General features: G+C 68.6%; 90 protein-coding genes and 1 pseudogene (2 of these 91 only partly in view). 56 read left to right on the top strand and 35 right to left on the bottom strand.

Annotation, left to right across the window (positions count from 1 at the left end; all coding sequences use genetic code 11):
* Together pxpB and C265_RS01235 are read left to right on the top strand one after the other, a co-directional pair.
* Positions 1–883, top strand: partial view of a 5-oxoprolinase subunit PxpB gene (pxpB, locus tag C265_RS01240; RefSeq protein ID WP_010810234.1) — the 3' portion only. It extends 761 nt beyond the left edge of the window; the window shows 883 of its 1,644 coding nt (coding positions 762–1,644); its start codon lies beyond the left edge, outside the window; its stop codon occupies positions 881–883.
* A gap of 27 nt (positions 884–910) precedes the next feature.
* Entirely contained in the window at positions 911–2,665 is a 1,755-nt protein-coding gene (locus C265_RS01235) for a biotin carboxylase N-terminal domain-containing protein (RefSeq protein WP_010810233.1), read from the top strand.
* A 39-nt stretch (positions 2,666–2,704) separates the two neighbouring features.
* On the opposite strand, the gene C265_RS01230 is transcribed toward C265_RS01235, so the two are convergent.
* The gene (locus C265_RS01230; protein WP_010810232.1) at positions 2,705–3,508 is read right to left on the bottom strand and encodes a BPL-N domain-containing protein; all 804 of its coding nucleotides are present in this window, start codon (positions 3,506–3,508) and stop codon (positions 2,705–2,707) included.
* Positions 3,509–3,680: 172 nt separating this feature from the next.
* Positions 3,681–4,592 (bottom strand): LysR family transcriptional regulator, encoded by a 912-nt coding sequence (locus C265_RS01225; protein ID WP_010810231.1) that lies wholly within the window; start codon positions 4,590–4,592, stop codon positions 3,681–3,683.
* Positions 4,593–4,706: 114 nt separating this feature from the next.
* On the opposite strand from C265_RS01225, the gene C265_RS01220 reads away from it, so the two are divergent.
* The 4 genes from C265_RS01220 (at position 4,707) to yedA (ending at position 8,307) form a co-directional block, all read left to right on the top strand.
* The gene (locus C265_RS01220; protein ID WP_010810230.1) at positions 4,707–5,705 is read left to right on the top strand and encodes a tripartite tricarboxylate transporter substrate binding protein; all 999 of its coding nucleotides are present in this window, start codon (positions 4,707–4,709) and stop codon (positions 5,703–5,705) included.
* A gap of 7 nt (positions 5,706–5,712) precedes the next feature.
* Complete coding sequence (locus C265_RS01215; RefSeq protein ID WP_010810229.1) at positions 5,713–6,888, top strand: M20 aminoacylase family protein; 1,176 nt, start codon at positions 5,713–5,715, stop codon at positions 6,886–6,888.
* Positions 6,889–7,029: 141 nt separating this feature from the next.
* Positions 7,030–7,215, top strand: a complete 186-nt coding sequence (locus C265_RS01210) for a hypothetical protein (RefSeq protein WP_010810228.1) — start codon at positions 7,030–7,032, stop codon at positions 7,213–7,215.
* Positions 7,216–7,431: 216 nt separating this feature from the next.
* Positions 7,432–8,307, top strand: a complete 876-nt coding sequence (gene yedA / locus C265_RS01205) for a drug/metabolite exporter YedA (protein ID WP_037023418.1) — start codon at positions 7,432–7,434, stop codon at positions 8,305–8,307.
* Positions 8,308–8,331: 24 nt separating this feature from the next.
* Here the strand turns inward: yedA and C265_RS01200 are convergent, their stop codons facing one another.
* The 3 genes from C265_RS01200 to C265_RS01190 all read right to left on the bottom strand — a co-directional run bounded on the left by C265_RS01200 (position 8,332) and on the right by C265_RS01190 (position 11,644).
* A complete protein-coding gene (locus C265_RS01200) occupies positions 8,332–9,024 on the bottom strand; it encodes a GntR family transcriptional regulator (RefSeq protein WP_010810226.1) in 693 nt (230 codons plus the stop codon).
* 120 nt (positions 9,025–9,144) lie between these two features.
* Positions 9,145–10,758 (bottom strand): glucan biosynthesis protein, encoded by a 1,614-nt coding sequence (locus tag C265_RS01195; RefSeq protein WP_010810225.1) that lies wholly within the window; start codon positions 10,756–10,758, stop codon positions 9,145–9,147.
* A gap of 133 nt (positions 10,759–10,891) precedes the next feature.
* A complete protein-coding gene (locus C265_RS01190; protein ID WP_010810224.1) occupies positions 10,892–11,644 on the bottom strand; it encodes a TerC family protein in 753 nt (250 codons plus the stop codon).
* Positions 11,645–11,850: 206 nt separating this feature from the next.
* On the opposite strand from C265_RS01190, the gene C265_RS01185 reads away from it, so the two are divergent.
* The 11 genes from C265_RS01185 (at position 11,851) to C265_RS01135 (ending at position 27,101) form a co-directional block, all read left to right on the top strand.
* Positions 11,851–12,828, top strand: a complete 978-nt coding sequence (locus tag C265_RS01185; protein WP_010810223.1) for a 2-dehydropantoate 2-reductase — start codon at positions 11,851–11,853, stop codon at positions 12,826–12,828.
* A 275-nt stretch (positions 12,829–13,103) separates the two neighbouring features.
* Positions 13,104–13,823, top strand: coding sequence for a GntR family transcriptional regulator (locus tag C265_RS01180; RefSeq protein ID WP_010810222.1), 720 nt, complete (start codon positions 13,104–13,106; stop codon positions 13,821–13,823).
* 357 nt (positions 13,824–14,180) lie between these two features.
* On the top strand, positions 14,181–15,413 hold the full coding sequence (gene frc, locus C265_RS01175; RefSeq protein ID WP_010810221.1) for a formyl-CoA transferase: 1,233 nt from the start codon (positions 14,181–14,183) through the stop codon (positions 15,411–15,413).
* Between the two features lie 138 nt (positions 15,414–15,551).
* Complete coding sequence (locus C265_RS01170) at positions 15,552–16,334, top strand: fumarylacetoacetate hydrolase family protein (protein ID WP_010810220.1); 783 nt, start codon at positions 15,552–15,554, stop codon at positions 16,332–16,334.
* A gap of 37 nt (positions 16,335–16,371) precedes the next feature.
* Positions 16,372–17,934 carry a Re/Si-specific NAD(P)(+) transhydrogenase subunit alpha gene (locus C265_RS01165; RefSeq protein ID WP_037023416.1) on the top strand — a complete coding sequence of 521 codons (1,563 nt, stop codon included), beginning with the start codon at positions 16,372–16,374 and terminating at the stop codon, positions 17,932–17,934.
* Between the two features lie 16 nt (positions 17,935–17,950).
* Complete coding sequence (gene pntB / locus C265_RS01160) at positions 17,951–19,348, top strand: Re/Si-specific NAD(P)(+) transhydrogenase subunit beta (protein WP_010810218.1); 1,398 nt, start codon at positions 17,951–17,953, stop codon at positions 19,346–19,348.
* A gap of 343 nt (positions 19,349–19,691) precedes the next feature.
* A complete protein-coding gene (oxlT, locus tag C265_RS01155) occupies positions 19,692–21,035 on the top strand; it encodes an oxalate/formate MFS antiporter (RefSeq protein WP_010810217.1) in 1,344 nt (447 codons plus the stop codon).
* A 583-nt stretch (positions 21,036–21,618) separates the two neighbouring features.
* Entirely contained in the window at positions 21,619–23,358 is a 1,740-nt protein-coding gene (gene oxc / locus C265_RS01150; RefSeq protein ID WP_010810216.1) for an oxalyl-CoA decarboxylase, read from the top strand.
* A 42-nt stretch (positions 23,359–23,400) separates the two neighbouring features.
* A complete protein-coding gene (gene frc / locus C265_RS01145; protein ID WP_010810215.1) occupies positions 23,401–24,651 on the top strand; it encodes a formyl-CoA transferase in 1,251 nt (416 codons plus the stop codon).
* A 155-nt stretch (positions 24,652–24,806) separates the two neighbouring features.
* The gene (locus C265_RS01140; protein WP_010810214.1) at positions 24,807–25,244 is read left to right on the top strand and encodes a PAS domain S-box protein; all 438 of its coding nucleotides are present in this window, start codon (positions 24,807–24,809) and stop codon (positions 25,242–25,244) included.
* Between the two features lie 279 nt (positions 25,245–25,523).
* Complete coding sequence (locus C265_RS01135) at positions 25,524–27,101, top strand: AMP-binding protein (RefSeq protein ID WP_010810213.1); 1,578 nt, start codon at positions 25,524–25,526, stop codon at positions 27,099–27,101.
* 6 nt (positions 27,102–27,107) lie between these two features.
* Here C265_RS01135 and C265_RS01130 read toward each other — a convergent pair whose 3' ends face one another.
* Positions 27,108–27,713: a TetR/AcrR family transcriptional regulator gene (locus C265_RS01130; RefSeq protein ID WP_010810212.1), complete on the bottom strand. Its 606-nt coding sequence runs from the start codon at positions 27,711–27,713 to the stop codon at positions 27,108–27,110.
* A 273-nt stretch (positions 27,714–27,986) separates the two neighbouring features.
* On the opposite strand from C265_RS01130, the pseudogene C265_RS01125 reads away from it, so the two are divergent.
* Positions 27,987–28,264: pseudogene (locus tag C265_RS01125) on the top strand (type II toxin-antitoxin system RelE/ParE family toxin).
* An 11-nt stretch (positions 28,265–28,275) separates the two neighbouring features.
* On the top strand, positions 28,276–28,593 hold the full coding sequence (locus tag C265_RS01120) for a HigA family addiction module antitoxin (protein ID WP_010810210.1): 318 nt from the start codon (positions 28,276–28,278) through the stop codon (positions 28,591–28,593).
* A gap of 65 nt (positions 28,594–28,658) precedes the next feature.
* On the opposite strand, the gene C265_RS01115 is transcribed toward C265_RS01120, so the two are convergent.
* Complete coding sequence (locus C265_RS01115; RefSeq protein WP_010810209.1) at positions 28,659–28,964, bottom strand: hypothetical protein; 306 nt, start codon at positions 28,962–28,964, stop codon at positions 28,659–28,661.
* A gap of 104 nt (positions 28,965–29,068) precedes the next feature.
* Positions 29,069–30,010, bottom strand: coding sequence for a LysR family transcriptional regulator (locus C265_RS01110; protein WP_010810208.1), 942 nt, complete (start codon positions 30,008–30,010; stop codon positions 29,069–29,071).
* Positions 30,011–30,328: 318 nt separating this feature from the next.
* On the opposite strand from C265_RS01110, the gene C265_RS01105 reads away from it, so the two are divergent.
* From C265_RS01105 to C265_RS01080, 6 genes are all read left to right on the top strand, one after another.
* The gene (locus tag C265_RS01105) at positions 30,329–31,252 is read left to right on the top strand and encodes a LysR family transcriptional regulator (RefSeq protein ID WP_010810207.1); all 924 of its coding nucleotides are present in this window, start codon (positions 30,329–30,331) and stop codon (positions 31,250–31,252) included.
* A gap of 147 nt (positions 31,253–31,399) precedes the next feature.
* Positions 31,400–31,618 (top strand): hypothetical protein, encoded by a 219-nt coding sequence (locus tag C265_RS01100; protein ID WP_010810206.1) that lies wholly within the window; start codon positions 31,400–31,402, stop codon positions 31,616–31,618.
* 679 nt (positions 31,619–32,297) lie between these two features.
* Positions 32,298–33,617 carry an oxalate/formate MFS antiporter gene (oxlT, locus tag C265_RS01095; RefSeq protein ID WP_010810205.1) on the top strand — a complete coding sequence of 440 codons (1,320 nt, stop codon included), beginning with the start codon at positions 32,298–32,300 and terminating at the stop codon, positions 33,615–33,617.
* Between the two features lie 180 nt (positions 33,618–33,797).
* A complete protein-coding gene (locus tag C265_RS01090) occupies positions 33,798–35,507 on the top strand; it encodes an NADH-ubiquinone oxidoreductase-F iron-sulfur binding region domain-containing protein (protein ID WP_010810204.1) in 1,710 nt (569 codons plus the stop codon).
* Between the two features lie 9 nt (positions 35,508–35,516).
* Complete coding sequence (fdhF, locus tag C265_RS01085) at positions 35,517–38,333, top strand: formate dehydrogenase subunit alpha (RefSeq protein ID WP_010810203.1); 2,817 nt, start codon at positions 35,517–35,519, stop codon at positions 38,331–38,333.
* Between the two features lie 169 nt (positions 38,334–38,502).
* Positions 38,503–39,519, top strand: a complete 1,017-nt coding sequence (locus tag C265_RS01080) for a zinc-binding alcohol dehydrogenase family protein (protein ID WP_010810202.1) — start codon at positions 38,503–38,505, stop codon at positions 39,517–39,519.
* 77 nt (positions 39,520–39,596) lie between these two features.
* On the opposite strand, the gene C265_RS01075 is transcribed toward C265_RS01080, so the two are convergent.
* A complete protein-coding gene (locus C265_RS01075) occupies positions 39,597–39,890 on the bottom strand; it encodes a GYD domain-containing protein (protein ID WP_010810201.1) in 294 nt (97 codons plus the stop codon).
* 274 nt (positions 39,891–40,164) lie between these two features.
* Positions 40,165–40,686, bottom strand: a complete 522-nt coding sequence (locus C265_RS01070; RefSeq protein WP_037023415.1) for a MarR family winged helix-turn-helix transcriptional regulator — start codon at positions 40,684–40,686, stop codon at positions 40,165–40,167.
* 139 nt (positions 40,687–40,825) lie between these two features.
* Between C265_RS01070 and badH the strand changes: the two genes are divergently transcribed.
* Genes badH through aliA form a run of 4 tightly spaced genes read left to right on the top strand, consistent with a single transcriptional unit; the run spans position 40,826 to position 45,277 of the window.
* Positions 40,826–41,593, top strand: a complete 768-nt coding sequence (gene badH / locus C265_RS01065; protein WP_010810199.1) for a 2-hydroxycyclohexanecarboxyl-CoA dehydrogenase — start codon at positions 40,826–40,828, stop codon at positions 41,591–41,593.
* Positions 41,594–41,623: 30 nt separating this feature from the next.
* Positions 41,624–42,406 carry a 2-ketocyclohexanecarboxyl-CoA hydrolase gene (badI, locus tag C265_RS01060; RefSeq protein WP_010810198.1) on the top strand — a complete coding sequence of 261 codons (783 nt, stop codon included), beginning with the start codon at positions 41,624–41,626 and terminating at the stop codon, positions 42,404–42,406.
* Between the two features lie 30 nt (positions 42,407–42,436).
* Positions 42,437–43,588 carry a cyclohexanecarboxyl-CoA dehydrogenase gene (gene aliB / locus C265_RS01055; RefSeq protein WP_010810197.1) on the top strand — a complete coding sequence of 384 codons (1,152 nt, stop codon included), beginning with the start codon at positions 42,437–42,439 and terminating at the stop codon, positions 43,586–43,588.
* 45 nt (positions 43,589–43,633) lie between these two features.
* On the top strand, positions 43,634–45,277 hold the full coding sequence (gene aliA / locus C265_RS01050; protein WP_010810196.1) for a cyclohexanecarboxylate-CoA ligase: 1,644 nt from the start codon (positions 43,634–43,636) through the stop codon (positions 45,275–45,277).
* 48 nt (positions 45,278–45,325) lie between these two features.
* On the opposite strand, the gene C265_RS01045 is transcribed toward aliA, so the two are convergent.
* The 4 genes from C265_RS01045 to C265_RS01030 are packed head-to-tail and all read right to left on the bottom strand — an operon-like array spanning position 45,326 to position 48,588.
* Positions 45,326–46,750: a diaminobutyrate--2-oxoglutarate transaminase gene (locus tag C265_RS01045; protein ID WP_010810195.1), complete on the bottom strand. Its 1,425-nt coding sequence runs from the start codon at positions 46,748–46,750 to the stop codon at positions 45,326–45,328.
* Complete coding sequence (locus C265_RS30945) at positions 46,747–47,580, bottom strand: 4'-phosphopantetheinyl transferase superfamily protein (RefSeq protein WP_010810194.1); 834 nt, start codon at positions 47,578–47,580, stop codon at positions 46,747–46,749. The genes C265_RS01045 and C265_RS30945 overlap by 4 nt, the downstream gene beginning before the upstream one ends.
* Entirely contained in the window at positions 47,567–48,385 is an 819-nt protein-coding gene (locus C265_RS01035) for a thioesterase II family protein (RefSeq protein ID WP_052181578.1), read from the bottom strand. The genes C265_RS30945 and C265_RS01035 overlap by 14 nt, the downstream gene beginning before the upstream one ends.
* The gene (locus C265_RS01030) at positions 48,382–48,588 is read right to left on the bottom strand and encodes an MbtH family NRPS accessory protein (protein ID WP_010810192.1); all 207 of its coding nucleotides are present in this window, start codon (positions 48,586–48,588) and stop codon (positions 48,382–48,384) included. The genes C265_RS01035 and C265_RS01030 overlap by 4 nt, the downstream gene beginning before the upstream one ends.
* A gap of 381 nt (positions 48,589–48,969) precedes the next feature.
* Here C265_RS01030 and C265_RS01025 point away from each other — a divergent pair, with 381 nt between their 5' ends.
* From C265_RS01025 to C265_RS01010, 4 genes are all read left to right on the top strand, one after another.
* The gene (locus tag C265_RS01025) at positions 48,970–49,917 is read left to right on the top strand and encodes a TauD/TfdA family dioxygenase (RefSeq protein WP_052181586.1); all 948 of its coding nucleotides are present in this window, start codon (positions 48,970–48,972) and stop codon (positions 49,915–49,917) included.
* Positions 49,918–50,032: 115 nt separating this feature from the next.
* Complete coding sequence (locus C265_RS01020) at positions 50,033–59,317, top strand: non-ribosomal peptide synthetase (RefSeq protein ID WP_010810190.1); 9,285 nt, start codon at positions 50,033–50,035, stop codon at positions 59,315–59,317.
* Positions 59,310–62,405 carry a non-ribosomal peptide synthetase gene (locus C265_RS01015; RefSeq protein ID WP_010810189.1) on the top strand — a complete coding sequence of 1,032 codons (3,096 nt, stop codon included), beginning with the start codon at positions 59,310–59,312 and terminating at the stop codon, positions 62,403–62,405. The genes C265_RS01020 and C265_RS01015 overlap by 8 nt, the downstream gene beginning before the upstream one ends.
* Before the next feature lie 37 nt (positions 62,406–62,442).
* The gene (locus C265_RS01010) at positions 62,443–68,469 is read left to right on the top strand and encodes a non-ribosomal peptide synthetase (RefSeq protein ID WP_010810188.1); all 6,027 of its coding nucleotides are present in this window, start codon (positions 62,443–62,445) and stop codon (positions 68,467–68,469) included.
* 12 nt (positions 68,470–68,481) lie between these two features.
* Here C265_RS01010 and fhuF read toward each other — a convergent pair whose 3' ends face one another.
* The gene (gene fhuF / locus C265_RS30940; protein WP_081645093.1) at positions 68,482–69,237 is read right to left on the bottom strand and encodes a siderophore-iron reductase FhuF; all 756 of its coding nucleotides are present in this window, start codon (positions 69,235–69,237) and stop codon (positions 68,482–68,484) included.
* A gap of 250 nt (positions 69,238–69,487) precedes the next feature.
* On the opposite strand from fhuF, the gene C265_RS01000 reads away from it, so the two are divergent.
* From C265_RS01000 to C265_RS00965, 8 genes are all read left to right on the top strand, one after another.
* The gene (locus tag C265_RS01000) at positions 69,488–72,715 is read left to right on the top strand and encodes a non-ribosomal peptide synthetase (RefSeq protein ID WP_052181577.1); all 3,228 of its coding nucleotides are present in this window, start codon (positions 69,488–69,490) and stop codon (positions 72,713–72,715) included.
* Positions 72,712–74,394: a cyclic peptide export ABC transporter gene (locus tag C265_RS00995; RefSeq protein WP_010810185.1), complete on the top strand. Its 1,683-nt coding sequence runs from the start codon at positions 72,712–72,714 to the stop codon at positions 74,392–74,394. The genes C265_RS01000 and C265_RS00995 overlap by 4 nt, the downstream gene beginning before the upstream one ends.
* 32 nt (positions 74,395–74,426) lie before the next feature.
* Entirely contained in the window at positions 74,427–75,527 is a 1,101-nt protein-coding gene (locus C265_RS00990; RefSeq protein ID WP_010810184.1) for a GNAT family N-acetyltransferase, read from the top strand.
* Between the two features lie 22 nt (positions 75,528–75,549).
* Positions 75,550–76,950, top strand: a complete 1,401-nt coding sequence (locus C265_RS00985; protein ID WP_010810183.1) for a lysine N(6)-hydroxylase/L-ornithine N(5)-oxygenase family protein — start codon at positions 75,550–75,552, stop codon at positions 76,948–76,950.
* Positions 76,951–77,130: 180 nt separating this feature from the next.
* The gene (locus tag C265_RS00980) at positions 77,131–79,338 is read left to right on the top strand and encodes a TonB-dependent siderophore receptor (protein ID WP_210401214.1); all 2,208 of its coding nucleotides are present in this window, start codon (positions 77,131–77,133) and stop codon (positions 79,336–79,338) included.
* Positions 79,339–79,408: 70 nt separating this feature from the next.
* The gene (locus C265_RS00975) at positions 79,409–79,732 is read left to right on the top strand and encodes a hypothetical protein (protein WP_010810181.1); all 324 of its coding nucleotides are present in this window, start codon (positions 79,409–79,411) and stop codon (positions 79,730–79,732) included.
* Complete coding sequence (locus C265_RS00970) at positions 79,729–81,360, top strand: PepSY domain-containing protein (RefSeq protein WP_010810180.1); 1,632 nt, start codon at positions 79,729–79,731, stop codon at positions 81,358–81,360. Before C265_RS00975 ends, C265_RS00970 begins: the two co-directional genes overlap by 4 nt.
* Positions 81,344–81,685: a DUF3325 domain-containing protein gene (locus C265_RS00965; protein ID WP_010810179.1), complete on the top strand. Its 342-nt coding sequence runs from the start codon at positions 81,344–81,346 to the stop codon at positions 81,683–81,685. Before C265_RS00970 ends, C265_RS00965 begins: the two co-directional genes overlap by 17 nt.
* A gap of 128 nt (positions 81,686–81,813) precedes the next feature.
* On the opposite strand, the gene C265_RS00960 is transcribed toward C265_RS00965, so the two are convergent.
* From C265_RS00960 to C265_RS00950, 3 genes are all read right to left on the bottom strand, one after another.
* Positions 81,814–82,146, bottom strand: coding sequence for a DUF2917 domain-containing protein (locus tag C265_RS00960; RefSeq protein WP_010810178.1), 333 nt, complete (start codon positions 82,144–82,146; stop codon positions 81,814–81,816).
* A gap of 14 nt (positions 82,147–82,160) precedes the next feature.
* Entirely contained in the window at positions 82,161–83,165 is a 1,005-nt protein-coding gene (locus C265_RS00955) for an alpha/beta fold hydrolase (protein WP_037023396.1), read from the bottom strand.
* 171 nt (positions 83,166–83,336) lie between these two features.
* A complete protein-coding gene (locus C265_RS00950) occupies positions 83,337–83,942 on the bottom strand; it encodes a TetR/AcrR family transcriptional regulator (protein ID WP_010810176.1) in 606 nt (201 codons plus the stop codon).
* 338 nt (positions 83,943–84,280) lie between these two features.
* Between C265_RS00950 and C265_RS31140 the strand changes: the two genes are divergently transcribed.
* The 3 genes from C265_RS31140 (at position 84,281) to fahA (ending at position 87,897) form a co-directional block, all read left to right on the top strand.
* Positions 84,281–84,667, top strand: coding sequence for a helix-turn-helix domain-containing protein (locus C265_RS31140; protein ID WP_011617393.1), 387 nt, complete (start codon positions 84,281–84,283; stop codon positions 84,665–84,667).
* A gap of 510 nt (positions 84,668–85,177) precedes the next feature.
* Positions 85,178–86,497: a homogentisate 1,2-dioxygenase gene (gene hmgA, locus C265_RS00935; RefSeq protein WP_010810174.1), complete on the top strand. Its 1,320-nt coding sequence runs from the start codon at positions 85,178–85,180 to the stop codon at positions 86,495–86,497.
* A 137-nt stretch (positions 86,498–86,634) separates the two neighbouring features.
* Positions 86,635–87,897, top strand: a complete 1,263-nt coding sequence (gene fahA / locus C265_RS00930) for a fumarylacetoacetase (protein WP_010810173.1) — start codon at positions 86,635–86,637, stop codon at positions 87,895–87,897.
* 6 nt (positions 87,898–87,903) lie between these two features.
* On the opposite strand, the gene C265_RS00925 is transcribed toward fahA, so the two are convergent.
* The 9 genes from C265_RS00925 to C265_RS00885 form a co-directional block, all read right to left on the bottom strand.
* On the bottom strand, positions 87,904–88,392 hold the full coding sequence (locus C265_RS00925; RefSeq protein WP_010810172.1) for a 3-oxoacyl-ACP reductase: 489 nt from the start codon (positions 88,390–88,392) through the stop codon (positions 87,904–87,906).
* On the bottom strand, positions 88,385–89,197 hold the full coding sequence (locus tag C265_RS00920) for a beta-ketoacyl synthase chain length factor (protein ID WP_010810171.1): 813 nt from the start codon (positions 89,195–89,197) through the stop codon (positions 88,385–88,387). The genes C265_RS00925 and C265_RS00920 overlap by 8 nt, the downstream gene beginning before the upstream one ends.
* 8 nt (positions 89,198–89,205) lie before the next feature.
* On the bottom strand, positions 89,206–90,408 hold the full coding sequence (locus C265_RS00915) for a beta-ketoacyl-[acyl-carrier-protein] synthase family protein (protein WP_010810170.1): 1,203 nt from the start codon (positions 90,406–90,408) through the stop codon (positions 89,206–89,208).
* Positions 90,409–90,474: 66 nt separating this feature from the next.
* Positions 90,475–91,323 (bottom strand): polysaccharide deacetylase family protein, encoded by an 849-nt coding sequence (locus C265_RS00910; protein WP_010810169.1) that lies wholly within the window; start codon positions 91,321–91,323, stop codon positions 90,475–90,477.
* Positions 91,320–93,719 carry an MMPL family transporter gene (locus tag C265_RS00905; protein ID WP_099045593.1) on the bottom strand — a complete coding sequence of 800 codons (2,400 nt, stop codon included), beginning with the start codon at positions 93,717–93,719 and terminating at the stop codon, positions 91,320–91,322. The genes C265_RS00910 and C265_RS00905 overlap by 4 nt, the downstream gene beginning before the upstream one ends.
* Before the next feature lie 20 nt (positions 93,720–93,739).
* Complete coding sequence (locus tag C265_RS00900; protein WP_010810167.1) at positions 93,740–94,339, bottom strand: LolA-related protein; 600 nt, start codon at positions 94,337–94,339, stop codon at positions 93,740–93,742.
* Between the two features lie 24 nt (positions 94,340–94,363).
* Entirely contained in the window at positions 94,364–95,338 is a 975-nt protein-coding gene (locus C265_RS00895; protein WP_010810166.1) for an acyltransferase, read from the bottom strand.
* Positions 95,332–97,047 (bottom strand): AMP-binding protein, encoded by a 1,716-nt coding sequence (locus C265_RS00890; RefSeq protein WP_010810165.1) that lies wholly within the window; start codon positions 97,045–97,047, stop codon positions 95,332–95,334. The genes C265_RS00895 and C265_RS00890 overlap by 7 nt, the downstream gene beginning before the upstream one ends.
* Before the next feature lie 49 nt (positions 97,048–97,096).
* Complete coding sequence (locus C265_RS00885; RefSeq protein ID WP_037023329.1) at positions 97,097–97,831, bottom strand: acyl carrier protein; 735 nt, start codon at positions 97,829–97,831, stop codon at positions 97,097–97,099.
* Positions 97,832–98,098: 267 nt separating this feature from the next.
* On the opposite strand from C265_RS00885, the gene C265_RS00880 reads away from it, so the two are divergent.
* Entirely contained in the window at positions 98,099–98,359 is a 261-nt protein-coding gene (locus C265_RS00880) for a phosphopantetheine-binding protein (protein WP_010810163.1), read from the top strand.
* A 55-nt stretch (positions 98,360–98,414) separates the two neighbouring features.
* Positions 98,415–99,269 carry a glycosyltransferase family 2 protein gene (locus C265_RS00875; protein ID WP_010810162.1) on the top strand — a complete coding sequence of 285 codons (855 nt, stop codon included), beginning with the start codon at positions 98,415–98,417 and terminating at the stop codon, positions 99,267–99,269.
* Positions 99,270–99,340: 71 nt separating this feature from the next.
* On the opposite strand, the gene C265_RS00870 is transcribed toward C265_RS00875, so the two are convergent.
* On the bottom strand, positions 99,341–99,517 hold the full coding sequence (locus tag C265_RS00870; protein WP_010810161.1) for a glycine zipper 2TM domain-containing protein: 177 nt from the start codon (positions 99,515–99,517) through the stop codon (positions 99,341–99,343).
* Between the two features lie 143 nt (positions 99,518–99,660).
* The gene (locus tag C265_RS00865) at positions 99,661–100,608 is read right to left on the bottom strand and encodes an NAD(P)-dependent oxidoreductase (protein WP_256333578.1); all 948 of its coding nucleotides are present in this window, start codon (positions 100,606–100,608) and stop codon (positions 99,661–99,663) included.
* 230 nt (positions 100,609–100,838) lie between these two features.
* Here C265_RS00865 and C265_RS00860 point away from each other — a divergent pair, with 230 nt between their 5' ends.
* The 3 genes from C265_RS00860 to C265_RS32445 all read left to right on the top strand — a co-directional run bounded on the left by C265_RS00860 (position 100,839) and on the right by C265_RS32445 (position 102,772).
* On the top strand, positions 100,839–101,090 hold the full coding sequence (locus tag C265_RS00860) for a helix-turn-helix transcriptional regulator (protein ID WP_010810159.1): 252 nt from the start codon (positions 100,839–100,841) through the stop codon (positions 101,088–101,090).
* Between the two features lie 2 nt (positions 101,091–101,092).
* Positions 101,093–102,448, top strand: coding sequence for a type II toxin-antitoxin system HipA family toxin (locus C265_RS00855; RefSeq protein ID WP_010810158.1), 1,356 nt, complete (start codon positions 101,093–101,095; stop codon positions 102,446–102,448).
* Positions 102,449–102,601: 153 nt separating this feature from the next.
* Positions 102,602–102,772 carry a hypothetical protein gene (locus C265_RS32445; RefSeq protein ID WP_010810157.1) on the top strand — a complete coding sequence of 57 codons (171 nt, stop codon included), beginning with the start codon at positions 102,602–102,604 and terminating at the stop codon, positions 102,770–102,772.
* Between the two features lie 131 nt (positions 102,773–102,903).
* Here C265_RS32445 and C265_RS00845 read toward each other — a convergent pair whose 3' ends face one another.
* Positions 102,904–103,839, bottom strand: coding sequence for a LysR family transcriptional regulator (locus C265_RS00845; protein WP_011617376.1), 936 nt, complete (start codon positions 103,837–103,839; stop codon positions 102,904–102,906).
* A 187-nt stretch (positions 103,840–104,026) separates the two neighbouring features.
* Between C265_RS00845 and C265_RS00840 the strand changes: the two genes are divergently transcribed.
* A complete protein-coding gene (locus tag C265_RS00840) occupies positions 104,027–104,995 on the top strand; it encodes a 3-hydroxyacyl-CoA dehydrogenase family protein (RefSeq protein ID WP_010810155.1) in 969 nt (322 codons plus the stop codon).
* A complete protein-coding gene (locus C265_RS00835; RefSeq protein WP_037023323.1) occupies positions 104,992–105,873 on the top strand; it encodes a 3-keto-5-aminohexanoate cleavage protein in 882 nt (293 codons plus the stop codon). Before C265_RS00840 ends, C265_RS00835 begins: the two co-directional genes overlap by 4 nt.
* Positions 105,874–105,895: 22 nt before the next feature.
* On the opposite strand, the gene C265_RS00830 is transcribed toward C265_RS00835, so the two are convergent.
* Positions 105,896–106,129 (bottom strand): hypothetical protein, encoded by a 234-nt coding sequence (locus C265_RS00830; RefSeq protein WP_010810153.1) that lies wholly within the window; start codon positions 106,127–106,129, stop codon positions 105,896–105,898.
* Positions 106,130–106,402: 273 nt separating this feature from the next.
* Between C265_RS00830 and C265_RS00825 the strand changes: the two genes are divergently transcribed.
* Positions 106,403–106,723: an H-NS family nucleoid-associated regulatory protein gene (locus tag C265_RS00825; protein WP_010810152.1), complete on the top strand. Its 321-nt coding sequence runs from the start codon at positions 106,403–106,405 to the stop codon at positions 106,721–106,723.
* Between the two features lie 113 nt (positions 106,724–106,836).
* On the opposite strand, the gene C265_RS00820 is transcribed toward C265_RS00825, so the two are convergent.
* Entirely contained in the window at positions 106,837–107,280 is a 444-nt protein-coding gene (locus tag C265_RS00820; protein ID WP_010810151.1) for a hypothetical protein, read from the bottom strand.
* 199 nt (positions 107,281–107,479) lie between these two features.
* Between C265_RS00820 and C265_RS00815 the strand changes: the two genes are divergently transcribed.
* From C265_RS00815 to C265_RS00800, 4 genes are all read left to right on the top strand, one after another.
* On the top strand, positions 107,480–108,169 hold the full coding sequence (locus C265_RS00815; RefSeq protein WP_010810150.1) for a heavy metal response regulator transcription factor: 690 nt from the start codon (positions 107,480–107,482) through the stop codon (positions 108,167–108,169).
* On the top strand, positions 108,166–109,623 hold the full coding sequence (locus C265_RS00810; RefSeq protein ID WP_037023320.1) for a heavy metal sensor histidine kinase: 1,458 nt from the start codon (positions 108,166–108,168) through the stop codon (positions 109,621–109,623). The genes C265_RS00815 and C265_RS00810 overlap by 4 nt, the downstream gene beginning before the upstream one ends.
* A 102-nt stretch (positions 109,624–109,725) precedes the next feature.
* Entirely contained in the window at positions 109,726–110,136 is a 411-nt protein-coding gene (locus C265_RS00805) for a VOC family protein (protein ID WP_010810148.1), read from the top strand.
* 104 nt (positions 110,137–110,240) lie between these two features.
* Positions 110,241–112,610 (top strand): heavy metal translocating P-type ATPase, encoded by a 2,370-nt coding sequence (locus tag C265_RS00800; RefSeq protein ID WP_037023319.1) that lies wholly within the window; start codon positions 110,241–110,243, stop codon positions 112,608–112,610.
* 29 nt (positions 112,611–112,639) lie between these two features.
* Here C265_RS00800 and C265_RS00795 read toward each other — a convergent pair whose 3' ends face one another.
* The 3 genes in view from C265_RS00795 to C265_RS00785 are tightly spaced (at most 44 nt apart) and all read right to left on the bottom strand, a layout consistent with a single transcriptional unit that may run on beyond the window.
* Complete coding sequence (locus C265_RS00795; protein WP_010810146.1) at positions 112,640–113,536, bottom strand: polysaccharide deacetylase family protein; 897 nt, start codon at positions 113,534–113,536, stop codon at positions 112,640–112,642.
* Positions 113,537–113,549: 13 nt separating this feature from the next.
* A complete protein-coding gene (locus tag C265_RS00790; RefSeq protein WP_010810145.1) occupies positions 113,550–114,608 on the bottom strand; it encodes a bifunctional UDP-4-keto-pentose/UDP-xylose synthase in 1,059 nt (352 codons plus the stop codon).
* A gap of 44 nt (positions 114,609–114,652) precedes the next feature.
* On the bottom strand, positions 114,653–115,343 hold the end of the coding sequence (locus C265_RS00785) for a glycosyltransferase family 39 protein (RefSeq protein ID WP_037023392.1). It continues 1,061 nt past the right edge of the window; 691 of the gene's 1,752 nt are visible here — the last part of the coding sequence; its start codon lies beyond the right edge, outside the window; the stop codon is at positions 114,653–114,655.

Raw genomic sequence — 115,343 nt, 5'->3', positions numbered from 1 at the left:
CCAGGCGGGGCAGGGCGTCTCGGCCTCGGGTGCGATGGACCAGGCCGCCCTCAAGATGGCCAACCGCCTGGTCGGCAACCGCAGCGACGGCGCGGCGCTCGAGACCGTGGGCGGCGGCCTGCAACTGCAGAGCGTGGGTGAAACCGTGCTGGCTGTCACTGGCGCCGATGCGGCGCTGACGGTGCGCACTGCCGATGGTCGCCAATGGAGCGTCCCGAACCACCAGGCCCTGGCGCTGGCCGATGGCGACACGCTGAGCATCGGTCAGCCTCTTGCCGGCGCCCGCAGCTATGTGGCTGCACGCGGCGGGTTTGCCGTCACGCCGGTCCTGGGCAGTTGTGCGACTGACTCGCTGGCCAAGGTCGGTCCCGCGCCGCTGGCCGTGGGCGATGTGCTGGACCTGCTGCCCGCACCGGCCGGCGCCGTCGTGGGCACCCCCGGGTTGCCTGCCGCCGATCTGCCCACGGTGGAGCAGGACGTCGTGCTGGATGTGGTGCTCGGTCCCCGCACCGACTGGTTCACTGCGGAGTCCGTGGCGCGCCTTGCCGCGCAGCGCTGGCAAGTCACCCCGCAATCCAACCGCGTGGGCCTGCGCCTGGCCGGCGAGGTGCCGCTGGAGCGCGCCATCACCGGCGAGCTGCCCAGCGAGGGCACCGCCCTGGGTGCGTTGCAGGTGCCGCCAAGCGGCCAACCCGTGCTGTTCCTGGCCGACCACCCGCTGACCGGCGGCTACCCCGTGATCGGGGCCGTGGCGCCTTACCACCTGGACCGCGCCGGACAGATTCCGGTTGGCGCCTGGCTGCGCTTCAACCCGCTCGGTGCCTTCGAAGAACTTCAACCGTCAGAGCTGCAACTGTCGGCGCAGCGACCGTCTGCCGCCTGAGCGCACAAGCCCCAACCGAGATTTGCGATGAAGAAAGTCCTGATTGCCAACCGTGGCGAGATTGCCGTCCGCATCATCCGCGCCTGTGCCGACTACGGAGTCGGGTCGGTGGCCGTGTATGCCAATGCTGACATCGACGCGCTGCACGCGCGGCTGGCCGACGAGGCCTACGGCCTGGATGGCGACCGTCCGGCCGACACCTACCTGAACATTCCCAAGCTGCTCGATATCGCCCGGCGCAGCGGGGCAGATGCCGTGCATCCAGGCTACGGCTTCCTGTCGGAAAGTGAAGCCTTTGCCAAGGCCGTGATCGATGCCGGCCTGGTCTGGATTGGCCCGTCTCCCGCCACGATTGCGCGGCTGGGCGACAAGGTGGAAGCGCGCAAGATCGCCTTGCAGGTTGGCGCCCCGCTGGTCGCCGGCACGCCCGACCCGGTCGTGGATGCCAGTGAGGTACTGGCCTTTGCCGAGCAGTACGGCCTGCCGATCATCATCAAGGCAGCCTTCGGCGGCGGCGGCCGCGGCATGAAGATCGCATGGCGCATGGATGAGGTGGAAGAGTTGTACGCCTCCGCCGTGCGCGAGGCTGTCACTGCCTTTGGCCGCGGCGAATGCTTCGTTGAGCAGTTCCTCGACAAGCCCCGCCATATCGAAGCGCAGGTACTGGCCGACCAGCATGGCAATGTCGTGGTGCTGGGCACGCGCGACTGCTCGCTGCAGCGCCGCAACCAGAAGCTGGTCGAAGAAGCCCCCGCGCCGTTCCTGACCGACGCGCAGCGCGCGCGTATCCACGCCGCCGCCCGCGACATCTGCGCGGCGGCCAGCTACACCAGTGCCGGCACCGTGGAATTCCTGCTCAGCGCCAGCGGCGCGATCTCCTTCCTGGAGGTCAACACCCGCCTGCAGGTGGAGCACCCCGTGACCGAGCAGACCACCGGCGTGGACCTGGTGGTCGAGCAATTGCGCGTGGCGGATGGCTTGCCGCTCTCCATTACCGAAACCCCGGCGCCGCTGGGCCATTCAATCGAGTTCCGCATCAACGCCGAGGACGTGGGCCGCGGCTTCCTGCCCACGCCCGGGCCGGTGCAGACCTTCGAAGCTCCGTCGGGCCCCGGGGTGCGCGTGGACTCGGGTGTGCAGTCGGGCTCGGTGGTCCCCGGCACATTCGACTCGCTGATGGCCAAGCTCATCGTGACCGGTGCCACGCGCGAACAGGCGCTGGCGCGCGCACGCCGTGCGCTGCGCGAGTTCCGTATCGAGGGTGTGGCGTCGGTGCTGCCGTTCCACCGTGCGGTGATCGACCACGCAGATTTCCTCGGCGCGGATGGCTTCAGGGTCCACACGCGCTGGATCGAGTCCGACTTCGCCGAACCGCTGGCAGCGGCCACCCGTGCCGAGCCCCGGCACGATGCCAGCCTGTTGCGCACCGCCATCGAAATCGACGGCCGCCGCATGGTGCTGGGGCTGCCGGCGCAGCTGCTGCGCGGCCTCGCCGACGCGCCCGGGCAAGGCAGCGCCGCGGCGCCCGGGCAAGGCAGCGCCGCGGCGCCGGCCCAGGCCGCCGCTACTGACCCGGCCGACCTGCCATCCCCGATCGCCGGCACCGTGCAGACCTGGAAGGTCGCAGTTGGCGACGAGGTCAAGGAAGGCGATCTGATCGCCGTGATGGAAGCCATGAAGATGGAGATGCAAGTCCATGCTCATCGCGGCGGCCGCGTAACGTGGCAGGCGGCCGCAGGCACGTTCCTGACGGCGGGGACGCGGCTGGTCAACATTGTGTGAATTCACCAAGAATGCCGGCCAAAGGGTAGGGCGCGCCGCTCAGTTCAGCACCAGCCCCGCGTGCGCCAGCAACCGGCGAAACACCGCCAGGCGTGTATCGCCGGTCTCCGCCAGCCGGTCGCAGACATGGAGGTGTTCACGCATATCGCTGTGTCCGCGCAGCGCATCCTTGCACTCCCGCTCGGAGATCTCAAGGTGGACGCCGGCGAGCACCGCGCGGCCCTTGCCAACCCGTGAACTGACGATGGCGGGCGGCGTGCCATCGATATCCGCATAGACGGCCAGGACCTGCGTGTCAGCGCCGGGAGCGTCGCCGAAGTCAAAGCGGCAGCCGCCATGGTAGTGGGTGTATAGCGACATCGGGACATCGGTCAGGCTGTCCGTGGTGCGCAGTCTCACCGCGGCCGTGGTACGCGGCGTGCCGTCATACAGCATGCCGTCAGTCAGTTCTGGCAGCGAGCCCACTGCCACGGCGTCGACAAAGCACAGCTCGCGCGGGCCGCAGATTGCGCCCCTGGTGCCGGCGTGAAACGCCAGTTCCCGACATGCGTAGTAAGCGCCCGCGCAAATCCCGAGGTAGACGCCGCCCTGCTCGACGAAACGCCGGATGCGCGCGTTCGGGGCACCGTTCAGCATTGCACAGTAGGGAAGGTCGGCGCCTCCCGGCATGACAAACAGCACCGCCCCATCGAACAGCGTGGCGTCGTGCCGGATGTCGTCTGCCATCACCGCACGGTTCTCGTAGGTGCTGGCGTGGAGTTGGTGCCCGATGGTCCGCATCAGGCATGCGGTCCAGTCGGAAGCGCCGGCGTCGACATAGGTCAGGATCTGGGGCCTTGGCATACCGGCATCCGCTTTTGAATAAGGAACGGGAACTCACGGGACGGCTCCGGTACCGGTCTCGGAGTGGAGGTTGGGTGATCCAAGGAACTCTTGTTGTGCATCGACAAGGCACATCATTGCCCTGAATGGATTCAAGCATAACGCTGCCGATCGGGAACAGCTCGCCTGGCGGCTAGTCACGCAAATGCTCGTCCGTGAATTTCCGGAATATTTCCATGCTGGGCGCCTCGGTCCGCCCCGCCAGGGTGAAAAAGGCATAGCGGGGGCCATCATCGACCGCTGGGGTCGTGACCAGTTCGCATAGTTTTCCTGCGGCAATCTCCGCACGCACTGCGGCGACGATGCTGAACAGTATCGCGTCGGAATCCAGCACAGCTTCGACCAGGCTCCGGACATTCTCGCACCTGAGGCTAAGGCAATGCTCCGGATCCGCGCGTGGACCGAAGCGCTTCACCAGGTTGCGCGCGACTTCCGTGCTGAGCGGGGCGGAAGCCAGCGGATAACGCATGACATCGTCAAACGATACGGCGTCTCCGCCGGCAGCCTGTTGCACAAGCGGATGTCCTGTGCGGCAGATAAAGCGGCCCTGCAACGCGTTCAGCAGTTCGTGGCGAAGGTCCGTTGCTGGCGCCACGCTGCTCACCTCCACGATGACTGCATCAAGCGATCGCTGACGCAGCTGGATCATCAGCGCATCGGAAGTACCAAGCGACACGCTGACCTGTATGCCGGGATGGTGCCTGGCCATGTATCGGAGAAACGGCGTCGCCAGCACTGCGCCCGGCCCCGCGCCCAGCCCGACGCGGATGGCACCCAGGTGGTGGTGGTGGAACAGTTCGACGCTGCGGTGCAGTTCCGCTTCCTCGAACACGATGCGCCGGGCCCGGTTTGCAGTCAGCTCCCCCAATGGGGTCAGCACATTGCGCTTGCCGTGCCGGTCGATCAGGCGGCCTCCCAGTTCGTCCTCCAACGTCTGGATGCTCCGGCTCAGCGCGGACTGGGTCAGGTGCAGGCGTTGTGCCGCCTGGCTGAAGGACGCCATATCCGCCACCATCAGCAGATGCTTGAGATGTTTGAGATGCATTGCGCACTTATAGATGAGATTTTTGAATAAATTTTAGACCGATAATGCATTGGACGCATGCCGGACGGCGCTTTACGATCCGATTCCACAAGAACACGCATTGAGGAGACCGCCATGACCCGATTCAAGAACATTGGCCGCCGTTGGCTCGGCGGCCTGGTTGCAGCACTGCTTTTTGCAGGGCTGGCGCCGGCACACGGCTTTCCTGACCGGCCGGTAACGCTGATGGTGCCGTTCCCGGCGGGCGGCCTCTCCGACGTTGTTGCCCGGAACCTGAACGGGTCCCTGGCCCGGCAGTTCGGGCAGCCAGTCATCGTCGAGAACCTCGGGGGAGCTGGTGGCGCGATTGCCGCGCAGAAGGTCCTTCATGCACCGGCCGACGGCCACCTGCTATTGCAGGCAGGGCCCGGCGAGCTCATCACTACGCCGCTGGCCAATGCCGCAATCAAATTCAGGAGCGAAGATTTCAGGCTGGTGCATATGGTCGGCACTGTCGATCTTGCCATCCTGGTGCGCAGGGATCTGCCGGTAAAGGATGTCGACGAACTCGCCGCCTATGCCGCGCAGGCAGCCAAGGCCGGCAAACCACTGACGTACGCCAGCGTCGGCATCGGCTCGCTCTATCACCTCCTGGGGGCGCACATGTCCCAAACCATCGGAGCGCCGATGACTCACGTCCCTTACAAGGGCGGCGCGCCCGTGATCCAGGACCTCGTTGGCGGAATCGTCGATATCTTCATCTCGCCATTTGGCAAGCCTGACATCGAACGCATGCGCACCGGCCAGGTCCGGATGCTGGCCGTACTGTCGCCTACGCGAGTGGAGGCAGTGAAGTCGGTCCCCAGCGTCAATGAGAGCAAGGCGCTGCGAGGCTTCAACTATTCAACCTGGGCTGGCATCTTCGTGAAGAAGGACACTGCCGAGCCTGTCGTGCAGGCGGTGCACAACGCGATTGTGCATACGCTGGCCGACCCCTCGGTGCGCGCAAGCCTGGATGCCGCGAACCTGCCTGCGTCCAAGCCGGTGTCGCTTGCCGAAAGTCAGAAGGCCTATCAGCAGAGCATCGAACAATACCGCGGCATTGCCCGTGCCATCGGCTTGCAGCCGCAATAAGGACGACATGCATCCCATCCTGGCCGCGCTGCGGGACAGCGCCGAAGAGTTCGTAGCAGTTCGCCGTGACCTGCACCGGCATCCGGAGCTCGGCTTCGAGGAACACCGCACCAGCGACATGGTGGCCAGCCTGCTCGCCGAATGGGGCTATGAGGTCGAGCGCGGGCTGGGGACAACGGGGGTCGTCGGCCGGCTGCGACGCGGTACGGGCAACCGCAGCCTTGGCATTCGCGCCGACATGGATGCCCTGCCGATGGAGGAGGCCACAGGGCTCCCCTATGCCAGCTGCCATCCCGGCGTGATGCACGCCTGCGGGCATGACGGGCATACCACCATGCTGCTTTGCGCAGCAAAGTACCTCGCCCGGCGCGGCGACTTCAGCGGAACCCTGAACCTTATCTTCCAGCCGGCAGAGGAGGGGTTGGGCGGTGCAAAGAAGATGATGGAGGACGGACTGTTCAGGAAGTACCCTTGCGATGCCGTCTTCGCCATGCACAACGTACCGGGCACCGCATCGGGCCGTCTGCTGTTGCGCGAGGGCGCTGCGCAGGCTTCGGCCGACAACGTCACCATCACGCTGGAAGGCGTCGGCGGCCATGCGGCGATCCCGCACCACGCGGCCGACCCTGTCGTGGCCGGCGCCTCCATCGTGATGGCCTTGCAGACTATCGTGGCGCGCAATGTCGATCCGCTGCAAGCGGCGGTCATTACCGTGGGCGCGTTCCAGGCCGGTACCGTCTCCAATATCATTCCCTCGCACGCCGTGCTCAGGCTGAGTGTCCGCGCACTGGACCGCGATGTGCGAGAGCGGATCGAGCAGCGTGTCAGGGACCTGGTATCCGCGCAGGCGCAGAGTTATGGCGTCACGGCGCAGGTCGATTATCAGCGCGGGTATCCAGTCCTGGTGAATACGCCGGCCGAAACGGCGTTCGCAAGCCAGGTCGCCCTGGACTTGCTGGGCGCGAGCCACGTCAACTGCCAGGCGTCGCCCATTGCCGCCAGTGAGGACTTTGCCTTCATGCTGGATGCCGTGCCTGGCTGCTACCTGTGGCTTGGAAACGGCGAAGGCGGAAAGGCCGGAGGCTGCTCGGTCCACAATCCCGGCTACGACTTCAATGATGGGAACATTGCTGTCGGTGCGGCGTATTGGGCCCTGCTGTGCGAACGTTTCCTCGTGGACTAAACGCTGCCGACCCTGGTAGCACTTGCGACAACTCATGGTTGCGCTCCCGCATACGTACTTTCACCTAATGCTGCATTGCGACAATTCCTCTGCTACAATCAGGGAAAACCCCATAAGGGTAATCCCGAAAGGAAGGACGCCATGAACACCCAATCCGATATCAAGCTGACTGACCAACTCGAACGCGAACTGATCGACCGTGAACTCGGAACGCAAAGCCTGGGCTTCGCCCACGACGTGAAGCGCGCCATCGCCTTCGTCCAGAGCGCGATCGAGCGCCTGCAGACCCAGGCCCGCAAGGCCCACGTGGTCTACGCCAACGGCTAAAGAGTTGTTTGCAGCAGAGTAGTTGTGGCCCGTTGCGGGCTGCGTTGTAGAACCGGCCATACGTGCGCCCGCCCGGGCAGACGCGGCCGGTTTTGTTTTGCCCGCGGTTCTTGCGTGCTTTGTGAATAACTTTCGCAAGGCTTGCCAGACCTTTTCGTTTGGCCGGGACGTGGCAGGGGGCTATCGTGGATGCCTTCGCAATACGCCTTCCCGACCATGCCCCCGCTTGTCCTGCTGTGCCTGCTGATCACCTATGTGGTCTGGGGCACGACCTACCTGGCAATCCGCTTCACGCTGGAGAGCTTTCCGCCGCTGTTCATGATGGGCACGCGCTTCCTGTGCGCGGGCCTGCTGCTGGCCGCGTGGCTGGCGTGGCGGGGCACGCCGATGCCGTCGTGGCGGCTGTTGCGCAACTGCGCGGTGCCGGCGCTGTTCCTGCTGGTGGGCGGCATGGGTTTGACCGCGATTGCCGAGCAGACGATTTCTTCCGGTGCCACCACGGTGATGATCGGGTCGATGCCGATCTTCGCGCTGATCTGGAGTGCCTGCTTCGGCAACCGGCCGAAATGGTATGAGTACGTGGCGATCGCGATCGGCAGCCTGGGAATCCTGGTGCTGACCGCGGGGGCGGAATTCCGCGTCAGCACCGGGGGCGTGGTGGCGCTGATGCTGGCAGTGGCGAGCTGGTCATTCGGCTCGCAGCTGGCGCGCCGGATGGAGCTGCCCCAAGGCGCCGCGGCATTTGCCGCGGAGATGCTGATCGGCGGCGTGGTGCTGATGGTGCTGTCGGCGCTGCGGCAGGAGCCGTGGCCGGCATCGGTCAGCGCGCAGGCCGGCTGGGCCTGGGTCTACCTGGTGGTGGCGGGGTCGCTGGTGGCGTTCTCTGCCTACATGTACCTGGTGTCCACTGTCAGCCAGACGTTGTCGGCCAGCTATGTCTATGTGAACCCGCCGGTGGCGCTGGCGATGGGCGCATGGCTGGGCGGCGAGCAGATCGCGCCGCAGACGCTGGGTGCCGTGATGCTGATCCTGGTGGCGCTGGCCGTGCTTAGCCTGGGCACGCTGCGCACGGCGCGGGCCCAGGCGGCCTGATACGGCCGACTGCTGCCGGGCAGATCAACTGCCCGACTGTTCCTGGATCCAGAGCGACAGCCGCACCTTGTAGGCCTGCTGGATATGCCGGCGCGCGATCTGTTCGGCCAGTGCCGGGTCGCGCTTTTCCAGCGCCTCGACCAGCGAGATGTGTTCTTCGTAGGAGCTGCGCGCGCGCCCTGGTACCGCCAGCGTGGTGCGTCCCAGCAGTGCCATCGACTCATGCAGCGAGCGCAGCGTCTTCAGCAGGTAGCGGTTGTGGGCGCAGCGGTGCAGGGTTTCGTGGAACAGCCGGTTGTTCAGCGCGAGCCGGTCGGGGTCGTCGGCGATGGCCAGGTCGCGCTCGACGATATCGCGCAGCAGCGAGATCTCCACGTCGGTGGCATGGCGCGCGGCCAGCGCGGCGGCGGTGCCTTCCAGCACTTCGCGCATGACGTACAGCTCGCTGACCATGCTGGCGTCGAGCTGGGTGACCATCATGCCGCGGTTGGGCTCGTTGACGACCAGCCCTTCGGACTCCAGCCGCGACAGCGCTTCACGCACAGGCGTGCGCGACAGGCCCAGGGATTCGGCCAGTTCCACCTCGCGCAGCCGCGTGCCGGGGGGCAGCTGGCCGGCCTGGATGGCGGCGCGCAGTTGCTGGTAGGCGCGCTCCGAGCGCGGGAGCGATGCGGCCTGGCCACTCTCGGCGGCGCCGGCGAACTCTTGAGAAATCATGTGAGGCTGGCTGATGCAGTTGGACTGTCGTAGCCAGTCATCATACCCGCTCGTGCGCGCCTGACATCACGGCGACGCAATATGGTGTAAAGGGCCAGGCGCGCGGCCGTGCCGGGCACCTCAGCCCGCCGGCGACTGGAACGGATGGTATTGATAGAGCCAGGTCTCCGACAGCGGCTTGCCGTTGAGCCTCAGGAACAGGCGGATATCGACCGGCTGGTTGCCGTCGGCGGTCAGGTCAAATTGTGCACGCCAGTGGCCCGGCACATTGTTGGGCACGGCTTCTGTGAAGACGTAGGAGAAGCTGCCGCGCGATGCGGTCAGTACGGCTTCAGGTTTGACGCCGAAGGGCAGTTTCTCCAGCGGCGCGCCCTTGAACTCGACCATGAACTTGCGCACGCCCTTGGGCCGCGGCTGGCCCGGCTGACCGCCATTGCCCAGGCGCGTGGCCACGCAGCGCGCCAGCGGCGAGGGGAAGGGCTCGTCGGCCTGCCAGTGCAGCCGGTAGCGCAGGCGGTAGGTGCTGCCGGCCCTGGCCGGGGCCTTGGGCACCCACATGGCGACAATGTTGTCGTGGATCTCGTCATCGGTGCGCAGCTCAACCAGCTGCACCGAACCGGCGCCCCAGCCGTCGCGCGGCTCGACCCACAGGCTCGGGCGGCGCTCATAGTTGACGCCGTCCTGGTAGTGGTCGAACAGGCGGTCGCGCTGCAGCAGCCCGAAGCCCTTGGGGTTATCGTCGGAAAACGCCGAGGCCGTGGTCTGCGGCGGGTTGTTCAGCGGGCGCCAGATATGCTCGCCGGCGCCGTTCCACAGCGCCAGGCCGTCGGAGTCATGCACCTCCGGGCGCCAGTCGACGGCGGTGCCTTTGATGCCCTCAGAGAACCAGAACATCGAGGTCAGCGGCGCCAGCCCCAGCCGGCCCACATCCTTGCGCAGGAACAGCGCGCACTCCACATCCATGATCACGGCCTTGCCACGCTGCATGACGAAGCGGTAGGCGCCGGCGATGCTGGGGCCATCCAGCAGCGCATAGACCGTGACGGTATCGCCGTTGCCCTCGGGCGTCTCGAACCAGAAATGGGTGAAGGCCGGGAATTCCTCGGACTTGCCGGCTTCGGCCACGTCGATGGCGATGCCGCGCGCGGACAGCCCGTACTGGTACAGGTCGCCGATGGCGCGGAAATACGACGCGCCGAGGAAGGCAACCCAGTCGTTCTTGCGCCAGTCGCGTGTCTTCTGGTCGCCGAGGCGGCTTTCCTGGAAGCGGAAGCCGGCAAAGCCGCTGCCCGGCGGCAGCTTGTGCGCGGGGCTGTCGGCCGGCATGTCGAAGTAGGCGTCGTCGTAGACGATCTCGCGGGCCTTGCCGAGGCCGCCCTTGGCGCGTTCGATCACGTGCATGCGCACCGGCGTGCGGAAGTACGTGCCGAGGTGAAAGAAGGTGACCGGGAACTGGCCTGGGCCACTGGCAAAGAGCGCGTCGTCGGTGCGGAAGCGGATCTTGCCGTGGGCGTCGTAGTCGATGCGGGACAGCACGTCCGCGGGCGGTGACGGCGGCGGCGCGTAGGGCTTGCCGGCCAGTGTGCGGGCGCGTTCGATCAGGGCGTCGAAACCGAATGGCTGGGCGTCGCCGAGTTTGATCCGGCTGGCTGCCAGCACCGACGGGGTAATGCCCAGTGCGGCGAGCGCGGCGGAGGCAGTGGCGGAGACCAGCAGGGTTCGGCGGTTCATCATGTGGCGAAAGCGTCCTTTTATTGTCCGGGGGTTGTGCAGAACTGTAAGAGACGCCGCCGTCCGCGAAAAGTTCGGACACCCTCTGTTACAGGCGGCCGCCCGCAGCCCGGCTGCAAGCGGCCGCCGCCGCACATCAGGCCTGCCCGCTGGCCCGGCGCCGCTGGCGCCGTTGCCGCGCCAGCATGTTCAGCCCCTCGACCGCGGCCGAGAACGCCATCGCCGTATAGATATAGCCCTTGGGCACATGGGTGCCGAGGCCCTCCGCGATCAGCGTCATGCCGATCATCATCAGGAAGGCCAGCGCCAGCATAACGATGGTCGGGTTGCGGTTGATGAAGTTGGCCAGCGGCGTGGCCGCGAACAGCATCGCCATCACCGCGGCGATCACCGCCACGAACATGATCTGCACATGCTCGGTCATGCCGACCGCGGTGATGATGCTGTCGATCGAGAACACCAGGTCGAGCACCAGGATCTGGCCGATGGCCGCGGCAAAGCTCTGCACCGCCTTGGCTGTGCCGCCTTCCTCGCCTTCTTCGGCGGCGGTGACGTGGTGGTGGATTTCGCGCGTGGCCTTCCAGACCAGGAAGGCGCCGCCCGCGATCAGGATGATGTCGCGCCACGACAGCCCCTGGCCCAGGATGGTGAACACCGGCTCGGTGAGCTTGACGATGAAGGCGATGGTGGCCAGCAGGCCCAGGCGCATCACCAGCGCCAGGCTGATGCCGACCTTGCGCGCCTTCTCGCGCATGGCTTCAGGCAGCTTGTTGGTCAGGATCGAGATGAAGATCAGGTTGTCGATCCCCAGCACGATTTCCATGGCCACCAGGGTGGCCAGTGCCGCCCACGCGGCGGGGTCCTGCAGCAATGCCAACGACGCTTCCATGGGGGGCTCCGGGTGTCAGGTTGCAACTCGGCGCCGGACGGTGGTCCGCCCGGGGCACATGCAGGCGTTATGTTAGCGCAGCGCCGCTTGCCCGCGCCGTGTGATCCGGAAAGATAAAGGTTGTTCTACGCGGTTGCCATGCGCCTCGATGGAATATAGTATGTGATATATCAAAAGATCCAAATCGAGCCATCAAGGAGACAGCAATGAAAGTGTGTATCTACGGCGCAGGCGCGATCGGCGGCTATGTCGGGGCGCAGCTGGCGCGCGCGGGGGCGGAGGTCAGCTTCGTCGCGCGCGGCCCCCATCTCGCGGCAATGCAGGAACATGGTGTCAGGCTGCTGATCGACGGCGAGGAGCGCGTGGCCAAGGTGCGCTGCACCAGCGATCCGCGCGAGCTCGGACACCAGGACTATGTGTTCATCACCCTCAAGGCGCATTCCGTCCCGGGCGTGGTGGACCAGATGCAGCCGCTGCTGGGGCCGGAAACCGCGGTCGTCACCGGCGTCAACGGCATTCCGTACTGGTATTTCTACAAGCATGGCGGCGACTTGGCCGGCAGTACGCTGGAAAGCGTCGATCCCGGCGGGCGCCAGTGGCAGGGCCTGGGGCCGGAGCGGGCGATCGGCTGCGTGGTCTATCCCGCGGCTGAGATCGTTGCGCCGGGCGTGATCAAGCACGTCTACGGCAAGAAGTTTCCGCTGGGCGAGCCGGATGGCAGCCGCTCGGCGCGCGTGACCCGGCTCAGCGAAATGATGATGGCCGCCGACCTGGACGCCCCGGTGCGCGACAATATCCGCGACGAGATCTGGCTCAAGCTGTGGGGCAATCTGTGCTTCAACCCGATCAGCGCGCTCACGCATGCCACGCTCGACGTCATCACCGCCGACCCGGCCACGCGGGCGCTGTCGCGCCAGATGATGGTTGAGGCGCAGGGCATCGCCGAGCGCTTCGGGGTGAAATTCCGCGTCGACGTGGAGCGGCGCATCGACGGCGCCGGTGCCGTGGGCGCGCACAAGACCTCGATGCTGCAGGACCTGGAGGCCGGGCGGGCCATGGAAATCGACCCGCTGCTGACCGTGGTGCAGGAAATGGGACGTCTGGTCGCGCAGCCCACGCCGATGTGCGATGCCGTGCTGGGTCTGATCAAGCAGCGCGACACGATGGCCAAGCTGGCCGCCTGAGCGCGGCTGGGAACAGGGGATACCGCCGGGTCAGGTATCCCCTGGCGCACGCCAGGCGCGCCAAGGTAGCGTTAGCCGGGCTTGCGAAGCGAGAAAGGCAGGCGATAGTGATATACCATATACGACAGACCGCGCACCGCTACTGTGCCGATGCATGACAACAACGCATTGTTTGATGCGTTTTCGTAATGGGTCCGGCGTTTTTGCTAAGCTGTGCGGCAATGCGGGGGGCAGCCATTCCGGCCACCTGCCGCTGGTCTCACACGAGCTCATTCATGTCTGCGCAAAGCCAATCCATCGTCCAGCCCAACGGGCTGGCCTTGTCCGTGCAACCGATCAATGCCGGCGCGAGCCTGCGCGACCAGGCCTACGCCATGTTGCGCCAGGCCATCGCCGACGCTGACATCTACCAGTCGCGCGACGAGATCCGCCTCGATGAGCGGGTACTGAGCGAGGCCATGGGTGTCAGCCGCACGCCCATCCGCGAAGCCATGACGCTGCTGGAGCAGGAGGGCTTCCTGCGCACCGTGCCCCGGCGCGGCATCTACATCATGCGCAAGACCAAGCGCGAGATCGTGGAGATGATCCAGATGTGGGCCGCGCTGGAAAGCATGGCCGCGCGGCTGGCCACCGAGAACGCCACCGATGCCGAGATCGCGCAGCTGCGCAGCATGTTCGACAGCTTCCGCGATTCCACCCCGGCCGAGCATATCGAAGAGTATTCCGACGCCAATATCGCCTTCCACCAGGCGATCGTGCAGCTGTCCAAGTCGCAGATCATCATGGACACGATCCGCAATATCTTCATCCACGTGCGCGCGATCCGGAAGATGACGATCTCGCAGAGCGACCGGGCGGCACGTTCGATCGTGGACCACCTGCGCATCATCGAGGCGCTGGAGAAACGCGATACCGAGCTGGCCGAGCGGCTGGTGCGGCAGCATTCGCTGGATCTGGCTGACTACGTGGAACGGCACTGCGACTTCCTCGACTGAAGGCGGGCGGGGTAGGGCGGCAAAACGGCGGACCTTGGTCCGCCGTTTTGCTTTTGTACGTTCCCGGATGACGCGCAAGCTTTTCGCGCTATGGTATGTGATATATCAATGCGGAAAAGATGCTGGCTGACTGATTCGGAATTTCACTGGGTTTCCCACTTCGGGCAAGCAAAGCAGGCCGATTGCTGCATTGCATCGTCGAAATTTGTGTTGCATCGGGCAAACTCCTCTTGCTCTCTTCTGATATATCACATACCGTATGTCATCAAGAGGGCCGGAACGGACGCGAGCGAGTACGCGCCGGGCACCAGAACAGACCATATACAAGTGAAACCATCGTCCGAGGAGACATCCGAAATGGAAACCAAGGCACTGCAAGGCGTTCGCATCCTGGACATGACCCACGTCCAGGCGGGCCCCTCGGCCACGCAGCTGATGGCGTGGCTGGGCGCGGACGTGATCAAGGTGGAAATGCCCGGCCGCGGGGACATCACCCGCAGCCAGCTGCGCGACGTGCCCAATGCCGACAGCCTGTACTTCACCATGCTCAACAGCAACAAGCGCAGCCTGACGCTGAACATGAAGACGCCCGAAGGCAAGGCGCTGCTCGAAGACCTGGTCCAGCGCAGCGACGTGCTGATCGAGAACTTCGGGCCGGGTGTGCTCGAGCGCGCGGGCTTTGACTGGGACCACCTGCAGGACCTGAACCCGCGGCTGGTCTATGCCTCGATCAAGGGCTTCGGCCCGGGGCCGTACGCGGACTGCAAGGCGTATGAGAACGTGGCCCAGTGCATGGGCGGTTCGGCCTCCACCACGGGCGATGCCGAGGGCGTGCCCACTGTCACCGGCGCGCAGATCGGTGATTCGGGCACGGGCGTGCATTGCGTGGTCGGCATCCTGGCCGCGCTGCTGCAGCGCGAGCACACCGGCCGCGGCCAGCGCGTGGAAGTGGCGATGCAGGACGCGGTGCTGAACCTGTGCCGCGTCAAGCTGCGCGACCAGCAGCGCCTGGCCAACGGCCCGCTGCGCGAGTACCCGAACGAAGAGTTCGGCGACCACGTGCCGCGCGCCGGCAATGCCTCGGGCGGCGGCCAGCCTGGCGCGGCGCTGCGCTGCGCGCCGGGCGGCCCTAACGACTATGTCTACGTCATCATCCAGCCGCAAGGCTGGGAGCCGCTGATGCGCCTGTGCGGGCGCGAGGACCTGATCACCAATCCGGACTACGCCACGCCAGAAGCACGCCTCAAGCACCTGGCCGACTGCTTCGCCGTGATCGAGAAATGGACCGGTGGCCGCAGCAAGTTCGACGTGATGGCGGCGCTCAACGAGGTCGATGTTCCGTGCGGCCCGATCCTGTCGATGAAGGACCTGATCGAGGACGAGTCGCTGTACCAGCGCGGCTACCTGAAGGAGCTGGAGCACCCGCAGCGCGGCAGCTACGTGCAGCTGGGCTGCCCGATCACGCTCTCGGCATCGCCGGTGGAGATCGAGCGTTCGCCGCTGCTGGGCGAGCATACCGAAGAGATTCTCGAGTGGCTGGGGCGCTCGCCCGCGCAGATCGCCGCGATGAAGCTGGCCGGCGCGGTATGACGCAAGCCTGACGTCATTCCCGCCTGTGCGGGAATGACGAATCCGGGCGCGAGCCGCCCACGATCCCATTTCTTCCAAGATCCTGCAACCGACATCGGAGCAGGCAGGGCCCCGCTTTGCCTGCGCAAGGAGCATGCTGTGCAAACCTGGATACGCTTTCGCCGCGCTGACGGCAGCATCGGCCATGGCCGCATCGACGAAGCCGATGGCAACCGTGTCGTCGAATATGACGGCGACGGTTTCAACGACCCCGCCCCCACCGGCGCCGTGCATGAGCGCGCGTCGCTGACGCTGCTCGCGCCCTGTGCGCCGGGCAAGGTGGTGGCACTGTGGAACAACTTCCACGCACTCGCGCGCAAGCTGGAAAAGCCCGTGCCCACGCACCCGCTGTTCCTGCTCAAGCCGGCCTCGTCGCTGGCCGGGCCGGGCGATGCGGTGCAGCGCCCCAAGAGCTACGACGGCAAGATCGTCTATGAGGGCGAGCTGGGCATCGTGATCGGCAGCAAGGCGCGCAATGTGTCGGTGGCCGAGGCCGGCGCGCATATCTTCGGCTATACCGTCGTCAACGACGTGACCGCGGCCGAGCTGATCACGGCCGACCCCAACTTCCCGCAGTGGACGCGCGCCAAGGGCTTCGACACCTTCGGCTGCATCGGCCCGGCCATTGTCTGCGGCTTCAACTGGAAGGCCGCCAGCGTCATCACGCGGCTCGATGGCGTGGAGCGGCAGAACTACCCGCTGTCGGACATGATCTTCTCGCCCGAGGAACAGGTCAGCCGGATCTCGCAGGACCTGACGCTGATGCCCGGCGACGTGATTGCGTGCGGCACCTCGATCGGCGTGGGATCGATGAAGGACGGTGCGGTGGTCGAGGTGGCGATCGCGGGCATCGGCTCGCTGGTCAACCACGTGCGCGGCTGAGCCGGCGCCCGATTCCTTCCAAAAAACGGTGAATGCCATGCCAATGACGATCGGTGTGCCACGCGAAGTCCACCCGGGCGAGCGGCGCGTTGCCGCCACGCCCGACTCGGTCAGGGAACTGCTCAAGCTCGGCTACCAGGTGGTGGTGGAGAGCGGCGCCGGCCAGGAAGCGTCGTTCTCCGACGCTGACTACAGCGCCGCCGGTGCGGCCATTGTCGACGCGGCCAGCCTGTGGGCCTCGGTCGACGTGGTGATCAAGGTGCGCCCGCCGCAGGTCCATCCCAGCCTGGGCGTGGAAGAGGCGGCGCTGCTGAAGAAGCATGCCACGCTGATCGGCTTTGTCTGGCCGGCGCAGCAGATGGCGATGCTGGAGCGGCTGACGCAGCGCGGCGCAACCGTGCTGGCGATGGACTGCGTGCCGCGCATCTCGCGCGCGCAGAAGCTCGATGCGCTCAGCTCGATGGCCAATATGGCGGGCTACCGCGCGGTGATCGAAGCCGCGCATGCGTTCGGGCGGCCCTTTGCCGGACAGATCACGGCCGCGGGCAAGATCCCGCCGGCGCGCGTGCTGGTGATCGGCGCGGGCGTGGCGGGGCTGGCGGCCATCGGCGCGGCGCGCAGCCTGGGTGCGGTGGTGCGCGCCTTCGATACGCGGCCGGTGGTGCGCCAGCAGATCGAAAGCCTGGGCGCCGAGTTCCTGACCGTCGAGATCGAAGAGGACGGCAGCGGCAGCGGCGGCTATGCCAAGGAGATGAGCCCGGCCTTTATCGAAGCCGAGATGCGTCTCTTTGCCGAACAGGCGCGCGAGGTCGACATCATCATCACCACCGCGCTGATCCCGGGCAGGCCCGCTCCCAAGCTGCTCGAGGCCGGCACGGTGGGCCTGATGCGCGCCGGCAGCGTGGTGGTCGACCTGGCTGCTGAGCAGGGCGGCAACTGCGTGCTGACCGTTCCGGGCGAGGCGGTGCGGCAGCACGGCGTCACCATCATCGGCTACACCGACCTGCCCAGCCGCATGGCGGCGCAGGCCAGCCAGCTCTATGGCACCAATATCCGCCACCTGCTGACGGAGCTGACGCCGGGCAAGGACGGCCAGCTCGTGGTCGACATGGACGACGAGATGATCCGCGGTGCCACGGTGCTGCACCAGGGCACGGTGACCTGGCCACCGCCGCCGCTGACGGTGGCGATCCCGCAGCAGCAGGCGCCGGCCGCGCCGCCGCCGGTGCAGGCCGAGGCCGAGCCGCCGCGCAGCCGCACCGGCGCGACGCTGATCGCGCTGGCCATCGCGGCGGCGGCGCTGCTGGGCCTGGGCGCGGTCGCGCCGCCGGCCTTCATGGCGCATTTCACGGTGTTCGTGCTGGCGATCTTTGTCGGCTACCAGGTGGTGTGGAACGTCACCGCCGCGCTGCATACGCCACTGATGAGCGTGACCAATGCCATCAGCGGGATCATCGTGGTGGGCGCGCTGGTGCAGCTGGGCAAGCCGTCGCTGCTGACGGCGGTGATTGCCGGCAGCGCGGTGCTGCTGGCCACCATCAATATCGCCGGCGGCTTCCTGGTGACGCAGCGCATGCTCAAGATGTTCCAGCGGGACTAGAGACGGGGAGACAGGGATGCCATCCGGAATCAGCAATATCGCTTACCTGGGCGCCAGCGCGCTCTTCATCCTCAGCCTGAGCGGGCTGAGCCACCCCGGCACCGCGCGCCGCGGCAACCTGCTGGGCATCGCCGGCATGGTGATCGCGGTGCTGACCACCGTGCTGGCGGGCAGCCCGGACGGCATCGCCATCATCATCGGCGCGATGCTGGTGGGCGGCATCGCCGGTGCCATGCTGGCCAGGCGCGTGGAAATGACGCAGATGCCGCAGTTGGTGGCGGTGCTGCACAGCTTCGTCGGCCTGGCCGCGGTGCTGGTGGGTTATGCCAACTACCTGGATAGCCATGCGCTGACCGGCGCGGAGAAGGCCATCCATGAAGTGGAAACCTACCTTGGCATCCTGATCGGCGCGGTCACGTTCACGGGCTCGATCATCGCCTTCCTGAAGCTGCAGGGCACCATGGGCGGCAAGCCGATGCTGCTGCCCGGGCGGCATGCCTTGAATGCCATCGCGCTGCTGGTTTGCGTGTGGCTGGGCTATGCCTTCCTGAGCGCGCCCGACGCGCAGCAGGGGCTGGTGCCGCTGGCGGCGATGACGGTGATTGCGCTGCTGGTCGGCGCGCACCTGGTGCTGGCCATCGGCGGCGCCGACATGCCGGTGGTGGTGTCGATGCTCAACAGCTACTCCGGCTGGGCCGCGGCGGCCACCGGCTTCATGCTGGGCAATGACCTGCTGATCATCACCGGGGCGCTGGTGGGATCGAGCGGCGCCATCCTCAGCTACATCATGTGCAAGGCGATGAACCGCAAGTTCCTGTCGGTGATCCTGGGCGGCTTCGGCGCGGTGCAGGCACAGGGCGCGGCGACCGAGCAGGGCGAAGTGCTGCCGGTGTCCAGCGAGGAAGTCGGCAACCTGCTCAAGGACGCCAGCGACGTGATCATCGTGCCGGGCTACGGCATGGCGGTGGCGCAGGCGCAGGGCACCATCAGCGAGATCGCGCGGCGGCTGCGGGCGCAGGGCGTCACCGTGCGCTTCGGCATCCACCCGGTCGCTGGCCGCCTGCCCGGGCACATGAACGTGCTGCTGGCCGAGGCGCGCGTGCCGTACGACATCGTGCTGGAGATGGAAGAGATCAACGACGACTTCGAGAAGGCCGACGTGGTGCTGGTGGTGGGCGCCAACGACATCGTCAACCCCGGTGCGCTGGAAGACCCGGGCAGCCCCATTGCCGGCATGCCGGTGCTGGAAGTCTGGAAGGCCCGCACCGTGGTGGTGTCCAAGCGCAGCATGGCGGCGGGCTATGCGGGCGTGGACAACCCGTTGTTCTACAAGGACAACACGCGGATGTGGTTCGGCGACGCCAAGGGCAGTGTCGATGCCCTGCTGAGGCAGCTGGAGGAAGCGCCGGCCTGAGTTAGCGAGTCGAGGTCTCCAAGCTGAGCAGTTCAGGCGGCCGCGAAGCCACCGCCGCCCCGCGTTTGTCGGGGCGGCGGTGGCTTTTGTTGTCTGGATGGGTCCATAGACAACCTGTTATGGAAGCCCGGCGGGGGATTCATGCCAGCTCCGCGATATATAAACGATCGCAAATAGAAACGATAAAAAACTTTAAGACTAGTCAAATTAAGCTTCAGGTAGCATCAATCCACGACTTCATGTGCCGCAATGCCAGGCGCCGGTCTAGTTGTGAGAAGGGCAACCCACAAAGCCCTGTTGTGCCAGTCGAGGCACAAACAAACAGTACCAGGAGACAAGACAGATGGCGCAATTTGAAGTATCGGCCCCGGCCGGTCACGGCAACGTGAACGGGCGCGGCCTGCAGAACCGTTGGATCCAGCTTGCAATTGGCGTGGTGTGCATGGGGCTGGTGGCGAATTTGCAATACGGCTGGACCCTCTTCGTGTCACCGATGGACGCCAAGCATCACTGGGGCGCGTCCGCCATCCAGGTGGCATTCTCCATTTTCATCGTGACGGAAACCTGGCTGGTGCCGCTGGAGGGCTGGCTGGTGGACAAGTTTGGCCCGCGCCCGGTAGTGGCGGGCGGGGCGATCTGCGCGGGCCTGGCATGGGTGATGAATGCCTATGCGACCACGCTGCCGGAACTGTATGCGGCCGCGGTGATTGCCGGCATCGGCGCGGGCGGTGTCTATGGGACCTGCGTCGGCAACGCGCTGAAGTGGTTCCCGGACAAGCGCGGCCTCGCGGCCGGACTGACGGCGGCGGGTTTCGGCGCGGGCGCGGCCATTACGGTGATCCCCATCGCCAACATGATCCAGAGCTCGGGCTATGAAAAGGCCTTCCTGACCTTCGGCATCCTGCAGGGCGTGTGCATCTTCGTGCTGGCACTGCTGCTGGTGAAGCCCAGGCCGCCCAAGGGCGCGGTGGCGGCCAAGGCGGTACTGACCAACCCGGTCGAGTTCTCGCCGGGGCAGATGGTGAAGACGCCGGTGTTCTGGCTGATCTACGTGAGCTTTGTCGCGGTGGCGGCGGGGGGGATCATGGCGACGGCGCAGCTCGGGCCCATCGCCAAGGACTATGGCTTCGCCTCGATGCCGGTGACGATGCTGGGCATGACGCTGCCGCTGCTGACCATGACCTTGTCGATCGACAACCTGTGCAATGGCTTTACGCGGCCCTTGTGCGGTTTCCTGTCGGACAAGTTCGGGCGCGAGAACACCATGTTCGTGATCTTCGTCGGCGAGGGGCTGGCGCTGCTCGGGCTGATGCAGATGGGGCACAACCCGTACTGGTTCATGTTCTTCGCGGCGCTGACCTTCCTGTTCTGGGGCGAGATCTTCTCGATTTTCCCGGCCTTGTGCGCCGATACCTTCGGCAGCAAATTCGCCGCGGCCAATGCCGGCACCCTGTACACGGCGAAGGGCACGGCGGCGATGGTGGTGCCGCTGGCATCGATCCTGTCGGCGCATGGCGGCTGGGGAGCCGTGTTCTCGGTGGCGGCGGTGGTGACGATTGCGGCAGGGATCTCGGCCAAGGTGTTGCTGGCGCCCATGCGCAAGCGCTTTATCACCGGGCATGCCGAGGCAGTGCGCGTGTCCGACACCGCGTTCCTGGCTGGCATTTCGCCGCGTCAGGGGGAGTAATCCCGGGCTGAAGGGTAGAGGGGGGCTGGCGTAGGCTGCCGGGCTTCCGGAGCGGGGGCAGGACATTCCCATTAGTGGGCGCGCTGGTGTTCGCGGAGGACGCCAGTGCGCGGCAATGTGTTCCAGAGAGCCATAAAGCCGCTGGAATTTTTGGTATGTAGTATATCTTCATGCGTAATCCCGGCGAGATTTCCAGGCTTCGACATGGCCCGGAAATCTGTGCCGATTGCGCATGAATCGCGTGCTTTCAGAAATTACGCTGATTTAGCCGTAGTTGCCTGCAAAATTGCTGCGCCGCATCGACGAAACTTGAAGGGCTAGGGGAAATTCTTCTTGCTTCGTTCTGATATATCACATACCGTATGTCATCAAGATCGAGTGAAACGATCGGGCGCCGCAAGGCATACGGGTAGCAACAGCGAAGGGCGAGAAGGCGAGAGTGCCCCGCCCCGTAAAGAGTTCAACGAGGAGACCAAGACATGTCCGAAGTCGTCGAAGCCAAGCGGGTCGGGAGCACCACGCGGAAGACACCCTGAATTAGAAGAATTCCAACCCCAGTCAATTTGTATAGAAGGAATCAACCATGGCAGAAGTCGGAAACGAACTGCAGCGTCACGCCACGGAAGAACATCAGGCACAAACCGATGGTTTTCATCTGGTCATCGACGCGCTGAAGCTGAACGGCATCGAGAACATCTACGGTCTGCCCGGCATTCCGGTCACCGATCTGGCCCGTCTGGCACAGGCCAACGGCATGCGCGTCATCAGCTTCCGTCACGAGCAGAACGCAGGCAACGCAGCAGCGATTGCCGGCTTTCTCACCCAAAAGCCGGGCGTTTGCCTGACCGTTTCTGCGCCGGGCTTCCTGAACGGGCTGACGGCGCTGGCGCATGCGACCACCAACTGCTTCCCGATGATCCTGATCAGCGGCTCGAGCGAGCGCGAGATCGTCGATTTGCAGCAGGGTGACTACGAAGAGATGGACCAGCTGGCCATCGCCCGTCCGCACGCCAAGGCTGCCTTCCGCGTGCTGCACGCTGAAGACATTGGTGTCGGGATTGCGCGTGCCATTCGTGCCGCCGTGTCGGGCCGTCCGGGCGGTGTGTACCTGGACCTGCCGGCCAAGCTGCTGGGCCAGTCGATGGAAGCCGAGAAGGGCCGCAAGTCGCTGATCAAGGTGGTGGATCCGGCCCCGCGCCAACTGCCTGCACCGGACTCGATCGACCGTGCCGTCGCGCTGCTGAAGAGCGCCAAGCGCCCGCTGATCCTGCTGGGCAAGGGTGCCGCGTACGCACGCGCCGAAGCGGATATCCGCACGCTGGTCGAGAAGACGGGCATTCCGTACCTGCCGATGTCGATGGCCAAGGGCCTGCTGCCCGATACGCATCCGCAATCGGCCTCGGCCGCACGCTCGTATGTGCTGGCTGAAGCTGACGTGGTGTTGCTGGTCGGCGCCCGCCTGAACTGGCTGCTGTCGCATGGCAAGGGCAAGACCTGGGGCAAGCCGAAGCAATTCATCCAGATCGACATCGCGGCGACCGAGATGGACAGCAACGTCGCCATCGCCGCGCCGGTAGTGGGTGACATTGGTTCGTGCGTGTCGGCGATCCTCGACAAGGTCGGCAATGACTTTGCCAAGCCGGGCGCCGAGTGGCTGAACGCGGTGGCCGACCGCAGGGACACGAACCTGGCGAAGATGGCCGAGACCCTGGCCAGGTCCAAGGATGTCTCGCCGATGAACTTCCACGGCGCGCTGAACGTGCTGAAGGATGTGGTCAAGGCCAACCCGGGCATCTCGTTCGTCAACGAAGGCGCCAACACGCTGGACTACGCCCGTGCCGTGATCGACATGTACGAGCCGCGCAAGCGCCTGGACGTAGGCACCTGGGGCGTGATGGGCGTGGGCATGGGCTACGCGGTCGCCGCGGCGGTCGAGACCAGCAAGCCGGTGCTGGCGCTGTGCGGTGACAGTGCGTTCGGTTTCTCGGGCATGGAAGTCGAGACGATCTGCCGTTACAACCTGCCGGTCTGCATCGTCATTTTCAACAACAACGGCGTCTACAAGGGCATCGACGTGAATCCGACCGGCGGCAAGGATCCGGCGGTCACGACGTTCGTCCCGGGCGCGCGCTACGACAAGATGATGGAAGCGTTCGGTGGCGTCGGCCGCAACGTCACCACGCCGGCGGAACTCGAGGCTGCGGTGAACGAAGCCCTGCGCTCGGGCAAGCCCACGCTGGTCAACGCTGTCATCGATCCGGCTGCTGGCACGGAAAGCGGTCGTCTGACCAATCTGAATCCGCAAAGCTCGGCCAAGAAGTAATTCACCCGAATTTCACCCCTCTGATCCAATAGGAGAACGAAAGTGAACCTCCCACTCAACGGCATCAAGATCATCGACTTCACGCACGTCCAGGCCGGTCCCGCCTGCACGCAGCTTCTCGCGTGGTTCGGTGCGGACGTGATCAAGGTCGAGCGCCCCGGTTCCGGCGACGTGACGCGCACCCAGCTGCGCGACATCCCGGATGTCGATGCGCTGTACTTCACCATGCTCAACAGCAACAAGCGCAGCCTGACGCTGGACACCAAGAAGCCGGAAGGCAAGAAGATCCTGGAGCAGCTGATCCGCGAGTCGGACGTGCTGGTCGAGAACTTCGGCCCGGGCGCGCTGGACCGCATGGGGTTCTCGTGGGAACGCATCAACGAACTGAACCCGAAGATGATCGTGGCTTCGGTCAAGGGCTTCAGCGACGGCCACCACTATGAAGACCTGAAGGTCTACGAGAACGTGGCCCAGTGCGCCGGCGGCGCGGCCTCGACCACCGGCTTCTGGGATGGCCCGCCGACGGTGTCCGCCGCGGCGCTGGGCGATTCCAACACCGGCATGCACCTGGCCATCGGCATCCTCACCGCGCTGATCGGCCGCGACAAGACCGGCAAGGGCCAGAAGGTGGCTGTGTCGATGCAGGATGCGGTGCTGAACCTGTGCCGGGTCAAGCTGCGCGACCAGCAGCGCCTGGACCGCCTGGGCTACCTGGAAGAGTACCCGCAGTATCCGCACGGCAGCTTCAGCGACGTGGTGCCGCGCGGCGGCAACGCGGGCGGCGGCGGCCAGCCGGGCTGGGTGCTGAAGTGCAAGGGCTGGGAAACCGACCCCAACGCCTATATCTACTTCACCATCCAGGGCCATGCCTGGGAGCCGATCTGCAAGGCGCTGGGCAAGCCGGAATGGATTTCCGATCCCAACTACGCCACCGCCAAGGCTCGCCAGCCGCATATCTTCGATATCTTCAACACCATCGAGGAATGGCTGGCCGACAAGACCAAGTACGAGGCCGTGGACATCCTGCGCAAGTTCGACATCCCGTGCTCGCCGGTGCTGTCGATGAAGGAAATCGCCGCCGATCCGTCGCTGCGCGCCAGCGGCAGCATCACCGAGGTGCCGCACAAGGAGCGCGGTACCTACCTGACGGTGGGCAGCCCGATCAAGTTCTCCGACCTCAAGCCGGAGATCACCGGGTCGCCACTGCTGGGCGAGCATAGCGAAGAGGTGCTGGCCGGCCTGGGCTACGGCGCGGACGACATCAAGCGCCTGCGCGAGTCCCAGGTGATCTGACGCTGCCCGCCGGCACTTGTGGCCGGAGTGTACGCCGGGGTCTCGCGCATAGCGGGCCCCGGCGTTTTTGCTTGCAGCGTGGCCATGTGGCACGCTACCTTGATGGCCATGACAGGCTGGCGCCGACCGGCCCTGGTAATAACGAGGGAATCCCCATGACAGACCAGATCGATTACGCGCAACTGGTGTCCGCCATCGGCGACGCCATCATCATCTCCGACGCCAAGGGCGCCATCACGCTATGGAATCCCGCCGCCGAGCGCATGTTCGGCTTTACCCAGGCCGAGGTCATGGGCAAGTCGCTCGACCTGATCATCCCTGAGCGCCTGCGCGGGCGGCACTGGGAGGGCTACGGCAAGACCATGGCGACCGGCATCACGCGCTACGGCCACGACCTGCTCAAGGTGCCCGCGGTCGACAAGGACGGCAAGGCCATGTCGATCGCCTTCACCGTGGCGCTGCTCAAGGATGATGCGGGCGCCATCACCGGCATCGTCGCCGTGATCCGCGACGAGACCGTGCGCTTCCAGGAGGAGCGGGCGCTGAAGAAGCGGCTGGTGGAGCTGGAAAACCAGGTCAAGGAACAGGCCTGAGGCGCGTGCCATTTCCGTGATCCCGGGCCAGCCGCGCAGCGCGTCGGCCCGGTGGCCAGGCCTGGTCCTGGCCGTTTCCTGTTTGCGCGGCGGCCCCGGCCGGGGCCGCCGCGCAGGTCTCGATTGTCCCCCGAGTTTTCCCGAATAGGTGGCCGGCATGCACTTCCAGCGCCGCTTTGGCGTAGCCGATCGTGGTCTTTTCGGTACCAAAAGCGTTGACTGAGTACCGAATGCCTCCTACATTTGGAGCCCTGACAAAGACAGATCCGAGGAGGCAACATGAGCCGTCAAGCTTCGGCCGCTGCGGTAGTCCATGGCGGCGCTACGGTGGGCCAGCTCTATGCGGCCGCGCTGCGTGCCAGGCCCGGCGTGCCCGCCATCGTCGGCGACGACACCACGCTGAGCTATGAGGCGCTCGCGCGGCAGTGCGCGCGCGTCGCGCGGCTGTTTGCCGCCCGCGGCCTGGCGCGCCAGGATGCCGTGGCCTTCCTGGTGGGCAACCGCACCGAAGCGGTCGCCGCCATCATCGCCGCGCAGCTGGCCGGGCTGAAGAATGTGTCGCTGCATCCGATGGCATCGGAAGCGGATCACGCCTTCGTGCTGCAGGATGCCGGGGTGCGGGCGCTGGTGGTGGACAACGCCCGCTTCACCGAGCGCGCGCGCGTGCTGGCAGCCGGCGCCGGCCTGCAGGTCCTGCCGCTGGACGATGGCGAGTTCGGGCCTGGCCTGGCCAATGCGGCGGCTGCGTTCGATGACACGCCCGTGGTTCCCGGCGACGACCCCACGGAAATCAGCCGGCTGGCCTATACCGGCGGCACCACTGGCCGTTCCAAGGGCATCCTGCATACGCACCGGACCACGGTGACGGTGCTGCAGTACATGCTGGCCAGCTACGAATGGCCGGCGCAGATCCGCTACCTGGTGACCACGCCGATCTCGCATGCGTCCGGCAGCCTGTTCCTGCCGACGCTGCTGCGCGGCGGCACCATCTACGTGTGCGACAAGTTCAGTCCCGCCGATTTCCTGCGACGCGTGGCCGAACAACGGATCAACCTGACCTTTTTGGTGCCCACGCAGATCTATGGCCTGCTCGATTGCGACGGGCTGGACACGGCCGACCTGTCCAGCCTGGAGCTGGTGCTCTACGGCGCGGCGCCGATCGCGCCGGTGCGTCTCGCTGACGCGCTGCGCCGCATCGGCCCGGTGTTCGGACAGGTCTACGGCCAGGCTGAAGTGCCGATGTGCATCAGCTACCTGAGCCAGCGCGACCACGATCCGGACAACCCCGAGCGCCTGCGCTCGTGCGGCAAGGTGATCCCGGGCAACCAGGTCAAGCTGCTGGACCCCGACCTGCGTGAAGTCGCGCCGGGCGAGGTGGGCGAGCTGTGCGTGCGCGGTCCGCTGGTGATGGAAGGCTACCTGAACCGGCCCGAGGAAGACGCCAAGGTCTTTGCCGGCGACTGGCTGCATACCGGCGACATGGCCCGTTGCGACAGCGAGGGCTTCCTGTACATCGTCGACCGCGCCAAGGACATGATCATCAGCGGCGGCTTCAACGTGTACCCGAGCGAGGTGGAGCATTGCCTGGCGCTGCACCCGGCCATCGCCATGTCCGCGGTGATCGGCATCCCCGACGCCAAGTGGGGCGAGGCGGTCACCGCCGTGGTCGTGGCACGGCCCGGTGCCGCGCTTACCGAGGCCGACGTGATCGGCCACGTGACGCAGCACAAGGGCGTGGTCAATGCGCCCAAGCAGGTGGTGTTCGTGGATGAGCTGCCGCTGACCGCGCTGGGCAAGATCGACCGCAAGGCCATCCGCGGCCGCTACTGGGGCGGCCAGGAGAGGCAGGTGGCCTGAGCGCGGTTACCTTCCGGCGTGCGGCTGGGACGAGCGCGCGCCGGTGTCCGCGCGGCACAGCAGGCCGTTCAGGATGATCTCGTAGAACTCGCTGAAGGCATCGCCGATCTTCAGGCCGGTTTCCTTCAGGAACTGCTGGTTGCGCAGCCGGTGCGCGGCGCCCAGGATCGCTTCGGAAACCAGCCGCGGATTGTGCGGCGCCATCAGCCCTTGCCGCATGCCTGCCTCGAGCAGGCTCTCAAGCCCGCGCACGCGCGCCAGCTGGTAGTCGTCGAATGCCGCCCGGCCGCTGTCGATCGCATCCAGGTCCGCCAGCGCGGCCTTGCTCAGTCCCGATGTGTTGAGCGCGGCATGCAGGTAGGCGGACACTGCCCGCGCCGCATCGCTTTCGCGGCGCGCCGCGGCAAAGCCCCTTTCCAGGTTGTCAGCGAGCACGTCGCGGCAGATGCCGACGAACAGCGCCTCCTTGGTCGGCGCGATCTCGTACAGGCGCCGCCGTGAGCAGCGCATGCGTCGGGCAATCTCGCCGATGGTCAGCGACGACACGCCTTCGGTGCTCAGCAGCCGGGTCAGTTCGTGGGCAAATTCTTCGTCGGTGCGTCGAGTCGGCATGAAACGGGTGGCAAGCCGGGCAAGTGGCGGGCGCGTGAGTGTTGATGCCGAATCTTACGACGACTGCGCCCGGGCCGGCATGGCAATGGATCCATGCCGGCCGGCACATCGCCAGCTCCCCCAGGCGCGGAATGAGTAATGGCTCAAAAGCAGCCGCCGACTGGTTTCCCAGTGCGCTTCAGGTGATAGAGTCCGTCCCCGGCAACGCAAGCAAGCTTCTAACGCTTGTATAGTGTATCTATACGCTATACATTCTTTGCTACCTGGAAATCGATGATCAAGAGTTTCGCCCATGCGGGCCTCAAACGTTTCTTCGAGACTGGCTCCAAGGCGGGAATCCAGCCGCATCACGCGCAGAGATTGCGCAATCAGCTCGGTGCGCTGGATCACGCCACGAGACCCCGGGACATGGGGGTGCCAGGTTGGAAGCTGCATCAACTGGGCGGCGACATGTCCGGCCCTGGTCTGTCAGCGTCAATGGCAACTGGCGGCTGACATTCATGTTCGACGGCATCGACGTCATCGTCGTCGATTACCAGGACTACCACTGAAGGACTTCATCATGACGCGCATGCACAACCCGCCGCACCCCGGCGCGGTGCTGGCCGATTGGCTCGCTGGCATGGACGATATGACCATTACGGCGTTCGCCGCGCACATCAGCGTGACGCGCGCAACGCTCTCGCGCATCCTGAATGGTCATGCATCGATCACGCCGGATATTGCCATTCGCCTGGAAGAAGCCCTGGGCGCGAGCCGCGAGATGTGGAGCGGCATGCAGATGGCATACGACCTCTGGGTCGCGGCGCAAAGGCCGCGCAAGCGCATCAAACGGCTGCCCCGCCCCGCAGGCAAGGCTGCGGAGGCCGATCTCGCCTGAGGGACATGCGGGCCAGGCAAAAAGGCGAGGCCGCTCGCGCGCCTCGCCGTGAACCGAGCGGCCCTTCAGTTGAGATGACCGACCGCGCGCAGGTATTCGTTCTTCTTCTCGAAGATCAGCGCGCTCAGAAAGGCGGCGTCATAGGCGGCCAGCAAGTGCGCGTGGTGTTCTTCGATATAGCGGGCCACGCGCGCCTTCTCGCATTCGATGCCGCACAGCCATTCATACATCTCGGCGTCCCAGCGGAAGCGCAGGCCCAGCTCGATAAACGCGGCGTTGTAGGCGGCGAGCTGGGTGTCGCGCGGAATGGGTTGGTTATCGGTGCCGACCGTGATGGCAGCCTGGCTGCTTTCCTGCTGGACCTGGTTCATGCTCGTCTCCTCAGATGCGCTGTAGCGGTTGGGTTGAGACAAGCATAGGGACCGCGGATGATTTACGATAATTAAAGTTTCATAGCAAAACCATAATCAATTGTTTATGCATTCTGACTGATCAAACCTTCCACCCCGGTAATCCGCTCGATCAGTCCCGCGCCTTCCTCCATCAGGAACTGCTTGAACGCCAGCGCCACCGGTGGCAGCCGCTTGTTCTTGCGGTGCACCACATACCAGTTGAGCATCACCGGGAAGCCCTCGATGTCCAGCACCGCGAGCTTGCCGGCCTGCAATTCCAGGCCGACCGTGTGCGCCGACAGGAAGGCGATGCCCATATTGGCGATCACGGCCTGCTTGATGGTCTCGGTGCTCTTGATCTCCATCGCGATGCGCATGTTCGACAGACGCCCGGCAAAGCCCTCCTGCATTGAATTCCAGGTATCCGAGCCTTTCTCGCGTGAAACGAAGGCTTCATCAGCCAGCTCGGCCAGCGGGATATTGCGCTGTCCGACCAGCGGGTGGGTGGGCGCAGCCACGATGACATAGGGATGGGGGGCGAAGGCCTCGTTGATGGTGTCCATGCCTTCGGGCGGACGCACCATCACCGCCAGGTCGGTCAGGTTGCCGGCCAGCTGGTGCAGCAATTCCTCGCGGTTATGCACGGCAAGGTTCAGCGTCACGCCTTCATGGCGGTTCATGAACTCGGCCAGCAGGCGCGGAAAGAAATAGTCGCCGGCGCTGATCACCGCCACGTTGAGCCGGCCGCCGGAGATGCCCTTGAGCTGGGACATGGCGTCTTCGGCCTCGCGGAACTGCTGGATGATGCTGCGGCTGTAATGCAGCATCTCGTGGCCCGCCGGGGTCAGGTAGATCTTCTTGCCCAACTGCTCGAACAGGGGCAGCCCCACGTGGTGCTCCAGCTGCCGCACCTGGGTCGATACCGCGGGCTGCGTCAGGTGCAGTTCCTCGGCAGCGCGTGAAAAGCTCATATGGCGGGCAACGGTCTCAAAGACCTTCAACTGCCGCAGTGTGGCGTTCCTCATCCTCGTCCCGTGCAATATATAAACGATTGGCTATATAAACGATAAAAAACTTTATGCAGTGCTGATCTTAGATTCAAGTAGCATCAATCGTCGGATTTGCCTGCCCCGCCCCGAATCCGGCTCTCCGGCTTGCGCCAGGAGCCCGCCAATGGCCACAAGCATGGCCGATAACAACGATGGCTGCCTACAGCCACGACAAAAAATACACAAGGAGACTACCGTGACCGGACTGAATGCAACGGTGCGTGCAACGCGGCACCCCGCCATGCCTGAAGAGACCCGTCGCAGCCACGCCGGTGCGGGGCAGGGGGGCAGGTCGTGAATATCTCGCTCCCCCAACTGAAGGCCTTCGCCGCAGTGGCGCGGCACAAGAGCTTTACGCGTGCCTCGGTTGAGCTGGGCCTGACGCAATCCGCGGTCAGCCGCAGCGTGCGTGAACTGGAAGATGAGATCGACCAGCGCCTGTTCGACCGTACCACGCGCCAGGTGGAACTGACCGATGCCGGCCAGCACCTGTCGCAGCGCATCTGCCACCTGATCGAAGAGGTCGAGCAGACCCTGCGCGACAGCCAGAGCGCCAGCCGTCCGTGCCAGGGCCTGGTGCAGATCGCTTCGGATCCGGTGCTCAGCTCGATGTCGGTGCCGACCTGGCTGGCCGGCTGCCGGCAAGCGTGGCCGGCGATTGCCATCCACCTGAAGGACCGCTCGCAGGAGTCGGTGCTGCAAAGCGTGCGCAGCGGCGAGGTGGACTTCGGCATTGCCACCGATCCGAAGCCAACCGACGACCTCTATTGTGAACCGCTGTGCGTCGATGCCTACCACGCCGTCCTGCCCGCCCAGCACCCGCTGGCGATGCGCGACGCGGTAGGGTGGGGCGACCTGAGCGATGCCCGCGTGCTGGCCCTGGACCAGCAGTGCGGCATGCAGCCCGCGGTGGAGAAGGCGCTCAGCAGCTATCACGTGCGCGCGGGCTCGCTGCAGTTGCTCGGCCACTTTGCCGCAGTGTTCGGCATGGTGGCGCTGGGCCTTGGCATCGGCGTGGTGCCGTCGCGTGCCCAGGTGGGCGGCATGAATCCGGCGGCGGTGATGCGGCCGCTGCGTCCGCAGGTGACTTCCACGGTGATGCTGGTTCGGCGCAAGAGCCGCTCGCTCAAGCCCAATGCCGCGGCAATCTGGGATGCCTTGCGTGGCCAGGAATATCAGGAGTCGCCGGTGGTGCATCGAAAAACCACCATGGTGTGAGGCAATCGGCTCATCAGGGGGCATGGGGCGGGCATTCGTTGTATTAGTGCAAAACTTCTATTGATATATCACATACAGGATATTTACACATAGTGCGGTGCAGCATATAATGAAAACTCCTGATCACAACGCTATTGGAGTTTTCAAATGGAAGTCGCTCTTCTCTTCGCTCTTGGCCTGGGCCTGATTGCTGCCGGTGCCGGCGTGACCACGCTGCTGGCCACGCGCCTGCCGATGGACGTGCTGGTGACCGCGCAGGAGCACGGTCGCTTTGCCGGCCTGGGCTCGAACCAGGAAGGCGATGGCGTGGGCCGTGCCAGCCCGTCGCGCATCGTGCCCGCTGCCGGTGAACTGGCCTACGCGTAATGCGCGCCGGCGCCATGCGCCATCGCGCTGAACCGCGCAACCAGCAAGGGTTGTAGCGGCCGGCACCCCTTGTGGCAGTACCTCGGTTGACACCTGATCTGCGGCATTCGCCGCGAGCCAGGGCAGGGTTCTGCACGAACCTGCGGCCGCCACCATCTTCCTCCCCGATCGCTGCCAGCGATCGCCCTGCACGACCCCTCTTCCTGCGCCCCGGTTCCAGGCCGGCAGGCTCCCTGCTGTGTCTTTAACGCCGCTTCCGGCGTCGTTCCCAAGCCATACGCGCGTCACCAGACATTAATGTATGCATCTAGGGACTTTCCCCAATTCATCGTTTTCCCGATTTTTCCGGGGCGCGATCCCCGGCATTCTTGCGGATGCCATCAGTCGGCCGATTAATGTGCCGATGCATGGCAACTGCTTGATTTCCAACGACTCCGGATGCTGTCGGACCGGCCATTGATGCAGTGTGCGCACCAGTCGCACTGCAGCAACGGCCACCCAGGCGTCACTCACCGCGATCCCATGCTGCAGAGCCGCGACGAATACGCTTGACTTACCTGATATATCACATACCGTATAGCACTAGAACGGCTCAGCTGTTCTTTGACTGAGAGTCACGCAGAGGCGTCTACAGGCGCCCATCTTCCACCTTGGCGGCACGCCGCTATAAGGAGACATCATGGAATTGCAGCAGAGGGAGTCCACGTCGCGCTTTGCGTCGCCGTGGGTGCAACTGGTATTCGGCGTGATCTGCATGGCGATGATCGCCAACATGCAATACGGCTGGACGCTGTTCGTCAACCCGATCGACGACAAGTACCACTGGGGCCGCACCGCGATCCAGGTGGCCTTCACCATCTTCGTCGTGACGGAAACCTGGCTGGTCCCGATTGAAGGCTATCTGGTCGACAAGTACGGCCCGCGTCCGGTAGTGGTGGGCGGCGGCCTGCTGTGCGCCATTGCCTGGGCCCTGAACTCGGTGGCGTCCTCGCTGCCCATGCTTTACTTCGCGGCGGCGATCGGCGGCCTGGGCGCGGGCGCTGTGTATGGCACCTGCGTGGGCAACGCGCTGAAATGGTTTCCCAATCGCCGGGGCCTGGCAGCGGGGATTACCGCAGCCGGTTTCGGCGCGGGCTCGGCGCTGACCGTGGTGCCCATTGCCAACATGATCAAGACTTCGGGCTATGAGGCTGCGTTCCTGTGGTTCGGTCTTGGCCAGGGCCTGATCGTGTTCATCCTGGGCATGGCCCTGTACCCGCCGTCGGCCAAGATCCTGAGCGAGGTCAAGTCCACGCTGAAGGCTGCCGCAACCTACAACGCTTCGCCGCGCGAGGTGCTGAAGTCGCCGATCTTCTGGGTCATGTATGCGATGTTCGTGATGATGGCCGCCGGCGGCCTGATGGCCACCGCCCAGCTCGGCCCGATCGCCAAGGACTTCGGCCTGCACGACGCCCCGATCTCGATCCTCGGCCTGACCTTGCCGGCGCTGACCTTCGCACTGACCATCGACCGCGTGCTCAATGGCCTGACGCGCCCGTTCTTCGGCTGGATCTCCGATCATATCGGCCGTGAACGCACCATGTTCTTTGCCTTCGGGGTCGAGGCCATCGGCATCCTGCTGCTGTCCAAGTACGGCCACCATCCGGTTGCCTTCGTGGTGCTGACAGGCGTGGTGTTCTTTGCCTGGGGTGAGATCTACAGCCTGTTCCCTGCCACCTGCGGCGACACCTTCGGGCCGAAGTTTGCCGCCACCAACGCGGGCCTGCTGTACACCGCCAAGGGCACGGCCGCGCTGCTGGTGCCGTTCTCCAGCGTGATCACCACTGCCACCGGCAGCTGGCATGCGGTCTTCATGGTGGCCTCCGGCATGGCGGCATTGACCGCGGTGATGGCGCTGTTCGTGCTCAAGCCGATGCGCGAGGCCCATGCCCGCAAGTATGTGCATGCCAATGCCTCGGCACCGATGGGCTACCGTACCGTGCCGGAAGACCTGACCTGATGAAGAAAGCAGTACGGCGCCTCCGGCGCCGGCAGGATCCGGACGTGGCGGCTGCGATGCGTGCACAGGCGCCGCGCCCGGTAGCACAATACGAAAAATAGAAAGAGCGACAGGGAGGCGGCCCGCCGGGCGCCTTCCTGATCGCACATCGGATACCCACAAACAGAATCCAGGCACGCCATGAACCAGGTTGTCATTCCTCTCGAGGCGACGGGGCTCGGCCGGCAGCGCAAGCGCCGCCAGCCCAAGGGCCGGCAGGTAGACGCGGCCGCGCTGGCCGAAGTGCGCGTGGCGCTGGGCGACATGCCCCGCCGGCGCGACTTGCTGATCGAACACCTGCACTGCATCAACGACCGCTACGGCCAGCTGGCGATGCCGCACCTGGTGGCGCTGGCCAGCGAACTGCGGCTGTCGATGACCGAGGTCTATGAAGTCGCCACCTTCTACCACCACTTCGACGTGGTACGCGAGGACGCCGACGGCCAGATCGCACCGCCGCCGGCGTTGACCGTGCGCGTATGCGAAGGCATTGCCTGCGAGCTGGCGGGCGCACAGGCGCTGATCGACAAGCTGCCCGCGCTGCTCGGCACTGACGTGCGCGTGGTGGCCGCGCCCTGCATCGGCCGCTGCGAGAAGGCGCCCGCGGCGCTGGTCGGGCAGAATCCGGTCGACACCGCCACGGCCGAGGCCATCGACGCCGCCGTGCAGGCAAAGGCCGTGCGCCATGCGCCCGAGCCCTATATCGGCTACGACGCTTACCGGAAGGACGGCGGCTATGCCTTGCTGAAGTCCCTCGCCAGCGGCGACCTGGATCCGGCCGCCGTGCTGTGCACGATGGAGGACTCCGGCCTGCGCGGCCTGGGCGGCGCAGGCTTCCCGACCGGGCGCAAATGGCGCATCGTGCAGAACGAGCCCGCGCCCCGGCTGATGGCCATCAACATCGACGAGGGCGAGCCCGGCACCTTCAAGGACCGCGTCTACCTGGAACGCGATCCGCACCGTTTCCTGGAAGGCATGCTGATCGCGGCGACGGTGGTCAACGTGTCAGCGATCTATATCTACCTGCGCGACGAATACGCCGGCTGCCGCGAGCTGCTGGCGGAAGAACTTCAGCGGCTGCAGCAAGACCCGCCAATCCCCGGCCTGCCGACGATCGAACTGCGCCGCGGCGCGGGCGCCTATATCTGCGGCGAAGAGTCGGCCATGATCGAGTCGATCGAAGGCAAGCGCGGCATGCCGCGGCTGCGCCCGCCCTATGTGGCGCAGGTGGGCCTGTTCGGACGGCCCACGCTGGAACACAACTTCGAGACCCTGTACTGGGTGCGCGACATCATCGAGAAGGGCGCCGAGTGGTTTGCCTCGCAGGGGCGCAACGGGCGCAAGGGCCTGCGCTCGTTCTCGGTCTCGGGCCGCGTGAAACGCCCCGGCGTGCACCTGGCACCGGCCGGCATTACCGTGCGCGAGCTGATCGATGAATACTGCGGCGGCATGCTCGACGGCCATGCGTTCTACGGCTACCTGCCGGGTGGCGCCTCGGGCGGCATCCTGCCGGCGTCGATGGGCAATATCCCGCTGGACTTCGACACGCTGCAGCCCTACGGCTGCTTTATCGGCTCGGCCGCGGTGGTGATCCTGTCCGACCAGGACAGCGCCACGCAGGCAGCGCGCAACCTGATGCACTTCTTCAAGCACGAGTCCTGCGGGCAATGCACACCGTGCCGCACCGGCACCGCCAAGACGCTCGACCTGATCCGCCAGCCGAAGTGGGACCTGCCGGCGCTGGATGACCTGTCCGCGGTGATGCGCGATGCATCGATCTGCGGGCTGGGGCAGGCCGCGCCCAATCCCGTCGACTGCGTCATCAAGTACTTCCCGCACGAACTGGCCTGAGAGACTGACATGAATGCACTGACCCGCGCCGAACGCGCGCTTGTCGAATCCGCCGAGCCAGCCGTCACCTTCACGCTCAATGGCCGCGAGGTGAGCGCCCAGCCCGGCGAAAGCCTGCTCAAGGTGGCCCAGCGCGAAGGCTTCGACGTGCCGCACCTGTGCTACAAGGACGGCCTGGAGCCCGCCGGCAACTGCCGCGCCTGCATGGTCGAGATCCAGGGCGAGCGCGTGCTGGCCCCGTCCTGCTGCCGCTATCCCGCCGAGGGCATGCAGGTGCAGACCGAATCCGAGCGCGCCCGCCGCGCCCAGCGCACGGTGCTGGAACTGCTGCAGTCGGACATGCCCGAGACCGACTACACCCGCCACAACGAGCTGGACCAGTGGGCCGCGAAGCTGGAGGTCGGCAAGCCGCGCTTTGCCCCGCGCGAACGCGTGGCGGCGGATTTGTCGCATCCGGCCATCGCCGTCAACCTGGATGCCTGCATCCAGTGCACGCGCTGCCTGCGTGCCTGCCGCGACGAGCAGGTCAACGACGTGATCGGCCTGGCCCTGCGCGGCGACGAAGCCCGCATCGTGTTCGACATGGACGACCCCATGGGCGCGTCGACCTGCGTGGCCTGCGGCGAATGCGTGCAGGCCTGCCCGACCGGTGCGCTGATGCCCGCGCGCGACGCCGCGCTGGCGGTGCCGGACAAGCAGGTGGACTCGGTCTGCCCGTACTGCGGCGTGGGCTGCCAGCTGACCTACAACATCAAGGACAACCGCATCCTGTTCGTGGAAGGGCGCGATGGCCCGGCCAACCACGAGCGGCTGTGCGTGAAGGGCCGCTACGGTTTTGACTACGTGCAGCATCCGCAGCGCCTGACGGTGCCGCTGGTGCGCCGCGAAGGCGTGCCCAAGCAGGGCGATTTCGTCATGGATCCGGACCACGTCATGGACGTGTTCCGCGAGGCCACCTGGGAAGAGGCGCTGGCGCTGGCTGGCGGCAAGCTCGCGCAGATCCGCGACACCCACGGCAAGCGCGCGCTGGCAGGGTTTGGCTCGGCCAAGGGCAGCAATGAAGAGGCCTACCTGTTCCAGAAGCTGGTGCGCACCGGGTTTGGCAGCAACAACGTCGACCACTGCACGCGGCTGTGCCATGCCTCGTCGGTGGCGGCGCTGCTGGAGGGGATCGGCTCGGGCGCGGTATCGAACCCGGTGATGGATGTCGACAAGGCCGAGGTGGTGATCGTGATCGGCGCCAACCCGACCGTGAACCACCCGGTCGCGGCCAGCTGGATCAAGAATGCGGTGAAGAACGGCACCAAGCTGATCGTGGCAGATCCGCGCCGCTCGGACCTGGCGCGCTTTGCCCATCGCTTCATGCAGTTCAAGCCCGATGCCGACGTGGCGCTGCTCAACGCGATGATGCATGTCATCGTCACCGAGGGCCTGGTGGACCAGGACTTCATCGACAGCCGCACCATCGGCTTTGACGAGCTGCAGCGCAATGTCGCGGCGTACAGCCCGGAACTGATGGCGCCGGTGTGCGGCATCGAGGCCGAAGTCATCCGCGAGGTGGCGCGGCTGTATGCCACGTCCAAGGCCTCGATGATCCTGTGGGGCATGGGCGTGTCGCAGCACGTGCACGGCACTGACAACGCGCGCTGCCTGATCGCGCTGGCGCTGATGACCGGCCAGATCGGCCGCCCCGGCACCGGCCTGCATCCGCTGCGCGGCCAGAACAACGTGCAGGGCGCGTCCGATGCCGGCCTGATCCCGATGATGTACCCGGACTACCGCCGCGTGGACGATCCCGTGGCGATCGCCAGCTTCGAGGCGCTGTGGGGCATGCCGCTGGACCGCCAGCCCGGCCTGACCGTGGTCGAGGTGATGCAGGCGATCGAGCGCGGCGAGGTGCGCGGCATGTACATCATGGGTGAGAACCCGGCGATGTCAGACCCCGACGCCGAGCATGCGCGCGAGGCGCTGGCCTCGCTCGACCACCTGGTGGTGCAGGACATCTTCCTGACCGAGACCGCCTACCTGGCCGACGTGGTGCTGCCGGCTTCGGCCTTCCCGGAGAAGACCGGCACCTTCACCAACACCGACCGCACCGTCCAGCTCGGCCGCCAGGCATTGAACCCGCCGGGGCAGGCGCGCCAGGACCTGTGGATCATCCAGCAGATGGCGGCGCAGCTGGGGCTGGACTGGCACTACGACGGCGTGGCCGAGGTCTTCGACGAGATGCGCCAGGCCATGCCCAGCATCGGCGGCGTGACCTGGGAGCGGCTGGAGCGCGAACACGCCGTGACTTATCCGTGCAAGGAAGAGGGCGACCCGGGCGAACCGGTGATCTTTATCGACAGCTTCCCGACCGCCAGCGGCCGGGGGCGCTTCGTGCCGGCCGACATCATCCCGGCAGCCGAGCGGCCCGATATCGACTACCCGATGGTGCTGATCACCGGCCGCCAGCTCGAGCACTGGCACACCGGCAGCATGACGCGGCGCGCCGGCGTGCTGGATGCGATCGAGCCCGATCCGGTGGCGCTGGTGCACCCGCTGGACCTGGACGCGCTGGGCGGCAAGCCGGGCGACGTGGTCACGCTGGCATCGCGCCGCGGCGAAGTCACGCTGTACGCGCGGGCCGACGCCGGCACGCCGCGCGGGGCGGTGTTCGTGCCGTTCTGCTATTACGAGGCGGCGATCAACAAGCTGACCAATGCGGCACTGGACCCCTTCGGCAAGATCCCGGAGTTCAAGTACTGCGCGGTGAAGATGGCACTGGGCGGCGCGCCGCCGGAGCAGTCGAGCTACGGCGGCGGGCAGATCCTGGCGGCGGTGTAGGGCCGACCGCAAGCCCTGGCGGGGCCGTCTGCGCGGGTAGCGCAGGCGGCCCTTTTTGTTGGGTGATTATCCGGAGTTTCGGGAAATTGATTGCTGTAGCTTCCGGCTAATCAAATCAATCGTGACAGGCTACGCTTCGGTTCATTCCCTACACAACCCGGAGCCCGCCATGAAAGCCATCGGCCTGACCCAGTACCTGCCCATCTCCGACCCGCGTTCGCTGCAAGACGTGGAGATCGACATGCCCAGCCCCGGCGGCCGCGACCTGCTGGTGAAGGTTGAGGCCGTCTCGGTCAACCCGGTCGACACCAAGGTGCGCGCGCCCAAGGCGCAGGTAGAGCCCGCGCCGCGCGTGCTGGGCTGGGACGCGGCCGGCACGGTGGCCGCCGTGGGGCCGGAGGTGACCCTGTTCAAGGTCGGCGACCCGGTCTACTACGCGGGCAGCATCACTCGGTCCGGCTCCAACGCCGAGTTCCACCTGGTCGATGAGCGCATCGTCGGCCACAAGCCTGCCTCGCTGGATTTCGCCAACGCGGCGGCGCTGCCGCTGACGGCGATCACCGCCTGGGAGGCTCTGTTCGACCGGCTGGGCATTTCGCCCAATGGGGATCACGCCGGGCGCCCGGTGCTGATCATCGGCGGCGCGGGCGGCGTGGGCTCGATCGGCATCCAGCTGGCCAAGGTGCTGGCCGGGCTGACCGTGATCGCCACCGCGTCGCGGCCCGAGTCGCAGGAATGGTGCCGCCGCCTTGGCGCCGACCATACGGTTGACCATCGCGGCGACCTGCCGGCGCAGCTGAAGGCGCTGGGATTTGCCGAGGTCGACTACATCCTCTGCTTCAACGATATCGACGGGCATTTCCCGGCGATGGCTGAAGTGGTCGCCCCGCAGGGCAAGATCTGCACGATCGTCGCAAATACGCGGCCGTTGCCGGTGGAATTGCTCAAGAACAAGAGCGCCACCTTCGTCTGGGAATTCATGTTCACGCGCGCCATGTACAGCACGCCCGACATGGTCGCGCAGCATCGTCTGCTTAACGAGGTCACGCGGCTGGTCGATGCCGGGCGCCTGCAGACCACGCTGGGCGAGAACCTGGGGCGCATCAATGCGGAGAACCTGCGGCGCGCGCACGCCATGCTGGAAGGCGGGCGCACTATCGGCAAGCTGGTGCTGGAAGGGTTCTGAGCCGGCGTGCCGCGCCCGGCAAACGACAACGCCCGCCGGGATGTCCCGGCGGGCGTTGCGCGTTCCCGGGGCAGGGGTCAGCCCATCTTGCCGAGGATGCTCTGCATCTCGTCGCTATTGAAGGCGCGCAGGGTTTGGGTGCGCACGTTGCCGGCTGCGCCGATGGTCAGCCCGAAGCTGGTCATGGTCTCGTCGTCGGGCGCTTCGACGGTGAGCACGATGTCGTATTCGCCCAGCGTCCAGTAGATGTCTTTCATCTGCACGCCCAGGCGTGCCCCCATCTCGCGCACGGCGGCCGCGCGCTTGGTGGTGTCCTTGACGGTGCGGATGCCCTGGTCGGTGAAGCTGGCTAGCACGATGTAGCGGGTCATGGCGGGACCTCCGGTTATGGTTGGATCGGTCGCCGTCCCGGCGGCGTGCATGGGGCAAGCGGCCGGGGCAGTGGTTCAGGGCTTCGGGGCGTGGCGAGGCGCGAATGGCATGGCGCCTCACCGTTGATGCTCGCGATGTCTGAGCAACTTCATGCCAACGCATATTGCGCGCCAGTCGGCGCGGCAGGCCAGGATGCGGATCGCGGACGCGCGCTCGGCTGTTCCAGCCGGCCGGTGTGTGCCGGTGTGTTTCAGTTGCGATACTGCGTGCGACTCAGTCCCCTGGGCTGCCACCGTCTGCGCTGTCGGGCGTGTCGAGCGCACGCATGTTGTCCAGCAACTTGAGCAGGTAATGCAGCGTGTGCGTCAGGTCATTGGTAGAAAACCCCGTCAGCGCCTGCTCGTAATAGGCCCGGATCTTCGGCTGCGCCTGGTGCAGCCAGACCTCCCGGCCCGGTTCGCTCATCCGTATCAGCCGTGAGCGGCGGTCGCGGCCGTCCGGGGCCAGCGTGACGTGGCCGTCGCGTTCCATCCGGCTGACCAGTCCTGACAGGTTCTGCCGGCTCACCATCAGGTAGCGGGCCAGGTCGCCCACGCTCATGCCATCGGCGGCTTCCGGACGCGACAACGCGCCGAGCACGGCCCACTGCTGCGTCGTCAGGCCCTCTGCCTCGACGGCTCGTGATCCCGTTTTATGCAACATATTTGCGCATTGGTATAGCCGGAAGAAAAGCCGGTTGGCCAGTTCCATGCGCGCGTTTGTGGGGAGTTCTACTTCTAAGTCCGGGTTAACCATAGTCTTTTTCACAGTGTTGGCGTCTTGCGCAGGCAATGGCTGCCTCCTATTATAGGTAAATATATTTACCTAATTGGCGGTGCGATGTGACGGCATCATGGCCGGCACGATAGCACCGGAATCCTGAAAGGAGAACGCTGTGCAAGGACTTGAAGGCAAGACGGTCATCGTGACCGGTGGTGGCGGTGGTATCGGCGGTGCAACGTGTTTGCGCTTTGCGCGCGCCGGGGCGGCGGTGGGCGTACTCGACCTTAACCCGGAAGCGGCCGAGCGCGTCGCCGGCCAGATCCGCGAGGCTGGCGGGCGGGCGCTGGCGATCCGCTGCGACATCACCGAGCGCGCCAGCGTGGATGCCGCGGTGGCGGCAGTGGAGCAGGGCCTGGGCCCGGTGGACGTGCTGGTCAACAACGCCGGCTGGGATGTGTTCAAGCCGTTCATCAAGACCGAGCCCGCGCAATGGGATCGGCTGATCGCCATCAACCTGATCGGCGCGCTGCACATGCACCACGCGGTGCTGCCGGGCATGGTCGCGCGCCGGCGCGGACGCATCGTCAGCATTGCCTCGGACGCGGCGCGCGTGGGTTCGTCCGGCGAGGCGGTCTATGCCGCATGCAAGGGTGGGTTGGTGTCGTTCTCCAAGACGATTGCCCGCGAACATGCGCGCCACGGCATCACCGCCAACGTGGTGTGCCCAGGGCCGACCGAGACCGCGCTGTTCGAAGACTACAAGCAGGGTGCGGGCAACCCCGAGAAGCTGGTGGAAGCCTTTACCCGCTCGATCCCGCTGGGCCGCATCGGCCAGCCCGACGACCTGCCCGGCGCGGTGCTGTTCTTTGCCAGCGACGACGCCGGCTTTATCACCGGCCAGGTGCTGAGCGTGTCGGGCGGCCTGACCATGAACGGCTGAGCAAGCAAACACCAGAAAACGGAGACCACCATGCAATACGAAGACATCCTGTACGAAGTGCGCAACGGCGCCGCCTGGATCCTCATCAACCGCCCGGAAAAGATGAACGCCTTCCGCGGCCGCACCTGCGACGAACTGATCCACGCCATCAACCGCGCCGGCTATGACCGCGAGATCGGCGCCATCGTGCTGGCCGGTGCCGGCGAAAAGGCCTTCTGCACCGGCGGCGACCAGTCCGCGCACGAGGGCCAGTACGACGGCCGCGGCACCATTGGCCTGCCGATGGAAGAACTGCACAACGCCATCCGCGACGTGCCCAAGCCGGTGATCGCGCGCGTGCAGGGCTATGCCGTGGGCGGCGGCAACGTGCTGTGCACGATCTGCGATTTCACCATCGCGTCGGACAAGGCCGTATTCGGGCAGGTCGGGCCCAAGGTCGGTTCGGTCGACCCGGGCTACGGCACCGCCTTCCTGGCGCGCGTGGTGGGCGAGAAGAAGGCGCGCGAGATCTGGTACCTGTGCCGCCGCTACCCGGCCGCGGAAGCGCTGGCGATGGGGCTGGTCAATGCGGTGGTGCCGCACGAGCAGCTCGATGCCGAGGTACAGAAGTGGTGCGACGAGATCATGGAGAAGAGTCCCACCGCGATCGCCATTGCCAAGCGCTCCTTCAATCTCGATACCGCGCACCAGAGCGGCATCGCCGGCATGGGTATGTACGCGCTCAAGCTCTATTACGACACCGAGGAATCGCGCGAAGGCGTGCGCGCTTTCCAGGAAAAGCGCAAGCCCGAGTTCCGCAAGTACGCGAAGTAAGCCGTGCCGTCCGAACCAGCGGAGACCACCATGAATCCCTATCTTGACGAAGACCTGACGGCGCTGGCCGAGCACGCGCGCCGCTTTGCCGATGCGCGCGTGGCGCCCGGCTACCTGGAGCGCGACCGCACCCGCGTGCTGGACCGCGCGCTGATGCGCGAAATGGGCGAGATGGGCTTTATCGCGCCCGAACTGCCGGAGCAGTATGGCGGGCAGGGCATGGGCTCATTGGCCGCCGGCGTGATCCATGAAGCCGTGGCGCGTGCCGACCTGAGCCTGTCGTACATCAACTTGCTCGCGTCGCTCAATGGCCAGATCCTGGCGCACCATGCGCAGCCGGAAATCGCCGGACCGTGGCTGCAGCGCCTGACGCGCGGCGAGGCGCTGCTGGCAATCGCGCTGACCGAGCCGCGCGGCGGCTCCGACGCGGCCAGCCTGCGCCTGCGCATGGAGCGCGATGGCGACGTCTACGTGCTCAACGGCGAGAAGACCTCGATCTCCGCCGCCGACCAGGCCGATGCCGCGGTGGTCTTTGCCCGCAGCGGCACCGTCGAGTCCGGCGCGCGCGGCGTGTCTGCGCTGCTGGTGCCGATGGACCTGCCGGGCATCACGCGCAACCGCTTCGACTGCCACGGCCAGCGCGCCATCGGGCGCGGCTCGATTTTCTTCGAGAACGTGCGCGTGCCGGCCAGCCACCTGCTCGGCAAGGAGGGGGAGGGGTTCGTGCAGGTGATGCAGGGCTTCGACTTCTCGCGCGCGCTGATCGGCCTGCAGGTGCTGGCGGTGGCGCAGGCCGCGCTGGACGAGACCTGGGCCTACGTGGCCGAGCGCCAGGCCTTCGGCAAGCCGCTGTCGGCCTTCCAGGGCGTGTCGCATCCGCTGGCCGGTTTCGAGACCCAGGTGCAGGGCGCGCGCCTGCTGTGCCTGCAGACGCTGTGGCTCAAGGACCGTGGCCTGCCGCATACCGCCGAGGCGGCGATGTGCAAGTGGTGGGCGCCCAGGCTGGCGTACGACGTGGTGCACCAGTGCCTGCTGTCGTTCGGCCACGGTGGTTATGACCGCGGCGTGATGGAGCAGCGCCTGCGCGATGTGCTGGGCTTCCAGATCGGCGACGGCACGGCACAGATCATGAAGACCATCATTGCCCGCACGCGCGCGGGGCGCGAAGCCGTACCGGCCTGAAGCGGCGCCACGACCGCCGAGCCGTCCGATAAAGAGGAGAGACCCATGGATTTCGACGCCGTACTGATCGCGCCGCGCCGTGCCGCCAGCATTGCCGCCAGGCATTGGCATGACCGCACCGTCAACGACTACCTGGCCGCCTGCGTGCGCGACCGGCCCGACGCCCCAGCGCTGACGGCGCTGAGCCTCGACAGCGGCAGCATGACACGCTTCACCTGGCGCGAACTGGCCCGGATGGCGGACCGGGTAGCGATGGGCCTCAGCCGCCTCGGCATCGGCGCGCAGGATGTGGTGTCATGCCAGCTCCCGAACGGCTGGCACCTGACTGTGCTGTATCTCGCCTGCTCGCGGCTGGGCGCGGTGCTCAACCCGCTGATGCCGATCTTCCGCGAGCGCGAGCTGTCGTTCATGCTGGCGCATGCGCAATGCAAGGTGGCGGTGGTGCCGCAGCTGTTCCGCGGCTTCGGCCATGCCCAGATGCTGCAGGGTTTGCGCGAGGCATTGCCGGCGCTGCGCCACATCGTTGTTGCCGGCGGTGATGGCGCGGACAGCTTTGAAGCACTGCTTAGCGGTCCCGCCTGGGAATATGAGCCCGATGCCGCCAACATCCTGCTGCGCAGCTGTCCCGGCCCGGACGACGTCACGCAGCTGATCTACACCTCCGGCACCACCGGCGAGCCCAAGGGCGTGATGCATAGCGCCAACACGCTGTTCTCCAACATCGTCGCCTACGCCGAACGGCTGCGCCTGACCAGCGACGATGTGGTGCTGATGGCGTCGCCGATGGCGCACCAGACCGGCTTCATGTATGGACTGCTGATGCCGGTGTTGCTGGGGGCGCATGCTGTGCTGCAAGACATCTGGGACCCGGCGCGCGCGGCCGCGCTGATCCGCGAGGAGGGCGTGACCTTCACCATGGGATCGACGCCGTTCCTGACCGATCTGGCGCGTGTGGTGGCGGAGTCCGGCACGCCGGTTCCCAGCCTGCGCATCTTCCTGTGCGCCGGTGCGCCGATTCCCGGCGCGCTGGTCGAGCGCGCCCGCGAGGCGCTCGGCGCGAAGATCGTATCGGCCTGGGGCATGACGGAGAACGGTGCGGTTACCACCACGCTGCCGGATGACAGCGACGCGCGCGCCTCGACCACCGACGGCTGTCCGCTGCCAGGCGTCGAAATACGCATCGTGGACGGCACCGACGCCGACGTGCCGCCCGGCGAAACCGGCCGCCTGCTGGTGCGCGCCTGTTCCAACTTCGGTGGCTACCTGAAGCGCCCGCAGCTCAACGGCACCGATGCCGACGGCTGGTTCGACACCGGCGACCTCGCACGGCTGGATGCCAGCGGCTACCTGCGCATCGCCGGGCGCAGCAAGGACGTGATCATCCGCGGCGGCGAGAACATCCCCGTGCTGGAGGTCGAGACCCTGCTGTACCGCCATCCCGCGGTCTCCCAGGTGGCCATCGTCGCCTATCCCGACGAGCGCCTGGGCGAGCGCGCCTGCGCCTTCGTGGTACCGCGCGCCGGCCAGCCGTTCGACCAGGCGGCGATGGTGGACTGGCTCAAGGCGCAGAAAATGGCGCTGCAGTACATCCCCGAGAAGCTCGTGGTGCGGGACGCCTTGCCGGCCACGCCCGCCGGGAAGATCCAGAAATTCCGGCTGCGCGAGATGCTGCGCGGTGACGCGTCCTGAAGCTGGTTCCGCGGTGGCCCCGGCCACCGCGGAACGGCGCGCAAGCGCTCAGCGGCATTGCTTGTGCGCCGCGCTGACTGCGTCGCCAAACAACTCGGCCACCAGGTCGATCTCGGTCTCGCCGATGACCAGCGGTGGCAGGAAGCGCACCGTGGCGCCGTGGCGGCCGCCCAGTTCGACGATCAGCCCGCGCTGCAGGCATTCGCGTTGCACCGTGCGCGCGAAGGTGCCGTCGGCCGGGTAGGCGCCCACCGCATCGGCCTCGGCACGTTCGTCGATCAGTTCCACCCCGATCATCAGGCCGCGCCCGCGCACTTCGCCGATCGCGGGGCACGCGGTATGCAACTGCCGCAGCCGCGTGGCGAGGCGCTGGCCCATGGTCTCGGCATGGGCGACGATGCCTTGCGCGACCAGGGTGCGGATGGTGGCGGAGCCCGCCGCCATCGCCAGCTGATTGCCGCGGAAGGTGCCGGCGTGCGCGCCCGGTTGCCACGCGTCGAGCGCGCTGTCGTAGATCACCACCGACATCGGCAAGCTGCCGCCGATCGCCTTGGACAGGACCAGCACGTCCGGCACGATGCCGGCATGCTCGAACGCGAACATGCGCCCGGTGCGGCCGAGCCCGGTCTGCACTTCGTCGAGCACCAGCGCGATGCCGTGCTCGCGCGTGATGCGGCGCAGTTCGCGCAGCCAGCGCGCGGGCGCGGGGATCACGCCGCCTTCGCCCTGTACCGCTTCCACCACCACCGCCGCCGGCGGCAGCACGCCGGACTCCGGGTCGGCCAGCATCTGCTCGATATAGCGCAGGCCCGCGTCGATGCCGGCGTCGCCGCGCAGGCCGAACGGGCAGCGGTAGTCATACGGGTAGGGCAGGAACTGCACGCTGCCGCCGAGCGCACCCAGCGTCGCCTTGGGGCCGAGGTTGCCCATCAGCGCCAGCGTGCCGTGCGTCATGCCGTGGTAGCCGCCGGCAAAGCTCAGCACCGTATGGCGTCCGGTGGCGGTCTTGGCCAGCTTGAGCGCTGCCTCGATGCCGTCGGCGCCGGTCGGGCCGCAGAACTGGATACGGGCGCGCGCGGCGAACTCGGGCGGCAGCAGGCCGAACAGGTCGTCGATAAAGCGGTCCTTGACCGGCGTGGCCAGGTCCAGCGTATGCAGCGGCAGGCCGCTGTCGAGCGTGTCGCGCAGCGCGCGCACTACTGCCGGGTGGTTGTGGCCGAGCGCCAGCGTGCCGGCGCCGGCCAGGCAGTCGATGAAGAGCTGGCCGCTGGTATCGCGCAAATACACGCCATAGCCCTGTTCCAGCGCCAGCGGGATGCGGCGCGGATAGGAGCGGGCGTTGGACTCGCGCGCGGACTGGCGCTGCAGGTAGGGGTTGTCGTCGAGCCGGATGGGCGCTTGCCGGACGAAGGCGCCAGCCGAGAACGGCGCGGGTTGGCCGTGGGCATGCGTGGCGAGCGAGGGAGGCGTCATGGTGTCGTTCCTAACGGGGGCGTTGAACAGGGACGTTGACTGCGGGGCCCGGCATCGAGACCGGGCAAGATGGGTTGGCCCGCGCGCGGGGGCAGCTCGCGCGGCGGATACTGCCGGTGCACGACGCGCGCGGCGGCCAGTGGCGTGGCCAGGCTCGCGACGTAGCGGGTGTCGTGATCGGGCTGGCCACATGCATCGTGGATATGCCAGACGCGCAGGTCGGCCCCGGCGCGCGCCAGCGGCGGCACGCAGGCAGCGCACGCCGGCAGCGCCACGCGCACCGATTGCGGCGCAGCCGACAGCCCTGTGCCGACGGCCTTGCTGCACGCTTCCTTGGCAGTCCACAGGCGCAGGAAGGCGAGCATGGCATCCTGCGGTTGGCGCTGCGCCAGCGCGCTCAGCCAGCGCATTTCGTCGGGGTTGCAGGCCACGGCCGCGCTGTCGTGCCAGGCTGTCCACGTCATGTCCGCACGCCAGGCTTCGATGTCGATCCCGACCGGCGCGCATGACAAGGCGATTGCGGCGCGTGCGTCGCTGTGGCTGACGTTGAACTGCAGGGCTGTGGTGCAATGGCCGCCAAGCGTGGGTTTGCCGAACGCGTTGGCGACCAGCGGCACGGCGTCGGGCGACACGCCCAGGTATAGGCCCAGCAGTGTCCGCAATGCCGAGCGGGCCGCGGTGAAGCGGACGCGGTCGCCGGGTTGCCGGAACGTGGCGGCGCGCGCGCGTTCGCTTGCCGACAGCGCCGACAGGTCTGCCGCAGCGTCGACTGCCACGTGCCAGACCTGGATCTCGCCGTGCGCTGGCGCGGCCATGTCAGGCGAGCGCATGGCCGTGGTCTCTGGTGGCGCGCATCGTGGAACCGAGCACGGCATCCGTGATGGTGTCCAGCACGTCCTGCGCCGCCTCGTGCAGGAAGAAATGCCCGCCCGCGAACAGCCGGTGGCTGCAGTCGTGCAGGGTCTCGTCGCGCCACGCGGCCAGCATTGCGGGCGGGGCGTGGACGTCGTCCCTGCCGCCGAGCACTGTGACCGGACAGCCCAGCCGCGGGCCGGGACGGTAGCGCCAGGCCTCGCACAACGCGATATCCGCGCGCAGCACGGGCAGGAAGAAGGCGAGCGCTTCCGGCGTTTCGCGGATCTCGGCCGGCATGCCGCCCATGGCGGCGATGACGTCGGCAAAGGCGCCGTCCGGCAGGCTGCTGAACGGCGGCCGTGCCGACGGCAGCGCGGGCGCGCCGCGCCCGGACACCACCAGCGCGGCAGGGGAGAGGCCATGCACGGTCTCGAGCACGCGCGCGGTCTCGAACCCCAGCAGCGCACCCATGCTGTGGCCGAACAGCGCAAAGCGCGGCGCTTCGGCTCGGGCCGCGCGCGCGATCGAGGCGGCCAGCGCGCTGGCCAGCGCATGGATCGATGCGCCATGCGGTTCGGCAGTGCGCGTGCCGCGTCCGGGCAGGCATACCGGCGCCAGCTCGATCGCGGCAGGCAGCGCGGCGCGCCAGCCGTGGTACGCGGTATGGCCGGCGCCGGCATAGGGCAGGCAGTACAGGCGCACGCGATCGCCGGCAGCCGGCCCGCTGCGGCCCGGCATCACGGCGTACCAGGGATCGCGCATCGGCTGCGCGGGGCTCATGCGCCGGCCAGCGCGCGCTGCAGGCTCAGCGGACGCATATCGGTCCAGACCGTCTCGATATGCGCCAGGCACTCGTCGCGGCTGCCCTGGAAGCCCACGCTGGCCCATCCTGCCGGTACGGGCTTGTAGTCGGGCCAGATCGAATACTGGCCTTCATCGTTGCGGACGACGTGGAAACGCGTGTCGGGATGATCCCAGCTCATGGCTGTGCTCCTTCAGGTGGTTTGAGTTGCCGTCGCAGTCGGCGCCGCGCCGGCAAGGAAAACGTTGAAGACAACAAAAACGTCGAAGGCTGTATCGTAAATGATAATGATTTGTATTTCCATTCGTAAATATTTCCGGTAGACTCGCCTTCCATCCAATGTGCAGACATTGTTCGCGTGGCCGCGCCCCTCCCGCCTATGGCCCCGCTGCAACGCCTTCCGGCGCCGTGCGGCAAGCGCGAACGAACCCAGCGAGGCAACAGGGATATGGATTTGGACACGACCGCTACCATCGCCGACCTCCATGCGGACCATCGCAGCGGCCCCGGCACGGCTGCCACCGCATCGACAGCAAAGGCGGGCGCGCCGCGCACCGCGCCGATGTTTGCGCACAGCGCGCTGCCACTGGTGGTCACGCCCGACGGCGACACCGACTGGCGCCGCCAGTTCGGCGCCATGGCCGCGATCGCCGCGGAACAGTTGCCGCGCGTTGGCGGCGTGCTGTTCCGAGGCTTCCGTTTTGACGATGACTCGGATTTCCGCGCCTTCGCCAGCGCCTTCGGCCATCCGCTGCTGAGCTATGAGTTCGGCTCGACGCCGCGCTCGCAGGTGAAGGAGGGCGTCTATACCTCCACCGAATACCCGGCGCACCAGGTCATCCCGCTGCATAACGAGCAGTCGTACATGCTGCAATGGCCGATGAAGATCTGGTTCCATTGCGTGCAGCCGAGCGAGACGGGCGGCGAGACGCCCATCGCCGACAGCCGGCTGGTCTACCAGCGCCTGGACCCGGTCATCCGCGAGCGCTTTGCCGCGCGCCGCCTGATGTACGTGCGCAACTACGGCAACGGCCTCGACCTGAGCTGGCAACGCGCCTTCAACACCGATGACCGCGCGCAGGTGGAGCGCTTCTGCCGCGCCCAGCGGATCGATTTCGAATGGAAGGCCGACGGCGAGCTGCGCACGCGCCAGCTATGCCAGGCCGTCGCGCGGCATCCGGTGACCGGCGAGATGGTGTGGTTCAACCAGGCCCACCTGTTCCATGTCTCGGGGCTCGCGCCCCACGTGCGCGAGGCCCTGCTCGCCGTGGTCGGCAGCGTCGACGAACTGCCGCGCAATGTCGTCTACGGCGACGGCGCGCCGCTGGAGGACGACGCCCTTGCCACCATCCGCGCCACCCTCGACGACTGCACCGTGCGCTTCCCCTGGCAGCAGGGCGATGTGCTGATGCTCGACAACATGCTGGCCGCCCACGGGCGCGGCACCTTCAGCGGCCCGCGCCGCGTGATCGTCGCCATGGCCGAGTCCGCGCCGCCCGGCCTGGGCTGATCCCGCCGCCGTCCCGATGCCCACTGGCCGCCCTGCGGGCCAGGGCCTTGTCATCTCCAACGTTTTCGCCATGTCGTCTTCCGTAGCTTCCCTGCCGGCAGAAACCGGCGCCCTGATGCGAACTCTGCGCGCCGATGGCGTGCGCCTGCACCTGCTGGACGGGCGCTGGCGCGTGGCCGATGACTGCGCCGCCAGCGCTGAGGCGCTGGACGCCGCGGCCGCGCTGCTCGCCACGCGCGCCGCCGAGGCCGATGCCTGGCTGGCCGCGCATCCCGGCTATTTCGACCGCTATCCCGCCGGCCCCGGGCAACTGGCGCTGCTGGCCTTCCATCGCCGCCATCCGCACAGCGCCGCGTACAACATGGTGTTCACGATCGAGCTGGCGCCGGGGCTGCGCTTCGACCTGCTGGAGCAGGCCGCGCGCCATGTGGTGGATTGCCACGAGGCGCTGCACAGCGCCTACCTGGACGAGGACGGCGAGATCGTGATGGCGCGGCCGGCCGGCTTTGAAGCCGAGGTTTCGCTGACGCGCGTCGACGGCCTTGCCGAGGCCGATCTGATGGCCTGGTTCGAGCGCGAAGCGGACGAGCCGTTCGACCCCGACGCGGGCCAGGTCTGCCGCTTCCGCTTCCTGGTCTCGCGCCAGGCCGACGGCACCGAGCGCATGTGGATGTGTGCCGGCATGCACCATATCGCCGGCGACTATCTCGGCTTCGAGACGGTTTGCGACCAGATCCTTGCGACCTACGAAGCGCTGCGTGCCAAGGACCCGGCCAGTCCGCCGATGGCGTCGCAGGTGGGCCGCTACCGCGACTGGCTGGTGCGCCAGCGCCAGTTGCTGGCGGGGCCGCGTGGTGCATCGCTGCGCGCCTTCTGGGACAGCGTACTCGAGGACGCGCCCGCGGCGCCGGCCCTGGCCGGCGAGCGCGCTGTCGAGCCCCGCCTGCGCGGCGCCGAGATTGAATTCCACCTGACGGCGCAACAGACGCAGGGCCTGCGCGACCTGGCCGCGCGGCTCGAGGTCAGCGTCTTCGTGGTGATGCTGGCGCTGTTCAAGACCGTGCTGCACCGGGCCAGCGGCGAGGACGACTTCCTCGTCGGCACGCCCACGGCCGGACGCTCCGGCGCGCAACATGCCGACCTGATCGGCTATACGCTCAACGCCGTGCCGCTGCGCGCGGATTTCTCCGCCAACCCGGTCTTTGCCACGGTGGTGCGCGACTGCGCCCGCCAGATGCGCGGCGCCTTGCGCCACCAGCAATATCCGCTGGCGCGCATGGGCGGCGCGGATCGCAGCCTGGGGCCCTTGTTCCGGCATATGACGACCTTCGTGCCAGTGGGTCCGCGCAAGGTGCTGGGCCGCTACCTGGTGCGCGAATACCTGGCCACGCAGCGCGGCGCGGCCAACGACATGAACCTGCGCTGGCAGGACGAAGGCGAACGCCTGCGCGGCCAGTGGCGCTACGACGCTGACCGCTTTGCCCCGGAGGCCGTGCTGCGGCTGATCGCGGCGCTGCGGGTTGCGGTGGACGTGGTGCTCGACAACGCCGAAGTGCGTGTCGGTGATCTGTCCTTGTTCGATGCGGCGGTGCTTTCGCATGCGCAGGCCAGTGGTGCCGCAACGCAGGTCCACGCCACCGCGCTGGCGGCCTTCGAGGCCGGCGTGCGCGCGCATCCGGAGCGCCTCGCGGTAGACGCTGCCGATGCGCAGTTGTCCTACGGTGCGCTCGACGCCGGCGCTGACGCGCTTGCCTCGCGATTGCAGCAAGGTGGCGTGCGCCCCGGCGACGTGGTCGGCCTGCTGCTGCCGCGAGGCGCCGGCATGGCCGTGGCCATGCTCGCCTCGTGGAAAGCGGGCGCCGCGTTCCTGTGCCTCGACGCAGCCATGCCCGCCGCGCGGCTGGCACAACTGGCGGCAGATGCGGACCTGAAAGCGGTAGTGGGCGAGGGGGGCCAGCCGCAGTGGCTGGCGGACGTGTTGCCCGATGCCGGCTGGCATGCCGCATCCCTGCAAGTCGATGCCGCAACCCTCCCGGCGACATGGCCCGCTGCCGTGCCCGCCCAGCCGGCCTACCTGATCTACACCTCCGGCTCGACCGGCACGCCCAAGGCAGTGGTGGTGACGCAAGGCAACCTTGCGCACTACGCCGCTGGCGTGCTGCACGCGCTGGCCCTGCCGGCGGGATCGTCGATGGCGTCGCTGTCCTCCGTGACAGCGGACCTGGGCCACACCGCCTGGTTCGGCGCGCTACTGGGCGGCCACACGCTGCGCGTGCTGGACGATGGGCTGGGCGAAGACCCCGAGGCCCTCGCCAGCGCGCTGGCGGCGCGGCCGGTCGATTGCCTGAAGATCGTGCCCTCGCACCTGCGCGCACTGCTGGCCGTCGCCGATCCGGCGCGGCTGGTGCCGCGGCAATGCCTGGTGTTCGGCGGCGAGGCGCTGGATGCGGCGCTGGTGGCGCGCGTGCAGGCGCTGCATCCGGCCTGCCGCGTGGTCAACCACTACGGGCCCACCGAAACCACGGTTGGCTGCCTGACGCACGCGGTGCCATCGGGCGGAGCGCAGGGTGCGATTCCGGTCGGCCGCCCGCTGCCCGGCGTCAGCGCCTACGTGCTGGATCGGCACCTGAATCCCGTGCCGCGCGGCGCGGCAGGCGAGCTCTACGTCGGCGGGGCCGGCGTCGCGAGCGGCTACCTGCGCCGCCCGGCGCTGAGCGCCGAACGCTTCGTGCCGGATCCCTTCCAGCCCGGCGGCCGCCTGTACCGCACCGGCGACCGCGTGCGCATGACTGATGACGGCGCCATCGTCTTCCTCGGCCGTGCCGATGCCCAGGTCAAGATCCGCGGCTTCCGCGTCGAACCCGGCGAAGTCGAAGCCTGGCTGCGCCAGGCGCCGCACGTGCGTGATGCGGTGGTACTGGCGCAGCCCTCGCCCGCAGGCGAAGGGCTGCGGCTGGTCGCCTATCTCGTGCCCGCCGACGGATTCGACTTGGCCGCGTTGCGCACCGCCATGGCTGCCGCACTGCCGGCGCCGATGCTGCCGGCGGCCTTCGTGCAGTGCGACGCCTTCGCGCGACTGCGCAACGGCAAGGTCGATCGCAAGGCCTTGCCGCCGGTGCCCGATGAGGTCGCCGCGCCCGTCCGCGCTACACCGCAGGATGACACCGAGGCTACGCTGGCGCGCCTGTGGGCGAGCGTGCTCGGGCGCGATGCCGTCAGCGCCGACGACAACTTCTTCGCCTTCGGCGGCGACTCCATCCTCGGGCTGCAGCTGGTCGCGCAAGCGCGCCAGGCCGGTCTGGCGCTGACCCCCAAGCTGCTGTTCGCCCATCCCACGCCCTCGGCATTGGCCGCCGCACTGCGCGCGGGCGCCGCACCGGCCGACGCAACCGCTGCCATCGAGCAGACGCTGCGCACCCTCTGGCGCGAGATCCTGCAGCGCGACGAGATCGACCGCGACGCCGACTTCTTTGCGCGCGGCGGCGATTCCATCCTGGCGCTGCAGATCGTGGCCAAGGCCCGCGCGCAGCAGCTGATGCTGGCGCCCAGGGACCTGTTCGCGCACCCGACGCTGGCGCGCCTGTCGGCGCATCTCGCCGCGCGCGCACAACCTGCCGCCGCTCCCGCTGCGACGCCGGCCGTGGCACAGCCATTTGCGCTGAGCGGTCGCGACGCGGCAGCACTGGAGCGCCTGCGCGCCGCGCAGGGCGGCATCGAGGATGCCTATCCGCTGTCGCCGCTGCAGGAAGGGCTGCTGTTCCACCACCTGCGCGACGGCGGCAACGGCGCCTATGTCAACCAACTGGTGCTGGAAATCGACGGGCCGCTCGACCCGGCGCGGATGGCCGCCGCGTGGCAGGCGCTGCTCGACGCCCACCCGATCCTGCGCACCACCTTTATCGCGCCGGGCGAAGCCGGTTGCGGCGACCGCGCGCTGCAATGCGTGCATGCCCGCGCCACGCTGCCCGTGGCCGTCGAGGACTGGCGCGGCGAAGACGGCCCGGCGCTGGCCGAGCGTCTGGCAGCCTGGTGCCGCGCCGACCGCGCGCGTGGTTTCGACCCGGCTGCGCTGCCGCTGATGCGGCTGGCACTGCTGCGCACCGGCGAGCAGGGATGGTGGCTGGTCTGGAGCCGGCACCACCTGATCGTCGACGGCTGGGGCTCGGTGCAACTGCTCGACGAGGCGCTGGCCCGCTACGCCGATCCGGCCCACGCGCCGGCGCCGCGCCGGCCGTATCGCGACTATATCGCCTGGCTCGCCGCGCAACCCGCGACGGCGCGGCAGGCCTTCTGGCGCGAGGCCTTCGCCGGCCTGCCCGGTCCCACCGTGCTGCCGGGCATCGCGCCGGCGGCCGCGAACCACAGCGCGGCGCCGCTGTGCCGCGACCTGGTGCTGCCGGCCGGACTCGATTCCAGCCTGCGCGCGCTGGCCGCCGCGCATCGCGTCACCCTCAACACTGTGATGCAGGCGGCGTGGGGCATCGTACTGGCGCGCCATTGCGGCAGCGACGATATCGTCTTCGGCGTGACCTCGGCCGGCCGGCCCCCGGGCCTCGACGGCGCCGAGCGCATGCTGGGCGTGTTTATCAACACACTGCCGCTGCGTCTGCGTCCGCGCGGCCCGCTGGCGGTGACGGACTATCTGCAGGCTACCCAGCAAGCCGGCGTCGCCATGCGCGAGTTCGAACATGCCGCGCTGGCCGAGATCCAGGCGCAGGCCGGTACCGGTGGCGCGCTGTTCGACACGCTGATGGTGTTCCAGAACCTGCCCGACCTGAACGACCGGGCGCGCGAGGTGGCGTGCCTGCGCCTGCGCCAGCACGACAACATCGAGCAGACCCACTACGGCCTGACGCTGGAAGTGATGCCCGATCGTTGCTTCACCGTCCGCTTCACCTGCGATGCCGGCCGAGTTGAGGCGGGACGCCTCGCGCAATGGATGGACGCGTACGCGGCCGCGCTGGCATCGCTGGCCGAGGGCGCGGCGCATGTCGGTGCCGTCGATCTGCTTGACCCCGCCACGCGCACGCGGCTGCAGGCTTGGGGCGCCAGCGATGACACCAGCGTCTCGCAGGCAGCCCTGCACGACGACTACGTACAGCGCGTGGCGTGCCGCGTCGCCGCGCATCCGGAGCGCGTGCTGGCGCGCTGCGGCGATGCCGCACTGACCTATGGCGACTGGTGGCAACGTGCCGGCCGGCTCGCCGGGGGCCTGCGTTCCGCGGGCGTGGCGCAGGATGACGTCGTCGCAGTGCTGCTGCCGCGCGGGCTCGACTGGCTGGTCGCGCTGGCCGGAATACTGCGCGCAGGCGCGGCCTGGGTGCCGCTTGACGTCAGCCATCCCCCGGCACGCTGGCAGCAGGTGCTGGCACAGGCGCGCCCCGCGCAGGTGCTGACCGATGCTGCAGGCGCCGCCGCGCTCGCCGAGGCAGGGATCGCAGGCGCCCGGACGCTGGCAGCCGTAGAGGCCACCGCCGCGGGAACGACGGCACTGCCCACATCCTCGCACCCCGCCCAGCTCGCCTACGTGCTGTTCACCTCCGGCTCGACCGGCGTACCCAAGGGCGCGATGGTCACGCGTGCCGGCATGCTCAACAACATGCTGGCCAAGGTGGTGCCGCTCGGGCTGGGCGAGGGCGACGTGATCGCCCAGACCGCGCCGCCGTGCTTCGACATCTCGGTATGGCAGGCGCTCGCCGCGCCGCTGTTCGGCGCCCGCGTGGAGGTCGTCGCCGACGACGTGGTGCGCGATCCGTCCGCGCTGACGGCGCTGCTCGCGCAGCGCGGCGTCACGCTGTTCGAACCGGTGCCGTCGCTGCTGCAAGCTGTGCTGGACTGCCAGGCCGCGGAGGGCCGCGACGCGCCGCTGCCGGCGCTGCGCTGGGTGCTGCCCACCGGCGAGGCGCTGCCGCCCGCGACCGCGCGCGCGTGGTTCGGGCGCTATCCGGCGGTGCCGCTGATGAATGCCTACGGGCCCGCGGAATGCTCGGACGACGTGGCCTTCCACCCCTTGTCTGCCGATAGCCTGGGGCAGGGCAGCGACACCGTGCCGATCGGCCGTCCCACCGCCAATGCCGTGCTGCAGGTGCTCGATGCCGACGGCAACCTGGCCGCACCCGGCGTGATCGGCGAGGTCGCGGTGGCCGGCGCTGGCGTGGGCCGGGGCTACCTGGCCGACCCGCGCCGCACCGCGGCCGCCTTCGTGCCCGATCCGACCGGCGCCCCGGGCAGCCGCCGCTACCTGACCGGCGACCTCGGCCGCTGGCAGGCCGGCGGCGTGCTGGAATACGTGGGCCGCAAGGACTTCCAGGTCAAGCTGCGCGGCTACCGCATCGAGCTGGGCGAGATCGAGGCCGTGCTGGCCGCGCATCCCGCCGTGCGCCAGGCGCTGGTGACGGTGTACCAGGCCGCCGGCAGCGAATGGCTGACGGCCTACTGGCAGCCAGGAGCCGGCCAGGCCGTGCTGGAAGCCGAGCTCGCCGCCAGCGTCGCGGCGCGGCTGCCGGCCTACATGGTGCCGGCCGCGTGGGTGCGCATGCCGGCCTGGCCGCTCAACGCCAACGGCAAGATCGACCGCAAGGCGCTGCCCGCGCCGCAGGTGGCAGCCGCCGGCGAGGAGGGCGATCCCCCGGCCAACCCGGTCGAGCAAGCCGTGGCGGAAATCTGGGAGGCACTGCTGCCCGGCGTGCGCGTTGGCCGCGACAGCCATTTCTTCCGCCTCGGCGGCCATTCGCTGATCGCCACCCGCGTGGTCGCGCGCTTGCGTGCCGCCGGCCACGCACAGGCCGCGCTGCGCGATGTGTTCGAAGCCCCGGTGCTGCGCGACTTTGCCGCGCGCCTGGCCACGGCGGCGCCCGCGGCGGCGATCCCGGCGCTGGTGCCCGTGCCTCGCGTTGCACGCATGCCGGTATCACTGGCGCAGCAACGGCTGTGGCTGGTCGAGCGCCTGCAGGGCAATGCCGGTGCCGCCTACAACATGGCCGGCGCGCTGCGCCTGCGCGGGCCGCTGGATGTCGCTGCGCTGCGCCAGGCCCTGGCCGCCGTGGCCGCTCGCCACGAGGTCCTGCGCACCGCCTATCCCGACGACGACGGCGAACCGTTCGCCAGCATCGGTGCTGCCGCAGGCATCGACCTGCCGGTGGCCGACCTCCAGGCACTCGCGCCCGAGACCCGCGACGCGGCGCTGCGCGAAGCCATGCGTGAACACGCGTCACGGCCCTTCGCGCTCGACCAGGCGCCGCTGTGGCGCGCCACGCTGCTGCGCTGCGCCCCGCAGGAACACGTGCTGCTGGTCGCGATGCACCACCTGGTGTCCGACGGCTGGTCGGTCGGGCTGCTGGTCGACGAGATCACCCATGGCTACCGCCGCGCACTGGCGCCGGACCAGGTCACACCGCTGCCGCCGCTGGCCCTGCAATACGCCGACTACGCCGCCTGGCAACGCGACTGGCTGCGCGGCGCCGCGCTCGACCGGCTGACCGCCTACTGGCGCGGCGCGCTCGCCGGCGCGCCGGCGGCGCTGGCCTTGCCGGCCGACCGCGCCCGCCCGCCGGTGGCGCGCATGGAAGGCGATGCCGTGCCGCTGCATATCGATGCCGCGCGCATGGCACAAGTGCATGCGCTGGCCCGCGCCGAGCAGGTCACGCCCTTCGTCGTGCTGTTGGCCAGCTTCCAGTGCTGGCTGCACCGTGTCACCGGCATGGACGACCTGGTGCTCGGCACCGATGTTGCCGGCCGCCACGAGGCGGCGCTGGAGCCCCTGATCGGCTTCTTCGTCAACGTGCTGCCGCTGCGCTCCCGGCGCGTCGCCGGCGCCAGCTTCCGCGACACGCTGGCCGCCTGCCGGCGCGGCGTGCTGGCCGCGTTCGAGCATGACGGCCTGCCGTTCGACCGCATCGTCGAAGCCGCCGGCGTACCGCGCGACCGCAGCCGCAACCCGCTGGTGCAGGCGCTGTTCGTGCTGCAGAACACGCCGGCCGGGCAGCTCGCCATGCCCGGCGTGCAGGCCGACATGCTGCCGCCAGTGGAGCGCAATTCCAAGTTCGACATGGCGCTGTTCCTCGAGCCCGAGGGCGGGCAGGGAGCCGCAGCGCTGCGCGGCGACTGGGTGTTCGCCACAGCGTTGTTCGAGCGGACCACGGTGGCGCGCTTTGCCAGCGAGTGGCTGGCCACGCTGGACGCGCTGCTGCACGCGCCGGACCAGCCCGTCGACCACGTCACCGAACTTGTCCCGGGCGCCGCGCGCCCGACCCAACCGAAACCCGAGGAGTCCCGAAACATGGAAACCAGCCAACGCATGGCGGCCAAGCTCGACCAGCTCAAATCGCTGGCGCGGCCGCGCCCGGCCACCCTCGCTCCCGCCACTCCGGTTCCGTCCGCCGCCGACCCGGCCAGCCAGGTGCGGCTGCGCCCGCTGCGGGCCGGTGAGGTCTTTCCCATCGTGATCGAGCCGGCGGCGCCCGGCCTGGATCCCGTCGCCTGGGCCGCCCGGGCGCGCGGGCTGATCGCCGACACCCTGCATAAACACGCGGGCATCGTCTTCCGCGGCTTCGACCTCCCCACGCCGCAGGCCTTCGAGGCCTTTGCCGAAGCGATGCATCCCGGCCTGTACGGCAGCTACGGCGACCTGCCCAAGAAGGAGGGCGGCCGCAACACCTACCGCTCCACGCCGTACCCCGAACGCCAGATGATCCTGTACCACAACGAAAGTGCGCACCTGGAGCGCTGGCCGCGCAAGCAGTGGTTCTATTGTGAGCTGCCTTCCGCCATCGGCGGCGCCACCCCCATCGTCGACTGCCGCGAACTGCTGCGCCGCCTGCCGCCCGCGCTGGCCGCCGAGTTCGCCAGCCGGCAGCTCATGTATGTGCGCACCTTCACGCCACGGCTGGACGTGGACTGGCGCGACTTCTACAAGACCGAGGACCGCGCTGAAGTGGAAGCGCGCTGCCGCGCCGCCGGCATCGACTGCCGCTGGCTGGACGGCGACATCTTGCAGACCCGCACGGTGTGCCCGGCCATCGTCAGCCACCCGGTCACCGGCGAGCGCAGCTTCTTCAACCAGGTGCAGCTGCACCACGTGTCGTGCCTGGAGGAAGACGTGCGTGAAGACCTGCTCGAGATGGTGGGGCTGGAACGCATGCCGCGCCATGTGATGTTCGGCGACGGCACGCCGATTCCCGACGAGGCGATGAAGCTGATAGGCGAACTGTACGAGGCCTGCGCCGTGCGCTTCGACTGGCAGCGCGGCGACGTGGTGATGCTCGACAACATGCTGGCCGCGCACGCCCGCGACCCCTATGAAGGCCCGCGCAAGATCGTCGTCGCGATGGGCGATATGTTTGACCGCACCCAGCCCGACGGCAATGCCGCCGCGGTGCCGCAGGAGAACGCCGATGCCTGAGCTGCAGTCCGCCTGGACCCCGACACCCGAACAACAGGCCGCATGGCAGCAATGGCGCGACACGCCGGGGCCGCGCGCGCATGTGGCGCGGATCGCTCTGCACGGGCAGTCCGACCCTGCCGCGGTGGATGCCGCGCTGGGGGCGCTGCGTGTGCGGCACGAATCGCTGCGTACCGCATATATCGACAATGGCAACGAGCTGGTGGCCTGCGTGCCGCAGGCGGGCACCAACGGTGCCGCCACGGCCATCGCCGCGCCCGGCGATGCGCCGTCGCTGCCTGCGCTCGACCCGGCCACCGGCGACGTACTGCGCGCCTGCATCAGCCCTCTGCCCGCGGGCGGCGCCACCCTGTGGCTGCTGGTTAGTCCGCTGGCGGCTGATCGCGGCACCGTGCTGAAGCTTGCCGAAAACATGCGCGATGCATTGGATGCGCCGGCACGGATCGATGGCGATGAGGAATTGCCGCTGCAATACGCGCAATACGCCGACTGGCAGCAAGGCGCGCGCCTGGGCGAAGACGGCACCGGCAGCGCCGGCCGCGCGTACTGGCAGGCGCAGGCCGCCGGCCTGCCGGCCCCGCTGCGCATCCCCGATGCGCTGGCAGGAAGCGCCGCCGCGCAAGGTAGCGACACCTGGCGCCACACGCTGCATGGCGCGCACCGGCAGGCGCTGGCCGCATCGGCACGACAGTTCGGCACCACGCCCGAGCGCGTGGTGCAGGCGGCCTGGTGGACCGTGCTGGCGCGCCTGTGCGCGCAGCCGGTGTTCAGCGGTGCCTGGCTGCATGATTGCCGCCGCGACTACGACGTGATGGCCGATGCCGCCGGCGTATTCGTCAAGGCGCTGCCGGTCAGCGTGGCTTGGGACGCGCAGCGCAGCGTGGCCGAGCACTGGCGCGCCTGGCTGCCCGCGCTCGACAGCCACGCCGCGTGGCAGGAAGCCTGGCAGCCCGGGGAGGCCGCGCCCCGTATCGGGTTTGCGGTAGCACCGCTGCCGCCCGCCGGCGTGGCGATGGCCAGCCCGGCATGGGCCGGCTTCGACCTGGTGTGCGAGGCACTCGATGACGGGCAGGGCATGGCGGCGCTCGCGCTGCATGCGCGCGCAGGCGTCCTGCATCCGCGCGTCGCGCAGTGGGTGCTGGCGCATCTGGCGGCACTGATCGGCACTTTGCCTGCGGCGCTCGACACGCCGCTGGAATCGCTGTCATGGCCTGCCGACGATACCTTGCGCGTGCCGCAGTGCTGGACGGGCGAAACGCCCGTGGATGCGGGGCAGACCCTGCTCGCACGCATCGCGCAGCATGCCCGGCAGACACCGGATGCACCCGCGCTCGATGCCGCGGACCTGGTGCTCGACTACGCCGGCCTGCAGCGCACCGTGCAAGGCGCCGCGCAACGGCTGCGCGCGCTTGGCGTCGGCCCTGGCACGCGCGTGGCGCTGGCGCTGCCGCGCAGCGGCGCGCTGGTGGCGAGCCTGCTGGCGGTATGGGCCGCGGGCGGGGCCTATGTGCCGCTCGACCCGGCGTGGCCGCAGGCGCGCCGCCGCAGCGTGCTGGCGCAGTCGGCGCCGGTGCTGACCATCGCGCAGCAGGCTGCCCACGATAACGCCACGGTGATCCGTGCCGATGCGCTGCTGGCCAAGGCCGCACAGGTTGATGGCGAATTTGCCAGCGCACAGGAAGACGCCGCCTACGTGCTCTTCACCTCCGGCTCCACCGGCGAGCCCAAGGGCGTGGTGGTCGGCCACCGGCAGATCAGCCATTACACCGCGGCGGTGTGCGAGGCGCTGTCGCTGGCGTCGTGCCGGCGGCTCGGCCTGACGTCGTCGGTCGCGGCCGACCTTGGCAACACCACGCTGTTCGCAGCACTGTGGCAGGGCGCGTGCCTGGCGGTGGCCAGCGATGACGACATGGCGCATCCCGCCGCCTTCGCTCGTTACCTGCGTGGACGCGAGGTCGACGCCGTCAAGATCGTGCCGTCGCATCTGGCGGCGCTGCTGGAAACGGATGCACCGGCCGTGCCCGCCACCGTGATCCTGGGCGGCGAGCCCTTGCCCGCCAGCCTGGTGCAGGGGCTGCGCCGCCACGCGCCGGACTGCCGGATCTTTAACCACTACGGCCCGACCGAAACCACCATCGGCGTCATGGTCCACGCGGTCGGCGCGGAGGATCCGGCGTGGCCCGCCGGCACGGCGCCGCTCAGCCGGGCCCTGGGCGCGACGCGCGTGCGGCTGCTGGACGATGCCTTGCGCCCGGTCCCGGCCGGCGTGGCCGGGCAGCTCTACGTCGGCGGTCCGCAACTGGCGCATGGCTACCTCGGCCGGCCGGACCTGGACGCCGCAGCGTTTGTCGACGACCCGTTCGCGGCAGGGCAGCGCTTCTACCGCACCGGCGACCTGGCGCGCGCCACCCCCGCCGGCCTGCAACTGCTGGGCCGCGCTGACCAGCAGGTCAAGATCCGCGGCATCCGCGTCGAGCCGGCGGAAGTCGAGGCCGCGTTGCTGGCCCAACCGGCGGTGGCGCAGGCTGCGGTCTGTGCCGCGCCCGGCCCCGGCGCCGCAGCCGTGCTGTGCGCGTTCATCGTGCCGGCATCGGCCGGCTCCGCCGACACGGATGCGCTGCGGCGCGCGCTTGCCGCCATGCTGCCCGACGCCATGGTCCCGTCGCGCTTGATCGCGCTGCCTGCGCTGCCGCGGCTGCCGAACGGCAAGACCGACCGCACGGCGCTGCGCACGCTGGCCGCATCGCCGGACGACATTGCCGCAGCGGCGCCGCAAGCTGCCACGGCATCCGCGGATGCCGTGGAGACCCTGGTCTGCGCGCTGATGGCCGAACTGCTGGAGCAGGAGCGGGTCGACCCGCACGCCGACTTCTTCGCGCTCGGCGGCCATTCGCTGCTGGTGATCAAGCTGGTGGCGCGGCTGCGCCGGCGCCTGCAGGTGGAGATCGCGCCGGGCGTGGTGTTCGACCACCCGACCGCCCACGCGCTGGCCGCGGCCGTGCGTGAACACGGCGAGACGGCGGGCGAACTCGACGCGCGCGCGCTCACCGCGCTGAGTGAGGCGCCCCAGGCTGCCGTGGCCGCCTGAGCGCTCCCCGATATCCATTGACCGTGATACCGCTCCCATGTCAGATGCACTGAATACCGCGCACGCGCAGGTCGCCGCGCGCTTTGCCCGGCTGGCGCCAGCGCAGCGCACGGCGTTCCTGGCCGCGCTGCACGACAAAGGCGTGGCCTTCTCCACGCTGCCGATCGTGCCCGCGCCGCGCAGCGAAGCGCTGCCGCTGTCGTACGCGCAGCAACGCCTGTGGTTCCTGCAGCAGCTCGATCCGGCCGGCACCGCCTATCACATGCCGGGCGCATACCGGCTCGAAGGGGCGCTCGACGCCGCAGCACTGCGCCGTGCGTTCGATCGCATCGGTGCGCGCCATGAGGTGTTGCGCACCACCTATCCAACCGACGCTGCCGGCGTGGCGCGCCAGCAGGTGCACGACAGCCTGCCGCCGCCATTCGTCGAGATGGAAGCCGATCCCGCCGGCCTGGACACCACCATCGACGGCATTGCCCACGCGCCGTTCGATCTCGCCGCAGGACCGCTGTGGCGCGTCGCGCTGATCCGCGAGAGCGTCCAGTCCCATGTGCTGGTAGTGGTGCTGCACCACATCGTCGCCGATGGCGCCTCGATCGTGCGCCTGGTCGCCGAGCTGGCCGCCTGCTACGCGGCCGAAGCCGCCGGCACGCCGGCCGAACTGCCGCAGCTGCCGGTGCAGTACGCCGACTTTGCCGCGTGGCAGCGCAACTGGATGGACGCCGGCGAAGCCGAGCGCCAGCTCGGCTACTGGCGCGAACGCCTGGGCGATGCGCCCGGCGCCGCACTCGATCTGCCGGCCGACCGGCCACGCCGCGCGGCGCGTACCGGCGCGGGCGCCGAGCACACCTTCGTCATTCCGGCCGACGTGGCCGCGGCGCTGCGCACGCTTGCCGGCGCGCATCAGGCCACGCTCAACATGGCGCTGCTGGCCGCCTATGCGGTCTTGCTGAACCGCTACACCGGACAGGCCGATATCTGCATCGGCGTGCCGGTGGCCAACCGGCAACGCAGCGAGACCGAGGCGCTGGTCGGCTGCTTCGTCAACATGCAGGTGATGCGCGCCGAGGTGGCGCCAGACGAGCCGTTTGCCGAACTGCTGCCGCGGTTGGCGCGGCAGGCGGCGGCGGACCAGGAGCACCAGGCGCTGCCGTTCGACCTGCTGGTGGAGGCGCTTCAGCCCGGCCGCAGCCTGGCGCAGCCGGCGCTGTTCAACGTCACCTTCGACCATCGCGCCGCTGGCGCTGCGGCGGTGCCGCAGCTGAAGGGGCTGCGCGTCACGTCGCTGGAACTGCCGGTGACGACCGCGCGTTTCGAACTCAGCCTGGCCACCACCGAGCTGCCCGATGGCAGCCTTTTCGGCCGGATCGCCTATGCCGCCGATCTGTTCGATGCCGCCACCGTGGCGCGCATGGCGGGGCACTATGGGCGCCTGCTGCAGGCGTTCGCTACCGATCCCGCCACGACGTCCGCCGCAGCGGTGCTGCTGGGGGATGCCGAACGCGACGCGCTGGCCCGCTGGAGCGAACCCGGCTGCGCGGCACCGCCGTTCGTGCCGGTGCATGTGCAGGTGGCGGGCCAGGCCCGCCGCGTGCCCGAGGCCCCGGCCGTGCTGTTCGGCGATGCCACGCTCAGCTACGGCGAGTTGAACCGCCAGGCCAACCGGCTCGCGCACCGGCTGGTCGCGCAGGGTATTGGCGCCGAGAGCCGTGTCGGCGTGGCGCTGGGCCGTTCGCCGCGCATGATCGTGGCGCTGCTGGCGGTGCTGAAGGCTGGCGGCTGCTTCGTGCCCTTCGATACAACCTATCCGGCGCGGCGCCTGCTGGACATGCAGGAGGACGCCGCCCCGCAACTGCTGCTGACCGAGCGCGCGCTGCGCGAGTCCTTCCCGGTGGCAGAAGGCCTGCCGGTGCTGCTGGTCGATGACGACGCCGACGTATCCTGGCCCGAACACGATGCCGAAATTGCCGTGCACCCGGCGCAGCTTGCCTACGTCATCTACACCTCGGGCTCGACCGGCAAGCCCAAGGGCGTCGCGGTGGCGCACGGCCCGCTGGCAATGCACGTGGTCACCACTGCCGAGTGCTACGACATCACGGCCACCAGCCGCGAGCTGCATTTCCTGTCGTTCAGCTTCGACGGCGCGCATGAGCGCTGGATGGCGCCGCTGGCAAGCGGCGCCAGCATCGTGCTGCGTGACGACACGCTGTGGAGCGTGGAGCAGACCTACGCCGCGCTGCGCCGCCATGCGGTCACGCACGCGGGCTTTCCGCCGCGCTACCTGCACCAGCTCGCGGCCTGGGCCGAGTCGCAGGGCGATCCGCCGCCGCTGTGGCTGTATTCCTTCGGTGGCGAAGCCATGCCCCGGGCGGGCGTGGCCCGCCTGACGCAGGCACTGCGGCCGCAGCACATCATCAACGGCTATGGCCCGACCGAGACGGTGGTGACGCCGCTGGTGTGGAAGGCAAGGGCCGCTGACGCGGAAGCCCAGGTCACCGGCGCCTATGCGCCGATCGGCCGGCCGGTGGGGGCGCGCAGCGCGTACGTGCTGGACAGCCGGCTGGAGCCGGTGCCGGTGGGCGTGCCGGGCGAACTCTATCTCGGCGGCGAAGGGCTGGCGCGCGGCTACCTGGGCCGCGCCGGCATGACGGCAGACCGCTTTATTCCCGATCCGTTTGGCGCGCCCGGTGGACGGCTCTACCGCACCGGCGACCTGGTGCGCTGGCAGCCCGACGGCTGCATCGAATACCTCGGCCGGCAGGACCACCAGGTGAAGATCCGCGGCTTCCGCATCGAACTGGGCGAGATCGAGGCGCGCCTGTTGGCGCAGCCCGGCGTTCGGCAAGTGGTGGTGCTGCCGCACGAGACGTCCGCCGGCACGCGGCTGGTCGGCTACGTCGTGGCGCAGCAGGGCGCGGCATCGTGCGAGGCCCTGCGCGCGGCGCTCGCGGCGGCTTTGCCCGACTACATGGTGCCGGCCGCGATCCTGCAGCTCGACAGCCTCCCGGTCACGCCCAACGGCAAACTGGACCGGCGCGCGCTGCCGGAACCGCAGTGGCAGGCCGAGACCGCCTACGCCGCGCCGGTGTCCGCGGCGGAGCGGATGCTGGCGGCCGTGTGGGCAGACGTGCTCGGCATCGCGCAGGTGGGCCTGCATGACAACTTCTTCTCGCTCGGCGGCGATTCCATCCTGAGCCTGCAGATCGTCGCGCGCGCCCGTTTGCAGGGCTGGCGGCTGACGCCGCGCCAGGTATTCGAGCACCAGACGGTGGCCGCGCTGGCGCGGGTGGCGGAGCGCGTGGGTGGCACGGCGCAGGATGCGGCCAACGATGACGCTGGCGCGGCGCCGCTGACGCCGGTGCAGGCGGCCTTTCTCGGGCAGCCGCTGGCCGAGGCCAGCCGCAACCGCTTCAACCAGTCGGTGCTGCTGCGCCCGCAGTCGGCCATCGACGCACCGGCATTGCAGGCCGCGCTGCAGGACGTCACCGGCCACCATGCCGCGTTGCGCTACCGCTTCACTCGCACGGACCAAGGCTGGCGTCAGCAGGCCGTCGCCGAGGCCGGGGCCGCGGTCGCACTGACGACCATCGACGTGCCGGACGCCACGGCAATCACCGCTGCCTGCGATGCGGAGCAGGACCGGCTGGACATCGCCCGCAGCCCGCTGCTGCGCGCGCTGCACCTGCGCGTCGCCGATGGCAGCGAGCGGCTGTTCCTGGTCTGCCATCACCTGGTGGTGGATGGCGTGTCATGGCGCATCGTGCTGGAAGACCTGCAGGCCGCCTACGCCGCCCGGCTGGCGGGACAGGTGGCAGCGCTGGCGCCGGTGGGCGCCAGCTATGCCGCATGGAGCCGCACGCTGGCAGGGCCGGCGCGCGACATGTTCGCGCCCGAGGCCGAATACTGGCGCACCGTCACGCGCGACCAGATGTCATTGCCATGCGATGGTCCGGGCGGTGAACCGGCGCGCCCCCGCACGGCAAGCTTTGCTTTGGACGCGGCCACGACTGACGCCTTGCTGCGGCGTGCCCATGCCGCCTACCGCACCGGCGTCAACGACCTGTTGCTGACGGGCTTCGCGCGCGCGCTGTGCGCCTTTGCTGGCCGCGACGACATCCGCATCCACATGGAAGGCCACGGCCGCGAAGCCGAGGCGGCCGGCAGCGCGCTCGATCTCAGCCGCACGGTGGGCTGGTTCACCAGCGTCTGGCCGGTCCGGCTGGCGAGCGTTGCGGACGTTGGCGACACCATCGCCGGCGTCAAGGAAGCGCTGCGCGCGGTGCCGCGCCAAGGGCTGGGGTACGGCGTGCTCAGCGCTCTCGCGCCTGCGGCGCTGCCGCCGTGCGCGCCGCAGGTGTTGTTCAACTACCTCGGCCAGTTCGACGGCAGCCTTGGCGAAGGCAGCTGGCAGGCCGCCGCGGAGGATACCGGTCGTGGCGTCTCCGACGACATCCCCTTGCCGGCGCCGCTGGCGTTCGACGGCCGGATCCAGGGCGGCCGCCTGCAGTTCCGCTGCACCTACAGCGGCGCGCAGTTCCGCGAGGTCACCATCGAAGCGCTGATGGCGCGCATCGCGCAGTCGCTGCGCGAGGTGGTCGGGCATTGCGTGGCGCAGGCCGTGACGCGGCTGACGCCCTCCGATGTGCCGGCCAGCGCGCTGTCGCAGCTGCAACTGGATGCGCTCGCGCTGCGTGCCGACGAGATCGAGGACATCTGGCGGCCCACGCCGATGCAGCGCGGCATGATCCGGCACGGCGCGCGGCATCCCGGCTCGCCGGCCTATACCGTGCAGGTGCAGGCCACCATGGACGGGCTCGACGTGGAACGCATGGTCGCGGCGTGGCAGGACGCGGTGCGGCGGCATCCGGTGCTGCGGGCCCGGGTGGCGTGGCTGCAAGCGGGCGCGGGCATGGAGGCCGAGCCGCTGCTGGTGGTGCCCACGCAGGCCACGCTGCCGGTCAGGCACCACGACTGGCGCGAACGCAGCCATCGTCCGGCCGCGGCCGCCGACGATGCCCAATGGCAGGCGCTGTGCGAGGCCGAGTTCCGCGAGGGCTTCGACCTGGGCCAGGCGCCCCTGATGCGGCTGACGCTGGTGCGCATCGGCGACCACAGCTGGCGCTTCCTCTGGACCTGGCATCACCTGCTGCTGGACGGCTGGAGCATGTCGCGCCTGCTGGGCGAGGTGCTGCGTGGCTACGACGGCGAGCAGCCGGCCCAGCCCGCGGTGTCGCTGCGCCGCTACGTGGCGTGGCAGCAGGCGCAGTCAGGCGCCGATCCTGAACAACGCTGGCGCGAGCGCCTGGCGCCGCTGGCACGCCAACCGGTGCGCATCACGTGCGAGGTCGCGCCGGCACGGCGCGGGCAGCAGATCCGGGCGGTGGAGCACGTGGTGCAGGCCGATGCGCTGCGCACGCTGGCCGCTTTCGCCAGCCGCCAGCACGTCACCGTCAACACGCTGGTGCAGGCAGCATGGATGCTGGCGCTGCGCCAGGCCACCGGTGCGCGCACGGTGGGGATGGCCGTGGTGGGCTCGGGCCGTTCGGCGGAGTTGCCCGGCATCGAAGACATCATGGGCTTGCTCGCGAGTACCTTGCCGCTGGTGCAGGCGCTGCCCGACTCGCTGCGCGTGGCCGACTGGCTGCCGGCGCTGCAGGCCGACAACCTGGCGCTGCGCGAGATCGAGCATGCGCCGCCGGCGTGGCTGCAGAGCTGGGCGGCCGGCAGCGACGATGCCACGCGCACGCCGTTCGACACCATGCTGATCTACGAGAACTACCCGGTCGACAGCACGCTGCGGGAAACCCAGCGCGGCGTGCTGCGCTTCAGCGATGTCGATAACCGCGGACAGATGAGCTATCCGGTAACGGCCATCGTGATTCCGCGTGAAACGCTGACGCTGCGCGTGGAGTACGACACGGCGGCGCTCGACGACAGCGCGGCGGAGGAACTGACCCGGCAGTGCGTGGCGATCCTGCTGGCGCTGCCGGCGCTGGCCGGCGCCACGCTGGGCGAAGTGCCGGTGCGCGTGGAGCACGGCAGCGCCAGCGCGCTGGCGGCCTAGGTGCCGACGGCTTTACCGCAGCAGGCGGCGCGGGCAGTCGCCGCACAGCGTGAAGGCCGGCAAGCGGTAGCGCAGGCAACACAGCCGGCGCAGCCACAGCGTGGTGGTGGTGCCGTCCTGCGTCACGCGGTGCGCGCGCATCGGCGCATGCAGCGGGTTGTCGCGGCCGTCGGGGCGGGTGCGGGTGTCCATCAGCCAGGCCGCGTCGGCCGCCAGCGTGGCGTCCGTGGCCGGCATATCCGGCTGCAGCAGGGCGGGCGCGTGGCGCAATACCTCGGCGACGACAGCGCCGGCATTGGCCCACAGCAGGCGCGGCGACGCGCCGCTTGCCGCTGCCAGTGCTTCGATCAGCGGTGCCAGCAGGTCGTCCAGCAGGGCGCCGTAACGCTGCTGCGGCGGCGCGCCGGCAAACCTCTGGCCAGCGTGTGGCAGCAGCAACGTCACGGCGCGGCCGTGCCGATCGGGCCGGATGGCCGTGTCGCGCAAGGGCAGCACGTGGTGCGCCAGCGCCGCGGCGGCCACCGTGCCAGGCAGCAGCGCGGAGAAGCAATGCCGCGCCCAGACCGAGCCGGCCACGCGCGCATCGTCGCCACCGTAGTGGACGGCCATGGCGTGAAGCGCCTGCCGTAGTGGGGCACGGCCCGCCGGCGCGGACATGAGCGCGGCGGGCATGACGTCATCGGACGTCGTGGGGCCGATGCGTACGGCCTCGGCGTAGTGACGCAGCGGCTCGGGAAACAGTGCAAGCAGGATCGGTAACGGAAACAAGAGGCAGCCCCGTACGGCGTTGCGGATATGCAGTCAACGCCTTTTCTTTGTTGAAAATGAGAATGATTATCAGGTATATTCGCAATTCGCTTTGTAAAGACAATCTCGCACCTGGGCGCCCCCTTGCCAGTCAGTCGCAGCATGGCCGCGGCTGCGGGGCGGTCCTGGCCTTGCCGTTCGCGCGGCAAGGCCGTGCGCGCGGTGGCAGCCAGGCCAGCAATGGCTGCCTCGCGGCTCCCGAGGAGACCCAATGACGCAGCCTATGCCCGACCTGACGATCCGTGCGCGCGCCTCGCAAGACCCCGCGCCGCTGTCGTTCGCGCAGCAGCGCCTGTGGTTCCTGCAGCGCTACGCGCCGGACAGCACCGCGTACAACCTGGTGCGCGCCTGGCGCCTGCAGGGCCCGCTGTCGGCTCCGGCGCTGGAGCAGGCGCTGGCGCAGGTGACGGCGCGCCATGCGGTACTGCGTACCCGTTTCTCGACCGGTGACGGCGAGCCCCGGCAGATCGTCGACAACGCGCCGCCGGCCGTGCAATGGATCGACCTGCCCGCAGGCGAGCTCGATGCGCAGCTGCGCCGCGAGTCGGCGCGCGTACTCGACCTGCACGCCGCCGCGCCTTTCCACGTCACCGTCGCCCGGCTGGAGGATGGCGCCCACGTGCTGGTGCTGGCCATGCACCACATCGTCTCGGACGGCTGGTCCAACCCGATCCTGGCGCGCGACCTCGCGCGGGCCTATGCCGCGGCCGTCAATGGCAGCGAGCCGGGCTGGACGCCGCTGCCGGTGCAGTACGCCGACTACGCTGCCTGGCAGCGCGAGCGTCTCGATGGCCCTGCGCTCGATGCCGCGGTGGCACGCTGCGCGGACCGCCTGGGCATTGGCATTCCCGCGCTGGAACTGCCGCTCGATGCCCCGCGCCCGGCGCGGCCGGCAGGCAAGGGCGGGCGCGTCCGCTGGACGCTGTCGGACGACGTGGTGGCAGCGCTGCGCAGCTACTGCGCTGGTGGCACGGGTCGGGGTGGCCGGCTCACGCCGTTCGCCGTGTTGCTGGCCGCATGGCAGGCGCTGCTGGCGCGCCACAGCGGCCAGTCCGACTTTGCCGTGGGCGTGCCCAACGCAGCCCGCACGCATGAAGAGCTGGACGAACTGGTCGGCTGCTTCATCAATACCCAGGTCTATCGCGCCCGGCTGACGCCCGGCCTGAGCGGCCACGCGCTGTGTCAGCAGGTCCGCGACGATGCGCGCGCCGCGCTGGACCACGCCGACCTGCCGTTCGAACTGCTGGTCGACAGGCTGGCGCCGTCGCGCGACCCCAGCCGCACGCCGGTGTTCCAGGCGATGTTCAACCTGCAGATGGGCGAGCCCGCCGCCTTCACGCTGCCCGGCCTGCAGGCGAGCGCACTGCCGGTGCCCGACGACAGCGCCAAGTTCGACGTCACGCTCGACCTGCACGCCAGCGCCACGCGCGTGTCGGCTACGCTGGAATACGACGCCACGCTGTTCACCGCGGCCACGGCCCAGCGGATGGCGCGGCACTATGAACACCTGCTCGGCGCGATGCTGGCCGCGCCCGAGACGCCGCTCGAAGCACTGCCGCTGATGGATGAAGGCGAGCAGGCCCGGACGCTGGCCGACGGCAACGACACCGGCCTTGCACTCGACCCGGCCGACGACGTGGTCGCACGGATCGCGCGCGCCGCCGCGGCCACGCCCGATGCCATTGCGGTGACGGACGGCGCCTCGAGCCTGACCTATGCCGGGCTGGAAGCGACCGCCAACCGCATCGCGAACTGGCTGGCCGCGCAGGAAGTCGGCGCCGAGGCGCTGGTCGGCGTGTGCCTGCCGCGCACGCCCGCGCTGGTGGCAGTGCTGCTCGGCATCCTGAAGGCGGGCGCCGCCTACCTGCCGGTCGACGCTCACCATCCGGCCGCGCGCAATGCCCACATCCTCGGCCATGCCCGTGCGCGCCTGATCCTGGCGAGCGCCGCTACACGCGCCGCGCTCGGCGACAACGGCGCGGTGGTGCTGGTCGACGGCGACACGCCGCCCTGGAGCACGGCCCCCGATACGCCGCCGGCTGAGCCATGCCATCCGGCACAACTGGCCTACACGCTCTACACCTCCGGCTCGACCGGCACGCCCAAGGGCGTGCAGATTTCGCGCGGCGCGTTTGCCAACTTCTTGCGGGCGATGACGCCGGTGGTGCCGATGGACGGCAGCGACCGGCTGCTGGCGGTGACCACGCTCGGCTTCGATATCGCGGGGCTGGAGCTGTTCCTGCCGCTGGCCAGCGGCGCCCGCGTGGTGATCGCCACGCGCGACGATGCGCGCGACCCGGCGCGGCTGGCGGCGCTGATGTCCGCGCACGGCATCACCGTGATGCAGGCCACGCCCGCGACCTGGCAGATGCTGGTGACGCAAGCCTCGCCGCCATGGGAGGGGCTGCGCGTGCTGTGCGGCGGTGAGGCGCTGGGGCGCGAGCTGGCCACGGCACTGCTGGCCAGGGGCGCGCAGGTCTGCAACGTCTATGGCCCCACCGAGACCACGGTCTGGTCCGCGGCGCATGCGCTGGCGGCCGAGGGCGCTCCCGCGTGGGCGGTCGCGCCGGTCGGCCGGCCCATCGCCAACAACCAGCTCTACGTGCTGGACGCGCGGCTCGAACCGGTGCCCCCGGGCGTGGCCGGCGAGCTCTACATCGGCGGCGCCGGGCTGGCGCGCGGCTATGCCGAGGATCCGGCCCGCACCGCCGCGGCCTTCGTGCCCAACCCGTTCGCGCCCGGCACGCCGGGCGCCATGGCGGGCGACCGGCTGTACCGGACCGGCGACCTGGCGCGCAAGCGTGTCGACGGCATTGTCGAGTTCCTCGGCCGGCGCGACCACCAGGTCAAGGTGCGCGGCTTCCGCGTCGAACCGGGCGAGGTCGAGGCGGCGCTGAGCGCGTGCCCGCAGGTGAGCCAGGCAGTCTGTGTGGCCCGGCAGGGTCCCGACGGGATGGCGCGGCTGTGCGCGTACTACGTGGCCGCCACGGCTGGCGATGACTCGGACGACGCCATCCTCGCGCGCCTGCGCGAGCAGTTGCCCGGCTACATGGTGCCGTCCAGCCTGACGCGGCTCGATGCGCTGCCGCTCAACGCCAACGGCAAGGTCGACCGCCAGGCGCTGCCCGAGCCGGCCGCGCCGCGCGCGGCGGCGGCACCATCGACGCCGACCGAGCATGAACTGGCGGCGCTGTGGTGCGCGGTGCTGGACGTGGCCCAGGCCGGAGCCGACGACGATTTCTTCCTGCTGGGTGGCCATTCGCTGCTGCTGGTGCGGCTGCAGACCCGCATCCGCGAGCAGATGGCCTGCGAACTGGCGCTGCCGGCGCTGTTCGCTGCGCCCGTGCTGCGCGACATGGCCGCGGCGATCGACCAGGCCGGCCGGCGCGATGCCGACGCCGACCTGGCCTTCATGAACGATCTGCTGGAGGCCCTGTGAATCTGTTCCTCTCATTGCGCCGCCGCTTCGGCGGCCTCCTGCTGTTGGCGCTGGCCGCGGGCACCTGCAGCGCGCTCGCCGGCATCGCGCTGATTGCCGAGATCAACCGCATGATCGCCGCGCCGGCGGCGCTGGAAGCGGGGCGCATCGGCGTGCTGCTGGGCCTGCTGGCGGTGCTGTTCGGCTGCGGCTTCGGCTCGCAGGCGCTGCTGACCGCGCTGGGCCACCGCGTGGTGTACGACATGCGGCTGCGCATGCTCAAGCGCGTGCTCGATACCGACGTGGAGCGCTTGGAAGCGATCGGCGGCCCGACCGTCTATGCCACGCTGACCAAGGACATCGCCTCGATCGGCATGGCCTTCAACCGCGTGCCGTTCGTGTTCTACAACGGCGTGCTGGTGCTGGGCGGGCTGCTGTACCTGGGCTGGCTGTCGTGGCAGCTGTTCGTGCTCGGTGCCGCGGTGCTGGGCGCAGGCGTGCTGCTGGCGCAGCGCTGGGTGCTGCGCATGCGCACCCTGATGAAGGCGGTGCGCGATACCGACGACCGGCTCTACGCCGGCTACCAGGGCGCGATTGATGGCCGCTACGAACTGGCGCTCAATGCCTGGCGCAAGCAGAGCTTCTACCAGCGCGACTTCGAGCCCGCCGCGGAGTTTGCGCGCGCACATGAGGTGCGCGCCGACCGCTACTGGGTGCTGAGCCTGTCGTTCACCGCGACGCTGATCCTGGGGGTGGCGTGCGCGATCTTTATCGCCGGCGATGCGCTGGGTATTGGGCGCGAGCGCATCACCGCCTTCGTGCTGGTGCTGATGTTCCTGCGCATGCCGCTGAACGACCTGGTCGGCACGCTGCCGATCCTGATGACCGGCAACGTCGCGCTGCGCAAGATCGAGACGCTGCGGCTGGCGCCGTACACGGAGGATTTCGCGCTGCATTCGACCAATACCGCCGCTGCACCGCCCGCGCCGGGCACGCCGCTGATCACGCTGCAGGACGTGCGCTACGACTATCCCGGCCAGGGCGACGAGCGCGGCTTCCGCCTCGGCCCCGTGTCGCTGACGCTGTCCGCCGGCGAGACGGTCTTTATCGTCGGCGGCAACGGCAGCGGCAAGTCCACGCTGATGAAGCTGCTGGCGGGCCTGTACCAGCCGAGCGCCGGCAGCATAGCGCTCGGCGACCGGCCGGTGGGCACCGCCGAGCTGCCCTGGTATCGCAGCCATTTCGCCACGGTGTTCTCCAACGCCCATCTGTTCGCGCGGCTGGTCGGCCCGGACGGGCGCTTCGACGCCGCGGTGGCCAATGCTTTCCTGAAGCGGCTGCACATGGATCACAAGGTCGCCATCCGCGATGACCTGCTGTCGACCACGCAGCTGTCGCAGGGGCAACGCAAGCGGCTGGCGCTGCTGGCGGCTTATGTCGAGGCGCGCCCGGTGCTGCTGCTCGACGAATGGGCAGCCGACCAGGATCCCGTGTTCCGCGCCTATTTCTATGAATCGCTGCTGCCGGAGCTCAAGCGCAGCGGCAAGACCATTGTCGCGGTCAGCCATGACGACCGCTATTTCCACGTGGCCGACCGCGTGATCGGCGCCGACAGCGGCGTGATCCGCGCCGACAGCGCCACCGACAGCGCCACCGCCCCCGCCGCGGCCGGCCAGACCGACCATCAGGCCGCCGCATGACGCGCGCCAACACAGACAGGGAGTCAGTTCACATGCAAAGCAATGCCGCGCCTTTGATGACCCACGCGATCGCGAGCCAGCCCTGGTTGTCCGCGACGAGCCCCACCCTGCAGAGCCGCTGGGATGGCTGCGCGCTGCAGCTAAGCCTCGACGGCACGCCGCTGCAGGCCTGGCAGTTTACGCCCGGCACCCAGCCGCGGCTGGCACTTGCCGATACCGACCCGGTCCATCCGCTGGCGCGCGCCGCGACCTTTGCCGCCTGCGAGGCGGTGCTGGCGCGCACCCCCGCGACGCAGGCAATCGCGCTGGACCTGCCCGATGCCATCGCCAACGCAATGCTGCGCGAGGGCAGCGCCACGCGCGCGGCCGGCGGCGAGCTGGTGACGCGCGTCGAGCAGCTCTGGCAACTGCCGGCGCTGTGGCACACCGGCACCTCGGGCCGCGACTATCCGCTGCAATACGCGATGACCCAGGGCCGGCGCCATCCGCTGCGCGCGCCCAAGCCGTCGGGCCAGGTCTATGCACGCCATATCCCGTGGCTCGGCCAGGTGTTCTCGATGCGGGTGGCCGATCTCGATGCCGACCTGGCGTGCTTCCACGGCTGGATGAACGATCCGCGCGTGGCGGCGTTCTGGGAGGAAGAAGGCGATCTGGAAAAGCATCGCGATTACCTGTCGGCGCAGCTGGCCGACCCGCACACCATCCCGCTGATCGGCTGCCTGGACGGCAAGCCGTTCGCGTACTTCGAGGTGTACTGGGCCAAGGAGAACCGCATCGGCCCCTACTACGACGTCGACGACTTCGACCGCGGCTGGCACGTGCTGATCGGTGACGGCGAGATCCGTGGCAAGGCGTATATCAGCGCCTGGCTGCCGTCGCTGATGCACTACATGTTCCTGGACGACCCGCGCACGCAGCGCATCGTCGGCGAGCCCCGCATCGATCATGTGCAGCAGATCCGCAACCTGGACCGTTCCGGGTTTGCCAAGGTCAAGGCCTTCGACTTCCCGCACAAGCGCGCCATGCTGGTGATGCTGCTGCGCGAACGCTTCTTCGGCGAGCGCCTGTGGGTGCCGCAGGACGACGGGCAGGCGCAGCTGTCCGGTGCAGAACCGACCGCGCTGGCGGCCTGAGCCAGCCGCGCAAGGAGAGACCATGCTCTATTCCGCTTCCACCTTCGCCGCCCACGGCACCGATGCCGGTGCAGGGCCCGTGCTCGACCTGCTGGGCATCGGCTTCGGGCCTTCCAACCTCGCGCTGGCAGTGGCCCTGCGCGAAATGCTGCCGCAGCAGGCACCGTTCCGCTTCGGCTTTGTCGAGAAGAAACCGGGCTTCGTCTGGCACGGCAATATGCTGCTCGACAACAGCCGCATGCAGATCTCGTTCCTGAAGGACCTGGTCACGATGCGCAATCCGGCCAGCCGCTATACCTTCATCAACTACCTGCACGAGCGCGAGCGGCTGCTGGACTTCATCAACACCCGCACCTTCTATCCCAGCCGCTACGAGTTCAACGACTACCTGTCCTGGGTGGCGGGTGATTTTGCCGACGCCTGTCACTACGGCGAGGAAGTGGTTTCGGTCGCGCCCGAGCCCGCCGGCGGCAATGGCGATCTGGCCTGCCTGCGCGTGACCTCGCGCACGGCGGAAGGGGCGCTGACCGAGCGCCGCGCGCGCAACGTGGTGGTCAGCGTCGGCGGCGCGCCCAGCATTCCGGACGCCTTCGTGCCGCTGCGCGGCCACCCGCGGGTGTTCCATTCGTCGTCGTATCTCGAGTCGCTGGAGCGGCTGGAGCGCACAGCGCCCGTGCGGCGCGTGGCAGTAATTGGTTCGGGCCAGAGCGCCGCCGAGATTTTCCTGGACCTGCATGGCCGCGAAGGCGGCATTGCGGTCGACCTGGTCAGCCGTGCGCCGGCGCTCAAGCCGGCCGACGACAGCCCCTTCGTCAACGAGATCTTCAACCCGCGCTATATCGACTACCTGTTCTCGCGCGAGGCGACTGAGCGCGAGCAACTGCTGCGCGAGTTCGGTAATACCAACTACGCGGTGGTCGATACCGACCTGATCGAAGCCATTTACGAGGTGCTGTACCAGCAGAAGGTCACCGGCAAGGTGCGCCACCGCCTGCTGGCCGGCAGCGAGGCCCGCCATGCCGAGGCCGATGCCGACGGCGTGCGGCTGGACATTGCGCGGCGTGACGATGGCGCGCATCAGTTGCAGCGCTATGACGCGGTCATCCTCGCCACGGGCTACCGGCGCGAGCTGCACCAGTCGCTGCTGGCGCCGCTGGCGTCCTACCTGGACGACGCCAAGGGCTTCCAGGCCGACCGCGACTACCGGCTGCAGATGGCGCCGGGCTGCCAGGCGGGCGTATTCCTGCAGGGCTGCTGCGAAGCGACGCACGGCTTGTCGGACACGCTGCTGTCGGTGCTGGCGGTGCGCGCGCAGGAGATTGCGGCCGCCGTGCTGGGCAACCGGGCGGGTGCGGCGTGCGCCATGGAGGCCGAGCCGCCTCGCAGCCGCCCCGCGCGCGTCGCGCACGCCGGCACGCACTGAGGTATCGCCCATACAAAGCAATATGAGGACCGGCGGCCGCGACCAGGCGGCCAGCCGGGTCCCACGGCCTGGAATTTCACAACCGAGCAGGGGAGTAAGAAGGAAATGAAACACAGCAACAGACGCGCGACCGAACGCGCGCGGGCAACACGGCATGGGTCCGTGCAGTGCCGCACCGCCATGCGCTGGATCCCGGCCGCCGTTGGCCTGATGGTCAGCGCGTCGGCTTTCGGACAGGAAAACGTGATAGGTTCGGCATCGTCGGCAACGCAGGCGGAGCAGCCGGCCCCCGCGGGCAGACCCGCCCGGCAACCGGAGCCTTCGCTGCCGGCGGTGACAGTCAACGGCGCCCGCGAAAACCCCGTCAACCCGCCTACTACCGCTGGCAGCAAGGTGCCGCTGACCGCGCGCGAGGTGCCGCAATCGGTCACCGTGGTCAACGCCGAGCGCATCCGCGAGCAGAACCTGACCACGCTGGAAGACGCGATGATGCAGGCTACCGGCGTGTTCGTCGAAAAGCGTGACCAGGAGCGTTCGATCTATTATTCGCGCGGGCTGGAGATCGACACCTTCATGCTGGACGGCGTGCCGACCAAGTATGACTGGCGCAACACCGTGCAGCCGGACCTGTCGATGATCGAGCGGGTGGAAGTGCTCAAGGGGCCGTCGGGCCTGCTCGCCGGGGCGGGCAAGACCGGCGGCGCGATCAACCTGGTGCGCAAGCGCCCGACGCGAGAAACCCAGATCGGCGGCGCGCTGTCGGTGGGATCGTGGAACAACTACCGCGCCGAGGTGGATGCCGGCGGCGCGCTCAATGCCGACGGCACGCTGCGCGCGCGCATCACCGGCGCGTTCCAGGACAAGGACTCGTTCATCGACAAGACCAATATGCGCACCAGTGCGCTCTATGGCGTGATCGAGTACGACATCACGCCCAGCACGCTGGTGACGGTCGGCGCGAGCTACCAGGATTCGGAAGGCCGCCAGCCGTGGACGCTGCCGGCCTACTTCAACCCGGTCACGCGCCAGGCCAGCCTGCTCGACGTGCCGCGCTCGACTTACCTGGGCGCGGACTGGAACCGCGACCACTTCTATACCACCTCGGCCTTCGCCGAGCTGGAGCACAAGTTCAACAGCGGCTGGCAGGTCAAGGGTGCGCTGCGCTACCTGAACAACCGCCTGAACCGCGAGCAGGCCTATGCCTATACGCCGGTGATCCCGGGCGTGAACACGACCACGCTGTTCGCGGCCAAGCAGACCTACACGCAGGAGCAGACCAGCTTCGACCTCTACGCCAACGGGCCGTTTTCGCTGTTCGGGCGCCGGCACAAGGCGCTGGTCGGCTTCAATTTTTCCGATTCGGAACGGCGCGACCCCCGGTATGCCATTTCGCCGTTCTCGCAGGTCGTGAACATCTTCAACCCGCGCAGCGACTTCGCCAAGCCAACCTTCATCCCCAATGGCACAGGCATCACCACCACGACCAGGCAGTACGGCGTCTACGGCGACGCGCGCTTCTCGCTGGCGGATCCGGTGACGCTGGTGCTGGGCGGGCGGCTGAGCTGGTGGGACATCAGCGCGCGCCAGTACACGTCGACCACCAGCGTGACCCGGGGCGACGACATCAACGCCAAGTTCACGCCGTTCGCCGGGCTGATCTACGACTTCACCGAACACTGGTCGGCCTATGCCAGCTATGCCGAGATCTTCCAGCCGCAGGATGAGTACCTGACCGCCAGCGGCAACCTGGTCGATCCGATCAAGGGCAAGCAGTACGAGGTCGGCGTCAAGGGCGAATTTTTCGAGGGCGCGCTGAACACCTCGCTGGCACTGTTCGAGGTACGCGAGACCGGTCGCGCCACGCTCGACAATATCAACACGACCAATCCGAGCAATCCGTTCTTCGTGTCGCAGGGCGAGACCAAGAGCCAGGGCTTCGAGCTGGAAGCCAGCGGCCGCATCACGCCGAGCTGGACCATCTACGCCGGCTATACGTTCAACGTCACGCAGGACCTGCAGAACCGCACCGGCCAGGTCAACACGCCGTTCTCGGCGATTGCCCCCAAGCACCTGTTCAAGCTGTGGACGATGTACCGCCTGCCCGGCGATTTCAACCGCTGGCGCATCGGTGGCGGCATGACCGCGGTCAGCCATGTGCAGAACACCGCGCTGTTCCCCGCGCCGATTGGTGCGGTCACGCTGCGCCGCGGCGGCTATGCGACGTTCGATGCCGCGATCGGCTACGACTTCAACAAGCACGTGTCGGCGGACCTGAACCTGACCAACCTGTTCGACCGCAGCTACTACTCACGGATCAACAACCCGCGCGAAGGCAACATCTGGGGCCAGCCGCGCGCGGCCATGTTCACCGTGCGCATGAAGATGTAAACGCAGCGGCCTTCGTGGTGGTGCGATGCCATTGCACTACCACGCCGGCCGCGCGTTGCGAAGAATTCCAATGAACGACAGTCCCTCATCCCTGCCATCGCGCCGCGCCTTCCCGCGCGCGCTGGCCATGACCGCCCGCGCGCTGGCCGCGCTGGCGGGCAGCTATGCCTTTGTCTGGGGCATCACCGCCGGCGGCGCCGCGCTCGGTTGGCGCCTGGGCCTGGCCCGCAGCGAGGCCGTGCTCTGGTTTTCGATGCTGGCCTTCCTCCTGTTTCCGATGATGTCACTGTGGGCGCTGGTGACGCGGCACCTGCTGCGCGTGTGGCTGGTGCTGGCGGCCGGCGCGGCCATCGGCGCCGGCGTGGCGTGGTGGCTGGGGGAGAAGCTGGCGTGACGCGACCCGCACGAAATAACAAGGCCCGCGCACAGAAGGCCGATGCACATGCCGGCGGCCTGCGCCAGGCCATGACCTGGGCGCACACCTGGATTGGCGTACTGCTCGGCGGTGTGCTGATGGTGGCGTTCTTCATGGGCTCGGTGGCGGTGTTCGACCGCGAGGTCGACCGCTGGATGATGCCGGCCACGCGCCTGGACGCAGCGCCGCCCACGATCGACATCGACACCGTGGTGCCGCGCGCCGTGGCGGCGCTGGCGAGCGGCAAGCCGCTGCGCGAATGGGCGGTCACGCTGCCCGAGCAGCGCACCCCGGTGATGATCGCGCGCGTGCGCTATGCCGCCGCGGGCGGGCAGATCCGCCTGGCCGATCCGCGCAGCGGCGAGCTGCTGCCTGACGTGGGCACCTTGGGCGCGTCGTCGTTCTTCTATCCGCTGCACTACAACCTGCACCTGCGCGCCTGGAACATCGGCTACTGGCTGGTGGGCCTGGCGGCGATGGCGATGCTGGCGGCGATCGTGTCGGGGGTGATCATCCACGTCCGCATCTTCCGCGACTTCTTTACGTTCCGGCCGCGCAAGCAGCTGCAGCGCAGCCTGCTGGACCTGCACAACCTGACCGGCGTGCTGGCGCTGCCGTTCCATGCGGTGATTACGTTCTCCGGGATCTGCATTGTCTACATGATCCTGATGCCGGCCGGCATCGGCGCGTTGTACCAGCAGCCGAACACCTTCTACGACCAGGCCTTGTCCGGCTACTCGCGCCCGCCCGCCGGGGTGGCGGCACCGATGGCCGCGCTGGGGCCGATGGTCGAGACCGCGCGCGCGCGCTGGGGCGGGGCGGCGCCGGCCGCGATCCGGGTGTGGAACCCCGGCGATGCCAACGCCGTGGTCAAGGTGAGCCGCTCGGTGGGCGACCGCGTCAGCATGGCCGACGACGCCGCCTACTTCGACGGCGCCACCGGTGCGTTGCTGCATCACGTGCCGTTGCAGCCCGCTGCGACCACGCAGCGCTTCCTGACCGGCATGCACTTCATCGCGTTCGATCACTGGCCGCTGCGCTGGCTGTATTTCCTGGCCGGGCTGGCGGGGTGCGTGCTGATCGCTACCGGGCAGTTGTACTGGCTCGACAAGCGCCATGCGCGCCACGGCGAAAAGGGCGTGCGGCTGGCGGCCGCGGTCACCGCGGGTACCACCACGGGCCTGGTCATCGCCACGCTGGCGATGATGGTGGCCAACCGGCTGCTGCCGATGACGCTGCCGTCGCGCGAGTTTATCGAGGCCGGGCTGTTCTTCCTGGTCTGGCTGACCACCGCGATCCATGCGCGGGTGGCGATGCGTCCGGGCAGCCGCACGCTGGTGCCATGGCGCCAGCAATGCCTGGCGATCGCCGCGCTGGCGCTGGCGGCGCCGGTGCTCAACGGCCTGAGCACCGGCGACTGGTTGCCGCTGGCGCTGACGCGCGGCCACCTTGCCCTGGCCGGCGTCGACATCGTGCTGCTGCTGACAGGTGGGCTGGCGCTGGCGTCGGCGCGACGGCTGCGGCGCGTCGACGCGGCACGCCAGGCCCGGACCGCTGCTGCCAGCAGCCAGGCGCTAGAGGAGATGGACCGTGCCAATCACGCTTGAACACTTGCTGCTGCTGGGCCTGGCGCTGTGCGCGTACAGCGCTTTCGTGCTGTTTGCCTGCGCCACGGAGCGGCACTGGACCGAGTTGTCGGGGCAGGGCGCGGACCTGCCCGCCAGTGGCCGGCGGCGGCTGCGCTGCGCGGCCTGGGCGCTGGTGGCGCTTGGCGCCGTGGCCGCGCTGGCGGGCAACCGCACCGGCTTTGGCGTGCTGCTGTGGGCGCTGGCGATGATGGCGGGAGCGTTGGCGGTGTCGTTCACGCTGACCTGGCGGCGTGGCTGGCTGCAGGCGATCGCACGCGGGCTGATGGCTGTCTTGCGTATCTGAGACACGTGCCCCGCAAGGGACGCGCTTTTTATAGAAAAACGCAATTAACCGCCATAAGTTGCACCCGACCACGACCACGCATCCGCGTCAGGGCTGGCAGAGCCAGGGGGCGCCCCCAGCCCCGCGCATCATCGGCCTGCGCCGGTAAAGCCGCGCCCAGGCGGCGCCAGCAAGCGCCGCAGCCATTGCCGCCAGGTGCTCGCCGCCGGCCCGGCGCCTTGCCGGCAGCGCGTTACGTGCAGCGATGCCGTGGTGACGGCATACAGCTCGATATGGCCGCTGTCGGACAACGTAAAGCTCTCGCTCGCCGTCAGCGCCGTATCCTTCGGGTCTCCGTCGCGGATCAGCCAGAGTTCGCCTTCCGTGCAGCGCACGGCGACGTGTTCGCCGGGGCCCGCCACCAGCCGCAGCGAACTGCGTGCGGGCAGGGTGGCGGTCATGTCATTGCTCACCAGGAACATGATGGTCTCCAGGCTCAGTCGACAGCCAGCCCGTGCAACGCTGGCGGGATTGCCGCGCGTGCGGGGACTGTGCCGGGCCGGATGAAATCGGCGATGTGCCGGATCACGCCGGGGTCCAGCAGGATGCGGCGATGCCCCAGGCCGCTGGTCGTGACCAGTTGCGCGCCGGGCCAGGCGCCGGCGATGGCGGCGCCGTCTTCCCAGCGCACTTCCTTGTCGTCGCGGTCATGGATCACCAGCGTTGGCGGGACCGGCCGGGTGCGGCCGACGTCGGGCACGTTGAAAGCCGACCATGGCAGTCCCAGCCAGCGCTCGCTCTGGCGCTGCATGCGTGCCAGCACGCCGGGCGTGAAGCCCATTTGCCAGGCCAGCGACGCACACGCGGCGTGCATGTCGGCCGGCGAACCGACCAGCACGGCGGCGCGGGCGGGCAGGCCCTCGCGCAGCGCCAGCGCGGTGGCCGCGCCGCCGAGCGAATGCGCCACCACGGCGTGCACCGGCCCCGCGTGCCAGGCCGCGGCGAGCAGCGAGCGCGACATCTCCAGCACCGAGGTCTGCGCCGCGCCGCGCGCGCCGGCATCGGAGGCGCCGTGCGAAAGCGCATCGAAGGCCACCACGCGCATGCCGGCGGCCAGCAAGCCCTCGACAACCGCATGCCACTGGCCGGCATGTCCGCCCCAGCCATGCGCGAGCAGCACCACCGGGCCTGACCTGCCCCAGCGATAGACGCGCACGCGCCGGCTCGGGCCTTGGCCCGTCACCAGCGCCCAGTCGGCGCGCGCACTGTCCAGCAGGCGCCGTGCTGCCGATGTGGCGGCGGCGCGCGGCGGCTTGAACCAGATGTGCTCCAGCGCCCGCGCTGTCGCGCCGGGCCTGACCATGCTGCCCGCCTGCCAGCGCAACCGCTGCCAGCCCTGCAAGGCCCGCTCCACCGCGCCGGACTTGCCGGCGCGCGCGGGCAAGGGCGCGGCGGTGGGGGATGAGGAAACCGGGGAAGGAGAAGAGACTGCTTGCGTCACGACCTGCACCTCCAATGGATTCTGGATTGCACGGCATCATCGGCACCGGCCCCGCCGGCGGTTTTCCGTGCTGTTGTTACGACCGACCAGTCGTGCTTTTTTCGGTACAAAAAAAGCCCGCCGGAGCGGCTGCCAACCTGCCGGCGGGATAGCGCCGGCGCCAATGTGGGTTCAGTGGGCGCGGGCGCCCTCGGCGGCACGGGTCACCAGGGCCGCAAATGCGCGCCGCGCCATGGTCTCGGCATCGTCGCGGCCAAGCAGCTTGAACGACTGCTGGAAGGCCATGCCGATACCCGAGAGTTCGAAAGCAAATTGCCGGGGGTCGGTATCCGGCCCGAAATGGCCCTCATCGATGGCGTCGGCCACCACGCGCGCAACCGTGCTGTGCCAGTCCTTCAGCGACTGCACCACCAGGTCGCGGATCGAGCCCGGCCGGTCGCGGTATTCCTGGCCCAGCGCCGTGAACAGGCAACGTCCCTGCGTCACCGTGCCGCCCAGCCATTCCAGGTAGCCTTCGAACAGCCCCTGCAGCCGCGGCATGCCGCGCGGCTGGCGCATCGCCGGCCGGATCACGATCTCGCCGAAGCGCTCAACGGCCAGGTCCAGCACTGCCTGCTGCAACATCTCCTTGGACTTGAAGTGTGCATACAGGCCGCTCTTCGACATATTGGTGTCCGCGGCCAGCGTGGCCAGCGACAATTGTTCGAAGCCGACCTTGGCAGCGGTGTCCAGTGCCTGTTCGACGATGGCGTTGCGGGTGAGTTGTCCTTTCTGCATGGTGTGGAGAATAGCACGACCGGTCGGTTTGTCAACGAAACCAGATGCATGGTATTTGCCCCGACTTGCGCACTTGTGTCCGGGAGGCCATAACGTCATATGGATATGCATGTGACGTCAACGCAAACCGCCAAGGCCCGTTAGAGACTGGGCGGTGCAGCGTTGTTGTGCACGATCCGGCTCTTTGATGTTCGCCAACCGGCCGATGTCAGGGCGGGATTGCGGACTTCTAAGAAATCTGCACAAAGTGTTTCTGCGGTTACATACGGAACGCTTTGCGTGCTCTATACTCGAATGCACGTCCGCGCACTTTTTTTCACTGGTGACTGGAGACCGACATGAACAGTACAGCCGTGCCAAGAGGCGCTAGCGAACCGTTCCGGCAACTGCGGGCGTTGCGTCGCGCGCGCAAGCTCAAGCAGGAGGACGTCGCCCGTAAAGCGGGGATTTCCCGGGAAGCCTACCTGCGGGCGGAGTCGGGTCAGGCCGATCCCCGCATGTCGACGTTCCTGGCCGCCTGCGAGGCGCTGGGCCTGGAAGTCGTGCTGGCCCCGCAGCATCTTGCTGCAGACGTCAACGCATTTATTGCCAGCCGCAATGGCGGCGTGACGGCAGCTTCGATGGCAGGCCAGCCGGCCGCCGGAAGCACGGCCGCGCCGGCTGCGGCACCGGCTTCCGGAGGCGGTTTCGGCTCCGGGACCGGAGAGGGCCACAAGCCGGTCTGACCGGCCGCTGCCTGGCCGGCCGCGTTCGCAACGCGCCGGCACTGGAAGCCGGCCTCCAGGCCACCCATGACAACCGGCGCGGGGCTTTCCGCACCGCGCCGGTTGCTACCGTCCTGAGCGCCGTTCGCGACGCCTGGCGTGGATGACGCCGCAGGCCTGGCTGCCTGCTTCGGCGCTTTCCCGCATTTCCTGGTTTTTCCCGCTGCGTGAGCAACTGCCGCCGCGCAGGCGTCGACGCGTGCATCCCGCCGCTTCCTGGTTTTTTTCCCCGCTGTTCCCGTTTCCCACCTACAACTGCAATGCAAGCGGCGTTCGACGCATGCGTCAGCGGTGCCGTTTGACACGTCCGAAGTTGGCTATTACGATATGGTAAATTCATTACGTATTACGTAATTTATGCTCCGTGCACCGCGCACGGACTGAATACGGACCGGCAGGCACTCCCAGCAGAGGCCGCCAGGCGCCAGCGCAGCGCCAGATGGACTGAGACCCAGGAACGCTGACGACACCATGACACTTACGCACACCCAGCTCGCCGAGCACGGCTATATGTCCGGCTTCGCCAATGAATTCGCCACCGAGGCGCTGCCCGGTGCGCTGCCTGTAGGAAGGAACTCGCCGCAGTGCGCGCCCTACGGCCTGTACGCCGAGCAGCTGTCCGGCACGGCCTTCACCGCGCCGCGCGCGCACAACCGGCGCTCGTGGCTGTACCGCATTCGCCCGGCCGCGATGCATACGCCGTTCACGCAGATCGAGCAGTCGCGTTTCCTGAGCCGTTTCGACCAGGTGCCGCCGTCGCCCAACCAGATGCGCTGGAGCCCGCCGGCAATGCCGTCGGTGCCGACCGACTTTGTCGACGGCATCGTCACCATGGCCGGCAATGGCGGCCCCGAGGCCATGACCGGCTGCGGCATCCACCTGTACCTGGCCAACCAGTCGATGCAGGACCGGTTCTTCTACAACGCCGACGGCGAGATGCTGATCGTGCCGCAGCAGGGCCGCCTGCTGATGGTGACCGAGCTTGGCCGGCTGGAAGTGGAGCCGCAGGAGATCGTGGTGATCCCGCGCGGCGTGCGCTTCCGCGTGGAGCTGCCCGACGGCGAGGCGCGCGGCTATATCTGCGAGAACTACGGCGCCTTGTTCCAGCTGCCCGACCTGGGCGTGATCGGCTCCAACGGCCTGGCCAACCCGCGCGACTTCCTGTCGCCGGTTGCCAGCTATGAAGACCGCGAGGGTGATTTCGAGCTGGTGGCCAAGTTCCAGGGCAACCTGTGGCGCGCCGGGATCGGCCACTCGCCGCTGGACGTGGTGGCCTGGCATGGCAACTACACCCCGTACAAGTACGACCTGCGCCGCTTCAATACCATCGGTTCGATCAGCTTCGACCACCCGGATCCGTCGATCTTCCTGGTGCTGCAGTCGCCGTCGGCCACGCCGGGCGTGGACACCATCGACTTCGTCATCTTCGGGCCGCGCTGGCTGGCGATGCAGGACTCGTTCCGCCCGCCCTGGTTCCACCGCAATATCGCCAGCGAGTTCATGGGCCTGATCACCGGCATCTACGACGCCAAGGCCGAAGGCTTTGCCCCGGGCGGCGCCAGCCTGCACAACTGCATGAGCGGCCACGGCCCGGATGCGGAAACCTTCGAGAAGGCCAGCGCCGCCGATACCTCGAAGCCGCACCGCATCGAGGACACCATGGCCTTCATGTTCGAGACCCCGGGCGTGATCCGCCCGACGCCGTATGCCGCGCAGTCGGCCTCGCTGCAGCAGGACTACTACACGTGCTGGCAGGGCCTGAAGAAACACTTCAACCCGAACACCCGCTGATCTCGCGCGCCTGGCCGCCCGCCCGGCTTTCTCCCCTCGCGCAAGCGGGAGAGGGGCCGGGCGGAGAGAGCCGGCGCTCGTCGAGCATGATGCGTCACCGCACGCGACAAGTGCCACCAAATTTTCGGAGTATCCCAATGACCGCCCCCAAGACCAGCTGGATCGCTTCCGCCAACGACGGCCAGTCCCACTTCCCGCTGCAGAACCTGCCGTATGGCGTGTTTTCGACCAAGGGCCAGGCCCCGCGCGTCGGCGTTGCCATCGGCGACCAGGTGCTGGACCTCGCCGCGCTGGATGAGGCCGGCCTGCTGCCGGCCGCTGCCAAAGGCACGTTTGCCGCAAGCAGCCTGAACCGCTTTATCGCTTTGGGCAAGCCGGTGTGGAGCGAAACCCGCAAGCGCCTGGGCGCGCTGCTGTCTGGTGATGACGCCGCGCTGCGCGACAACGCCGCCCTGCGCGACCAGGCACTGGTGCCGATGTCGGCCGCGACGCTGCACCTGCCGGTGGAGATCCCGGGCTACACGGACTTCTATTCGTCCAGGGAGCACGCCACCAACGTCGGCCGCATGTTCCGCGACCCGGACAATGCGCTGCTGCCGAACTGGCTGGAAATCCCGATCGGCTACAACGGCCGTGCCAGCTCGGTGGTGGTGAGCGGCACGCCGCTGCATCGTCCCAACGGCCAGATCAAGCTGCCGAACGAGGCACGCCCGATCTTCAGCGCCTGCCGCAAGCTGGACTTTGAACTGGAGATGGGCTTTATCGTCGGCAAGGAATCGGCGCTGGGCGAGCCCGTCAGCACCGCCGATGCGCCGGCGCATATGTTCGGCATGGTGCTGCTCAATGACTGGAGCGCGCGCGATATCCAGCAGTGGGAATACGTGCCGCTGGGGCCGTTCAACAGCAAGGGCTTCGGCACCTCGATCTCGCCGTGGGTGGTGACGATGGAAGCGCTCGAGCCGTTCCGCCGCGACAACCCCGAGCAATCGCCGCAGCCGCTGCCGTACCTGCAGCAGCAGGACAAGAATGCCTACGACATCGCCCTGGAAGTCGCGCTGCAGCCGCAGGGCGCAGCGGCACCCAGCACCATCTGCCGCACCAACTTCAAGGCGATGTACTGGACCATGGCACAGCAGCTGGCCCACCACACGGTGTCGGGCTGCAATGTGCGCGTGGGCGACCTGATGGGCTCGGGCACGATCAGCGGCACCACGCCGGACTCCTACGGCAGCCTGCTGGAAATGACCCGCAACGGCGCCGAGCCGGTGACGCTGGCCGACGGCAGCCGCCGAGCCTTCCTGGAGGATGGCGACGACGTGATCATGACCGGCTACTGCCAGGGCGAAGGCTATCGCGTCGGCTTCGGCGCGGTGTCGGGCAAGATCCTGCCGGCGCGCTGAAGCGCTTCAGCCGGCGCCGCGGTCGGCGCTTTGGCCGACTGCGGCGGCATCCAGGATGACCGCCGCGCGGCCTGACAGCAGTGCCTGGCCCTTGGCGCTGACGGTGAAGGCATACAGCACGCTGCTGCCTTCACCGCTGATGCGCTGTGCCTCGACCTGCAGCGGCGCGTCGATATCGTCGAGCCGCTCCACATGGAGCACCAGCTTGCGCACGCTGGCCAGGTAGCCCGAGCGCGGGCGCTGTGCGCCCATTCCTGATTCCGCTTCCGCCAGCAATGCGCCGTGCACGGCCATGGCCTGTGCCGCGTATTCAATGCCGCTGAGCGCGGCCAGCCGGCCGTGCGCGCGCAGCGGGTTGTCCGCGCGCGTATGCGTGGCTGACGTGCAGCGAACCGATGCCGGATCCCAGGCCAGCACGCCGTCGAGCAGGCACATCGTGCCCTGGTGCGGAATGCGTGCCGCGATCCAGTCGCGGTCTTTCAGCAGCTCAGCCATCCGCCTGGCCGCCGAGGCTTTCCACCTCGGCCGCAAGCTGCAGCGTATCCAGATAATCGAGCACCACGGTGGTGGCCTCGCCGCGGGCGATGGCCGCCAGCAGCGGCAGCATGCGTGCGGCCGGTGCCGACGTGCGCAGTGCTTCCAGCGCGGCGTCCGGCATCACCGTGGCTGGCGCCTGCTTCAGCGCCACGCCGACGCGCGCGAGCGAACGCGCGGTCTGCCGCGGCGTGACCAGCAGGGCCACGCCGAAGGGATCGGGGATCGGGCGGTGGCTATGCAGCGGCTCGGGGTAGCCGGTGTCATAGGCGATCAGCAGGCAGGGTTCGGCATCGGCGGCGGCCTGCAGCACGCATTCGAGCAAGCCCGCGCTGCCACTGCCATCCATGGCGCACAGCACATTGGAGGTGCGCATCGCGCCCGCGGCGATCGACCAGTAGCCGGCGGTGGCGTTGTGCACGGAGTTGTGGAAGCGCGTGGGCGACATCAGCGGCTCGGGCTCGGCCAGCGCTTCGCAGATCGCATGGAAGTTGAAGCCGTCGCTGCTGGACGAGGCAAAGATCGTCGGCAGCTGCGCGGCTTCGCAGTCGCTGGCGGCGACGGCCTGCTGGCCGACACCAAGCGCCAGCCGTACGGTCGGGCCGGTGCGGCGACGCTCGGCCGGCGGCAGGCCCGCGGGTGGCGGCAGTTCGGTGGGCGCGTGCGCGTATGGCACGCGGCCGGCAAGGACTTCGGCGGCCTGCTGCCAGCCGGTCAGGCCGGGGCCGAGCAGGCCGATGCTTTCGATATACACGTGCTGCGGCATGGCGATGCTCAGTGGGAAGCCGCGTCCGCGCGGGCGAACAGCAGGCTGCAGTTGGATCCGCCGAAGCCGAAGGCATTGGTCATCGCATAGCGCAGCGGTGCCTCGCGGTTGGCGAGCTGGTAGTTCACGTCCAGCGCCGGATCCACCTGCGTGGTGTTGATGCCGCCGGGCATCAGGCCGTGGCGCAGCGCCAGCGCGCAAATGACGGCTTCGAGCGCGCCGGCGGCACCCAGCGCATGCCCGGTGGCGCCCTTGGTTGAGCTGCACGGCGTGCCGGGCAGCACCGCGGCCATGGCCATGGCCTCGGCCGCGTCGTTGCTGCGCGTGGCGGTGCCATGCAGGTTGACGTAGCCGACCTGCGCCGGCGCGACCCCCGCGCTGGCCAGTGCCTGCTCTAGTGCCAGGCGCGCGCCCAGCCCGTCGGGGTGCGGGGTCGACATATGGTGCGCATCGCTGGATTCGCCGATCCCGGCCAGCAGGATGGCATCGCCTTGCGCGCTGCCGGCCACGCGCTCGAGCAGGCCGAATGCCGCGCCCTCGCCGATCGAGATGCCGTTGCGCGCCACGTCATAGGGCCGGCACGGCTGGTCGGACAACAGCTCCAGCGAATTGAAGCCGTACAGCGTGGTGTGGCACAGCGAATCGACGCCGCCGACCACAGCCACATCGATCAGCCCTGCCTCCAGCATGCGCCGTGCCGAACTGAACACCTTGGCGCCGGATGAACAGGCCGAGGACACCGCAGCCGCGGGACCGGTCAGTCCCAGGTATTGGCGCAGGAAGGCAGGCAGCGAGTAGGGGTTGTGGGTGGTGGCGTAATGGAAGCCCGGCGGCAGCGCGCCGCTGGCAGGATCGCGCTGGCGATAGGCCAGTTCCGTCTGCAGCACGCCCGCGGTGCTGGTGCCCAGGAAGACGCCGACCCGGTGGGCGCCGTAGCGCGCCGCCGCTTCGCGCACGCGCGCGGCAAAGCCGTCCTGCTCCAGCGCCAGTTGCGCCAGCCGGTTGTTGCGGCAGTCGAATTCGGCCAGTGCGGGCGGCAGTGCCACGGTGTCCAGGCCGGGGACTTCGCCGACGAAGGTATCGAGCTCGACACCGACGAAGCGGCAGGGCGCCAGGCCGCCGCGCTGCGCACGCAGTGCCGACAGGGTGGCGTCTACACCGGCGCCAAGGCAGCTGGTGGCCGTGAAATGCGAGAACAGGAGCGGGGACACGGCTTAGGGGGAACGAATGGAAGGAATCTCGGAAGGCTGTGCCAATTGTAACAAGCCGCCGCTCACTCAGGCTGTCGGCACGGCCGCGCGCAGCGTGACGCAGCGCAGGCCGGCGCGTTCAATGGCAGCGAGCAGGCCCGGCAGCACGGTGGTGCAATGTGCATTGCCGGCGGCATCGGTGCCGGGATTGCCGTCGTGCAGCAGCAGGATGTCGCGCCCGGCGAGCGTGCCGGTGAGGCGCTGCGCCACGCGCCCCGCGTGGTCGCCGCAGCGGGTATCGAAGCCGCGCCGGGTCCAGGCCGCAAGCTGAAGCCCGAGCCGGCACAGCACCGGCTCAAGGAAGGGATTGCGCAGCCCCGCGGGCGCGCGGAAGAAGCGCGGCGCCTGGCCGGTGAGGTCGGCCAGCACCTGCTGCGCGGCACCGATGTCGCGCAGCATGCGCCCGGGACCGAACACCGAGAAGTGCAGCCGGTGGTACATGCTGTGGTTCTCCACGGCGTGGCCGCGGCCGACGATCTCGCGCACCAGTTCCGGATGCGCCGCGGCGCGCGCGCCGACGCAGAAGAAGGTCGCGCGCGCGCCGTGCTGATCCAGCATGTCGAGCACGCGCGGCGTCAACGCCGGGTTGGGGCCGTCGTCGAATGTCAGTGCCACGCAATCATCGGCAGAGGGCGGCAGGCGCAGCACATTGGGGCCAAGCCAGTGGCTGCGCGGCCACAGGCCGGCGGCGCACATTGCCGCATGGGCGGCACCAACGCCGGCCAGCGCCATGCCCATGGCCTCAGGGTGCGCCAGCATTGCGCCGGCGGCACCCAGGTGCACGGCGGCGGCGCCGTAAAGCAGCGGGGTGGGGCGCCAGGGGCGGCTGTAAGAGGTGCCGCGCAAGGCTACGCGCGGTGCGGGATACGAATTCATGTTGCACTCTTGGCTGTGTCTGGCGCCGCGGGGCGCGCCAGGATCGCCGAAAACCACAGGGCCAGCACGGCCCCTGGACCTACTGTCAGGCCGAAGGCCTTGAGCAGCGGCAGGCTCGACAGCGCCAGCAGGCCGAAGGCGGCCACCGTGGTCAGGTTGGCCAGCAGCAGCGACACCAGCGTATGCGGTGAAGCGCCCGCCACCTGGCTGCCTGCAGCGGGGCCGTTGAAGAATAGCGCGTAATTGGAGCCCACGGCCATCAGCAGCAGCAGGCCCACCAGGTGCAGCAGCGTCAGCGGCTGGCCGAGCGCTGCCAGCCCGCCCAGCACCACCAGCGCCGCCGCGGCCAGCGGCAGCACCGTGGCCACGACGCGCCGTGCCGAGCGCAGCGCCACGGCCAGCAGCACGATGATCGCCAGCAGGCCGGCCAGCGACAGCAGCAAGGCCTCGCGCAGGTAGCCGGTGTAGAGGCGGTCGGATTCGCCCTTGAGGTCGACGAACAGCGTGTCGGGAACGCCGGCCCGCGCCACCGCGGCCCGCACCGCGCCGGTGTCGACGCCGTCGGCCGCGCCGGTGCTTTGTTGGGCCGGTGCGCGCAGCGGCAGCGTGGCGCTCCAGCGCCCGTCGCGCTGCGCCAGCAACGCATCGACAGCCAGCGCCATGGAGGTGCCGCGCAAGTCCTCGCGCCGCAGCAGCGCACCGGTGCGCGCGGCCTCGGCCTGCGCCAGGAAAGGCGCGAACAGTGACGCGCGCACCGGCTGCGTGGCGATGGCGGCGCCCAGGCGCTGCGCCAGCTCGTCGGGCGGCGGCAGGCTGGCCTGGCGCTCGCGCTGGGTCGCCGCGCTGGGCAGGTAGCGCGCCGGGCTCTCGTAGCCGCCGATGAAATTCTGTGCCACCAGCGGGTCCAGTTCACGGGCCACGCGCTCCGCGCCCTGCAGCACGGATTCCTGGTCCGGCCCGGACAGCACCACCAGGTAGCGCACGTCGGGCGCGCCAAGATCCTCGCGCAACCTGGTATCGAGGGCCTGGTCGCTGGCCGACACCGGGCTCAGCGCCTGCAGCTCGCGGCCCCACAGCGTGCCGCGGTGCATGACCAGCACCGTGGCGGCTGCCACCACCAGCACGAGCACCAGCCAGCGCAGCCGGTGCGCGCGCGCCGCCAGCCACTGCAGCCGGCGGCCCAGCGGTGCCACGTCGCGCAGGTGCAGCGTGGCCGGCACCAGCTGCGGCAGCACGAAGCGCGTCACCAGCGCCGCGGTCGCCAGCCCGGCAATCGAATACAGCCCCAGCTGCGCCAGCCCCGGAAAGCCCGACAGCAGCAGCGAGGCAAAGCCGCAGACCGAGGTCAGCACGCCCAGGCGCACCGTCGGCCAGAAGCCGCCCAGCCAGGCGCGCTCGTCGCGCCGGCCGTCGCGCGTGTACTGCGCGGACTGCACGAACAGGTAGATCGAATAGTCGACCGCCTCGCCGATCAGCGTGGTGCCGAAGCCCAGCGTCAGTCCGTGCACCGAGCCGCCGAAGCCCAGGCTGACCGCGGCAATGCCCGCCAGCGCGCCGCTCAGTACCGGCACCAGCCCCAGCACCAGCAGCGGCACCGAGCGGTAGACCAGCAGCAGCAGCGTGACGATGATGGCCACGCCGATGGTCGACAGGCGCTCCACGTCATGGCGGATGGTGTCGCGTGCATTGACGGAGAACACGCCCGGCCCGGTCATCGCCAGCTGGTACTTGCCAGCGATCGCAGCCTTGGCAAACGCCTCGCGCACGGCCCCGATGGCTTGTGCCTGCGCATCCGTGTCAGACCCCGCGGCGGCGGTCTGCGCCAGCAGCACCGCGCGCTTGCCGTCGCGCGACGCCCAGGCGCCGGCGTGCATGGGCACGCGCTGCCCGGCATCCAGCTGTGCCAGCATCGCGGCCACTTCGCCGGTGGGATCACGCGGCAGCAGCGACTTGGTGAAGAGCCCGGCGGACGAGGCCAGCAGCTCGAACGATTCATTCAGCGCCTGCGCCAGGCCGCGTTCACTGAAGCGCTCGGGCGTGACCGCGGGGCTGAGCAGGTAGCGGTGCGCAAACACGTATTGGCGGTCTGCATCCTGGTTGACCGGCTCGCCGTTCTGGATCGCCGTGAAGCGCGGGTCGCCGCGCAGCTGTGCCGCCATGGCACGCGACACCGCGGCGCGGCCATCGGCATCGCCGCCTTCGATCCCGACCAGGACCAGGCGCGATACCAGCCCGTCGCGCAGCTGGTTCACCAGCAATTGCTGCTCGGCGCTGGGCAGGCGCGGCAGGAAGGCCGAGAGGTCGGCCGTGAAGGTGGTGCGGCTGATCACAGCCGCGCAGGCGAGCATGGCGAAGATCCACAGTGCCAGCGCAAGCCGGCGCATCGCTGGGCGCATCGTTGCGGGCGGCGCTGCGCTCATGGGCGGCCGGCAGGTCGGATCTTCATCACCGAGCGGTCGCCGTCGGCCTGCCGGATCTCGACGCGGTCAAGCACATCCAGGCTGCCGTCGATGCGCACCTGGCTGACCACCGCGGCCATGCGCGAGTCCGCCGGAGTCAGTGTCAGCGTCCAGCGGCTGGCACGGCCTTCCAGGCCGAGCTTGTAGTAGCGCTCAAGCGTCTGGCGGTTGCCTGCCAGCGTGCCGCGGATGCTTTCGATAAAGGCAGCCAGCTCGGGGTAGTTCTGCAGCGGCATGGTGTAGCGCTTGCCGTCGCGCTCGACCGTCAGCATGTCGCCGTCGAGCACCATGTTCTCGGCCTTGGGCGACAGTGTGCGCTTCTCCAGGTGGTCGGGCGCCGTGAACAGCAGCTCGCCGGACGACTGCACCGGCTTGTCGACTATCGCCAGGTACTTGGTCTCGGTGAACAGCACGCGCCCAGACTTGCGCTGCGCCAGGGTGGACATCAGCTGGTCGACGCCAAATGTGGCGGCGCCGGACGGCGTGGCCAGCGCAAGCATGGCGCCGGCCAGCAGCATCGACAGCAGGAAGCGGAAAGGGCGTCTGGAAAGGGGCATCAGGGGCTGCTCAGGGCTCGCGGGTCATGGCTCGTTGCCCGGCGGCGGCTGTTCAGACAGCGGCGGGCCGGCGTGCCAGAAATCGTAGAAGTTGAACCAGTTGTACGGGGCGCTGCGGCAGAATTGTTCCAGCAGGCGCACGTATTCGGCCAGCGCGGTTTGCACGGCTGCCTCGCGCTGGCCGCGTGCGGTTTCGGTGAAGTCGGCCAGCGGCACGAAGTGCACATCGTAGCGGTTGCCGCCGCGGTACAGGCCGGTGATGAAGAACACCGGCCGGCGCAGCATCGCCGCCATGCGTAGCGGGCCGGTCGGAAGGCCGGTCGGCGTGCCGAGGAAGCTGCACTGCTGCACCGGGTCGGTGGCGCGTTGCGACAGCGTGCGGTCGGCCAGCATGCCGATCATGTAGCCGCGGTCAAGGTAGTCGCGCACCCGCAGCATGGTGTCGAAGCGGCCCAGCGCGATCACGTCCTGGCGCATCGCCGGGTTGATCGACGTCAGCACGTCATTGAGCTTGTGCGCGTTTTCCTCGTACATGGTGATCGCGACTTCCATGTCCGGGTGCCGCCGCCCGAGCGCGCGCACCACCTCGAAGCTGCCCAGGTGCGCACCCAGCAGGATTGCGCCGCGGCCGCGCGCCATCGCGGCTTCCAGCTGTTCCTCTCCGTACAGGCGGATATCGAACAGGTCGAAGCGGCCGTTGAGCAGGTAGATGCGGTCATGGATGGTCGAGGCGAAGGTGAACACATGCCGGTAGCCATCGATCCAATTGGCATCGCGCCCGAGGGCGCGGCCCATGTAGGCGCGCGAGGCATGGCGTGCCGCCGGCGCGAACAGCATGAAGTACGCCGCAATCCCCCGCAGCACCACGCGCCCGACGGGGCGGCCGAGTGCCAGCGAGATCCACGTCATGACGCGCAGCAGCGTGATGCTGCCGCGCTCCTGGCGGCGCGACCATTCGGATTCCAGCGGCGGCTGCCGCCTCCACAGCCAGCTCAGCATGCCGATGCCCCCGCTTGCGTCGCGGCACCGCGCACCTGCAGCGTGCCGCTGGCGACATCGCGTCCGGCGCTGCGCAGCGTGAAGCGGATACTCACGCCGCCATCGGCCGCTGCGTCGGCCTGGTGGAGGATCTCAACGCGCTCGCCCGGGGTCACCGGGCTCAGGAACTTGATGGTGCCGGCCTCGGTCACGGCAAGGCGGCGGCCCATTGCAATGCCGAGTGCCAGCACCGCGTGGTCCAGCAGCACCACCCCCGGCACGATCGGATGGCCGGGAAAGTGGCCGGCGATGGCCGGGTGATCGGCGTCGATGACAAAGCCGGGCCTTGCCACGCTATCGCCGTGGTGCGCCCCGGCAAGCCTTGCGACCAGCGCAGCCAGGGCTTCACGCGGCAGCTTGCCGGCGGCATTGCGCGGCAGGCTGTCGGCAAAGAGCAGCGGGCGTGGCAGGAAGGCCGGGTCGATGCGCGCGCGCAGCGCCTGCTGCAACTGCGCCGGGGCGACGCCTGGCGCCACTGCCACGGCCACCAGCCGCACCACGTGGCCATGCGTGTCGCCTTCGTGCGCATCATCGGGCATGAAGAACGCACCGTCGCGCACGCCGTCGATGGCCGTGAGCTGGTGGTTCAGGTAAGCCAGCGAGGTGCGCTTGCCGGCGATATTCAGCATGTCGGCCTTGCGGCCATGAAGCAGGAAGTGGCCGGCATCCAGCGGCGCGATGGCGTCGCCCAGCGGCACCGGCTGCTCGATATGGCCGCCTTCGGCCCAGGTCTCGGCACCGCCGGCGCCCTGGCGTGCCTGCAGCCGCACGCCCGGCACCAGTGTCCAGGCATCGGCCTGCGCGGTGCGGCGCGTGGCGATCTGGCCGGTCTCGGTGCTGCCGTAGATCTCGCACAGCGCAGCGCCGAACAGGGTCTCGGTCTCGCCCGCCAGCTGGCGGCCAAGCGGGGCGGTCGCGCACAGCACCAGGTCTGCCGGCGGCATCGCCATGCCCGACTGCACCAGCGTGCGCAGGTGCACGGGCGAGCTGACCAGCGCACGCGGGGCCGGCACCGAGGCGAGGGCATCGCGCACGTCGGCAGGATAGAAGGCCGGGGCCGCCACCAGGGCCGCGCGGCCCTGCAGCACCAGCATGACCGTGGCCTCCAGCCCGAACATATGCTGCGGCGGCACCGTGCCGACCACGGTCCAGGCACGCCCGTCCAGCAGGCCGAGCCGCTGTGCCGCGGCCTGTGCGCACCGGGCCATCGCGCCCCAGGTCTTGCGGTGCGGCACCGGCGTGCCGGTCGAGCCTGACGTGAACACGTACGCCATGACCTGGGTCGCGGCAATCCGCGGGATCTCGACCGGCCCGTCCGTGGCCGCGCCGCGCAGGCCGTCGTGATAGTGGAAGGCGGGCATGGCGAAGGCCGCGTCAGGCTGGTCGTGCAGGCAGAAAGCGTCCGGGGCAAAGTCGGCCAGCTGGCGCACCATCTCCGGCGTATGCGATGGCGGCAGCAGGGTGGCCTTGCCCGCCAGCAGCGCGGCGCACAGGCCGACGGTGAAGTTGTAGCGGTCGGTGCAGGCGTTGAATACGTGCCTGCCTGCCGGCAGCGCATCGGCCAGGCTGGACGCATCTGCCAGGAACTGGCGCACGCTGACGGGCCGTCCGTGCGCCCAGGCGATGATGTCTTCGGGCGAGGCATGCGTGACGATCGGGAGCATGGTCATGGGACTGAGCCTGTGCCTGTTGCCAGTGTAGGGGCCGGTTTGCGGCGCGTCAGCGCGGCAAACCGGGCCGGCCCGCACGGGCAGCCATGACTGCGCGATAGCCATGCACCGCGTCCAGCAGGCCGCCGTGGGCCATGCCCGGGAACGCAACGCGGCGGCACACGGCTTCGCCCACGAACATCAGCGCGATCAGCAGCGGCGTGGCCAGGTTGGCGAAGCTGGACCAGGTCGCCACCGGCGCGAGCACGAACAGCAGCGTCGATACACCTACCATCGCGGCAAAGAACAGCGTCCAGGCCTGGGTCACGCGCAGCGTGTAGCGCAGGTGCGCGGGGGGCAGCTGGCCATGGATTGCCGTCGCGATCTGCGTGCACAATGGCGTGTGGCCGGGACGCAGGCTCAGCGCGAACATCACGCCCAGCGCGGCATTGGTGCCGGCGTGCTGCAGGAAATAGGTCCAGCCGAAATGCGCGGCCAACGGCATGCGCCAGATCCACAGGGCGGCGCAGGCGGCCAGCAAGGCGGCCATTGCGGGCAGGCGCCCCCAGGTGCGGAGGCAGGCAAGGAAGCCGATCAGCAGGAACGGCGCCGCCCCGAGCCATAGCGCGGCGACTTCGGCACCTGGCTGGTGTGCCGCATGGTGCAGGGCGGATTCGTAGGCGACAAAGGCGGCCACCGCTGCAATCCAGCCATGGCGCCGGCCTGCCGGCACGGCATCCTGCCGTACAGGCGTGGCTGGCGCGGCGGGCGTGGAGGGGCGGTCGAATTGCTGGCTCGATGGCATCTGCGAGGGTATATTGTGTGTAGCGTAAGTCGCTTAGTGCACGGCGTTGCCGGAAATGACGCCGCATGGTGCGCGAAGCGAACGCTTTATACCCCAAAAGACCGGCCCGACGTGGTGATGATTCCCAAAAGGCCTGCCTTTGTTGTTACTAAACTTCTCTCAACTGGCTGGGATTTGCCCCTTTTGATAGCATCGGTTGCCCTGCCATGCGGCCTGGACAACCTTGCCCGGACCCATGCCGCAGCGGCATTCCAGCCACCTAGCGACATGACCGAACTCGAAACCGAACTTGCCCGCCTGATCATCGACGAACTCGAAATTGCCGAGCTACGGCTGGAGGATATCAACGCCGCCACGCCGCTCTATGGCGAAGGCTTCGGGCTGGATTCCATCGATATCCTCGAGATCGCACTGCTGGTGTCGCGCAAGTACGGGGTCGAACTGCGTTCGGACAACCCCGACAACAAGACCATCTTCGCCTCGCTGGGCAGCCTGGCCAACTATCTGGCGGAACACCGTACGCGCTAGTTCGGCAGCCGCACCCAACCTTCCCCCCTTTCCAAAGCCAGGACCGGAGCACGACATGCCGCAGCAAGCCATGCCCGGGCCCGCACTGGTAGCCGGCGGCAGCGCCTGCCCGATGGGTGACGCCGAGCCGTCCGCCACGCACCTGGTGCTGATCCCCAGCTATAACCCCGGCGTGCGCCTGCATGAGGTGCTGCGCGCGGCGCGCGCCGCCTGGACACCGGTCTGGGTGGTCGTGGACGGCAGCACCGATGGCAGCGACCAGTGGCTGCTGGCGCAGGCAGCCACCGATCCCGGGCTGCGCGTCCTAATGCTGCCGCACAACCAGGGCAAGGGCACCGCGGTGCTGCATGGCATCGATTCCGCCGCCGCGGCCGGTTTCACGCATGTGCTGGTGATGGATTCGGACGGGCAGCACCCCGCGCACCTGATTGCGCAATTCATGGCGATATCACAGCGCAACCCGGGCGCCATGGTGCTGGGCCGGCCCGTCTTCGACGCCAGCGCGCCGCGCGAGCGGGTCTACTGGCGGCGCATGTCCAACTTCTGGGCGGATGTCGAGACGCTATGGGCGGGCATCGGGGATTCCCTGTACGGCTTTCGCGTCTACCCGATCGCGCCGCTGCGCGCCGTCATGCGCGAGAGCCGCTGGATGCGTCGCTTCGACTTCGACCCGGAAGTGGCGGTGCGGCTGTGCTGGCGCGGCGTGCGCCCCATCAATGCCGACGCCCCGGTGCGCTACTTCGGCCAGCGCGAGGGTGGGGTGTCGCACTTCCGCTATCTGCGCGACAACCTGCTGCTGACCGGCATGCACCTGCGGCTGCTGGCCGGCTTCGTGCTGCGGCTGCCTGTCCTGGTGTGGCAGCGGCTGCGGCGGGCGGCCGGCGACGCGTCGTGCCGGCCGAAAGCCTGAACCCGCAAAAGAAGCAGAAAGGCCGCACGAAGCGGCCTTTCTGCTTGTTGGGCCCAGGGGCCAGGGTTCGCTTACTTGCCCAGTTCGTGACCAATCACGCCGCCCACCACGGCACCGCCGATGGTCCCGGCGGCGCTGCCGTCAGTCAGCTCGTGTCCGGCCACGCCGCCGGCCACCGCGCCCGCCGCCGTACAGCCGGCCAGCGCCATGCTTGCGCTTACCAGTAGTGCACCTGCGAGTTTCCACATGATGGTCTCCTGCATCGTTGGCGGGCCAGTTGCAGGCAACCGGCCCCATGTGTCCAGCTTAGGCCCATGCCGGGCAGGGGCCTCTCCGAGACACGCCGATTGCGCTGTAGGAATCGGACGACGCAGGTGGCGCAGCGGTGGCGTCAGGCGTCGCCGGCGTGCTGGCGCAGGCGCTTGATCAGCGAAGAAGTGTCGGCGCGGCCGCAGCCCATCTGCTGCAGGTCGGCATAGAACTGGTCGACCAGCGCCGTCACCGGCAGGCCGGCGCCGTTGCGGCGCGCCTCGTCCAGGCACAGGCCCAGGTCCTTGCGCATCCAGTCCACCGCGAAGCCGAAGTCGAACTTGTTGTCGATCATGGTGGGGCCGCGGTTCTCGAGCTGCCATGAGCCGGCCGCGCCCTTGCTGATGACGTCCAGCACCAGGCGCATGTCCAGCCCGGCGCGCTCGCCAAAGGCGATGGCCTCGGACAGGCCCTGGATCAGCCCGGCGATGCTGATCTGGTTGACCATCTTGGCCAGTTGCCCGGCGCCGGATTCGCCGATGCGCGTGACGGCGCGTGCGTAGGCGGCAATGACCGGTTCGGCGCGCGCATAGGCGTCGGCATCGCCACCGCACATGATGGTCAGGATGCCTTTCTCCGCGCCGACTTCGCCGCCGGAGACCGGGCCGTCGACAAAGTGCAGGCCGTGCTCGCGCGCGGCGGCGTGGAGTTCGCGCGCCACGTTGGCGCTGGCGGTGGTGTGGTCCACGAAAATGCAGCCGCTGGGCGCGCTGAAGAAGGCGCCGTCATGCCCGGTCAGCACCGCGCGCAGGTCGTCGTCATTGCCCACGCAGGAGCAGACCACCTGCGCATCGCGCACGGCCTGTGCCGGCGTGGGAGCCGCTTTGCCGCCGAACTTCCCGACCCAGGCCTGCGCCTTGGCGGCGGTGCGGTTGTACACGGTGACCTCGTGCCCCTTGGTGGCGAGGTGGCCGGCCATGTGGAAGCCCATGACGCCCAGTCCGAGAAATGCGACACGCATGCTGCTGCTCCGTTGCTTGTATGTTTGGGATCGGTGAGGCGCGGCCCCGTTTGCGTGATGCCACGCCAGGGTCCTCCGCCGGCGGGACGGCTGGGCCGCCTCCGGCCCCAGAGTATACGGGGGCGCGGGGGCGGGGGACAGATACAGAGCCCGGCACGATGCTGCGTTACAGAATGCGGCTTCGGGCACATATAGTCATGACATCGTTAAATAAAAAATACCTATGAGATAGGTATTTGAAAATACCCATGTTGTTGCTAATATAGAAATACCTATCATATTGGTATTCCATCGGCACGATGAAGCAAGTCGTCTCCACTCCCTGGCAGCTTGGCCAGATCCTGCAGGCAGCGCGCAAGGCGGCCGGCCTGAACCAGACCGAGGCCGCCGCGCGGCTGAATGTCAGCCAGAGCCGGATGTCGCACATGGAGCTGAACCCCGACACCATCAGCGTCGACCAGTTGCTGGCGCTGGTCGGCGCGCTCGGGCTGGAATTGGTGGTTCAGGACCGGGCCACGGGGGCCGCCGAGGTGTCCGACGTGGCGTGGTAATCATGGCGGCACGCAGGTCACGTACGCCGGCGCTGTCGGTCTGGGCCAACGGGCAGCGCGTGGGCACCTGGCGCCAGCCGTCCGGTACCGGGATGGAACTGGAATACGACGAGGACTGGATCCGCTCTGAAGCCGGGCGGCCCCTGTCTCTGTCGCTCGGGTATGGCCTGGGCAACCGGCGCGTGGTGCGTGGGGATGCCGTGCGCAACTACTTCGACAACCTGTTGCCGGACAGCGAGGCCATCCGGCGCCGGTTGGCGCTGCGCTTCCAGACCGGCTCGGTGGAAGCCTTCGAGCTGCTCGCCGCCATCGGCCGCGATTGCGTGGGCGCGGTGCAGATCCTGGGCGAAGACGAAGCGCCTGCGGGCATCGACCGGATCGAAGGCGAACCGCTATCGGACGAGCAGATCGAGCGCTGGCTGGAGGATATCGTCGCCACCCCCGCGCTTGGGCGGCATGAGCACGACGACGACTTCCGCATCTCCATCGCCGGCGCGCAGGAGAAGACTGCGCTGCTGCGCCATGACGGCCAATGGCTGCGGCCGCATGGCGCCACCCCGACCACACATATTTTCAAGCTGCCACTGGGCCTGGTGGGAAACCGCAGGGCCGACCTGAGCACGTCGGTGGAAAACGAATGGCTGTGCCTGAAGATCCTTGCCGCCTATGGCTTGCCGGTGGCCGATTGCGAGATGCTGACGTTCGGCCGCCGCAAGGTGCTGAGCCTCACGCGTTTCGACCGCCAGCCTCATCCGTCAGGCAATTGGCTGCTGCGGCTGCTGCAGGAAGATTTCTGCCAGGTGTTCGGCCACAGCCCGCTGCAGAAATACGAGGCCGATGGCGGGCCCGGCATGATCGAGATCGCCACGGTGCTGCGCAACTCAGTGGCCCAGGCCGATGATCTGCAGACGCTGCTGGCCGCGCAGTTGCTGTTCTGGCTGCTGGCGGCACCGGACGGGCACGCCAAGAACTTCAGCATCCGCCTGCTGGCCGGCGGGCGCTACCGCATGACGCCGCTGTACGACGTGATGTCGATCTGGCCGGTGGTGGGCCAGGGCGCCAACCAGTTCTCCTGGCACAAGGCCAAGCTGGCCATGGCGGTCGCCGGCCGCAGCCGGCACTACGGCCTGCGCGATATCCAGCGCCGCCATTTCAATGCGATGGCACCGCGCTGTTTCCTGGGTGCCGATGCCGAGGCGCTGATCGGGCGCATCATCGCGCGGACCCCGGCGGTGATCGCCGAGGTCGGCGCAGCACTGCCCGCGGGTTTTCCGCAGAAGGTGGCGGACACGATACTGGAGGGTCTGCGGGCATCGGTGCAGCGGCTGGCAGAGATGCCGGCGCAGGTGGAGGGGTGAGCCCTGGAGAGGCTTTGCCGCCGGAGCTGACCGCCGCGCACAACACCACAAGGTCAGAACCCGCCTACGCCAGCTTCCGCCCTTGTCCTATCCCTTGCGCCTCGCGCCCTGCCTACATTGAAGCCAGGTTGCACCACCGCAAGGAGCCGACTCATGTCATTCGCGCTATACATTATCGGCCTGTTGGTCCTGGTTGCCGGCGTTGCCTGGGGCATGGAAACCGCTGGCCTCGCGCCCGTGTATATCGGTATTGCCTGCCTGATCGTGCTTGGCATCGGCATCATGGCGGCGGTCTCGCGTACCCGTACCAAGGATCCCTCCTGAGGGTTGCGGGCCTGGCGCCGTGCCGGGCCCGCCCTTGTTTTTCGTGACGCCGCGCAGCGGCGGGCGCACCAGGTTGGCTTGGAACCAGGCCGGCGTCGCCTGCGCGCCATGGCCAGCCAGCATCTACTAGTTCACCGGGCCGTCGTGTCCACCGTATCCTGGACGGGCGGACTCGCCAGCTGCGCGCGCACCGCCGCCGCCAGTTCGGCAGCCGCCGGCGACAGGCTGCGGTTGCGCGAGGTCACCAGCCCGATCGAGCGCTCGGTCACCGGCGCCGTCAGCAGGCGCTCGACAATGCCGGGCTGGCGCACCGTGCCGGCCGCGATCTCTGGCAGCGCGGCCACGCCGAAGCCGCATTCGACCATGGCCGCGATGGTGGCCAGGCGCTCGGCCTCGAATACCGGCTGGAAGCGGATGCGGTTCTGCAGGAAGGCCCATTCCGCGTACTGGCGCACGCTGCTCGGGTGCGTCATCGACACATGCGGCGCGCTGGCGGTATCGGCCCAGCGCAGCGGCCCGGGGCTGCGCGCGAGCGGGTGCGCCGACGGGATCAGCAGCACGAAGCGGTCCGACAGCAGCGGCTCATACTGCAGGTCAGCCTGTTGCGGATCGGCCGCGGTCAGCGCGAAATCCACGTCGCCGGCGCGCACCAGGTCGAAGGCCGGGCCGGAGAGGGTATCGAATACCTTCAGCGCCACTTCCGGGCGCGCCTGGTGGTAGGCCATCAGCACGCGCGGCAGCATGCGCGCCGCCAGCGAGGGCAGGGCCGCCACCGCGACCTGGCCGCGCTCGGCGCTGGCAATGCCGGTCACGGCGTCGATGGCGCCGCGGAACGCCGCCTGCAGCAGCGCGGCCTGCTGCATGAAGACCTGGCCGGCCGCGGTCAGGCGCACGTTGCGGGTGGTGCGGTCGAACAGGCGCACGCCGAGGGATTCCTCGATGCGCAGGATCTGCGTGGACAGGGCGGACTGCGACACGTGCAGCTGGCTGGCGGCCTGGCGGAAGTTGAGCGTGCGGCCAAGCACCAGCGTGGTTTCGATGTCGCGCATCGACAGGTTGATTTTCATCTGCGGCAGCGGGCCGGCGGCGTCCGCCGGCCGAATCACACGATCGATCTGATTTGTGGATCATTCTATCCATAGAATCGACTTCTTCAATCAAAGCAAGTTCTCTACACTGCCGGGATTCGTTGCCCCGCCATCAGGATTTGTAGCGATGGCGAGTGCGCGCCACGTCGCATCCCTGGGAGAACCTATGCCGAACCCGACCGCACCGGTCATCCTGAGCCGCCCCGGCGCCGCGCATGCGGTGGTGGTGGGCGGCGGCACCATGGGCGCCGATGTTGCCGTGGTGCTGACCCGCGCGCTGTGCCGTACCACCGTGGTCGAGCCCGATGCCGGCCGCGCCGGCGCCATGCCCGGGCGCGTGCGCGGCAACCTGGCCGCGATCGGCCGTGAACAAGGCGCGGAGCGCCTGGCGGTGGCCGCGACGCTGGATGCGGTGGACTGGTCCACCGTGGACCTGGTGATCGAGTGCATCCCGGAACAGCTGGACCTGAAGCAGGCACTCTTTGCCGAGCTGGTGCGGCGCGCGCGGCCCGATACGGTGCTGGCCAGCAACAGCTCCAGCTTCCCGATCAGCGCCATCGGCGCGGGACTCGACTCGCGTGCGCGCATGCTCGGCCTGCACTTCTTCATGCCGGCGCACCTGGTGCCGCTGGTGGAAGTGGTGATGGGCGATGACAGCGACGAGGCCTGTGCCGACGCGCTGATCGCCTTCATGCGCCGCTGCGCGATGGTGCCGGTCAAGGTGCGCAAGGACCTGCCGGGCTTTCTTGCCAACCGGCTGCAGCATGCGCTGTCGCGCGAGGCATTCAGCCTGATCGACCGCGGCATTGCCTCGCCCGAGGATGTCGATGCGGCGGTGCGCTTCGGCTTTGGCTTTCGCTTCCTGGCGGCCGGGCCGGTGCTGCAGCGTGACCACGCGGGCATCGACGTGCACGCGGCCGCCGGCGCCACCATGTACCCGACCTTCTGCAACGACGACCATCCGGCGCGCTGCCTGTCCGAGCGCGCCGCCGACGGCCGCCACGGCATGAAGCGCGGCGAAGGCTTCTACCAGTGGACCCCCGAAACCATTGCCGCCGAGCGCGCACGCTATGACAGCCTGCTGCGCGCCGGCCTGGCGCTGATCGCGCCTGAACTGCCCGAGATCGAGCCATGACCCGGACCCCTTCCCAAGCCCCCGTAGCGGCGGCCCGCGTGCCGCTGGCCGATGCGCCGCTGATCGTCACCGTGGCGCCCAACGGCGCCTACAAGCGCGCCAGCGACCATCCGGCGGTGCCGCTGACCGCCGCCGCACTGGCCGCTGAAGCGCGCGCCTGCCTGGATGCCGGCGCGGCCATGATGCACATGCATGTGCGCGATGCCGAAGGCCGCCACTCGCTCGACGTGCAGGCCTACCGCGACGCGCTGGCCGCGGTGAAGCAGGCCGTGGGCGAAGCGTTGCTGGTGCAGGTGACGAGCGAGGCCGCGGGCGTCTACCAGGCCGCGGAGCAGATGGCGATGGTGCGTGAGCTGCGGCCCGAAGCCGTTTCGGTGGGCCTGCGCGAAGTCGCCGTGCCGGACATCCCGGACAGCGAACTGGCGGCGTTCCTCGCCTGGCTGGCGCGTGAGCGCGTGATGACGCAGGTGATCCTGTATGACGTGGCTGATGTGCGGCGCTGGCAGTCGATGCGCGAGCGCGGCATGGTGCCGCCGGGCGCATGGTCGGTGCTGTACGTGCTGGGGCGCTATGCCGCCGGGCAGGTGTCGTCGCCGCACGACCTGCTGCCGTTCCTGCAGGCCGCGGGCGAGTCCGGCGACGCGTTGCCGTGGGCGATCTGCGCCTTCGGCCGCGAAGAGAATGCCTGCGTGACCGCGGCCGCCGCATTTGGCGGCCATGTGCGGGTGGGATTCGAGAACAACCTGCTGCTGCGCGACGGCAGCCGCGCACCCGGCAACCATGCGCTGGTGGCGCAGGCGGTGCAAGGCGGCCTGACGCTGGGCCGGCCGATTGCCGACGCCGCCGATGCGCGCCGCATCTACGGCGAGGTGCGCTGAGGCGCTGCCCGGCCGGCTACCGTCACGCGCCGTCGCTGAAGCTGTCGCGCGGGCCGTTGGGGTTATGCGCGCCGTCGGTAAAGGTGCTGCGCGGGCCCGTTGCGGCGTTCGCACCGTCCGTGAACGCGCTGCGGGTGCCGGTGGCGCTGTGCGCCCCGTCGCTGAACGGATCGGCACTGCGCGGTGCAGCCTGCGCAGTGCCGACCACGGCAGCAATAAGGGCGGTGGCCACAAAGACTTGCCTGAGTGCTTGCATGAGTCGCTTCTCCGTAAGGGTGCCGGCCCGAAATGGGCGGCGGTGAAGCAAGTCTAGGCAGCGCGTGCCCACACGAGCATGACCGGCACATGACATTGCTGTCACTCGGCAGCGGACGAGCGCGGCAAGCGCACGGCAATTGGCCGCGCGCCCACGACGGAAACGCAGCAGCGCCGGGCAAAGGCTGTAGAATCACGGCTATCCGACCGGCCTGCGGTTCCATCGCCGGTTTTTCATTGCCCGCGGAAATGCAGCGGGCCTCTCACGAGAGTCATGTCCGAGTCTGATTCAGCCAAACTCGCTGCGGTGGCGTGGATCCGCGAGCAAATGGACCGTCATGCCCTGACGTTCGACGATCTTGTCGCCGCCGGGTGCTTTGATCATGTTGCCATCGACGCCGGGCCTGAGCCGGCGCCTGACGCCGCGCCAGCCGTGGCCCAGCTTATCCCGCAGGCCGCCCCCAAGGCTGCCGCTGCGCGCCCGCTATACCGCAATGCGCTCGGCCAGAGCTGGGACGGGCAGGGCGAGTATCCGGACTGGCTGCAGCGGGCCGTGAACGCCGGGCAGTCGATCGAATTCTTCCGCGTCGAATAAAACGCGCAGGCTAAGACGCGCAGGCGGGACAATCCGCCGCGCCTTGCCGGCGCCAGGGGTATTCCGCAAAACGGAAGGGAAGCGATGTGGGCGCTGTGCCCGCTACGACGCGCTCAGCAGCGTGCGGGCAGCAGGCGTTCCAGCGGCTGGGTGCCGGTGAACACCGCCGGCGTGGCCATTGGCGCCGCGTGCGCCCAATGCACCAGCACCTCCGCAGGCAGTTCGCGCAGCACGCCGGACGCGGCCGATGGCTGCGTCTCCAGCGGCGTGGCGCCGTGGTCGGTCGCCTGCGGCGCATCGGCATCGTGCAGCTGCAGCGGATGGCCGCTGCCGGAAGGCTCGGCCATCACCTGGACCGCGCTGCCGCGGCAGGTGCCCGGGCCGGTGCCGTCCAGTGCCGCTTCCGCCTCCATTTTTGCGGCCGCATGCCGTTCCGGCAGCGACAGCCCGGCTGCCTGTACCGCGCTGCATACCGTGGCCGTTGCCGCCGCAGCGCCGGAGACGGGCAGCGCAAGCATGGCGAGGGACAGCAGCAGGCAATTCGGCAGGCGTTTCATCGGCGGGGGGCGGGCAGAATGGGGGAAAGGGTGGCGCAAACCGGCACGACGCCGGTGATGATCGCGCATTTTACCGGGGTTTTCGCCTGCATTGCCCTGGCATGGCGATGACATTTGTGAAATCTTTGCCCATTGGCGCTCATCCTCGGCTAGCGTTACGCCATGGCGGCGCTGGTGCCGCCCGGAAAGTGATCGAATCATGCGTATCCTGATTGTCGAGGACGAACCCAAGGCGGGCGACTACCTGCACAAGGGCCTGACCGAATCCGGCTTCGTGGTGGACCTGGCGCGCGACGGCGCGGACGGCCTGGCCCATGCGCGCGAGCATCCCTATGACCTGATCGTGCTGGACGTGATGCTGCCCGGCCTGGATGGCTGGCAGGTGCTGCGCGAGCTGCGCCGCGAGCGCGATACCCCGGTGCTGTTCCTGACCGCGCGCGACGAGCTGTCCGACCGCCTCAAGGGGCTGGAGCTCGGCGCCGACGACTATATGGTCAAGCCCTTTGCCTTTGCCGAGCTGGTGCTGCGCATCCGCACCATCCTGCGGCGCGGCCCGCTGCGCGAGAGCGAGTTCATCGAAGTGGCCGACCTGCAGATCGACGCCATCCGCCGCCGCGTGGTGCGCGCCGGCCAGAAGATCGACCTGACCTCCAAGGAGTTCGCACTGCTGTACCTGCTCGCGCGCCGGCGCGGCGAGGTGCTGTCGCGCTCGCTGATCGCCTCGCAGGTGTGGGACGTCAACTTCGACAGCAATACCAATGTGGTCGATGTCTCGATCCGGCGCCTGCGCGCCAAGGTCGACGATCCCTTCCCGCATAAGCTGATCCACACGCGGCGCGGCATGGGCTACGTGCTGGACGACAGCGAGGACCGGGACCAGGACGCATGATGCGGCTGCCGTCTTCGCTTACCACGCGGCTGGCGCTGGCGTACGGGCTGGCCACGGCGGTGATTCTCGCCAGCGTGGCGGCCTACCTGTCCGGGGCGCTGTCGGCGCAGCTGGAGGGGCGCGATGAAAGCGAGCTGGTCGGCGAGGTGCTGCTGGTGCGCCACCTGCTGCGCGAGGTGCGCAGCGAGGCCGAGATACGCGCCGATACCCACCGTTTTGCCGATATTGCGATGGGCCACGAGGGGCTGATCCTGGTGGTGCGCTCACGCCAGGGCGAGCCGCTGGTCACGCTCAATCCGCGCAATGAATCGGTGCCGCCGCTGCGCGTGCTGCCCGCCACCACGCAGCCAGAGAAGAGCATGTTGCAGACCTGGTACCCCAAGAATGGCGTGCCCTCGCGCGGCATTGCGGCGTTGGGCCAGCTGGGGGATTCGGACAAGGCCGTGGAGATCGTGGTGCTGCGCGATGCCGGCTACCGCGTGGCGCTGATCCGCGACTACCGCCACCAGGTGCTGTGGGCCACGCTGTGCGGCGCTGCCGTGGCGGCGGGCCTGGGCTTCGTGCTGGCGCGGCGCGGGCTGCGGCCGCTGCGGCGCATGGCCGCCGATGCCGCCGCGGTCACCACCAGTCGCCTTGCCACGCGGCTTGACGTGGGCAGCGCGCCGGCCGAGCTGCGCGAGCTGGCGGCGGCCCTCAACGACATGCTGGCGCGGCTGCAGGACAGTTTCTCGCGGCTGTCCGAGTTCTCGGCGGACCTGGCGCATGATTTCCGCACGCCGATCAGCAACCTGATCGGCCAGACCCAGGTCACGCTGGCGCAGAGCCGCGGCGTGGCCGAGTATGAGGCGCTGCTCGAATCCAACCTGGAAGAGTACGAGCGCCTGGCGCGCATGATCGAGAACATGCTGTTCCTGGCGCGCGCCGACCATGCGCAGGTGGCGCTGGGCATCCGCACGCTGGACGCGCGCGAAGAACTGGACAAGATGGCCGAGTACTTCGAGGCCGTGGCCGCCGACCGCGAGGTCGCGCTGACGGTGACCGGTACGGCAATGGTGCAGGCCGACCAGACGCTGCTGCGCCGCGCGGTCACCAACCTGCTCGACAATGCGCTGCGCCATGCGCCGGCGGGCAGCACGGTGCGGCTCGACGTGGAGCGCGCCCCGGCCCCGGTCAGCGGCACGGCCTGCATCCGCGTGACCAATGCCGGGCCGGCGATCCCGCCCGAGACCTTGCCGCATATCTTCGGGCGCTTCTACCGGGCCGATCCGTCGCGCCGCAACTCGGCGGCGTCGACCGGGCTGGGGCTGGCCATCGTCGACACCATCATGCGGCTGCATGGCGGCAGCGTGACGGTGCGCAGCGTTGAAGGCGAAACGATTTTCTCGCTGCAATTTCCCGCCGAGGCATTGGCCACTGCCGCTCCGCCCGCGCCGGCCCCCGCCGCGGTCTCCTGAATCCGGCTGGGCGCTTGCACCGGACCGGCACGCGCGCATAATGGCGCGCGGGCGAACAGCCAATGCCATGCAGCCCGATCGACCATTCACAAGGAGAGCGATATGCAGGTGCAACCCTATCTGGATTTTGGCGGCCGTTTCGATGAGGCCGTGGCCTTCTACGGCAAGGTGCTGGGCGCGCAGGTCACGTTCGCGATGCGCTACAAGGATGCCCCGCCTAGCCCCGGCATGGAGGTTCCCGATGACTGGAAGGACAAGGTGATGCACGCCAATATCCAGTTCGGCGAGAACCAGGTGATGGCGTCCGACGGCCGGCGCGGGGAGCGCCCGGCGTTCAGCGGCTTCAGCCTGTCGGTGGGGGCGGTCAGCAAGGACGAGGGCCAGCGCATCTTCGACGGCCTGAGCGAAGACGGCCAGGTGGTGGTGCCGTACCAGAAGACCTTCTGGGCCGAAGGCTTCGGCATGCTGGTGGACCGCTTCGGCATGTCCTGGATGGTCAACTGCGAGCACTGACGTGCCGCTGCGGCATGGTGCGCAGTCGCTGCCATGCCGCTTGACTCTGTAGTCGCTACAGGGTCTTCAATGTCATCAGGTTAAACCAGCGGGAACAACAAGATATGGCTCGCACGTCACCTGAGGACGCACTCCCTCAAGATCACGCTGCCCACGCGCATGATGGCGCCGCCCACCGGCATGGCGGGCATGATCACGACCATCACCACGACCACGATCATGACCATCATGGCCATGCCGAGGCCCGGCAGGCACCGGCGGCTTCCGCCTGCTGCGGCGGCGGCTGCTCGTCCACGGTTGCGCTGACGCCCGCCGCACCGGTCGACATCCCCGCCGGCGCGCAGACCGCTGCGTGGCGCATCGACGCGATGGACTGCCCGACCGAGGAAACGCTGATCCGCAACAAGCTGGGCGGCATGGCCGGCGTGGCGGCGCTGGAGTTCAACCTGATCCAGCGGGTGCTGACGGTGCATCACACCTTGCCGTCGGCGGAGCCGGTGGCCAGGGCGATCGAGAGCCTGGGCATGCAGCCGGTGCCGCTGAGCACCGAGGCCGCGCAGCAAGTCTTGCCGCAAACCACGGCAAGCAAGCCCTGGTGGCCGCTGGCGCTGGCCGGCGTGGCCGCCTTGGGTGCCGAAGCGACGGAGTGGCTGGGCCTGGGCTTGCCGTGGCTGCCCGCCGTGCTGGCGCTGGCGGCGGTGGCGCTGGGCGGGCTGACCACCTACCGCAAGGGCTGGATCGCGCTGCGCAATGGCAACCTGAACATCAATGCGCTGATGAGCATTGCCGTCACCGGCGCACTGCTGTTGCGCCAGTGGCCGGAAGCGGCCATGGTGATGGTGCTGTTCGCACTGGCCGAGCGCATCGAGGCAGCCTCGCTGGACCGGGCGCGCAATGCGATCCGCGGCTTGATGGCGATGGCGCCGGAACAGGCCACGGTGCAGCGCGCCGATGGCAGCTGGGAGACCGTGCCTGCCGCCGGCGTCGCCGTGGGCGCGCTGGTGCGGCTGCGGCCGGGCGAGCGCGTCGCGCTCGACGGCAAGGTCGTGCGCGGCCAGTCGGCGCTGGACCAGGCGCCCATCACCGGCGAAAGCGTGCCGGTCGACAAGGCCGAGGGCGATGCGCTGTTCGCCGGCTCGATCAACCAGTCCGGCGAGCTGGAGTACACCGTGACGGCGCCCGCCAGCGATTCCACGCTGGCCCGCATCATCCACGCGGTCGAGGCTGCGCAGGGCAGCCGTGCGCCCACGCAGCGCTTTGTCGACCAGTTCGCGCGCATCTACACGCCCACGGTGTTCGCGCTTGCGCTGGCGGTTGCGGTGGTGCCGCCGCTGGTCATGGGCGGCGCCTGGGTCGACTGGATCTACAAGGCGCTGGTGCTGCTGGTGATCGCCTGCCCCTGCGCGCTGGTAATCTCCACGCCGGTGACCATCGTCAGCGGGCTGGCCGCGGCCGCGCGCCGCGGCATCCTGGTCAAGGGCGGGGTGTACCTGGAGCAGGGCCGGCACCTGGCCTGGGTGGCGCTGGACAAGACCGGCACGATCACGCACGGCAAGCCCGCGCAGACCAACCATGCGCTGCTGGCCGAGGACGCGCCGCAGGCGCGCGCCATTGCCGCCAGCCTGGCGGCGCGCTCGGACCACCCGGTTTCGCGCGCGGTGGCCACGGCGGCCGCGGCCGACGGGATCGGCACGCTGCCGGTGGACGACTTCGAGGCGCTGGCGGGGCGCGGCACGCGCGGCAAGGTGCAGGGCGTGGCGTACTGCCTGGGCAACCATCGCCTGGTGCATGAGATGGGCGCCTGCTCGCCGGCGCTGGAGGCGCGGCTCGAAGCGCTTGAGCGCGAGGGCAAGACCGTGGTGCTGCTGGCGCGCGTCGACGGCCACGGCGCCGCCACGGCGCTGGCGCTGTTCGCGGTGGCGGATACCGTGCGCGACACCAGCCGGCAGGCGATTGCCGAACTGCATGAACTGGGCGTCAGGACGCTGATGCTGTCGGGCGACAATCCACACACGGCGCAAGCCATTGCGGCGCAGGTCGGCATCGATGAGGCGCGCGGCAACCAGTTGCCGCAGGACAAGGCCGACGGCATCGCGGCGCTTGCCGGCGCCGCCCACGCGCGCGGCGGCCGCATCGGCATGGTGGGCGACGGCATCAACGACGCGCCGGCGCTGGCGCGTGCCGATATCGGCTTCGCCATGGGCGCAGCCGGCACCGACACCGCAATCGAGACCGCCGACGTGGCGCTGATGGACGATGACCTGCGCAAGATCCCGGCCTTTGTGCGCCTGTCGCGCCGCACCTCAGGCATCCTCACGCAGAACATCGCGCTGGCGCTCGGCATCAAGGCCGTGTTCCTGGTGCTGACGGTGCTGGGGATGGGGACGATGTGGATGGCGGTGTTCGCCGATATGGGCGCGAGCCTGCTGGTGGTGTTCAACGGGCTGCGCGTGGGGGCGGAGCGGCGCGGCTAGCGCTTGCCGGCAAACGAGAAGTCACGCGGTCAGCCCTGCGGCTGCACGATCAACTCCCCGCTGCGCCCCGGGATCTCTCCCCACGTTACCGGCAACTCCGGCAATCCCTGCCGATTCAGCCCGCGATACCACGTCGCCATCGACACCAGCTCGTGCCCCTGCGCACGCCATCCGGCCAGCAGCCGCTCGAACACCGGCGCCAGCTTGCCGCCTTCCAGCTCGGTATGCAGCGTGAAGACATGGTCGCGCGTGCCTTCGGTCAGCTTCAGCAGCGCGGTGTGGACGTTGTCTTCGGTCAGGTCGTCGGTGCCGATCAGTTCATCCAGCGTGGGCAGCGTGGTCGGCATCTGCACGTGCCGGCAGGGCACGCCGTCGATCGTCGGAACATATGGCGCGGTGCCGCGTCCATCCGACGCGTACGCCAAGCCCCAGTCATCGATCTGGCGGAACGCATCCTCGTTCATCTGCCAGCCGGCTGCGCCGTGCGTGGCCGGCGCTTCGCCGAAGATCTCGGTGTAGCGCGCGAACGCCTGCTGCATCTGCCGGCGCGTCCAGGCAGCATCGCGCTCGCGCACGTTGTCCTGCCAGTAGACGTGGTCCCAGGTGTGGATGCCACACTCATGGCCGGCAGCGCGCGCCGCGCGCATCTCGGCGGCGCCCTTGCGGCCGATGTCCGGCCCCGGCAGCAGCACGCCATACATCAGCGTGCGCAGGCCATAGTTGGACACCACCGAGGTGCGCGACACCTTCTTCAGGAAGCCGGGCCGGAATACGCGCCGCAGCGCCCAGCCGGTATGGTCGGGGCCGAGGCTGAACAGGAAGGTTGCCTGCGCTTGCGCAGCCGCCAGCATCGACAGCAGCTTCGGCACGCCTTCGCGCGTGCCGCGCAGCGTGTCGACGTCGACCTTCAGGGCAATGCGTGCCATTTGCGTTGCGCGCTCAGTTGGCCGAATCGACCAGCGTGCGGGCCTCGACCACCTTGCCGCGGTACGCCTCGAAGATGCGGCGCAGCGCCGCTTCCATGCTGATCCCGGGCTTCCAGCCCAGCTCTTCGATGGTGTTGTCGATCCTGGGCACGCGATGCTGCACGTCCTGGTAGCCCTTGCCGTAGAAGTCGCCCGAGGAGGTCTCGATGATCTGCGTCTTGCGCGCTTCCTCCGCGTATTCCGGATAGTCCGCCGCCATCTTCAGCATCATTTCGGCCAGTTCGCGCACCGAGTGGATATTGCCCGGGTTGCCGATGTTGTAGATCTTGCCGCTGGCCACGCCGTTTGGATTCTCGATGATGCGCATCAGCGCGTCGATGCCGTCGGCGATATCGGCAAAGGCGCGCTGCTGGGCGCCGCCGTCGACCAGCTTGATCGGCTCGCCGCGCACGATATGGCCGAGGAACTGCGTCACCACGCGCGACGAGCCTTCCTTCGATTCGAAGATCGAATCCAGCCCCGCGCCGATCCAGTTGAATGGACGGAACAGGGTGTAGTTCAGGCCTTGCTCCATGCCGTAGGCGTGGATCACGCGGTCCATCAGCTGCTTGGAGCAGGCATAGATCCAGCGCGGCTTGTTGATCGGGCCGTAGACCAGCGGCGAGGCCTCGGGGTCGAACTCTTCATCGCTGCACATGCCGTAGACCTCGGAGGTCGACGGGAACACCAGGTGCTTGCCGTACTTGACCGCGGCGCGCACGATCGGCAGGTTGGCCTCGAAGTCCAGCTCGAACACGCGCAGCGGCTGGCGCACGTAGGTGGCCGGGGTGGCGATGGCCACCAGCGGCAGCACCACGTCGCACTTGCGGATGTTGTACTCGATCCACTCCTTGTTGATGGTGATGTCACCCTCGAAGAAGTGCATGCGCGGGTGGTCGACGAGGTCGCCGAGACGGTCCGACGACATGTCCATGCCGTAGACCTCCCACGGCGTGGTTTCCAGGATGCGGCGCGTCAGGTGATGGCCGATAAAGCCGTTGACGCCGAGGATCAGTACTTTCTTGCCTTGCATTGGATTTGACGAATGGCAGGGGAAATCGGGAGGCGCCGGCGCGGCTAGCGCGCGCCGGCGAGGGGGAAGTTGGCGACGGCCACGCGCCGCCAGTCGCGCGCGACGACATGCATCGGCACGCGCGCGCTCAGTTCAGAGAAGGCCTGCGGCGAGAGCAGCGCGATGGCACGCGGGCCATGCTGCCAGGCATCGACGAAGGCATCGAGGGTCGGCAGCCACTTCTGCGGCTCCTGTCCGGCGCCGAACGCGAGCTCGTCGGCCTGCGCCACCATGGTGAGCGGATGGCGCAGGTAGAAGGGCAGGGTATGGTCGAGCATGCCGACGCCGTAGAGCGGCATGCCGGGGCGCAGCACGCGTTCGATCGGCGCCACCATGTCGATGCCCGAGGCGGAGCGGCCGATCGCTTCATGGCCCAGCAATGCGGTGGAGAACGCCAGCAGCATGCCGAATGCATAGGCCGTGATGCTGGCCAGGCGGCCATGCCGCCGCAGCAGCCACAGCCCGATGGCGGCGCTGATAATCACCAGCGCGAATGCCAGCGCCACCCATGCGGCATACGCGCGGTACAGCGCGTTGGGGGTGTTGTTGGAATCCAGCGTGGCCACGACCGGGCTTGCCAGCAGGCCGATCGCGCCCACCGCCAGCATGGCGCACAGCTGCCTGCGCCAGGGTTGGTCACCGGTCCGCGCCAGCGCTGCGCCCGCCAGGATCGCCAGTGCGGGAAACAGCGGCAGG

Source organism: Cupriavidus sp. GA3-3, assembly GCF_000389805.1.
In the GTDB taxonomy this organism is placed as follows: domain Bacteria; phylum Pseudomonadota; class Gammaproteobacteria; order Burkholderiales; family Burkholderiaceae; genus Cupriavidus; species Cupriavidus necator_D.
This window is presented reverse-complemented; position numbering and strand designations above follow the sequence as displayed.

Excerpts from the sequence above, each read along its gene's own strand:
- frc (WP_010810221.1), top strand. The coding sequence starts at position 14,181 with ATGGAAACCAAGGCACTGCAAGGCGTTCGCATCCTGGACATGACCCAC.
- C265_RS00795 (WP_010810146.1), bottom strand. The coding sequence starts at position 113,536 with ATGGCACGCATTGCCCTGAAGGTCGACGTCGACACGCTGCGCGGCACG.
- aliA (WP_010810196.1), top strand. The coding sequence starts at position 43,634 with ATGGATTTCGACGCCGTACTGATCGCGCCGCGCCGTGCCGCCAGCATT.
- C265_RS00790 (WP_010810145.1), bottom strand. The coding sequence starts at position 114,608 with ATGCAAGGCAAGAAAGTACTGATCCTCGGCGTCAACGGCTTTATCGGC.
- C265_RS01025 (WP_052181586.1), top strand. The coding sequence starts at position 48,970 with ATGTTTGCGCACAGCGCGCTGCCACTGGTGGTCACGCCCGACGGCGAC.
- C265_RS00920 (WP_010810171.1), bottom strand. The coding sequence starts at position 89,197 with ATGCCGCAGCACGTGTATATCGAAAGCATCGGCCTGCTCGGCCCCGGC.
- C265_RS01080 (WP_010810202.1), top strand. The coding sequence starts at position 38,503 with ATGAAAGCCATCGGCCTGACCCAGTACCTGCCCATCTCCGACCCGCGT.
- C265_RS01215 (WP_010810229.1), top strand. The coding sequence starts at position 5,713 with ATGCATCCCATCCTGGCCGCGCTGCGGGACAGCGCCGAAGAGTTCGTA.
- yedA (WP_037023418.1), top strand. The coding sequence starts at position 7,432 with ATGCCCCCGCTTGTCCTGCTGTGCCTGCTGATCACCTATGTGGTCTGG.
- C265_RS00845 (WP_011617376.1), bottom strand. The coding sequence starts at position 103,839 with ATGAAAATCAACCTGTCGATGCGCGACATCGAAACCACGCTGGTGCTT.
- badI (WP_010810198.1), top strand. The coding sequence starts at position 41,624 with ATGCAATACGAAGACATCCTGTACGAAGTGCGCAACGGCGCCGCCTGG.
- C265_RS01140 (WP_010810214.1), top strand. The coding sequence starts at position 24,807 with ATGACAGACCAGATCGATTACGCGCAACTGGTGTCCGCCATCGGCGAC.
- C265_RS01110 (WP_010810208.1), bottom strand. The coding sequence starts at position 30,010 with ATGAGGAACGCCACACTGCGGCAGTTGAAGGTCTTTGAGACCGTTGCC.
- C265_RS00835 (WP_037023323.1), top strand. The coding sequence starts at position 104,992 with ATGACCCGGACCCCTTCCCAAGCCCCCGTAGCGGCGGCCCGCGTGCCG.
- C265_RS01220 (WP_010810230.1), top strand. The coding sequence starts at position 4,707 with ATGACCCGATTCAAGAACATTGGCCGCCGTTGGCTCGGCGGCCTGGTT.
- C265_RS01235 (WP_010810233.1), top strand. The coding sequence starts at position 911 with ATGAAGAAAGTCCTGATTGCCAACCGTGGCGAGATTGCCGTCCGCATC.
- C265_RS00810 (WP_037023320.1), top strand. The coding sequence starts at position 108,166 with ATGATGCGGCTGCCGTCTTCGCTTACCACGCGGCTGGCGCTGGCGTAC.
- C265_RS00860 (WP_010810159.1), top strand. The coding sequence starts at position 100,839 with ATGAAGCAAGTCGTCTCCACTCCCTGGCAGCTTGGCCAGATCCTGCAG.
- C265_RS00855 (WP_010810158.1), top strand. The coding sequence starts at position 101,093 with ATGGCGGCACGCAGGTCACGTACGCCGGCGCTGTCGGTCTGGGCCAAC.
- C265_RS00950 (WP_010810176.1), bottom strand. The coding sequence starts at position 83,942 with ATGCAGAAAGGACAACTCACCCGCAACGCCATCGTCGAACAGGCACTG.
- C265_RS00815 (WP_010810150.1), top strand. The coding sequence starts at position 107,480 with ATGCGTATCCTGATTGTCGAGGACGAACCCAAGGCGGGCGACTACCTG.
- C265_RS00895 (WP_010810166.1), bottom strand. The coding sequence starts at position 95,338 with ATGCTGAGCTGGCTGTGGAGGCGGCAGCCGCCGCTGGAATCCGAATGG.
- C265_RS31140 (WP_011617393.1), top strand. The coding sequence starts at position 84,281 with ATGAACAGTACAGCCGTGCCAAGAGGCGCTAGCGAACCGTTCCGGCAA.
- oxlT (WP_010810205.1), top strand. The coding sequence starts at position 32,298 with ATGGAATTGCAGCAGAGGGAGTCCACGTCGCGCTTTGCGTCGCCGTGG.
- C265_RS01090 (WP_010810204.1), top strand. The coding sequence starts at position 33,798 with ATGAACCAGGTTGTCATTCCTCTCGAGGCGACGGGGCTCGGCCGGCAG.
- C265_RS32445 (WP_010810157.1), top strand. The coding sequence starts at position 102,602 with ATGTCATTCGCGCTATACATTATCGGCCTGTTGGTCCTGGTTGCCGGC.
- C265_RS00900 (WP_010810167.1), bottom strand. The coding sequence starts at position 94,339 with ATGCCCCTTTCCAGACGCCCTTTCCGCTTCCTGCTGTCGATGCTGCTG.
- C265_RS00875 (WP_010810162.1), top strand. The coding sequence starts at position 98,415 with ATGCCGCAGCAAGCCATGCCCGGGCCCGCACTGGTAGCCGGCGGCAGC.
- C265_RS00925 (WP_010810172.1), bottom strand. The coding sequence starts at position 88,392 with ATGGCTGAGCTGCTGAAAGACCGCGACTGGATCGCGGCACGCATTCCG.
- oxlT (WP_010810217.1), top strand. The coding sequence starts at position 19,692 with ATGGCGCAATTTGAAGTATCGGCCCCGGCCGGTCACGGCAACGTGAAC.
- C265_RS01165 (WP_037023416.1), top strand. The coding sequence starts at position 16,372 with ATGCCAATGACGATCGGTGTGCCACGCGAAGTCCACCCGGGCGAGCGG.
- C265_RS01135 (WP_010810213.1), top strand. The coding sequence starts at position 25,524 with ATGAGCCGTCAAGCTTCGGCCGCTGCGGTAGTCCATGGCGGCGCTACG.
- C265_RS01030 (WP_010810192.1), bottom strand. The coding sequence starts at position 48,588 with ATGAGCTGGGATCATCCCGACACGCGTTTCCACGTCGTCCGCAACGAT.
- C265_RS01115 (WP_010810209.1), bottom strand. The coding sequence starts at position 28,964 with ATGAACCAGGTCCAGCAGGAAAGCAGCCAGGCTGCCATCACGGTCGGC.
- C265_RS00985 (WP_010810183.1), top strand. The coding sequence starts at position 75,550 with ATGCTCTATTCCGCTTCCACCTTCGCCGCCCACGGCACCGATGCCGGT.
- C265_RS00980 (WP_210401214.1), top strand. The coding sequence starts at position 77,131 with ATGCGCTGGATCCCGGCCGCCGTTGGCCTGATGGTCAGCGCGTCGGCT.
- C265_RS00990 (WP_010810184.1), top strand. The coding sequence starts at position 74,427 with ATGCAAAGCAATGCCGCGCCTTTGATGACCCACGCGATCGCGAGCCAG.
- C265_RS00910 (WP_010810169.1), bottom strand. The coding sequence starts at position 91,323 with ATGAATTCGTATCCCGCACCGCGCGTAGCCTTGCGCGGCACCTCTTAC.
- C265_RS01010 (WP_010810188.1), top strand. The coding sequence starts at position 62,443 with ATGTCAGATGCACTGAATACCGCGCACGCGCAGGTCGCCGCGCGCTTT.
- C265_RS01200 (WP_010810226.1), bottom strand. The coding sequence starts at position 9,024 with ATGATTTCTCAAGAGTTCGCCGGCGCCGCCGAGAGTGGCCAGGCCGCA.
- C265_RS30945 (WP_010810194.1), bottom strand. The coding sequence starts at position 47,580 with ATGCGCTCGCCTGACATGGCCGCGCCAGCGCACGGCGAGATCCAGGTC.
- C265_RS01190 (WP_010810224.1), bottom strand. The coding sequence starts at position 11,644 with ATGGAAGCGTCGTTGGCATTGCTGCAGGACCCCGCCGCGTGGGCGGCA.
- C265_RS01075 (WP_010810201.1), bottom strand. The coding sequence starts at position 39,890 with ATGACCCGCTACATCGTGCTAGCCAGCTTCACCGACCAGGGCATCCGC.
- C265_RS01195 (WP_010810225.1), bottom strand. The coding sequence starts at position 10,758 with ATGATGAACCGCCGAACCCTGCTGGTCTCCGCCACTGCCTCCGCCGCG.
- C265_RS01180 (WP_010810222.1), top strand. The coding sequence starts at position 13,104 with ATGTCTGCGCAAAGCCAATCCATCGTCCAGCCCAACGGGCTGGCCTTG.
- C265_RS00870 (WP_010810161.1), bottom strand. The coding sequence starts at position 99,517 with ATGTGGAAACTCGCAGGTGCACTACTGGTAAGCGCAAGCATGGCGCTG.
- C265_RS01000 (WP_052181577.1), top strand. The coding sequence starts at position 69,488 with ATGACGCAGCCTATGCCCGACCTGACGATCCGTGCGCGCGCCTCGCAA.
- C265_RS01020 (WP_010810190.1), top strand. The coding sequence starts at position 50,033 with ATGCGAACTCTGCGCGCCGATGGCGTGCGCCTGCACCTGCTGGACGGG.
- C265_RS01100 (WP_010810206.1), top strand. The coding sequence starts at position 31,400 with ATGGAAGTCGCTCTTCTCTTCGCTCTTGGCCTGGGCCTGATTGCTGCC.
- fdhF (WP_010810203.1), top strand. The coding sequence starts at position 35,517 with ATGAATGCACTGACCCGCGCCGAACGCGCGCTTGTCGAATCCGCCGAG.
- hmgA (WP_010810174.1), top strand. The coding sequence starts at position 85,178 with ATGACACTTACGCACACCCAGCTCGCCGAGCACGGCTATATGTCCGGC.
- oxc (WP_010810216.1), top strand. The coding sequence starts at position 21,619 with ATGGCAGAAGTCGGAAACGAACTGCAGCGTCACGCCACGGAAGAACAT.
- C265_RS01130 (WP_010810212.1), bottom strand. The coding sequence starts at position 27,713 with ATGCCGACTCGACGCACCGACGAAGAATTTGCCCACGAACTGACCCGG.
- C265_RS00820 (WP_010810151.1), bottom strand. The coding sequence starts at position 107,280 with ATGAAACGCCTGCCGAATTGCCTGCTGCTGTCCCTCGCCATGCTTGCG.
- C265_RS01045 (WP_010810195.1), bottom strand. The coding sequence starts at position 46,750 with ATGACGCCTCCCTCGCTCGCCACGCATGCCCACGGCCAACCCGCGCCG.
- C265_RS01120 (WP_010810210.1), top strand. The coding sequence starts at position 28,276 with ATGACGCGCATGCACAACCCGCCGCACCCCGGCGCGGTGCTGGCCGAT.
- C265_RS00890 (WP_010810165.1), bottom strand. The coding sequence starts at position 97,047 with ATGACCATGCTCCCGATCGTCACGCATGCCTCGCCCGAAGACATCATC.
- pntB (WP_010810218.1), top strand. The coding sequence starts at position 17,951 with ATGCCATCCGGAATCAGCAATATCGCTTACCTGGGCGCCAGCGCGCTC.
- C265_RS00885 (WP_037023329.1), bottom strand. The coding sequence starts at position 97,831 with ATGCCATCGAGCCAGCAATTCGACCGCCCCTCCACGCCCGCCGCGCCA.
- C265_RS01210 (WP_010810228.1), top strand. The coding sequence starts at position 7,030 with ATGAACACCCAATCCGATATCAAGCTGACTGACCAACTCGAACGCGAA.
- C265_RS00840 (WP_010810155.1), top strand. The coding sequence starts at position 104,027 with ATGCCGAACCCGACCGCACCGGTCATCCTGAGCCGCCCCGGCGCCGCG.
- C265_RS00800 (WP_037023319.1), top strand. The coding sequence starts at position 110,241 with ATGGCTCGCACGTCACCTGAGGACGCACTCCCTCAAGATCACGCTGCC.
- C265_RS00975 (WP_010810181.1), top strand. The coding sequence starts at position 79,409 with ATGAACGACAGTCCCTCATCCCTGCCATCGCGCCGCGCCTTCCCGCGC.
- C265_RS01015 (WP_010810189.1), top strand. The coding sequence starts at position 59,310 with ATGCCTGAGCTGCAGTCCGCCTGGACCCCGACACCCGAACAACAGGCC.
- aliB (WP_010810197.1), top strand. The coding sequence starts at position 42,437 with ATGAATCCCTATCTTGACGAAGACCTGACGGCGCTGGCCGAGCACGCG.
- C265_RS00960 (WP_010810178.1), bottom strand. The coding sequence starts at position 82,146 with ATGTTCCTGGTGAGCAATGACATGACCGCCACCCTGCCCGCACGCAGT.
- fahA (WP_010810173.1), top strand. The coding sequence starts at position 86,635 with ATGACCGCCCCCAAGACCAGCTGGATCGCTTCCGCCAACGACGGCCAG.
- C265_RS01185 (WP_010810223.1), top strand. The coding sequence starts at position 11,851 with ATGAAAGTGTGTATCTACGGCGCAGGCGCGATCGGCGGCTATGTCGGG.
- C265_RS01035 (WP_052181578.1), bottom strand. The coding sequence starts at position 48,385 with ATGAGCCCCGCGCAGCCGATGCGCGATCCCTGGTACGCCGTGATGCCG.
- C265_RS00825 (WP_010810152.1), top strand. The coding sequence starts at position 106,403 with ATGTCCGAGTCTGATTCAGCCAAACTCGCTGCGGTGGCGTGGATCCGC.
- C265_RS00805 (WP_010810148.1), top strand. The coding sequence starts at position 109,726 with ATGCAGGTGCAACCCTATCTGGATTTTGGCGGCCGTTTCGATGAGGCC.
- C265_RS01230 (WP_010810232.1), bottom strand. The coding sequence starts at position 3,508 with ATGCCAAGGCCCCAGATCCTGACCTATGTCGACGCCGGCGCTTCCGAC.
- C265_RS00905 (WP_099045593.1), bottom strand. The coding sequence starts at position 93,719 with ATGCGCCCAGCGATGCGCCGGCTTGCGCTGGCACTGTGGATCTTCGCC.
- C265_RS00830 (WP_010810153.1), bottom strand. The coding sequence starts at position 106,129 with ATGCAAGCACTCAGGCAAGTCTTTGTGGCCACCGCCCTTATTGCTGCC.
- C265_RS01225 (WP_010810231.1), bottom strand. The coding sequence starts at position 4,592 with ATGCATCTCAAACATCTCAAGCATCTGCTGATGGTGGCGGATATGGCG.
- C265_RS01070 (WP_037023415.1), bottom strand. The coding sequence starts at position 40,686 with ATGGTTAACCCGGACTTAGAAGTAGAACTCCCCACAAACGCGCGCATG.
- C265_RS00880 (WP_010810163.1), top strand. The coding sequence starts at position 98,099 with ATGACCGAACTCGAAACCGAACTTGCCCGCCTGATCATCGACGAACTC.